This is a genomic window from Bacillus sp. J33 (genome assembly GCF_000518885.1).
Lineage (GTDB): Bacteria > Bacillota > Bacilli > Bacillales > Cytobacillaceae > Cytobacillus.
In genome coordinates this window covers 1-100653 of sequence record NZ_JAEL01000007.1, presented here as the reverse complement: position 1 = coordinate 100653, position 100653 = coordinate 1, and the positions used below count along the sequence as shown (strand labels likewise).

Genomic DNA, 100653 nt, shown 5'->3' with positions numbered 1-100653 from the left:
ATAGCACACTCGAAGATTCTCTTTTTCTCCAAGCTTTTTTACTAATTTTCTAATGGATTCCGGAGTGTTAGGAATCATTCCCCAATACCTTGGCTCATCTCGACCCTCATCTGCAATGGCAACGGCAATTTTTTCTTTTGAAACGTCTAAACCTACATATTTTATGGTATCCTTCATAATAACTAGCTCCTTCCGTAATGTAGCTCTGATTTGGTTTGCTTTTCCAGTAAACAGTGTAACCAAATTAACCTACGGTGTTACGAGTAAGGAGCTAGTTTCGTTCATGATAACTTAAAGTGAACAGGTGCGATGCTTGAATATCTGTGCAACTTGGATATTCAAGAACGATTGATCTTCCATTAAAGGGCGCTTTAATGGAGCAACGAAAAAAGCCTAATTTCTCAACTTAATGCTGAGAAATTAGGCTTTTTAATATAAAAATTTCTTTAACGTTGTAAATCCGCAAATTCCTGACTCTACTCTTGCAGAAAGTTTCTCAACAGCCTACGGTTTAATTAATCTTTATTTCTTTTTAGCTTCCATGCAATCCATACTAATGCAACCGCACTAATAAAAGTCATTAACGGCTCTATTCGATGGAAGAATAAAAGAGTTTCATGTACGATTATATTATCAAACAAAGATGTCCACCACCCTTTAAAAGTTAATAAGTGGATGTATACCAATAATTATTTGAACCGACGCGCAAATAGAGCCATTGGGTTGACGTTTCACTATCTGGACCGGTACTTACCTTAAACTTTACTCCGCCATATGCGCTATAGTCGATAGTTTCTCTACTTCTAAAAACACCTTGATCTAAAATATCAAAGTCACCATCAAACCAAAGTCTAACTCCATATACTCTTTGAAGATGATCGTAAGCACCATCGTATAAACAGAAGTCTGCACTATACTCAGCGCCGTATCTGCCCCAAACCTCTTTTTGTACATTGATTCCATTAACACATCTATAACCACTTCCCGATGACCAACTACCTCCACTTATCACACTTGCCATGGTTGAAAACTCAGGTTCTTCAGCTTTCTCTAATTCTTCAAGTTCAGTATTTGTTAAAGGGGTAAATGGATTGTTAATAACATTACCATCCTCGTCATAAAAGGTAGCATCACTAAAATCCACCTTTTCTTCAATCACTGAACCATCAGGGAAAGTAGTAATTGTAGTATATTTATCTATTTGTTTCTTTATTCCAAGGTGTCGCTTCTTCGGATTCTCTGAATCAAAAAGTTCCCCTTTTTTCCTTTTCTCAATTAATTTGTTTGCTACATCAGAATCCTTATATTTTTCTTTAATACTTTTTATCATCTCTTTTTCAGTCAATTTTACAGTTTTTACATCAGATTTAACAGTCTCGTTGGTCTCATTTTCAGCTGCAGCACTATATAACAAAAGTTTCCCAACTAAACCAGCTAATAGAAGTTTCTCAGTTATTCAAGAAAAGAGCGCTTTAATTAAACAAACAGCTAAAAGGATCTTCCAACTGAAGATCCTTTTTCATTGCCGATAAGAATAATTATGTTAACTAGATTTGTATCGAGTATTCATTAGGAATTTTGGGATCTTGTTCACCTAGAACCAGCAACTGAACGACGAAGTGCAATTTTGGTAAAAAAAGGAATTACTAATCAAAAGAACTAAAAAACTTACCTAAGTTACACTTGGCAGGTTTAAAAAGCAATGGATAGTAATAAGAATTTATACTAAGGGAGTTGATGTATTGGTTAGAAGATCTGAAGTAGAAAATTATTTTAAGGATAGAATAGGTGATGTTTTTCTGCTTTTTCAATGTGGGGTATATCATTTTCCTGGCGAAGAACTATTTCATCTTGACTTTGCTAGAAAAAATATCATTTATGAAGGTGAAAAAATTGAAGGGTGAGCTTAATAATTGTCGGCTCACCCTTTTTAAATTAATTTGCACTTTTTAAAAGTCCTAATTTAACTAGGTCCGTTCCTAATTTGTTGCTTCTGTTTGCTACTTTCCAGTTTTGTGTTTCATTGTCATTAGCTTAGACGCCGCAGTTTTCATATCTTCTGAGACATCGACTCCATCCGCTTCTACATGCCGGTAGTTGTCCATAATAAAGAGGATGCTGTATCCTGGCCCGTATCCCACCTCTAGAATAGAGTCTCTGCGCTTTATATTGAGCTTCCTAATAGTCCATTTATTAATCTTGCGGTTTTCAAAATACATAATTTTACCTGCAAGTTTCCCCAAAATTCCTTCAGGTTTTTCAAATTGTTTTGCCAAAAGTTCAAACATATTTCTCACCTCGTTGCGTAATACTTATATTTAGTCTATTTTTACTTGTTCTAAACCTCTTTCTGCTAGGTATAAGCGGATAAATATTTTTTTTGTGGAAAAGGTACTAATATGAAAAGAATTGGAGGAAGTCCGATGATTTACGGCGAGGAACAATATCGAAATGACCTAAACCGCTATATTGGCAATATAGATGAGCAGCTCCATTCACTTTCCAAAACGCTTGAGGACTTCAACTGCTGTATTTTATCCGATTTTGAAAGATTGCAAAAAATGGTGACGGAAGCCCATAACATTGCTTCAACCTATTATTTGCAGTCGTACCTATCTCCATATACGAAGGAATATTCAAACCTATCCCTGGCAGCTCAGCATCTATCGGAAAAAAAGCATGGGGGGCTTATTGTTGTCGAGAGAAGGCAGCCGCTTGATGAATATCTGCACAATGGTACGCCAATCGGGGCAAAGGTCAGCCATACCTTGCTCGAAACCATTTTTTATCCGGGAAACCCTCTTCATGATGGCGGAACCCTCGTTAAGGAAGATATGATTATTTCGGCAGGCAACATTTTGCCTCTTGCCAGGAAAACCATAGAGGGGAAAAAACTCGGGACAAGGCATAGAGCCGCATTGGGAATCACGGAGAAAACGGATGCCGTTGTCATTATTGTTTCCGAAGAAACCGGCCGAATTTCATTTGCGGTGGACGGACAGCTTTATACAGTCAGAACATGAAGAATCCCCCTGAAACTGGGGGATTTTTGCTTACTTTTTATTTACTTGTTTTCCGCTTTTCTTCTGGCTTTGAGAGCTATCATTCCCTGCCTGAAACTCGCTTCCAAGCTCGATATCATTTCTTTTGTCTTGCTTTTCAAGTTGTGTCCTCGTTTGGTTTTTATTTTGTCTGCCTTGTTTTGACATGCAAAGCCCTCCCTTTAATAGTAGTTAACAGTTTTAATATGCTCAGCCTAAACCAAATAGATGAGTGTCTTCTGTAAGAAATTTCAGGAAAGTTTTCTGACTCTTGCTGTAATTGGATTTTCTGTTTTAATTGAATTAAACTACCATTATCCGAAGGAAAGAATTATTGTCGGCTAAAGAGAGAGGTGAAAGGGATGTGCGGGCGTTTTACGCTGACTGAAGCAATTCATAAGCTGCAGATGGCATTTGAATTTACATATTCGGGCGGAGAAATTGTACCCAGGTATAATATTGCACCAAGTCAAAATATATTGACGGTTGTTGGAAATGGCAATGAACGGATGGGCAGGCAGATGAAGTGGGGGCTGGTGCCATTTTGGGCCAAGGATGTGAAGGTTGGCTATAAAATGATTAATGCACGAGCTGAAGGCATTGACTCAAAACCCAGCTTTAAAACACCCTTCAAAAGAAATAGGTGTTTAATCCTCGCTGACGGTTTTTATGAATGGAAGAAAACAGACGAAGGAAAACAGCCGTACAGATTTATTATGAAGGATGAAGAGCCATTTGCTTTTGCAGGTATTTGGGATACGTGGCTTAAAGGGAATTCTCCATTAGTAAGCTGTACAATTATTACTACTGATCCTAACAAATTAACAGAGCAAGTACACGATCGGATGCCAGTTATTTTGCAAGAAAGAGATTTTGAGGACTGGCTTAATCCCAATTTTGAAGATACAGATTTCCTGAAGTCTTTGCTCGTGCCATTCCCTGCTGGAAAAATGGATATGTATCCAGTATCAGCGAAAGTTAACTCTCCAAAAAATGAGCAGGCAGAACTGATTTCCCCTCTGAATAGCTTATAAAGAAAAAAAGGGCGCCTAATGGCGTCCTTTCTTATCCCCTGCTTACAAACATCGGAAGGTCTGTATGCCCCATTTCTCTTACATAGACAAATAAATTGCCTTTATGATGGATTTCGTGATCCATAGCAATCTGAAGAAGTTCGCTTCCGGTTAGCTCAATCCCAAATATCTGTGTCATATCAATGCTTCTATTCAATTCTTCATTTGTCAGGGAAGAAATCAAATCTATAGACTTTTCTGTATAGGCAGCAGCAGCTTCCGAGAGGTTATGAGGAAGATCATCAAACTTTTCTCCAAAAACACTTGCGTTGCCGACTTTTACTGTTTTTGTAAACATGTAAAAAGAAGTGAGCATATGTGTTACTAGCTTCCCGGCAGGCATGCTGGTTTCAGTTGGTTTGTAATCATAATTATTTTCATCAATTTTGCTGATAAGCTCATTTGTTACCTTTCGATGTGATAAAAAATAGTTTAAAAGTTTTTGAGATCTATCCATTCTTGTTCCCTCCTAAATTGTTTAATCCGTATTACAATTTCAACTTCAATTCCTTAAAATCCTACCTGTAATTTTTCTTTTTTAAAATTATCTCTGATAATTTCCGCTCCAATCAACAGGGTGCTAAAATCCAATAAGCTTTAAAACAGCCTTGAATTAAAATAATTCCACCCTTTATACGATACGATAAAAAAGATTATTTCAGTACATTAATTGGCAGGGATTCCATGAAAAAATGTGGAATAAATTAACAGGGGCAAGAATCTCTGTAATATAGACAGAGCTTCAATAAAAGGGGGGAGATTCAAGCATGGGAAGAAAGAAAAAGAAAAGCCATGTGCCATTTAGGGTTAATTTGTTATTCTTTGTGATTTTTATTTTATTTTCATTGCTTATTTTAAGGCTTGGAGTTGTTCAGATTGTTAATGGGGAGACATATAAAAACGAGGTTAATCGAACCGAAGACGTAATTGTTTCCAAGCCTGTTCCAAGAGGAAGGATGCTGGACAGAAACCATCATGTAATCGTCGATAATATTCCAAAGAGTGCGATCACGTATACCAACCGAAATGCCAAGCAGGAAGAAATTCTGGAGGTGGCTGAACGGCTGGCTGTGCTGATTGATAAAAATCCAGACAAAGTAAGGGAAAGGGATAAGAAGGATTTTTGGATCATGAAAAATCCTGAGGAGGTAAAAGAAAAAATTACTGAAAAGGAATGGGAGCTTTTTAACAATAAAAAACTTACGGATAAACAAATCTATGAGATGCAGCTTAAGAGAATTAACGAAGACGATCTTAAGCAGCTTACTGATCAGGATCTTGAAGTATTAGCAATCTATAGGGAGTTTACAAGCGGATATGCCATGACTCCGCAAATTGTAAAAAATGAAGGCGTAACTCCTGAAGAATATGCTGCTGTAAGCGAGCATCTTCAATATTTGCCGGGAGTAACTACGACAACTGATTGGGATCGTACATATGCTTTCGGGAACACACTTCAGACGGTTCTCGGAAAAGTGACAGATTCTGAAGAGGGTCTGCCGCAGGAACGATTGGATTACTTTCTTTCAAGAGATTATAGCAGAAATGAACGTGTAGGAAAAAGCTATCTTGAAATGCAATATGAAGACGTATTGCATGGCCAAAAATCCAAAGAAAGGCTGATCACCAAAAAGGGTGAAATTCTTGGAAGCGAACTGGTTTCGGAAGGGCAAAGGGGAAAAGATCTTGTTCTTACAATAGATATGGATCTCCAGCGGGTAGTCGAGAAGGTTTTGGAGGAAGAAATTTGGGCTGCCAAACGGACTCGAGGCACCTATTTAATGGATCGTGCATTTGTGGTTTTAATGGACCCCCATACAGGTGAGGTCCTGACAATGGCAGGAAAAATGATCGGTAAAGATGATAAAGGCAAAACGGTGCTCCAGGATTATGCGCTCGGCACCATCGCATCCTCTTATAATGTTGGATCATCGGTTAAGGGTGCAACAGTGCTAACAGGTTATAAAACAGGAGCCATTACGCCTGGAACCACTTTTTTGGATGCTCCCATGAAAATTGCAGGAACGCCGCAAGTGAAAAAGTCATGGTTTAACTTTCAAGCTGTTATGAACGAAACAAGGGCTTTACGAATTTCCTCCAACGTCTATATGTTCAAAACAGCTGTAGAAATTGCAGATGCAAGATACGCTTACGATCAGCCTCTCGGGTTTAAAAATCCAAGAGCATTTGAAGATATGAGAGAGTCCTTTGGCCAGTTTGGCCTTGGGGTCCGGACAGGCATCGACTTGCCCAATGAATCAATAGGCTATGAGGGACCCCAGCGCTTGCCGGGATTCCTATTAGACCTTGCAATTGGCCAGTATGATACTTATACTCCAATGCAAATGGCCCAATATATTTCAACCATTGCTAATGGTGGCTACCGAATCCAGCCGCGTCTTGTTAAAGAAATTCGTGAACCTTCCAAGCAGCAAAACGAATTAGGGCCAGTTTGGAAGGATATCCAGCCAACGGTCTTGAACACAATTGATGTAAGCGAAAGAGAACTTAACACTGTCAAAGAGGGGTTAAGACAGGTTATGCAGCACCCGGAAGGAACAGCTTATAGAAGGTTTGCTGATGCTCCTTATTCTCCTGCAGGCAAAACAGGGACAGCGGAGGCATTTTATGACGGCCCTCTTAGAAAAAAAGGTGACCCTATAATTGACGTTATGAATTTAAGCCTGGTTGCCTATGCACCGCATAATAACCCTGAAATAGCCATGTCTGTCATTGTCCCATGGGCATATCAGGGAAGAAGCGGGCATACAGCCAATTATGAAATCGGAAGAAGGGTTTTGGACACATATTTTGAATTAAAAAAGCAGCGGATGTCCGGTGAAAAACATCAGCAGTAAGCAGAAGAATCGGATCATAATGCCAAAACAGAAGAATCTTAATCCTGGAGATTTCCTGTAGTACAGAAGGGCTCCAGGGTTAGAATGAGGGAAACCATGGAGATTTATCTTAAGAATGGCTTACCCATATGAAAAGGCAAGAGACCATGGCAGGGCGCCGGTTCTTTGATAACATAGAAAACCCCTTCCTTATTGGGAAGGGGTTTTCTTGTACATTAGTTTATTTTTAATAGCTTTTAATTTTTCTTTTAGCAGAAACTGCTTTTCGTCTTTTCCAAAAATCTTCCGGTTAACAAGAAACTGAATCGTTTCTTCCAAAACTGCCAGGATGATAATAGGGATGGAGATTGCCAGAATCCAAAACCACATGCTCCTGCTCCTTTCGTCCGTCAGCATACTATACATATTTATTCAAATAGTCAAAGTAAATGAATTAATTAGTATAAAAGATCTAATAAAGTGCATATCAAATTAACTGAATATCAGCAAGGAGAATTTGCTTGATTATATCATCGCTGCATTTGTAGTAGTCATTGAACAGACGTCCAATTTCTTTAATGAATGTTAAATATTCCATTTCCTTAATCATCTATCAAGCTCCCATTCTAGTTGTTTTTTAATTTATTTAACCCATTTTGCAGGAATGTAAACAGGCTCTCCGGAAAAGATTGGCATTATAAGCAGGAGTATGAGTATATAGGGGAAGTCTAGGGAACAAAATTTAAGAAGGAGGTCGTACATGAAAACAATCAATGTCGACTTTAAAAAAAGGTATTAATCATTTTGGATAGAATTTACATATAGAAAAAAGAGTGGGGAGGGGTTATGGATGAAGCAAAAACTCCTAAGAGTTGGAACAGCCTACATACCTGTTGCAAACGTAAATGATTCTTTAAAGTGGTATACAGAAAAACTTGGAGCCATTGAGAGCTATAAAGATGAAAAGGGAAAAATGGCGATTATCAATTTAGCAAGCCAAAGCTTCTTTTTGGTTCAGTCTGCAGAAAATGAGAGCATGAATTTTATTGACTCAGACGGGAAAGAACGTTTTTCTCTTACATTTGAAGTTGATGGGCAATGTGAACTGGAACATCTCCATGAGGATCTTTCTGGCATGGGTGTAAAAGTAGGAGAGATTGAAGACCGTGGGCATCCTGGCCGTAATTTTGTTTTTTCAGACCCGGACGGCAATCTTTTTGATGTTTGGAGTGAATTAAGCCCCAGCTTTAAAAAAATATATATCGATTCCTGACGAAGAAGAAGAGTTGTTCGATCTGATCTTCTTCTTGCTTGGAAACGCGGGTCGCCTCTTCGAGCTTTTTCAAGTCTCATCTCCGAAGGGGCTTAACATCGTCTGATAGGCTGATACCATTTCTTTGGCTCCCGCTAAGTAGGACCATGTGCTAAAGACTTCGCCATAATTCATTGGTTCATCCTTTTGATCCCGCTTAAAATACCGATCACATACCTCCTAAAGAAATTTATCGTTGTGCCAGCTTCCTAAAAATGCACAGCTATAGCAAGCCATGATTGGAAAGTACCATGGGTGTCAAATCATTCAATAAGATTGAAAAGGTTAGTTTATAGGCATTTGTGGTAAATACCAATAAAAAGTGAGGAGATGAAGTCATGGAACATACAAAAAAGCCATACTATATAGATATTGAAAATGCTCAAATATATCCGGCGCCGGATGAAGCTGCTGAATGGCAGTTTAAAATTTATGCGGATGACAGAGAAATAGCCAAAATAGCTGATTACATCAGGGAAAATTATGATGCGGATATGAAAACATTTCAGCTGGCACATGTACCTTTGGTGGAAAATAAGGAAGAAACTCAAAATGATAAATATGATGCCACAATGGAAGAAATATATCGGATGATATATGATCTGGGGGATAGTGACACCCGGACTAATATTAAAGAGATGGGCATATTAAGAAGGTAATATTTTATTTTAGAAAGAATGCGGCTGTTTTGCCGCATTTTTTTCATTAAGCTGTGTTAAATTATAATGTTGATTTTGGCACCCTGTTGATTGGAGCGGAAGGCGCGAGATCCTCGGAAATGCATTTGCATTTCCTTCGTGCGGTGTTAACTCGGGGAAGCTTATTCAAAGTCCTGCGGGAGAAGCGAGTCAAAGGGAGACCCCACAGGCGCGAATGCGCCGAGGAGCGTCGGACCGCCCGCGGAAAGCGAGCGCCTGGAGCGGAAATCAACAGGCAAATTTAACAGAGCCTTTCATTAAGGGGCTTTTCAAGTATTTGAGGCGGTACAAAATACTTGAAATAGGTGTTTTAACTGCCAGGTTTGGTTACCAAAGCTGGAAACAAATTTATCAGCTAAAGAAACCGTTTTTATTAAGGAGAATCGGGATAAAACGAAAATGGGGATGATTACACCAAAAAAAGAACCATCTTTTCCATCTGAATCAGAAAAGCGGTTCCTATATTTGCATCTATATAATTTATCTTTCTTAGTCTTCGTTTTCCTTGTTTGCATATCTGTATAGGCAAACGGGCTGCGATTCAAAACAGGATTTCTTTTTCCCTCGCGGACTGCTTTATCACGCATTTTTTTTGCCGCTGATTTAGCCATACTAATATCTCCTTTTATAAAGTTTACGTATATTTTACCATATGTGAAAGTACACCTTGATGATTTAAGCTGGAGGAATCACATTTGTTACGAGCAGGACAAAGAAAACTAATCCAATTAGGAGAAAGATAGCTGAAGCCAAGACCACAAAATTCGGCCTGAAACGAAACTCCTCCCTCTCTGTTAATAACCCTGTCCGGGCGCTTAATGTACTATCAATAAACTTTGTTACCATCCCTCCGCTCCCTGAGAACCAAACTGTTAAAGCTGTAAAAGCCACTCCCGCAAAAAACATAATTTCGATAAACCGAATGGATAAAGCAGAAGATATTAAGAGCGTAACCAATGTTTCCACCAATAAAGCAACTAGAAGTAAAGTTAGATTTCTTTTCATCATTCAGCCTCCTCTCCATGATTACGGATAAGTATTATAAATGGTTTCATTTAAGGCCTTTAAAAGGGTCTTTTTTTTCATTATATTGCAACTTTTCCAACATCCTGCTCCAAAGAGAGGGGAGTCGGAGACCCCACAGTCGAAGTCGGCGAGGCCCGCATTCATCCCCGCGGGAAAGCTTGAGTGCCCGCAGTGGAAATCAACGGGCAAAATTAATAAGAAAAATCAACAATTATGAGAAAAGTTCCTTTAATAAAGATAGGGGAATTTCCCTCTCCAAATGGGGAAGTTCCCCGATATGGTAAACTTCCTCCTGCTTTTACAATAAAACTAAGGTAATTGTTTGTGAATGAGGAGGAGTTAATATGCAGGCAAAGACTGCAGTCAATCAAAAGGCAGGAAATACAATAAACAATGCGTTTGCATCCCATTTTGCCAAGTCTATGTTTTTATCTGTAACGGCACTTGCAATCTTATCTTTTATTGGAACAAGAATGTTTACACACGTGGATTTGAATCTTTATGGATATATGGCTGGAACACTCGTGTTTCTCGGAGGATTCTTCTATCGATTTATCTCCTGGGGGGAACGTCCGCCAACAAAGGTCATCCTAAAAAAAGGACTGAAGTTAATATTCAGGAAATCAACTCCAAAAACTTCAATGGAACATCTTGCTACTTACAATTTTATCTGGAATAGGGGAATTTACCGATGGATCCAGCACGTGTTAATCGGCTGGGGATGCATTCTATCCTGCTTCGTTACTTTCCCTCTCGTTTTCGGGTGGATGTACTTTACGATGGATGATAATGGCTACTACAACATCATTGCAATGGGGATGAAGGTGATGACTGTCCCTGCAGACGGCATCATCGCAAACCTGTCATATAACGCGCTGAATATAACTGCCGTAATGGTAATTGCCGGAGTTTGTATGGCGCTATACCGCCGCCTGAAAAATATGCAGGCAAAAGCGGAACAGAAATTTCTGTATGATTTCATGCCTTTATACATGCTTCTCCTAGTCAGTGTTACAGGACTGGCATTAACATTTATGAATGTATTCTTACATGGTGCGGGACAGCCTGCAATGTCCTTGATTCATCAATGGTCAGTCATTATTACACTAATTTACCTGCCATTCGGTAAACTTGCCCATATCCCATTCCGTCCAATGAGTGTTCTGGCAAGAAACTACAGAGAGCATTATGCGGAGCAAGGCATGAAGAAGTGCAAAATTTGCGGTGATCAGTTTGTTTCAGCTGAACAATCCAAAGATGTCGTCGATGTGCTTGGAGTGAACGATATCCAATTTAAGACGAAGGAAGGGCACCATCTTGCGGAAATGTGCCTTCCTTGCCGAAGAAAATACCGGATTGCTCAATTTTCCGGATTCCCTACCCATGAAGTGAAGGTCAAGGAGGCAAACCAGAATGCAAAGGGATAAGTTTTTTAAAGAAATCGAGAATTTAAACCATCCAAATGAAAAATTAATTAAAACACATTGCAGCTATTGCGGCATGCAATGCGGAATGAACTTGAGGGTTAATACACAGACAAATAAAATCATCGGGGTTGAACCTCGATATGATTGGCCTGTTACAGTCGGAAAAATGTGTCCTAAAGGCGTTACTGCCTATCAGCAGACCAACCACAAAGATCGCCTGTTAAAACCTCTGATACGTGATGATGCTTCACTGAAAGGAACGGCTAAAGGTTTCCGTGAAGCAAGCTGGGATGAGGCGTATGACCTGATTGCCAGAAAGTTTGCCGAGCTGCAAATGGAATATGGCAAAGATACTCTATCAGTATTCAGCGGTGTATCCATGACAAATGAAAAATGCTATTTAACTGGCAAATTTGCCCGTGTTGCCCTTGGAACCCGCTACATCGATTATAATGGCCGTTTTTGTATGTCGAGTGCTGCCGGCGGCTTCCTCCGTTCTTTTGGAGTGGATCGGGGTTCAACACTTCCATGGACGGATATCCATGAAACAGATTGCTTGTTTATCGCAGGAAGCAACACGGCTGAATGCCATCCAACTTCTATGTTCCGCATCTGGAACGTTCAGGAAAGAGGCGGCTATATCATCGTTGCAGATCCGCGTGAAACACCGATTGCAAGGCGAGCAGACCTTCACCTTGACCTTCAGCCGGGCACAGACCTTGCGCTGGCAAATGGAATTGTCAATCAGTTAATAGAGTTAGGATATATCGATGAAGAGTTTATAAACAAGCATACAAACGGATTTGAAGAAACAAAGGAACTCGTTAAAGAATTTACTCCTGAATACACTAGCATGCTGACTGGCGTTGCACCTGAAAAAATCGTTCGTGCTGCAGAGCTTTACGGCAAGGCGCCAAACGCAGTTGTTATGTTTGCCAGGGGAATAGAACAGCAGCACAAGGGTGTTGATAATGTATCGGGTTACACAAATATGGCACTTTTAACTGGCAAAATTGGCCGTCCGAAATCCGGAGTAGCCACTTTTACAGGGCAGGGAAATGGCCAGGGCGGAAGAGAGCATGGCCAGAAGTCAGATCTTCTGCCTGGATATCGTAAAATCACAAATCCTCAGCATGTTAAAGAAGTATGCCAGGTCTGGGGGATTACACCGGAAGAAATGCCGCAGCCAGGTGTTTCCGCATATGAAATGTTTGAGCTGATGGAAGAGAAAACAATTCGCGGATTGTATCTGCTTTGCTCAAACCCGGCAGTCTCCGCGCCAAATCAAAACTTTGTAAGAAAGGCGCTTAAGAATTTAGATTTCATGGTGTGTTCAGACTTCTACCTTTCTGAATCAGCAGAATTTGCAGATGTCATTCTTCCTGCGGTTACCTGGTCTGAAGATGAAGGAACTGTAACGAACATCGAAGGGCGCATCATAAAGATCAATAAAGCGCAGGAGCCATTAGGGGAATCGAAGCCAGACTGGCAAATTCAAGTTGAATTAGCCGAACGTCTAGGAAAAGGGAAGTATTTCTCCCACCTAAAGACAGCAAGAGATGTTGCCGAGGAATTCAGATTGGCAAGTAAGGGCGGCTATGCCGACTATTATGGAGCCACTTGGGATAAGATCGAGAAGCAGGACGGCGTTTTTTGGCCTTGTAAGGATGAAAATGACAAAGGAACGCCACACATGTTCCTTGATAAGAAATTCTATCATCCGGATGGCAAAGCTAAGATTTGCGCATTGCCATATCGTCCGCCGGCTGAAGAACCATGTGAAAAATACCCGCTCCGCTTAACTACTGGGCGTGTAGTTTACCATTATCTATCAGGCAACCAAACTAGAAGAATTCCTTTCCTGCATGACATGTGCCCTGAACCCTATGTTGAGGTACATCCTGAAACAGCAGCAAAATATAATATGGAACACGAAGAAAGAGTACGCCTGTTTACCAGAAGAGGCGAAGCGATTTATAAAGTTAAAATTACAGAAGCAATCCGAAAGGATACAGTCTTTGTTCCATACCATTTTGGTCACGAAGACTCTATCAATCTATTAACTATTGCAGCGCTTGATCCGATATCCCGGATGCCTGAATTTAAGGCATGTGCCGCACAGCTGGAAAAAGTCGACATAAAGAAGGTGCAATAAATGAAAAAGAGGCTGTACTTGGAACTTGAAAACTGTATAGGATGCCGTTCATGCCTTGCAGCATGTACGCAATGCGGTGGGCACGAGGAACGCAACCGGAACTATGTGTACGATGTAAATCCTCTCGTCAACCGGCAGACAATGCCTCTGATGTGCCTTCACTGCGAAAATCCGGCATGTGCAAGAAGCTGCCCGGCCCAGGCGATCCAAATTCATGAAACTGGGGCTGTATTATCAGCCCTTGTTGAAAAGTGCATTGGGTGTCAAAACTGTACCATTGCGTGTCCGTATGGCATACCTAAGTTTGACACTGAACAGAACTTAATGTACAAATGCGACTTATGTATTGATCGGACAAAAGATGGCATTCCGCCCATGTGTGCAAGTGTTTGTCCGTCTAATACATTGCAGTGGCTGACTGATGAGGAAATAGAAAACAAAAAGAAACAATTCAATCTTGATAATGGGAAATGGGTATCCAGCATGCCATACCTGGAAGGCGAAACAAACGTTAAAGTAAATCTGCCGGGAATCCTGCAGGGTATTACAAAGCTGTATTAGGAGGGATTGGGGATGTCAGGTAAAAATAATAAAATTCCCTTTAATGAAGATAACTACACCCATAATATTGAACGGAACAATGAAAGAAGGCTGGATAGACGGGGATTTATGAAGACGCTGGTAGGGGCTGCAGGCATATTTGCAGTTTCCTCCCTTCCATGGGGTGCGGTCGCTGCAAAAGAATTGATGGGATTGGGTGAAAAAGAATATCCGCATAAGAAAATAACAGATGTAAGCAGGCTGCCCATTGGCGAAGCTGTGGAATTCAAGTTTCCTGGCGATCATGACGATGCCATTTTAATACGATTGTCAGAAAACAAATATGTTGCCTATCAAAATGCATGTACTCATTTGCGCTGTCCGGTATTTTGGGTGAAGGAACAAGGAGAAATGGTTTGTCCCTGTCACCATGGCAAGTTTGATGTTGAAACAGGCGCACCAACTGCCGGACCGCCCAGAAGGCAGCTTCCGGAAATACAGGTAAAAGCAGAGAATGGAGTAATTTATGCAGTGAGGGTGAAACGTTATGAAGCGTAGCTATATCGGCGTCATCATATTGTCCGCTATATTAATGATGAATATAGTGTTTACCCAGTATATGGTTCACCAATATTATTATGAAAACTATGTAAATGTATTAATTTTTGGAGGCTTGAATATTGTTTTATTTCCATTAGCGGTATTCGCTTATAAAAAGACGATTAACATGAGGGCGTGATTAAAATGAACAGTGAAACTTATCTTGACTTTTGTTTTATTAGAGAAGCTTCAGGAAACTTCGCATCAGAAGTTGACCAAATGCTATCTGAATTGTTCAAAGGGATCCGCTTGAACTGGTACTTGGATGAAAAGAATGAAGACGGCATGGATATTGTTGTGGCTGAAGTAAAAGGCATGAGCAAATGGGAGTCGGAAGAGGAAACCATTGATTACATTGAAGATCACGCAGGAGATGATTTCTGGAGTTATTTGCAGGGCTACCAAATGTATGTATATCCTGCAAAGAGAGGATGCGGCAGCTGTGGAAACCATTAAGAAAGAAGATTTAAATGGCTTTGTTCTGCAAAATGTACAGGTGGCGATTCTGGATGAAGAGGGGAATGACAAGGCCCCATTTGTTCCTAAGATCATTCAAAAAACCGGCTTTTGCCCTGATGGAACGCATTTGCGGATTTATTTTGACCATATGAATTTCTTTGCGGTTCCGCTCACCTCCTCTGTGGAGGCAACAGCGAAGGAGTGGACCGCAATTGACCATTCTGCAGGTTTAAAATATGTGATAAAGAAGAGAGCGTGAGCACAATGATAAGAAAAATACAGCTTCCTTTGCAGACGTTAAACTTAATAGCAGGCTTTATGGTTTGGGTATTAATATCCTCCCTTATGCCATTTATTAAGGAAGATATTAATATTCCAGCCGACAAGCTGGCACTCGTAACGGCGGTTCCGGTTATCCTCGGATCTCTGCTCCGTATTCCGCTTGGCTACTATGCCAACCAATTCGGAGCCAGAAAAATATTTATGTTCAGTTTTATCCTGCTGTTATTTCCTGTGTACTACATTAGCATAGCTGATTCCATTTCAGATTTATTGATTGGAGGTTTATTCCTGGGGTTGGGAGGGGCCGTTTTCTCTGTTGGGGTAACATCGCTGCCAAAATATTATCCTAAGGAACGCCACGGCTTCGTAAATGGAATCTATGGTGCAGGGAACCTTGGTACAGCAGTTACCGCTTTTGCAGCACCTGTTGTGGCCACTAAATTTGGCTGGTCTGCAACAGTACAAATATACATGGTAATCCTTGCGATTTTTATTGCTGCTAACTTCTTCCTTGGTGATAAAAAAGAAACAAAAGTTAAAACACCTTTACTTGAACAAATCAAAGGTGTTTATAAAAACGAAAAACTTTGGCTGCTAAGTTTATTTTATTTTATTACATTTGGATCTTTTGTGGCTTTTACTATTTATCTGCCGAACTTCCTTGTAGCACATTTTGAACTGGATAAAGTGGATGCTGGGTTAAGAACTGCAGGATTCATTATTCTTGCAACCGCAATGAGACCAATTGGAGGCTGGCTTGCTGACCGTTTTCATTCTTTGATTTTGCTGATGTTCGTCTTTGGCATTTATACAGTTTCAGCAGTAATCCTTTCATTATCACCATCTATCACATGGTATACCTTCGGTTGCTTAAGCATAGCTTTCTCAGCGGGGATTGGGAATGGTGTCATATTTAAGCTTGTGCCAATGTACTTCCAAAAACAGGCCGGGATCGTTAATGGGATTGTTTCTGCGATGGGTGGTCTGGGCGGATTCTTCCCTCCGTTAATCCTGACGCTATTATTTAATATTACAGGCCACTATGCAATCGGCTTTATGGCATTATCTCAAGTAGCTCTTGCAAGCTTAATTCTTGTTATTTGGATGTATTTCCAAGGGAAAATGGAAATTGCCAGCCAGGTTATTGACCACACAGTTGAGGGGATTCTTGTAACAGACAGGAGCGGGAAAATTATCTCTGTCAACCCTGCTTTTACTGAAATTACTGGCTATCAGAAAGAAGAAGTACTCGGAAAAAACCCAAATATACTTAAATCTGGCAGACAATCTAAAGGTTTTTATCAGGATTTATGGAGATCAATCGAAACAAAAGGGTTTTGGCAAGGCGAAATATGGAACAGCCGCAAAGATGGAGAAGAGTACCTTCAATGGCTGACTATAAGTGCAATTAAGAACGATGCTGGGGATGTTGTTCAATATGCAGGCATGTTCAGCGATATCTCAAGCCATCGAGTTAAACAGGCGAAATAAATGAGCTAAAGAATAGCCAAAAGGAGGAGGGGTGAAATGGAAACCCAGCCAGTAAAGAATAATATTAGTTCCTATATTATCCAATCTCAGGAAGATGAGATTAAGCGTATTGCCCTGGAGCTTCACGAAGGGGTTGGGCAAACGCTTTATAGCCTATATACCGGCATGCAGTTCATTGAAGCAGCAGTCAGCCAGCAGGACATGAAAGGCTATGTAGGGGATATGGCCCAAATGCTGGAAAAAACGATACAGGAAATCAGGCTTCTGGCTGTGGAATTGCATCCCCCTGCTCTTGGAACCCTTGGTCTGCTCCCTGCTTTGAAGAGTTACTTGAAATTATATACTTCCACCTATGGAATAGTTGTTGAATTGCATAATGAGGGGAAGGAAGCGGCAATTAGCGAGAGGGAGAGCATTACATTGTTTCGTGTTTGCCAGGAAGCACTAGCGAACATTGCTAGATACGCAGATACGGTGAGTGCATGTATTACCTTGCAATGGAAACCGGAACAGCTTTCAATTAACATTAAGGATCAGGGCAAAGGTTTTGATGTAGATGCTGGCATGAAAAAATCGACAGGCCTTGCTGCTATGATTGAACGCATGTGCTTAATAAATGGAGAATGCAGGATAACCTCGAAAATGGGGGAAGGGACTTCAATAGATATTTTCCTTCCGTTATACTAAAAATAGACATAACAAGGGATTGCGCTCAGCGGATCCCTTGTTGCCTATTGAGATTATGTTTTTTTATACGAACAATGTTTAGGGGGAGCCGGCTTGATAAAAATTTTACTGTGCGATGACCATGCAGTAGTTAGAATGGGTTTGAAAATGCTTTTAAATAATCATGAGGATATGGAAGTGGTTGGTGAGGCTTCGGAAGGTAATGAGGGGATTCAGAAGTCACTTGACTTAAAGCCTGATGTGGTAGTCATGGATTTAAGCATGCCGCACGGAAAAGATGGCTTGTCTGCAACTGCGGAATTAAAAAAATTAATGCCTGATATAGCAATACTGATTTTAACCATGCATGATGATGAGGAATATCTGTTCAGAGCCATTCAGGCTGGTGCTTCAGGATGCATCTTAAAAAGCGCGCCGCATGATGAACTCTTGGCTGCAATCAGGTCTGTGGCAAGCGGAAATGCTTATTTGCACCCTTCAGCAACTAAAAGGCTGATGGAAGAATATATCGGGAGTGTTAAGCAAGGAAACACAGACACATTCAATCTTTTGTCAGACCGTGAAAAAGAGGTGCTGACATTAATAGCTAAAGGTTTTTCTAACAAGGACATTGCCGAACAGCTTGTTATTAGTGTTAAAACAGTTGAAACACACAAAGGCAATTTAATGGAAAAGCTCCAAATGAAAACCAGGCCAGAGCTTGTTGCATATGCATTAAAAAAGGGGCTGCTGGGTTATGGAATATAAGGGGTGTCAACAGGCTGGTGGCGGACAGATAGACCAAGCATGCGAAAAGGTTTTATCTGAATTGGAATGTGATTTTGCCGGTTTGGCCCTGCAGAATACTGATGGCCCTGATGTTAGGTGGCATTATGCTGCTGGCAATAGCAATGAAAAATATAAACGGATTACAGTCAGGTATGGAAAAGGCATTGCCGGGAAGGTCATTTCAACTGGAAGGCCGATGTCTGTAGAAAACTTTCCGGAGAATATATCAGGGAAAGCATTAGAATACCCCATTATGCTAGCAGAAGGCCTAAAATTTGCCTATGCTGTTCCCATCCATTTTAAGGGCATTCCTAAAGGTGTCCTTTTGGTTGGGAATCGAACGGGGCAGCCTATTATTGAAAATGACCAAAGGACTGTCCGGGAAGCCGCCAGAAGGCTCGAACAGAAGTTGAACAGCGAAAACTAATTCCAACTGGGGGAAAGAAAATGGACAGGAATAATCAAATACCTGCAAAAAGTGGGATTGCTCCTGATTCCAGTGATGCTACCATTCTTATTAATAAATTGGGAAACATCTTCTACGCGAACAAGCAGGCACATGAACAATTTGGCTATAAGGAAAATGAGCTGGAGGGGAAGAGCTTAAGGGAGCTAATGCCAGATATTACGCCGCTGGCAACAGAAGAAGGCAAAGTGGTCCATGAATATGGCCTTCATCGGAATGGAGAATTATTTTCAATTTTCTATAGTATTAACTCATTCAAGCTTTACAATGAAAGCTATTTTTTAATTGTTTTTCATTCAGTCAAGGATCGTTCCCGCCTAAAAAAGCAGCAGTCATACCCATTAAATGAAATGGTGGACCTTCAATTTGCTCTTGATGAATCAACAATAGTCGCCTTCACAGACCCAAAAGGCAAGATTAATTACGTCAACGAAAAGTTCTGTGAGGTATCAAAATATTCGGCAGAGGAGCTAATTGGAAAAGACCATCGAATTATTAACTCTGGCTATCATTCCAAAGAATTTATGGAAGATTTATGGAAAACCATCTCAAGCGGAATTGTGTGGCGTGGAGAAATTAAGAATAAAGCAAAGGATGGAACCTTTTATTGGGTTGACACAACGATTGTTCCTTTCATTGATGAGAAAGGGAAGCCCTATAAATATTTGGCTATCCGAAAAGAAATAACTGAATATAAACGGGTTGTCGAGGAACTGAAAAAATCGGTCAATGAGCTTATCGATCTTAAGTTTGCTCTTGATGCCTCCTCGATCGTCGCAATTACCGACCAAAAAGGAATTATTAAATATGTCAATAATCAGTTCTGCAAAGTCTCAAAATATTCTAGAGAGGAATTGCTTGGACAGGATCACAGAATCATAAACTCAGGTTATCATTCTAAAGAGTTTTTCAGAGACTTATGGAACACGATTTCTTCAGGGCAGGTATGGAAAGGAGAAATCAAGAACAAAGCGAAAGATGGAACGTATTATTGGGTTGATACAACGATTGTCCCTTTTCTTGATGAAAAAGGGAAGCCCTATCAGCATCTTGCCATTCGCCATGAAGTTACACAAAGAAAGAATGCGGAAGAAGAGCTGAAAAAAATGATGACACGTATTATTGATGTTCAGGAAGATGAACGGAAAAGATTATCGCGTGAGCTTCATGATGGAATAGGCCAGAATCTATACAGCCATTTGATTACAATCAACCGGCTTCAGGCAGAAATTAGCCATCCTCTCCTTGAGCAAATGCAAGATGAAGCTGCTGAAATCATTGAAGAGCTCCGTGATCTTTCATGGGAGCTGCGCCCTTCCGTTTTAGATGATTTGGGGCTGATTCCTGCAATCAGATCTTATTTGGTCCGTTTTTCAGAACATCATAATATTAATGTTCATTTTGACTGCTACCTGACCTCCCGCCTCAGCCCCAACAAAGAGATCACGGTTTACAGGATCATTCAGGAAGCGCTGACTAATGTAAGGAAATATGCTGATGCAGATGAAGCATCCGTTACGATCAGGCAAATGGATAAGGAAATTCGTGTAGTAATTGAAGATAAAGGCAAAGGGTTTAACGCTAATGAAGTCACTCGGGGTGTCGGCCTATTCAGTATGGAAGAAAGAGCAAAAGCTGCAGAGGGCACCATTAAAGTACATTCAGAAAAAAATAAGGGTACAAGAGTGGTACTGGAAATACCATTATAAAAAAAGCTGCCGCGGGTTTCGGCAGCTATTTCTTTTGTCTTAAGGAAGTAAGTTGCTCAGAAGAGGGATAACGGCCAAATGGTGTAATAGAATCCACCGAAAAGTCCTTCATAAGGGGGATGAAGGCCAAAATGGAGAAAAAGCATCACCAAAAAGTCCCTCATAAAAATTATGAGGGACATTAGAATTTAAAAGATGGATCCTAAGATAATTCCGCCAATGGCTCCAGTTACAACAACCACCCATGGCGGCAGCTTCCAATAGACGAGCATACTAAATAAAACAGCAGCAAAAGCAAAATCTGCTGGTTCCATTATGCTGCTTGTCCAGATAGGGTGATAAAAGGCAGCAATTAAGATACCAACAACAGCTGCGTTTACACCCATTAAAGCTCCTTTAATCTTAGGATTGCGGCGAAGAGTGTCCCAGAAAGGAAGTGTACCTAAAATTAAAAGAAAGGCAGGAAGGAATATGGCAGCTGTTGCAAGTAAACCGCCTTGCCATCCATTAATAACAGCTCCAATATAGGCCGCAAATGTAAATAAAGGTCCTGGCACAGCCTGTGCTGCTCCATAACCTGCCAGGAAGGCTTCTTCACTCAGCCACCCGGTTGGAACAAATTCACGCTCCAGTAATGGAAGGACCACATGGCCTCCGCCAAATACAAGCGAACCCGACCGGTAAAAGCTATCGAATAGAGCTACCCAATCGAGGGCAGTTAACTCCCTTAGGATTGGCAGCAATATTAACAGGCCAAAGAAAAGCACTAAGCATCCGATAGCAAAACCTTTTGAGATTGGAAAATGAATTTTTGCCTCATCTTTATCGGAATGTTTTTTATAAATTAGGAAACCAATAAAACCCGAAACTAGAATGATTGCTACTTGCGTAAAAGCTGATTGCCACAATAAAGCTGCGATAATAGCTAGCAGCGCGAGTGTTTTTCTCGGAAGGTCCGGTACAAGCTTTTGCGCCATTCCCAGGATGGCATGTGCAACTACGGCAACCGCGACGACTTTTAGCCCATGTATCCAGCCTGCTTCTCCTACATCTATCCCCTGAAGAAGGATTGCAAAGATAATCAATGCAATAACTGACGGCAGTGTGAATCCAAGAAAGGCCATGATGCCCCCAGCAACGCCTGCTCTCATTACTCCAATGCCAATGCCCACCTGGCTGCTTGCTGGCCCGGGCAGGAACTGGCAAAGAGCCACTAAATCAGCATAGCTTTTTTCGTCCATCCATTTTCTTCTTCGGACATACTCATCGTGAAAGTAGCCAAGATGGGCGACAGGGCCCCCGAAAGAGGTGAACCCGAGCCGTGTTGAAATGATTAGTATTTCCAGTAATGATTTAAAACTTGGATTGGTTTTTCCCATTATGCATCCCCTTTTAATCTTTTATTTCTTTGAAGAGTTCGTAAGCCTTTTTTCTGGCTTCCTCAAGGACTAAAATTCCTTTATCCGTTGCGGAATAATATTTACGGATTTTGCCATCAACATTTCTTTGTTCCTGGTGGAGCAACCCATCGGATTCCATTGAATGAAGGATTGGATACAGTGTCCCTGAACTTATGCTATAACCATGCTCCTTCAATTCTTCAAGCATCCACATTCCGAAAATGGGATGTTCTTTGGCATGATGCAGAATGTGTATTTGAATAAATCCCAGAAACAGCTTCCGCAATATTTTATCTTCCAAATAGAATCCTCCTTAAGTTGATTTCGAAATCCAATATCGGAAACCGACAATGGCATAATAACAAATTTATTAAAAGTTGAAAAGGGGAAGAATTTATTAATCCATAAAAAAGAACGCTTTATTCAAGCGTTCCATGTTAATTATTCTGCACATTTCTTAAAATTTCATAAGCCTGGTCTCCAGCCGCGGCAGCAAAGCTTTCCCATATCTGATCGCGCAATAAATCCAGTTCAATAATTTTTTTAGCTAAATCAATCGCATCTTTTGGCTCCATTTTCATCCCCCTGTTCAAAAACTATTCCTATTTTTATGTTTCTTAAAAATTACTTCAAGTTCTGTCAAAGTAAGTTTTTGCAATGCGGGCTCGGAATGCTGGTACTCACCGCCGGATTTAATCAGCAAACCAATCAGATACTGCCGTTTTTTTTCAATGGCTTTTCGCAGATATTGCATCGGGATCTCCTCTTTTCTTTATTGTTTCTGTCATTCTATAAAAAGCAAAACAGTAAGTCACTAAATATGTAAGGTTTTATGACGCAGTTTTTTAAAAATATGTTAGATTTTCTTACATTATGGATGAAAATTGCCATCAGATTAGTATAATGAAAGAAAACAGTTGAATTTGAGGTGACGTTGGTTGGAGAATGAAGCTTCTTACAAGAACAGAAAAGTCATTTCAATCGGAACAGTGAGCGAACTGACAGGGCTGAGCGAGCGCCAGATTCGGTATTATGAAGAAAGGAAATTGGTTTTCCCTGAAAGATCGGACCGCGGAAGCAGAAAATACTCTTTTTCAGATGTAGAAAGGCTTATCGATATAGCCAACAAAAGGGAAGAGGGAGTCAGAACGGAGGAAATACGGTCTGAATTAAAAAGAAAAAAGAAAAAAGATGATCAGGTGACACGCAATAAAATGATACAGGGGCAGATTAATGCACGATTTGGAATAAGAAAAAAATAAAGGTAAGGCGGCTATTCAAAAAAGAATAGTCGTTTTTTATTTAAATCGTAAAAATTTTTTCCTAAAAAGGTCTTCCTTTCGTTTATCTTTTCATTTAAGATGTTACCTTATAATAGAGGATTTCATAAAAATTGGTTCATTAAAGAAGGTGAAAGAATGGGGAAAGAGCATCCGCCAACAATAGAAGTAATTGAATTATGCTTGCTTGCGGGTAAAATTATGCTGCAGGGCGGAGCAGAAACATATCGGGTAGAGGACACGATGACGAGGATTGCAGCCTCTTTAGGGATTCCTGATTCCCACAGCTATGTGACACCGACAGGAATCATTTTTTCAACTGATGGCACTGAACCTGCAAAGCTTATCCGCATTTCAGAACGTTCAACTGATTTATATAAAGTAACTCTTGTTAACGGGATTTCGCGAAAGATCAGCAGCGGGGAGCTGGAGGGGAAAGCGGCGCTAGCCAGACTGAAAGAAATTGAAAGTGCAGACTACACTTTCCCGGTTTACCAGCAGCTCCTGGCAGCTTCTATTGCCAGCGGCTGTTTCTTAATTATGTTTTTGGGGCAGTGGATGGATTTTATACCGGCAATGATTGCTGGGGGACTAGGTTTCGCTTCATTTATATATGTCCACCGAGTGGTTCAGATTAAGTTCTTTTCCGAGTTTATTGCGTCTTTATTGATTGGGCTTTTAGCCTATTTATTTGTTGAGCTGGGAATAGGGAGTGAGCTGGATAAAATTATCATAGGCTCTGTGATGCCTCTCGTTCCTGGTCTGCTGATTACTAATGCTGTACGGGATTTAATGGCTGGCCACCTAGTTTCCGGTTTGTCGAAGGGAGCGGAAGCGTTTCTAACAGCATTTGCCATTGGAGCTGGCATTGCCCTTGTGTTTACTTTTTAAATCCTTTATTGGAGGAAAAAATGCATGTTCACTCACTTAATTACAAGTTTTATAGCATCGGCTGGGTTTGGAGTGCTCTTTAATGCTCCAAAAAAATCATTGCTGAAGTGCGGATTTGTCGGCATGGTTGGCTGGCTGGTTTATATTTGGCTGGTAAACCGCGATTACGATGCGGTCATTTCTTCCCTAATTGCAGCTTTTACAATTGCCTTAATCAGCCAGATATTTGCCAAAATCTACAAAACGCCAATCATCATTTTTAGCGTTGCAGGCATTATACCGCTTGTGCCAGGGGGACTTGCCTATGATGCAATGAGGAATTTTGTGGAAAATGACTATAATGCCGCCATTCAGCTTGCTGCAAAGGCGTTCATGATTTCGGGTGCCATTGCTGTCGGGCTTGTCATATCAGAAGTACTCAATCAATTCATCCGCAAAATTCAATTTAAATCAAAGGGAAGTTATTGATTTCTGAAAATTGGTTCCCTATAATTTATGTAGCAGATATTTCGGATTTCTAAGCAGTTTAAATATATGCTTTAATGCAAAATCGTTCCAGATGCGCAAAACACTGGTACGATTTTTAATTTAAAAGTTATTGGAATAATTTTTATTCAGCAAAGGAGAAAAGTATGATCCGGCGTTTTTTTACCTATTATAGGCCGCATAAGCGGCTATTTATTCTTGATTTCAGCTCAGCTGTAGTTGTAGCTGTTCTCGAGCTCGGTTTTCCGCTGGCGGTTCAATGGTTTATCGACAGTTTGCTTCCAAGCGGCAATTGGTCAATGATTGTCTCTGTAAGTGCTGGCCTTCTGGCCCTGTATATGACTAGTACGCTCCTGCAATTTGTCGTCAACTATTGGGGCCATAAGCTTGGGATAAATATTGAAACAGATATGCGCCAACAGCTGTTTCAGCATGTGCAGCGGCAGTCTTTCCGCTTTTTTGACAATACCAAGACTGGACATATTATGAGCAGGGTGACCAATGACCTCATGGATATTGGCGAGCTCGCCCATCATGGACCCGAGGATTTATTTATTGCTGCCATGACTTTTGTTGGAGCATTCTGGATTATGCTGACCATTAATGTAAAGCTTGCTATTGTAACCATATTCGTTCTTCCTTTCCTGGTATGGCTGATTGCCTTTTGCAATATTAAGATGAACAGGGCATGGAAACGGATGTATAGCGAAATTGCTGATGTTAACGCACAGGTGGAGGATAGTGTCTCGGGTGTGCGCGTCGTTCAGTCATTTACAAATGAAAGCTATGAGATTAAAAGATTTACCGAAAACAATGGCAAATTCCGCCTTGCTAAGCTTGCAGCTTATAAGATTATGAGCTTTAGTGCCTCCGGGATTTATATGCTTACAAGGTTAATTATGCTTATTGTTTTGGTGTACGGTTCATGGCTAAGTTTTAGCGGGCAGCTTTCATATGGGGAACTGGTGGGCTTTGTCCTATATGTGAATGTCCTATTAAAGCCTGTCGATAAAATCAGTGCGCTAATGGAACTGTATCCAAAAGGTATGGCGGGTTTCAAACGCTTTACGGAAATCATTGATACAGAGCCGGAAGTTGAGGATAGGAAGGATGCCATTGAGGTTGAGTCTTTAAGAGGGAATATCCGTTTTACTGAGGTTTCCTTTAGCTATGATGAACATAAATCGGTGCTGGATGGAATTAACCTAAGTATTAGAGCTGGCGAGACTGTTGCTTTTGTAGGGCCATCCGGTGCTGGAAAGACAACAATTTGTTCCCTGATTCCGCGTTTTTACGATGTAAACAACGGAAGAATTTCGATTGATGGCATCGACATTCGGGATATGACGAAGAAATCATTAAGATCGCAAATTGGCATTGTGCAGCAGGATGTCTTCCTGTTCACTGGCACACTGAAAGAAAATATTGCTTACGGTATGCTTGGAGCTTCAGATGAACAGATAGCGGAAGCTGCTAAAAAAGCTCACTTGGAGGATTTCATTGCCTCACTTCCGCATGGCTATGAAACACAAATTGGGGAAAGAGGCCTGAAATTGTCAGGAGGCCAAAAGCAGAGGATTGCCATTGCCAGAATGTTTCTGAAAAACCCGCCAATCCTCATACTTGATGAAGCTACATCAGCATTGGATACTGAAACCGAACACATCATTCAAACAGCACTAACAGAGCTTGCTGTAAACCGCACAACACTTGTAATCGCCCATAGGCTTGCAACCATTCGAAACGCTGACCGTGTTATCGTTGTTACTGAAAATGGCATTGCAGAAGAAGGGACACATGACGAACTGATCGAGCAGGGCGGTATTTTTGCCAGCCTTCATAACGTGCAGTTCCAAAGATAGGGTGGAATCCAGTTAGGATTCCGCTTTTTTGTTGGCTCTTTTCTCATGAATTGTTGTTTTACTTATGAGTCCCCCCGTTGAATACCGCTACAATCACTCAGGCTGATTTAATTTAATTTGCCACCCCTAAAGCAGCAAACTTTATAAAAACAGTCTTTTGCTTAAAACAAGTAAATTGTGCACTCTCCAAATGCCACTTATATGTTTTTATAATAGTGCCTTCATCTTAAACCAGGTTGGATGCCAACTAAATAAAAAATTTTCTGAATAGTCTCATAGAACTAGAATAACACCGATTTAACTGGAAGTTTTTAACTAGAACAGGACTTATGTGGTATAGACAACTATACTCTTACTCTATTAAGCTAAAAGTATGAAATGTAAACCTTTTCAAGATGCAAAGGAGGTTATTGAATGGGCAAAAGTCATATGAATAAAGGAGGCAATATGAAAAACAAATCCATTACTATTGCGCTTGCAGCTGCACTAGGCACTTCACTCTTTATTCCGGCAGTAAATCCAGTTTCTGCGCAAAACGGGGAAGGAGTTACGCCATCAATGGAAATGAAAGATAACAAGAGTGCGAAACACAAAGTTCACCCGGTATTTGCATGGGATCGGCCAGGACCAATTTCTCCAGTGCTCCATCCTGGTTCTGCAGCAGGTGCTGGGATGGTTCAGGAGCCACTTGATGAAATCGATCCAATTATAGAAGGGTTGATAGCTGATGGAGTAATGCCAGGAGCTGTAGCTTTAGTAGCAAGAAGGGGGCATATCGTAAAGCAGGACGCTTACGGGGATGCTTATCGCTATACGGATGATAAATTTACCGAAGCAGAAAACCCGATTGAAATGTCAGAAGATACAATCTTCGATCTGGCTTCAATCAGCAAAATATTTACAACTACTGCTGCAATGAAGTTGTATGATGAAGGCTATTTTGAACTTGATGACCCTGTAGCAAAATATATTCCGGAGTTTGCTGAGAATGGAAAGGAAAATGTAACGATACGTCAGCTAATGACACATACTTCAGGATTTACAGCATGGATTCCTTTGCATTCCCAGGGCAGCAGCCGTGAAGACCGTATGGAAATTGTTTTTAAATACCCACTAGCCAACAAACCAGGCGAAGTGTATACATACAGTGATTTAAACATGATTACGCTAGGTGCTGTAGTTGAACGCTTGTCAGGGAAAAGGCTTGACGTATTTGTGAAAGAGCATATTACAGAGCCGCTGGGAATGAAGGATACAATGTATAATCCGCCTGAATCTCTGAAGCACCGCATTGCAGCCACTGAGTACCAGCCTGGGATTAACCGTGGCTTGGTTTGGGGAGAGGTACATGATGAAAATGCCTGGTCACTTGATGGGGTTGCAGGCCATGCCGGTGTCTTTTCAACCGCCTCAGACCTTGCGAAATTTGCCCATATGTATGTTAATGATGGACGTTATGGCGGCCAGCAGATTCTAAAAGAGGAAACTGTAAAAATGCTTATTGAAAACCAAATTCCTCAATTTCCTGGCGATGACCACGGACTAGGCTGGGAGCTGGGCCAGGGATGGTTTATGGATGCATTATCTGAAGGAAATACCCTTGGTCATACAGGCTACACGGGAACTTCCATCGTTATTAATCGAAACAATGGCACTATCGCCATTCTCCTGACAAACCGTGTACATCCTTCAAGAAATACGGTTACAACCAACATTGCAAGAAGAGCATTTGCGAGGCAGGTAGCTGATGCGATACCTGTATCGATCCCTGGAAAACATGAGGCCTGGTTCTCTGGCTATGGAGATAAAGTGCAGCATCATTTGTCAGCGAGTGTGGATGTTGAAAAAGATGCGATCCTTACCTTCGACACATGGTACAGAACTGAAACCGCTTTTGACAAGGCCTATGTAGAATTTTCCAAGGATGGCGCTAATTGGAACCAAGCAGCCGAACCATTCACAGGCAGCAGTGTCGATTGGAAAAATGAAAAAGTTGTTATCCCTGCAGGAACAACACATATTCGATTCCGGTACCAGACTGACGGTTCCGTAAATGGCAGAGGCTGGTATGTTGATAATGTTAAATTGGAGCTATCAGACGATCAAACAATTGAACCAGAGCTCACAGGAAACGGCTGGGAAAAAAGAAATTACTAGGTTATGGTCATTTGGACACAGTAAAGCATAAGTGCATTTGGAAAATATGCAATTAGGACGGTGTAAAAAATGAAAAAAGTGCAGAAAGGAATATGTCTATCTCTTCTCGCATTAATGCTGGCAGTTTCACAGCTTTGGGTGGGAGCTCCGATGAAAAAGGCCTCTGCTGTAAGCAGTGCCAAGGACCTGATCATCCTGCAAAATGTCCCTCAAGCGACTGCTGACATTGGCAGAGGAGAAATTCAACTAAAAGCTATTCATGTTTTTGAACAAGGTTATTTCATGGGAGTCTCTTCTGGTGTGGAGTGGAAGTCTTCCAATAAAAATATAGCCACTGTTGACCAGGAAGGCAATGTTAAGTTAACGGGGCAAAACGGCAGAACTTTTATCAGTGTGACAGATGGACAGTTTAAAGACAGGATTGCTATAAATTACAAAGTAAATTCTAACGGTATTGGCAAAGGCAAGCCGGCTTCAAAAGCGGAAATCATCAAAGAGCAGGGAGATCGCTATGATCTTATTGGCCATGCAATAAACAAACTCTCAATTGAGGAAAAGGTTGGCCAAATGCTGATGCCTGATTTCCGCAATTGGAATGGCAAGAACGTAACAGAGATGCTTCCTGAGATTGAGGAGCTTGTAAAAAAGCATCATTTGGGGGGAGTAATTCTATTCCGTGAAAATGTTGTCACGACAGAGCAAACGGCAAGGTTGGTGTCTGACTACCAAGATGCTTCTGAAAAGTTCGGCCTGTTAATGACCATTGACCAGGAAGGCGGAATCGTAACACGCCTTCAATCTGGAACAGACATGCCTGGGAATATGGCTTTAGGAGCTGCCCGCTCAGAGGAAATTTCACGCAAAGTCGGCAAAGCAATTGGAGAAGAGCTGGCTTCGCTAGGAATCAATATGAACTTTGCACCAGTAATGGATGTAAACAATAATCCCGATAACCCGGTAATTGGAGTGCGCTCATTTGGAGAAGACCCTGAGCTTGTCGCCCAAATGGGTGTTGCCTATACAGAAGGACTGCAGTCGGCTGGCGTAGCCGCAACAGCCAAGCACTTTCCGGGGCATGGTGATACAGCGGTAGATTCACATCTTGGTTTGCCGGAGGTGCCTCATGAAAAAGAACGGTTAAAAGAGGTTGAATTATATCCTTTCCAAAAGGGAATGGAAGCAGGAATTGATGCTATTATGACTGCACATGTGACATTCCCTAAGATTGATAATACAAAAGCGATCTCCCAAAAAACGGGCGAGGAGATTGCGGTTCCAGCCACTCTTTCTTATAAGGTGCTAACGGAACTAATGAGAGAGGAAATGGGCTATGAAGGCGTCATTACAACGGATGCGATGAACATGAATGCCATTGCAGACCATTTTGGCCCAGTCGATGCTGCGATTCGTGCAGTAAAAGCCGGAACAGATATTGTGCTGATGCCTGTTGGACTCGAAGAGGTTGCAGGTGGTCTGTTGGAAGCTGTTGAAAGCGGTGAAATCTCAGAAGAACGCATCGATGCTTCCGTTGAAAGAATTCTAACATTGAAGCTCAAACGCGGGATTATGAAGGAAGAAACACCGCAGCCAATTGAAGAAAAAATAGCTCATGCTTTAGAAGCTGTTGGTTCTGAGGAGCATAAGCAGGTAGAAAAAGAGGCAGCGGACCGTTCCATTACGCTGGTGAAAAATGAAGAGCAGGCATTGCCTTTAAACACAGTAGGTGAAGGTGAGATTGTTGTCGTGGGAAATACGTATATATCAAGTTTGGGGGATGCAATAAGTAAGCATCACGAAAATACAGCGGTTATACAAACTGATTCCAGCTATAAATTAACCGAAGCCCAGCTTCAGCAAATCAAAGATGCTAGCGCAGTAATCGTTGGATCCTATACTTATAATGTATCCGGCCGTTTACCTGAAAGCGCTCAAATGAAAATGATTAACTCAATAATTGCAGCAACAGATAAGCCAGTTATTGGTGTAGGCATCCGTAATCCATATGATATTATGGCATATCCGGAAGTAGATGTATACATCGCACAATATGGATTCAGAATAGCAAGCTTTGAAGCAACTGCGGCTGCTATTTTCGGTGAAAATAACCCTTCCGGTAAATTGCCAGTAACGATTCCAGGGCCGCAAGACGGCATATTATATGAATTTGGACATGGATTGAGCTATTAATTTCTTATACTCCATTCTTGGGGTGCATCGTTAAAAAGAGCTCAGCGAAATTTTCCATACCAACGAAATTTCTAATATATCTATAATGAGACGTTGAATAACGGAAGGGACAGTGCTTTTCAATGCCCTGTCCGGCACTCGTTTTCAAACAGGGAGGGAAATCAAATGAAAAAATGGTTTTTGTTTTTTTTGACACTGGCTCTGGTACTCTCTTCTTTATCGGTCGTTCTTGCAGACAATGAAAATGGGAAAGCAAAAGGCAAGGAAAAAAAATTCGAACTTGGTGTTGAAGTGCTTTTAAATGAGCAAAAGCACCTGATTGAAGGAAAAAAAGTCGGACTAATTACGAATCCAACAGGAGTAGATCAGAATTTAAACAGCATTGTTGATATTTTGCACAAAGATCCTGATGTAGATTTGACTGCTTTATACGGCCCGGAGCACGGAGTACGCGGAAGCGCTCAGGCAGGGGAGTATGTTGAATACTATACGGATGAAAAAACTGGCCTCCCTGTATTCAGCTTATATGGAAAGACGAGAAAGCCCACTCCTGAAATGCTTGAAAATGTAGATGTTCTTCTATTTGATATTCAGGATGTCGGTACGCGTTTTTACACATATATTTACACAATGGCTTATGCAATGGAAGCAGCAAAAGAAAACAACATTCCTTTTATTGTTCTGGACCGCCCAAATCCTCAAGGTGGAGCAAAGGTTGAAGGGCCTGTTCTTGATATGAAGTATTCTTCATTTGTTGGAAATTATCCGATTCCGCTCCGCCATGGCATGACTGTCGGCGAATTAGCAAAGTTATTTAATGAAGAGTTCGGAATTGGGGCTGATTTGACAGTTATTGAGATGAATGGATGGAAGCGCAATATGTATTATGATAACACCAATCTTCCATTTGTTATGCCTTCTCCTAATATGCCAACTTTAGAAACTGCTTTGGTATACCCAGGCGCGGCATTAATAGAAGGAACAAATGTATCGGAAGGCCGCGGAACAACGAAGCCATTTGAGTTAATCGGTGCTCCTTTCATCAATGCTGAAGACCTGGCAGCACACTTGAACAGTCTTAATCTTCCTGGGGCAGCCTTCAGGGCAGCATCATTTACACCGACCTTTTCAAAGCATGCTGGACAGCTTTCCCATGGCATCCAAATTCATATCACCCATCGTAATGCGTTTCTGCCTGTTGAAACTGGCCTCCACATTGTAAAAGCAATTCATGATATGTATCCGGAAGACTTCCAATTCCGTGCAGAAAACAATGCAGGAATATCATTCTTTGATAACCTGATGGGCAACGGCTGGGTTCGCGAAGCGATTGAGGAAGGAAAAACGGTAGAAGAAATTACTGCCAAATGGAAGGAAGAACTTGCTCAATTCAATCAAACACGTGAAAAATACCTGCTCTACTAAACTATCAATCCGAAAAAAAGAACTTGGCGGCCATTGCCCCAAGTTCTTTTTTTCGGATTGATAGATGCTATTCGACAAATTTCGGGTGGTACCTGGTACTAAAAAGTAAAGCCTGTTCATAGTTATTATTAAATTGGGAAAGAGAGGTGTTTGGGATGTTGGGATTTTTGCAGAAGATTGGTAAGTCTTTGATGCTTCCGATTGCGATTATGCCGGCAGCTGCGCTTTTGCTGAGGCTGGGTCAGGATGACTTATTGGGGATTCCGTTTATTTCTGCAGCAGGGAACGCGGTTTTTGGCCATTTGGCCCTATTATTTGCCATTGGTATTGCTATTGGATTCTCCAAAGATGGCAGCGGAGCAGCTGCACTGGCGGGAGCCGTCGGGTATTTTGTGTTGACTGAAGGTACGGCCGCCATTAATGAAACAATTAATATGGGTGTGTTTGGGGGTATAATTTCCGGTATTATCGCAGGGCTATTATACAATAAATATCATGATATTAAGCTGCCGGATTGGCTTGGCTTTTTTGGCGGAAAACGATTTGTTCCGATTGTTACATCACTAGTTATGCTTATTATTGCTTTCTTGTTTGGATATGTCTGGCCTCCTGTACAGGAAGCAATCAACAGTGTCGGGGATTGGATTATCGGTGCCGGTGCCGCAGGTGTAGGGGTGTTCGGTTTCTTGAACCGCTTATTAATTCCAATCGGCCTTCATCATATCTTAAATACGCTTGTATGGTTTGAATTCGGTGAATTTACGAATGCAGCAGGAGATGTGATTAAAGGAGATTTATGGCGTTTCCTTGCAAAAGATCCATCTGCAGGAATATTTATGGCAGGATTCTTCCCTATCATGATGTTCGGGTTGCCGGGAGCAGCATTTGCAATGATTGCCGCCGCCAAAAAAGAGCGAAGAAAGGCAATGGCCGGAGCACTTGCTGGTCTTGCATTTACATCATTCCTGACAGGCATTACCGAGCCAATTGAATTCTCATTCATGTTCCTATCACCTGTTTTATATTTCATTCATGCGATTTTAACTGGTCTTGCAATGTCTATTGCCTATGTCCTGGATATCCGCCATGGCTTTGGATTCTCTGCAGGCGCACTCGATTATTTCCTGAATTTTGGCATTGCACAAAAGCCGGTGCTTCTGGCAGGGGTAGGCCTTATTTATGCAGCTCTATATTTTGTAATCTTCTACTTCCTGATTGTAAAATTGAATTTGAAAACCCCTGGACGTGAAGATGAGGTGGAAGGCGAGTTTGAAGAAAATTACTATGTAAAAGGCAACTACGCAGAAGCAGCAAATGGATATCTCGCTGCATTGGGCGGAAAAGAAAATCTTGTAGAGATAGACAACTGCGTGACCCGCCTGCGATTAAAAGTTAAAGATATGTCGGGGGTAGATGAAGCGCGTTTAAAACAGCTTGGCTCAAAAGGCGTTATAAAACTAAGTAAAACGGATCTGCAAGTGATCGTGGGAACGGATGTTGAATTTCTTTCCAATGAACTGAAAAAGAAATAATTGTAGTAGCTGGTTCTTTGTACAAAGGCCAGCTTTCTGCACATATTATTAAGAGATTTGATTTGAGGATATACTTCCTTGCAAAAATTATATAAAAGGTAATTCAATTTAATTAACCTCCTATAATTGTATTTTTTCTATTGAAACCTGCCCTTTTCCAAATAATGTGAGCAAATTCTATTGGACAAGCGCCTTTTTTCATTCTCTATGATACTAGTTTAAGCATGTCCAAGTTTTAAACATAACATAACTTCGTAAGGGTTCCCTTATTAATTGATTTTAAAGGGGGGATATCATTATGGTAGAACCATTAACGGTGTTAATTGTTATTTTATTAGCCGTTATCTTGCTTTTAGCAAGCATTCTAGCACCATCAGCTTCAGGCGCAATCAGAGATGCAATTTGTGAGCTTCTTGAATGCACTACTCCTGGCGCTTAGGCTTAGCAGGAAGCAATGAACAATGCTTAACAAATAGCCCTGGCTATATAGCCAGGGCTATTCCTGATGGGTAATCCTCCAATTCTATTTTCACTGGATGATTGTCCATTTCAATTATGCCGCGGAATCATAGAATAGTAATTAGAAAACTACAAAAAGGCGGGCTGAATGTGGAAGAAAATAATCAGGAACATAAAAATTCATCTGAGAATTCGAATAAGGTTAAACAGGAAAAAGCAGATGCGGCAAAAAAACTGGCAGCTAATTTACTACAGGATGAAAAAAATATCAATTTCGAATCATTATTCAAAATGGCTGATAAATTATTAAAGGATGAGTCCTTAATGGGGCTGGTTGAAGAAATCGGGAAGAAGCCAGAGGAAGCTGCACAGAAAACAGCTGAAATGGGATCGGAGAAAACTTCAGGGAATGAAGATGCAAATCTCATATCTATAAAAAAGGAGATGGAAGCATTAAAGGCTGATCTTAAAAGAACACAAAAGGAAGTTGCAGAGCTGCAGAGACAAAATGCTTCCCTTTTAGGCTTGTATCTAAAAGTAGTCAATGCTGCAAATCAAGACCTCAAAAAGGGTGTTGGGCTCTTAACAGAGTTAAGCAAGCTCTTAAAATAAGATCCCAAAGTGTTGCTTTTGCGAGTAATGCTTCTTTTTTTGTCTAAGGCTGGACCATCCCGCCATAAATCCTTAAGATTAAATTAAAATTTATTAAAAGATGGTGGCCCAAATGGAAGAAAAAGCAGCATTGCTTGCCCAGCGGCAGCTTGATGCCTATAACCGGCAGAACATTGATGAGTTTTTGGATGTATACAGCAATGAAGTTATTGTCATGAATTTTCCAGGTGACGAAGTAGTATATAAAGGCAAAGAGAAAATGAGAGAAAGATATAGCATGCTTTTTCGGGACAATCCTAACCAGCATGCCGAGCTTCTGTCCAGGATTGTGAAAGGCAACATTGTAATTGATCATGAATATGTTACTGGAAGATCGGGCGGTCAGGAAATAAAAGCAATAGCCATGTATGAAATTCAGGATAATAAAATCCAAAAGGTTTGGTTTGTAAGGTGAAATCCTGTGAATTAAAAAATTTCGTAAAGCGATAAAAAAGTATTGTACATTAGGGAAAAATCATTGATAATCTTTTAAAGATAGAGTGTAGCTCATCTATAATTTTTGCTGATGAGGGGGAGTACATTGAAAATCCGTGTTTCCGCAGTGCAGTATCATCTGCACACCATTCGTTCATTTGAAGACTTTGCAAAACAGTGCGAGCATTATATCAAAACCGCCCAGGAATTCGGATCAGAATTTGTTCTGTTTCCTGAATTCTTTACCACACAGCTTCTGTCAATTGGAAGCGAACAGGGAACAAGCTTGACGATAAATGAATTGCCGGGCTTTACTGATCAATATAGAGAACTTTTCACAAACCTTGCCAAAGAAACAAATATGCATATTATTGGAGGCACCCATGTAATAAATCGGGATGGCCGTCTATATAATGTTGCCCATTTATTTTATCCGGACGGGAGAATTGAAGAGCAGGCCAAGCTGCATATTACACCTACCGAGGTTTATGAATGGAATATGTCACCAGGTGAGGGCCTGCAGGTTTTTGATACAGCAAAAGGCAGAATTGCCATCCTGACTTGCTACGATATTGAGTTTCCCGAAATCGTCCGAATGGCTAAAGCAAAAGGAGCGGACGTTATTTTCTGTCCTTCCTGTACAGATGACCGCCATGGTTTCCACCGAGTTCGCTACACCAGCCACGCCCGTGCAATTGAAAACCAGGTATATGTTGTTGTGACAGGTACGATCGGATCGCTTCCTACTGTTGATTTTATGCGTGCAAATTTTGGCCAGGCAGCAGTTATTACGCCGAATGACGTCCCATTTCCGCCTAAAGGGATTATGGTGGAAGGTGAGCTGAATGACGACATGATCGTAACGGCTGATCTTGATTTGAGCTTATTATATGAGGTGCGTGAACGCGGCTCTGTTACCACCTGGCGTGACCGCAGAACCGATTTATACACAGACTGGGAAAAAGAGAATATTGAAGGATAAAAGAATGGCATACAAAAGCGATTTCTATGTCTTTGATGCAGAAAAGCCGGTGCCTGTTACCGTTCGAAATTATACCAAATCCGACTTTGACGAATTAATCGAAATTCAGTCAGAATGTTTTCCTCCTCCTTTTCCGTCAGAACTTTGGTGGAATAAGGAACAGCTGAAAAATCATACGGATTTATTTCCTGAAGGTGCCCTATGTATAGAAGTGGATGGGGTTTTGGCTGGATCCTTAACAGGGCTTATAGTGGAGTTTGATCCATCTCATCCCGATCATACCTGGGAAGAGATAACGGATAATGGTTATATCCGAAACCATAACCCTAATGGAAATACATTATATATTGTGGATATCAGTGTCCGTCCAAGGTACCGTAAGCTGGGACTTGGCAAATTGCTTATGCAGGCAATGTACCAGGTTGTCGTACAGCTTGGACTGGAAAGGCTGCTGGGAGGAGGCCGCATGCCTGGCTACTGTAAGGCAGCACATGAATGTTCTCCCCAGGAGTATTTGCAGAAGCTGGTCGCCGGGGAAAAGAAAGATCCTGTTATTACCTTTTTATTAAGATGTGGAAGAACGCCGCTGGGTATTGTGGAAAATTACTTAGATGATAAGGAGTCACTCAATTACGGGGTGTTAATGGAGTGGATTAATCCATTTAAGCAGTGAGCGGCTGAGGAGATTTGACAAAATGGAATATATCAGAATAACAAGAATTGACTGTCCTCATTTTGTACAGACTTTACACTAAACCGCAGGATGGTATAGAATATTTGAACGATTACCAAGCAATAGAAAAATGTTTTATTGCTTAATAATCCTAATCCCAGGCCCTTGGTTTTCAAGGGTCTTTTTTCATGTAATGTTTAGACCGCTTAAAAGAAAGGGAAAGGAAACAAAATGGCTCCACCAGAGAAAGGGAGTGATGATCCGATGGTTGTGAAAAGATTAATCAAAGCATTTATCGTAAAAAATGGGGTTACACTAGTGAAAAGGTACGTTATTCCTGCTGTTAAGAGAAAGATGAAAAGCAGAACATAAATTGTTAAGGCATCTTCCGAAATGGAAGGTGCTTTTTATATGGCTCTTTTCTAAAAGATTGTTGTTTTTAAATAGGTATTGTGAACAAAAAGTAACCGAAGTTGGTTGATTGGAACTTAAGGGAGCGAGATCCTCGAAAATGCATGCGCATTTTCTTCGTGCGGTGTGCATTCGGGGAAGCTTATTCAATATCCTGCAGGGGAGGAGCAGGACAGGTGGCTTCGGACCGAGGAAGGCTCACCGCCTGCCCCGCGGAAAGCGAGCATCCTGGAGTGGAAATCAGCCTCTCCTCACTACTTGTTAAAAGCAACAAAGTTTGCGAAAACACCCTTTTATATTTAAATTCCCCGTTGGTTTAAGGGAAAATTCGAATGCGACAAGGAGGCTGACGGACTGTCCCGGTAAAGTGTGCTTTTTGAGAAAAAAAGATATAAAGATTATTAGGTCATAAGTAGTGTAAGTTTCTCATTTTTAACATTTACTAGTTAAATAGAAAGGTTAATATTTGTCTATTTATGTAGAAAAAATAGGAAATCTAGGTGATATTAAACATTCTGAATTTTCTTTAATATTAGGACTGCGGTATTTCGGGACGCTCAGTTTTTAGCTATATCGACTACATAGGAGGTTACCGCAATCAATTAAAAGGGAGGAATACATTTGAAAAAGAAAATTTTAATTAATACTGCACTAGCAGGAGCATTGGTATTTTCAGCAGGTGGAACTTCTGTGTTTGCGCATGATGAACTGGGGGGAGGAGCTGAAAAAGGCGATAGCTTGGCTGGCGTTGAATTAGCTGTCCCATTGCTTGAAGGAAGCAAGAACACTGGAAACCTCCAAGAAGTAGCTGCTGTGCCGCTAAAAGAAATTCATGAGGGTGTGAAAAATTCTACAGGGGACGTTTATGCCCATAAAGGTTATGCCTATCTAGGCACGCATTCTGCAAATGGCGGCGGTGGCGGTGTTCGCGTATTTGACATGAAGGACCCATCCAATCCTGAAGAAGTTGCTGTATTTGCAGATATTCCAGGAACTTGGCAGGAAAAAGTGATTGTTAAAACAGTTAATACGGAAAACTTCAAGGGTGATTTGGCAGCTGTCAGCGTGCAGAAACTGGACCGTTTCAATCCAGACTCAAAAGGCGGGTTTGTTTTATATGATGTGACAAACCCGCGTGAGCCTAAAAAGCTTGGCTTCTGGGAAGATACCTCGGGTTCAAGAGGTACTCATGAGCTGTATTTAACCGTTCAGGGAAATAACGTCTATGTATTGACTGCAAACTGCTATGCTGATTACTATTCGCATGGGGAGAAAATGGATGTAACGATTGTTGATGTGTCAAAGCCTTCCAGCCCGGAAACAATCTATGAATTTAACCCTCGTGACTATATTTCCGAAGTCAATGACGAAAACTATGATGGCTATAATTGGACTGACGAAGAAGGGATAAAACGAACAGCATTTGCCCATAGCGTGAAAACAGATGGAACAGGAAAAACAGCTTTCCTATCCTACTGGGATTTAGGGACGATTATGCTTGATATTAGCGATGCCAAAAATCCGGTTTATCTTGGCAGAACAGATTTTGCCAACGATGTCCAAGGCGCAGCACATTCTATGGATTTAGCCAAGGGCGGAAATGTCCTGATTGAGACGAGGGAAGTGTTTGGCCCGGTAAAGGAAGGATTCGAATCAGCCTATGGCTATACTATGATTTATGATATTAAAGACAAATCCAATCCGAAGCTATTAAGCACATTTAGGACAGATTTTACTGAAAAGATTCCTAATGGTGCTACTGTCCACGATCCAAAGGTTCAAGGAAATACATTGTATCTATCACATTACTCAGGCGGAGTAAGGACTGTTGATATTACGGATCCATCCAATCCTGAAGAAATTGGAGTCTATATTCCTAGCAAATCTAACATTTGGGGAGTGTTTGTAGACCGAAATTATGTTTTGGCATCCGATATGGGTACAGGGCTGAAAGTTCTGCAGAAGAATGGAAGCCAGTAATGAAACTTAAAAAGGCAGGAGTCTCAAAATGGGACTCCTGTTTTTTTAATAATTTGTACTTTCTCCATTTTTATATAGCACATGTTTAAAATAAGTTATCGCTATTATACCTTGACTGCTCAATTGACTTTTTCTCCATTCTTTTAGGCCGCAATTCACTCATATTATTTTTTTGAGAATGCATATCCCTATTGGACAATATCCTTTACTAAACGTTTAACTTTTTTATACATGGGTAGTGAAAACTTATGAAAATTAATTATAGAAGGGATGTTGATTGAGTTGCCAGATCCTCTGAATATAAAAATAAATGGAGTTGAAATGAAGGCAAATCCGGATCAAACCGTACTGCAATTGTTAAATGATAGTTCGATAGAAATCCCTCAGGTATGCTACCATCCCAGTCTTGGTGCAATCGAAACATGTGATGCTTGCATTGTTTCTGTTAATGGTGAGCTGGTGCGCTCCTGTTCTGCGGAAATTAAAGAGGGGGATGTTATTGATACAGTTGACCCTGATGTAAAACAAGCACAGACGATTGCCATGGACAAAATCCTCTATAACCATGAACTGTATTGTACAGTCTGTGATTATAATAATGGGGGATGCGAAGTACATAACACCGTTAAAGCGATGAAGATCAACCATCAAAGCATCCCATTCGACCAAAAGCCTTATGAAAAGGATGACTCGCACCCGTTTTATAGGTATGATCCTGACCAGTGCATACTGTGCGGCAGATGTGTTGAAGCTTGCCAGGATGTCCAGGTCACAGAAACACTGACAATCGACTGGGAAAGGGAGCGCCCAAGAGTAATCTGGGATAATGATGTGCCGATTAATGAATCTTCTTGTGTATCCTGCGGGCATTGCTCTACTGTTTGTCCGTGCAATGCCATGATGGAAAAAGGTATGGAAGGGGAAGCAGGATTTTTAACAGGCATTGCCAAAACTACGCTCCGCCCTATGATTGAAATCACTAAAAATGTCGAAACCGGCTACGGTTCTATCCTTGCCATTTCCGATATGGAAGCAGCTATGCGCGAGGAAAAAATAAAAAAGACGAAGACTGTTTGCACATACTGTGGTGTTGGCTGCAGCTTTGATGTGTGGACAAAAGGGCGTGAAATTCTGAAGGTAGAGCCTCAGGCAGAAGCTCCTGCGAATGGAATCTCCACTTGTGTGAAGGGTAAATTCGGCTGGGATTTCGTTAATAATGAGGAACGTTTGACAAAGCCGTTAATCAGGGATGGTAATTCATTCCGGGAGGCAGAATGGGAGGAAGCCCTGGATCTGATCGCAAGGAAGTTTACTGAAATTAAACAGAACCATGGTCCAGATGCCCTTAGCTTTATTACATCTTCAAAATGTACAAATGAGGAATCCTATTTAATGCAGAAACTGGGTAGGGCAGTTATTGGGACAAACAATGTCGATAACTGTTCGAGATATTGCCAGACGCCAGCGACTGTAGGGTTATTCCGTACCGTTGGATATGGGGGTGACGCAGGTTCCATTGAAGATATTAAAAACGCTGATTTAGTGCTTATTATTGGATCGAATACTTCTGAGTCGCATCCCGTATTATCCACCAGGGTAAAGCGCTCTCAGAAGCTAAATGGCCAAAAAGTCATTGTTGCAGATTTAAGAGAGCATGAAATGGCTGAGCGTTCAGATCTATTTGTACGTCCGCGTGCAGGTACTGATATGGTATGGCTGTCGGCTGTAACAAAATATATTATTGACCGAGGTTGGGCAGACGAAAAGTTTATAAGCGAAAAAGTGAACGGGTTTGACGTATATGTCAAAAATCTTGAGAAATTTACGATGGAATATGCTGAAAAAACGACGGGCATTTCAAAGGATAACTTAGTTAAAATTGCAGAAATGATTCATGAGGCTAACTCTGTATGTGCCCTATGGGCTATGGGAGTTACCCAGCACCTTGGCGGTAGCGATACGAGTACGGCTATTTCCAATCTTCTTCTAGTAACTGGAAATTATGCCAAGCCTGGAGCAGGCGCGTATCCTTTAAGAGGCCATAACAATGTCCAAGGTGCCAGTGATTTCGGCAGCAGCCCGGATAACCTGCCCGGATATCAAAAGGTTACAAATCCTGAAGTGAGAGAGAAGTTTGAAAAAGCATGGGGAGTAAAGCTTCCGGAGAAGGTGGGAATGAATAACCACGAAATGGTGGAAGGCATCCATGAAGGCAAATTGAAAGCAATGTATCTTAAAGGTGAGGACATGGGACTAGTAGATTCCAATATCAACTATGTTCAGGCAGCTTTTGAAAAACTGGATTTCTTTGTAGTGCAGGACATTTTCCTATCCCGTACAGCCGAGTTTGCGGATGTTGTGCTGCCGGCAAGCCCAAGTCTTGAAAAAGATGGGACCTTTACAAATACGGAGAGAAGGATTCAGCGATTATACCAGGCATTTGAGCCGCTTGGCGAGTCTAAGCCAGACTGGCAGATCATATCTGAAATTGCCAACCGCCTTGGTGCTGGCTGGACATACACTCATCCAAGCGAAATTATGGCTGAGGCGGCTATGCTGATGCCAATTTACTCAGGAGTAACTTATGAGAGGCTGGAAGGCTACAAGAGCCTCCAGTGGCCAGTGGAAGAAGATGGTACAGACAGTCCTTTATTGTATACAGAAGGCTTCCCATTCCCGGATGGGAAAGCAAGGCTTTATCCTGTTGATTGGACTCCTGCACTTGAGTTCCCGGCGGAATACGATATCCATGTCAATAATGGACGTCTTCTGGAGCATTTCCATGAAGGCAACATGACTTATAAATCAAAGGGGATCAGTTCAAAAACACCTGAAGTCTTCCTGGAAGTTTCGCCAGAGCTCGCTGCTGAACGGGGCCTCAAAGATGGTACGCTTGTCCGGTTAACTTCTCCATACGGCAATGTAAAAGTTAAGTGCCATATAACAGACAGGGTTAAAGGCAAGGAAGTTTATCTTCCGATGAATGACAAAGGCGAAGCGGCCATTAACCTTCTAACCAGCAGCTATGCCGATAAGGATACAGATACACCAGCATATAAAGAAACAAAGGCAAAACTTGAAATCCTGAGGGAAGAAGGGATTAACCCACTCCCAAAAATAAATCACCGATTTGGGAATCCGCAGCCGCAAATGGGTGTTAACGTTCAGAAAAAGTGGGTACGAAAGGATTATATTTTCCCAGGCGATATGGTGAAGAAAAAGGAGTGGAAGAAGCATGGCTAAAGCGATTAATAACATTAAGCGTTTTGAATTAAGTCCGGAGGACAAACGCAAAAAGGATCTTGAGGAAGTGGAGAATGCCCTTATTGACAATAAGGAAGCCATTCTTGAACTGCTTAATGTAGTCAGCCATATGCATGATAGAGGGGTACTGTCCTTATTAAATGGTTTATTTGGCCAGGGAGACAAAGTGTTGAATGTGCTGGTAAAAGCCATAGATAAACCAGAAGCAACCAACACTATTAAAAACTTGCTTCTTATGGTTGGCACCCTCGGCACAATTAATGTACAGCAGCTGGAGCCAATGCTTCTAAAAGTAAATTCCGGTATAGCCCGAGTGGCGGAAAATAAAGAAACGGACGAAAGAACAAGCTATTTTGATTTAGTAAGGGCATTAAAAGATCCAGAAGTGAACAGAGCGGTCACATTGCTGATTACCTTTCTAAAAGGAATGGGAGAAGAAACCAGCGGAATGGAAAGGACAACACAGCTTCCTGAAGACCAGAACCTTCATAAAAAGGAACACTATGAACGTGGTGTTCCGCCTAATAAAAGAGAGTAGGATGGAACCCAGAGGTTAATCAGGCCTCTGGGTTTTTATCGTCTTTTTGATTTTTTTGATACATCAATTGGTAATATTAACATGAAAATCAAGGAACTAGTAAAATTTTTGTGGAAATATGGAAAATCATGTACTAGAATGTCAATATAGGTAAAATAATTTATCAAGCTTTAACTTCTTGCATACAAGAATTATATATTCTCAGCATCAAAGAGAAAGATTTAGAAAGAGGGTAATTTGGTGGGCATTATAAATGAAGATAGTTTCATTGAAACAGTCCACATGAAGGGATTACAAATTTCCTTAATTGCTTCCGGGGACGGAACCGAGGTAATTTATCATAAGCTGGATCCTGGAACCAGGTGGGGATTGGAGCCTTTAGAAGGTGGAGAAGCTTTAGAATATCTTCACTTGCTTTCTGGGGAATTGCTTTTAAAAGATTCTACAGGAGAGAAGATATTAAAGCCAGGGGATTCATTTCATAGATGGCCTGTTAATGAGTATCACATATTTAAATCTACTGGAACAACAGAATTTTTGTATGTAACCTCCCACCCTGTTTTTCATTATTACAGCAGAGTAACAAATGAACTTAGGGACTTAGTTGTCTCAATTGAAGAGAAAGATGGTTACACGGGTGATCATTGCAATAGGATTACTAGAATGTCCATGATTATGGGGGAAGTTCTTGGTCTAGATTCTAAGCAGATTTTGAGATTAAACCTCGCTTCGTTTCTTCATGATATAGGAAAGGTGAAGGTGCCATTAGAAATCCTGCAAAAACCTGGAAAGCTGACTATGGAAGAATGGGAGATTATGAAAAAACATGCTACTTATGGGAGAGAAATATTAGAAGAGACTGGACTCCCTAGTTTAATAGAAGCTGGGAAGGTAGTAGAGCAACATCATGAGAGATACGATGGTAAAGGATATCCAAAAGGGTTGAAAGGTGAAGATATATCGATTGAAGCTTCAATTATTACTGTAGTAGATTCTTTTGACGCAATGACTACAGATCGAATTTATCAAAAGGGAAGATCATTTGAAGAGGCTATAGAGGAATTAATTAGGTGTCGTGGTACTATGTATAACCCTTTTATTATAGATACTTTTTTAAAGATAAAAAATAAATTAATAAATATTTAAGGGGGAACATAATATGAAAAAGTTAGTCTTTATTCTATTAAGCTTTATGTTAATACTTGTATTAAATGTAAAACCAACAGAAGCTGCATATTTATCTGAATATGATAAGTATGTAGAAGTTTCTTATGAAGAAGCAAGATATATTGCAGATTTGATGGGGTTACAAAAATATGAATTAGGAGAAGAAACTGCAAAATTATCATTTGAGATGCAGGAAAACTTAATTACTAAGTTTGAAAAACTCCTTAAAACTGAAATTGACCATTATTACATTTGGCTAACACTTGATGGAAAACCTGTTCTCGGAATTGATCCTCCACATCCAATGTTCTAAATTTAAAGCAAGTTAAGGCAAAAAGCTTTAACTTGCTTTTTCATTTATTTAATTTACGAACAATTTGAATAATAGCCATGTTAATAAAAAAAGATGTTTTTGACTTAGATTATGTTCCAAGAGTAAAAACGTAAAAACCCAAAGTGCACACAAATGCACCTTGGGTATTTAATTACTAATAATAAAAAGGAAACGGTAAAATGAATGGAAATGCAAAAACAAAGAATGGGAAACGGCGTCTTCTGTATCTGCGGAATCTTCTTCTTCCATATCCACCGTATCCGCCATAAATTCTTGAATCATCTGCTTCCACTTCCTCAGGCACCATCATTGTTACGCCTTCATCATCCATATCCTCAATGATGCCTTCCACCTGAGACCCGTCTTTCATTTGAGCGATAACATGATAATTCATGTATTTTTGGCATTGACTCTTTGCATCCCTATAATCTTGCTCTTCACGGTTCCAAGGAACGGGCAAATTGCCATGTGCGTTAAAATTATACATAAGCATTCCTCCTTTGCATAATCAGGATATTCACCTATATGCAAAAAGGTGAGTTGTAGAATGAAGGTTTCATTTGAAATAAAAAAGGAATGAATCCCCAATTTAGAGATTCATTCCTTTTACCATTATTTATTTGGCTCTGAAGGATAGGAGATTTCTTCAAGAGCTTCTCCTGCATCGGATTCTGTACGATTGTGGACAGCCAGGTCACCTAAAGATACAATACCCACTAACTTTCCGTTATCAACAATAGGCAGACGGCGAATTTGAACATCGGCCATAATATCGGAAGCTTCCTCAGGGGTCATGGATACAGTTCCCCTATCCGGATCACCGGTCATTACCTGAGACACCGGGGCGTCCAAAGGCAATTTTTCAGCGAGGCCATTCAGCACCAGGTCACGATCAGTTGCCAGACCGACTAACTCTTCGTCTTGCGTGATGGGCATTACCCCGACATCCAGCTCCTTCATTTTGGCTGCTACTTCCATAAGAGTTGCGTTTGGTGAACAGCTTTCTACTTCTGTTGTCATCATTTCAGTTATTTTCATAGATCCGCCTCCTTAATCATTAAAAGTTATTTTTACATTAATGGGTTTCCCTGCAGTAGCAGGTGTAAAACATGATGTGGAAAATAACCAGTTTTTGATATTGGCTAATCATAATTTAAAATAAAAGCCTGTGTTAAAGCTGATTGTTGATTTTTAGCACCCTGTTGATTGGAGCGGAAATCAACAGGCAAGTTTAACAGAGCCAATAAAAAGGAAGAATCCAAATCGGATTCTTCCTTTATCATGCATATATACTGTTTGATTAGGAGGAAGTTAGGCTTGCTGTTCGGAGACAATTCTCTCCGGATGTGAATAAATATTGAAGCTGTTGCCGCGAATGAAACCTACTGCAGTAATATTCAAATCATCAGCTAGTTTAATTGCAAGATTGGTAGGTGCAGATTTTGATAGGATGATGCCAACTCCGATCTTAGCTGCCTTTAATAAGACCTCCGAGGAAATTCTGCCGCTAAAGGCAATGACTTTATCCCTGACTGGAATGCGGTTTTCAAGACAGTATCCGAATATTTTATCTAATGCATTGTGGCGGCCAATATCAGTCCGGCTAACAATGAATTCATCAGCTGAAAACAATGCGGCATTATGTACTCCGCCTGTTTCCTGGAAAGTTAGACTGCAATCCTGGAGCTGTTTCATAAATGATATACACTGCTTATGTGTTAAAGTTATTTTTGAAGTTGAAGTTTTAGCTGTACGGGCATCATTATGAAAATAAAATTGCCTGCTTTTTCCGCAGCATGATCCTATAAATCTTTTAGAATGGAATTCATGGCTTGCTGTAGCGGTCTTTGTGTGTAAATCAACGTATGCGAATCCTTTGCTTTCGTCTATTTGAATATTTTTAACTTCGTCTATTTTACGGATAAAACCCTCGGAAGCCAGGAAGCCAATTGTCAGCTCCTTGATATTTGCCGGGCTGCAAACCATTGTCGCGAACTCCTCACCATTCAGATGAATGGTTAATGGATGTTCTGAAACAATCACATCATGCGTTTCCTGCAAAGATCCATCGAGAAATTTAACAATTTTCCTGCTGTGGCTGATTTGGCTGTCCATAAAGCCGCCTCCTTATTTCTGATTAACTAACAAAAATATTAGCACATATTTTCACTAAGGCAAGAAATTATTATTGGCATAGTGAAAAAGGAAGAGATAGAGGTAGTTACCAATACCATTGGGCAAGCTGGCATAGATGCCTGACTCCGGCTTTTTTGTTTGACAATTATGTCGATTATTGCTTAACTTATTACAGCGAAGCTTAGATTTTATGAATATGGACAATAAATGGGTATTTGAGGTTGGATAGATGAATAAGTATGAGGCTGAGTTTAGTAATTTAGTGCGGTCTTTCAGGAAAAAGCATATGGGTAAAGGACCAAGCAAGGTTAGAACAACCTTCTGTAAAAACTGGGCTATATGTGAGATGGAAGGGAATCTTTCCCCTGTTGAAAAGTTTATAGCCAGTGCAGATGAAGGAAAGCAAATGCTCCGAGCGGCCCGAACAGAAATGGTTAAAGAAATGTATAAGAAAAATCGCCCGGCTGAAATGGAAGAATTTTTGCAGGCGAAGCTTATTGACCTGTTTGTTGACATTGATATTGAACGTGATTTTGGGATGTCAGTCTTCGTTTTTGACCAGGATATCCAAAGCAAATTTATGGGGTAGCGGAAGAAAAAGGAACAAAAGGAACTGCTGCAGTTTTTATCGGGTTTCTACTATAATAATATATTGCTCAAAATAAAAGACAGAGATCTTGATTTTCGACAAATCCAGATCTCTGTCTTTTTCATGGTGAAAAAACAGGAAAATTGTCATAAGGGGATGGCGAAAAAAGGGGTTTAATGTCATGAATGAAATAATTTTGTAACATTAATATTACAAGCTTGTCAAATTAGCGTGGTATAATTCTCCATGGAAAGACAAATTTACTATTAAAATTTTTGCAATTGCCTAAAATCTTTATACATAGTACATAAGATGCGAATTTTAAATGAAGGCTGGAATTCGGCCGATATACATATAAGAAAGCAGGGAAAAACTTTGAAAAAAAAGCTGCTCGTTTTAAATACGACTATCATCCTAGGACTTGGAAGTGCTTTTTCTATCCCAGGTGCTAACGCTGAATCTATTAATAAATTATATAATCAAAAAAGTGAAATACAGCAGCAGCGATCTGAACTGCAAGAGAGCCTTGCCAAGGCAGATCAGGAGCTTGTTAAAGTATTAAAAGAAATTGCCGAATTAAATGTTAAAATTCAAAGAGTAGAAAAAGCAATTGAAGATAATAATAAATTAATAGAAGAGACTCAAGCAAATATAGCAAGCACGCAAGCCGAAGTAGATCAATTAAAAGCGGAAATGGCTATAATTGAAGAACGTATTGAAAAAAGAAGCACAATCTTAAAGCAGCGTGCTCAGTCATTCCAGGAAAGTGGAGGAACAGTTGCATATATTGATGTCCTGCTTGGAGCATCAAGCTTCAGCGATTTTGTTGACCGTGTAGGAGCTGTTACCACATTCGTTCAGGCAGACAAACAGTTATTAGCAGAGCAAGAACAGGATAAAAAAGCCCTGGAAGATAAAAAGGCTGCAGTTGAAGCGGAGTTAGCCAAAATGACTGTCATGATGACTGAGCTAAAGGGCATGCAGGCCAATATGGAAGAGCAAAAACAGCAAAACAGCCTGCTTATTCAGCAGCTGAAAGAAAAGGAAAACACTATTGCTGAAAAGAAGGCAAAGCTTCAAAAGGAAGATATCAATTACGCGAATATGATTGCTGATATTGAACAGAGCATCGCCGCCCAAACTGTCGCTTCTACTTCGGCGTCATCATCTGGAGGGGCAGTCACAACTAATACTCAGGCAACTGCAAGCAAGGCTAAGCCAAGCAGCTCCACCAATTCTGCACCAAAACAAAGTACACCAAAACAAAGTTTAAATGGAAGCAATGCCGTTAGTATCGTTACTACTGCCGGAAATAAATATATTGGCAATTCCGTTTACGTGTTCGGCGGAGGGAGAAATGCATATGATATTGCAAATGGAAGATTTGATTGTTCTGGATTTGTGCATTGGTCATTTGCTCAAGCGGGAATTAAGGTAGGCGCGAGCACGGACTCTTTAAAATATGCGGGGCGCCAGGTTTCGGCAAGCGAAATGAAACCGGGAGACCTTGTTTTCTTTGATACATATAAAAAGGATGGCCATGTTGGCATCTATCTTGGCGGAGGTAAATTTATCGGTTCACAAAGCTCAACAGGTGTCGCGATTGCCAATATGTCAAGCGGCTATTGGAAATCCGTTTTTAGTGGCCGTGTTGTAAGAATAATAGAATAAATAATAGAAAACCTGAACATCATTTTTCGAGTGATAATCAGGTTTTTTTTGTTTTGGAAAAATATAAATGAATGTATCCGCTATAAAAAATGCAGCCAAACCATCGGCCATATGTGTAATAGTTATAATTTTAATTAAATTCTAAAAATTTGTTGATTAATGTGTTAGTCCATGCTTTAATAATAACTAACAAATAACTTATCAGATATGTGATGTCTGAAATGAAAGGAGGCAGGAATTTGGATGTAAAAAAGATTTCTAATCGAAAAATTTCAGAATTGGTTGCTGAGCAAATCGAAGAGATGATCGAAAAAGGCTCCTTTCAGCCTGGAGAAAAACTTCCATCTGTCAGAGAGTTATGTGAATTGTTCGGGGTTGGACGATCTGCCGTTAGGGATGCTCTCACATCCTTACAGGGGAAAGGAATCGTTCAAATAAAGCAAGGTGAAGGAACTTATATTTGCAGGTTTGATTCGTCGAAGCTATTTAACAGCCGCCATTTGCTGCCCGGCATCAAAGACATCGAGGAATTATTCCAGGCCAGAAAAATGGTGGAAACAGGACTTGCTGAAATGGCAGCGAGAAATCGTTCGAAAGACGATCTTGCCAAAATGAACAATTTGATTTCCGATTCCGCTATACATGGCTGGAAGGAGGATTACCAGTTTCACATGGCGATTGCCCATGCTGCAGGCAATGATATCCTCATCCAATTTGTCCAGTTTATTTCTGAAACCATGAAAAAATCCATGATAGATTTTCACCATTACCTACAGACACAGTCGGAAATGGCAAAAAAGATTGAACAGCAGCATATGGAAATCTATCTAGCTATTAAAAATCAGCAGCCAGAGCAGGCACATAAAAATATGATTAATCATTTGAAATTAGTTGAACAGCTTTTACAAATGAGTATCCTTCAGGAGCAATAAAATATTTTTTTGACATTCTGAAGAAACATCGTTTGTTATTACGAAACAAGGATGGTGTTTGTTTTGATTGCAGCAGAATCGATGAACGTACTTAAAGATTATCTGAAAGAAGAGCAAGTGTTGCCAAATGAAAAAGTGTCACACCCTTTTGGAAACTCTGGAGACGTAATCGTTTATCCGAAAACAGAAGAAGATATTACAGCTGTGCTAAATTATGCTAATACAAGCGGTTTAACTGTAAACATAATGGGTGGAGGAACAAAGCGTGGGTTTGGCGGTTTAAATGAAAGAGCAGATATTTTGCTGTCACTTGAAAAATATACAGGTATCGTGGAACATACGCCTGGTGATATGACATTAACAGTAAAAGCCGGAACTGCGTTTAAAGAACTCCAGGATTATCTTGCAAAACATAATCAGAAGGTTTCTCTGGATCCATTTTGGCCTGAAATGGCCACAATTGGCGGTGTAGTTGCTGCAAATGAAAGCGGACCCAAAAGATTGGGTTATGGATCAGCGCGTGATGCTGTTATTGGTTTAAGGACTGTTTATCCAGATGGAAAAATCATCAGATCTGGGGGCAGAGTTGTAAAAAATGTTGCTGGCTACGATATGAATAAGCTATTTATTGGATCGATGGGTACACTTGGAGCTGTTTCTGAAATCACACTAAAACTTAGGCCGCTGCCTAAATGTGAAAGTTTGGCTATTATCTCGTTTCCCCAGGGAAATCTGGAGGAAATAAGGGCATTTGCAGTGAAAGTGCTGGATTCGATGATTGAACCGGTGACTTTGGAATTATTAAATCCTAAACTATCAGATAAGCTTGGAGGCACTAGCTCCTATACGCTTGCTATCAGCTTTGAAGATGTTGAAAGCTCTGTTCGCTATCAAGAAGATTTTATAAAAAACATTCTCCCCGGAGATGCAGTCTTGAAAATAAATTCGAAGGAAGAAGCAGATTTATTCTGGTCCCGCTTTTACCATCATGCTCCTAATGGAACTGTTAAAGAATTGCCGGCGGAGACAGAAGCTTCTTTTAAAATTGGGACATTAAATCTAAATGCGCTTAATGTAATAAAAGAATTGGAACTGCTCAGAGACCTTTACAATGTTTCAATAGAATCACATGGAGGTCTTGGGCATGGATTGAGCCAGACAACGATAAGGGGGGCTGCGAGTGATGTTGCCGCTGCAGCTGCCAATGTGAGGCAGATTGCCCAAAAGTCTGGAGGTTATGCCATAGCTAAGCACCTGCCATTTGAATTGCGAAAAGAAATAAGCGTCTGGGGAGAGAAGCCAGCGTACTTCTTTCTTCTTCAAGGAATTAAAGAAAAGGTTGATCCAAATAAAACATTGAACCCAAACAGGTTTGTAGGAGGGATTTAAGTGAGTGTCCAGGAACTCGATGTAAAACAAGATCCGCCATGTACGTCAGGATTGGGCAACTATCTATGGAGCGATCCGCCGGATGAAAAGAAGTGGGCTGACTGTGTCCATTGTGGAATGTGCCTGGAGTCATGCCCGACTTATGAGCAAACAGGGCAGGAGCAGCATTCTCCGAGGGGGCGAGTCCACCTGATTAAATCAGTAGCTGAAGGCAAGCTTCAAGTGAACGAGCAATTTATGGATCCCGTATTTCAATGTTTGGATTGCCGTGCCTGTACAACTGCCTGTCCTGCTGATGTCGATGTTGGCGGTTTGATAGAAGAAGCACGTGGGCAGATTCGCCAGGCAATGCCATTGACCGGTGTCAAAGGAGCAATCAGCAAGTTTTTCCTTCATGATCTTTTTCCACATCAAAATCGCCTGAATATGCTTGGAAGCCTTCTGAGGTTCTATCAAAAAAGCGGTGTGCAAAATGCGGTTCGAAAGACGAGACTGATCAATGTTATGCCAAGGCATCTTGTAGATATGGAATCCATTATGCCGGAAGTAAAGGAGCCAGTCAAAAAGAAGTACAAAGATGTAAAGGTAATTAAAGCAAAAGGAGAAACAAAGCAGGAAGTTGCTATGCTAACGGGCTGTGTAATGGATGTCATGTTCAGTGATATTAATGAATCAACCATCAATGTACTTACCAGGAATGGAAATGATGTTGTCATCCCCCAAAATCAAACCTGCTGCGGAGCCCTTCATGTTCATGCCGGCGATCGGGAAATGGGCAGAAAATTGGCAAAGCAGAATATGGAAGCGTTTAAAGACTTTGATAAAGTAATCGTTAATGCAGCCGGGTGCGGGTGCATGATGAAGGAATATGCTGAACTATTCAGAGAAGATCCGGAAATGCATGCAAAAGCAGAGGAGTTTTCAGAAAAAGTAGAGGATATTTCAAAGTATCTCCATGATACAGGCTATGAAAAGCCAAAGGCAAAAATGAACACAAGAATAACTTATCATGATGCCTGTCATTTAGCCCATGGCCAGGGAATCCGCCAGCAGCCGCGCAACATATTATTAGATATCCCGGGAGTAGACATGGTTCATATGCCAAACTCGGACCGCTGCTGCGGAAGCGCCGGAATTTATAACATCACGAATCCAGAAATGGCTGATGCCGTCCTAGAAAGCAAAATGGAAAATGTGCCGGATGATGTAGAAATGATCTCTATGGGGAACCCGGGCTGTATGCTGCAAATGGCAATGGGGGTGCAAAAATACGGCAGAAACCAGAAAATCGTCCATACCGTCCAGCTGCTTGACTGGGCTTACCAAAAGGAAGATCGCTTAAAGGAGGGAGAAGAGTGAGGGGAAAGGATCGTATCAAATCGAAGGATAAGCACATCTTAAATTTGGCGGAAATTGTCGGAGGAGCCAGATCCATTCTTTATCTAAAAGAAGATTTGGTGGCATATGATTGTGACGGTTTTACCATTCATAAACATTTGCCTAAAGCAGTTGTTTTTCCGAAGAACACACAGGAGGTAGCACAAGTTGTCAAATACTGTTCAGATAATGAGCTACCCTTCCTTGCAAGGGGAGCCGGAACAGGGCTAAGCGGCGGGGCCATCCCTCTTAATGGCGAAATTATTATCAGCTTGGTGCGGATGAAAAAGCTGATTAGTGTTGATCTTGAAAACCGCCGCGCTGTTGTGGAGCCTGGGTTTGTTAACCTGAAACTTACAAATTCCATTTCAGATAAAGGCTATTACTATGCTCCAGACCCATCCAGCCAATACTGCTGTACAATTGGCGGAAACGTCGCAGAAAACGCAGGCGGTGCACACTGTTTGAAATATGGAGTAACCACCAACCATATTCTTGGTCTTGAAGTGGTGATGCCAAATGGCGAGATCATCGAAATCGGGAAAGATGGAATTCCGGATGCGCCTGGCTATGACTTACTGGGATTGATTACAGGCTCTGAAGGCACACTGGGCATTGTGACAAAAATAACGGTGCGCATCCTAAAAAATCCTGAAGGAAAACAGACGGTGCTCGCTTACTTTGACCATGTCGAGGATGGAAGCCAGGCAGTATCAGATATTATTTCTGCCGGCATAGTACCAGCAGCGCTTGAGATGATGGATAAGACAGCTATTGAAGGGGTAGAGGCAGCTGCTTTCCCTGTAGGACATCCAAAAGATATAGAAGCTGTCCTGCTTATAGAAGTGGATGGGATTTCAGCAGGTATTGAAGAACAAATAGATCAAATCCTTGAGGTTTGCAAAAAGCGGAATGTCCGGGAAGTCCGTGCAGCAAAGAATGAAGAGGAAAGGGCAAGATGGTGGGCAAATCGAAAAACAGGCTTTGGCGCTATGGGGGCAATCTCACCGGATTATCTGGTCCAGGATGGGGTAATCCCTCGAAGCAAGCTTCCGGAAGTACTCAGCAGGATCAACCAGATTAGTGATGAATCCGGGTTAAGGATTGCCAACATTTTTCATGCCGGTGATGGAAATCTTCATCCGCTTGTGCTGTTTGATGCAAGAATCCCGGGGGAATCGGAAAAAGCGCTTGAAGCTGGAAGCCAATGCCTAAAGGTATGTGCAGATGTAGGAGGCACGATTACTGGTGAACATGGTGTCGGTATCGAAAAGCGTGAAGAGATGCGGTTTGTTTTCACCGAAGAAGAGATTGCTGCCCAGACGGAGATCCGTGAAGTCTTTAATCCTCTTAATCTGCTCAATGCAGGGAAGCTATTCCCGTCACCGGGACGCTGTGCAGAAATAAAGAAAGAAATGAAAGCCCAGGCTATTTCTTAACTAAATAAGATGGCCGCTCTTAAGGAAAGGCTGTTTCGTAAAGTTTGTTGCTTTTTGGGCGGCTAAAAAAGTCTAACCAACTGAGTTAATTGATGAAGAGGGCAACCTGACTCCTCGAAAATTCTCCGCATTTCCTTATGACTAGGTGCAATTCAAGGATGCCTTTCCAATGACCTGCTCAAAAGAAAGGGAGTGGGAGAACCCCACAGGAGATGCCGAGGAGGCTCTCATTCCTCCCCGCGGAAAAGCTTATGTGCCTGCAGTGGAAATCAGCGGGCAGAATTTATAAGTAAAACAGCAATTTATGAGAAAAGAGCCTAAGGAAAAGGCGGCTAACTTATAAAAAGAAAAAGAATCAAAAATTGTATGAAAATTATTGAAACGATTAAGAAAACCATGCTATTATTTTTTTAAGAGTAATTAAGAAACAGTGTTTTGTAATAAGAAACACTAAAATTAACAATAACGAAAGCTAAGGAGGAAATGATTAATGGAAAACTATGTGACATCTGGAAAGCTTCAAGTAGCAAGTGAACTCTATGAATTTATCAATTCTGAGGCCCTTCCGGGAAGCGGAGTCGAACGGGAGCAATTCTGGTCAGGATTGGAAGCGCTTGTAAACGAGCTGACCCCTAAAAATAAAGAGCTGCTTGCAAAACGGGATGAAATTCAGGAGAAAATAAATAACTGGCACCGGGAACATCAAGACTTTGATTTTAATAGCTATAAATCTTTTTTGGAAGAAATCGGGTACCTTGAACCAAAGGCAGATGACTTTAAGATTACAACCGAAAACGTGGATGACGAGATAGCATTACAGGCAGGCCCTCAATTAGTTGTGCCTGTTAACAATGGAAGATATGCAATCAATGCTGCCAATGCGCGATGGGGCAGCCTATATGATGCCCTTTACGGAACTGATGCAATTGGTGAAGAGGACGGTGCACAAAGGGATGGCGGATATAACCCTATGAGGGGTGAAAGGGTAATTGGATTCGCTAGAGAATTCCTCGATTCAACAGTTCCATTAACAAACGGTTCCCATAAAGATGCTGTTCAATACAAAGTTGAAGATAGGAAGCTTGCTGTTGTCCTAAGCAACGGGGAAACTGCAGGCCTGCAGGATGAAACAAAATTTGCTGGTTATCAGGGAGACCGGGAGCAGCCATCTGCAGTCCTTTTTAAAAATAATGGCCTTCACTTTGAAATTCAGATCGACAGAAGCCATCCAATAGGAAAAACAGATGATGCTGGCGTAAAAGATGTACTTCTTGAAGCAGCTGTCACTACAATTATGGATTGTGAAGATTCAGTGGCAGCAGTTGATGCTGAGGATAAGGTAATTGTTTACCGCAATTGGCTTGGGTTAATGAAAGGAGACCTTTCTGCAACGTTTACAAAAGGCGGCAAAACAATGACGCGTACATTAAACCCTGACCGTTCGTATGTGTCTCCAAAAGGAAATGAATTCTCACTTTCTGGGCGATCGCTCATGTTCGTGCGCAACGTCGGCCACTTAATGTCTAATAATGCTATCTTAGATGGAAATGGGCAGGAGATACAGGAAGGAATCCTTGATACAGTAGTCACAAGCCTAATTGCCAAGCATACGCTGCTTGGAAATGGACCTTATCAAAATTCGTCGAAAGGCTCTATCTACATTGTTAAGCCTAAGATGCACGGTTCAAAAGAGGTTGCTTTTGCCAATGAATTATTTGACCGGACAGAAGATTTGCTTGGACTTGAGCGCCATACATTAAAAATTGGCGTCATGGATGAGGAACGCCGTACATCATTAAATCTTAAAGCTTGCATCCGTGAAGTAAAAGACCGCATTGTATTTATAAATACCGGGTTCCTGGACCGCACTGGAGATGAAATGCATACATCAATGGAAGCTGGCCCAATGATCCGCAAAAATGATATGAAATCAACTGCCTGGCTTAAAGGCTATGAAAAATCCAATGTCAATACCGGGCTTGAAACAGGCTTCCAGGGCCGTGCGCAAATTGGAAAAGGAATGTGGGCTATGCCAGATATGATGGCTGATATGCTGGAGCAAAAAATTGCCCATTTACATGCCGGGGCGAACACTGCCTGGGTACCATCACCTACAGCTGCAACACTTCATGCTTTGCATTATCACCAGGTTGATGTCTCAAAAGTTCAAAACAGGCTATTGGAGGAAATATCTGATCTTAGAGATGATATCCTTCAGATACCGGTTGCTGAAAATCCGCAATGGAGTCCAGAGGAAATCCAGGAAGAGCTTGAAAACAATGCCCAGGGAATCTTGGGGTATGTGGTCCGCTGGGTTGAACAGGGGATAGGATGTTCAAAAGTTCCGGACATAAATAATATTGGTTTAATGGAAGACCGTGCAACATTAAGGATTTCCAGCCAGCATGTTGCAAACTGGCTGCATCACGGCGTTTGTACAAAAGAACAAGTATTGGAGATTCTAAAGAAAATGGCCAAGGTGGTAGACGGGCAAAATGCTGGAGATGCAGCTTACCGTCCCATGGCTGAAGACTTTGATAGCTCAATTGCATTCCAGGCTGCATGTGATCTTGTATTTAAAGGCTATGATCAGCCAAACGGCTACACAGAGCCAATTCTTCACCGCCGCCGTTTGGAAGCTAAAGCCAAATTTGCTGTACAGCAATAATACACTCAGGAAGAACAGGGCATTGTTATGCCCTGTTTTTAAAAGAAGGCTGTGTTAAAGATTATTGTTGATTTTAGCACCCTGTTGTGGGCGGCAGGTGCTGATCCCGCGAAAATGCTGCTGAATTTTCTTGTGATGAGGTATTCATTCGAGAAAATTTATTCAATGTCCTGCGGGAAAAGCGTGTCATCGAAAGACCCCGCAGGTGCGAACCACCGAGGAGAGTCGGACCGCCCGCTGAAAGCTTGAGTGCCTCGTGCTGAAATCAACAGGCAAATTTAACAGAGCCTAAAAGAAAAGATGAAGGGAGATCGTATCTATGAAATTTACACGATTTGAAGTTAACTCTGCAGTACATACAGGTGTAATTGAAAATGAAATAGTTAAAGAGATAAAGGGTGACATATTTTCAGAATGGGAGTTTACTGGAAACTTATTCTCCAGAAGTGAAGTAAAGCTGCTTGCTCCCATTGTTCCGAACCAGATTATTGGCATTGGAGCAAACTATGTTTCAGCAAAAGAGGATCTGCCGGAAACGCTTCCTGAAATTCCTGTGTTCTTTTTTAAGCCGGTTTCTTCAGTTATTGGGCCAGACGAGAACATTATTATTCCAGAAGGCATTGAGCAGGTTAAATTTGAATCAGAATTAGCTATTGTTATAGGAAAAGAAGCAAAGAATGTATCGGAAGAGGATATTCTTGACTATGTCTTCGGCTATACAGTAGGGAATGATGTGACTGCACCACAGTTTTTCCATAGTGACGGGCATTGGACGATTGGAAAATCATTTGATACATTTACTCCGATCGGCCCTGTCATTGAAACGGACCTTGACCCTTTTAATGTTAAAGTGGAGGCGAAATTAAACGGAGAAGAAAAGCAGAACAGCAGCACAGAATTAATGATTATACCGATCCGTAAAATGATTTCCTACTTGAGTAATGTGATGACGCTCAAACCGGGGGATGTAATTCTTACAGGCAGCCCTGTCGGAGCGGAAATGGTCAGTTCCGGTGATGTGATTGAATGTGAAATAAAAGAGGTTGGAACCCTGCGCAATACATTTGCAGGTGCCCTTGAAAGCGTCAAAACCGTCTGATCACATTAACTTATATGCTATAATGTTTTACAGACAAAGGTTTTGCACCAGAGGTGAACGATTTGGAAAGAGAAAATATGGTTAAATCTGTTAGCAGGGCACTTGATATCATTACACTGGTGAGTTTGAAAAAAGGCGGCCTTGGCGTTACAGAGATAGCCAAACAAATAGACATAAATAAAAGTTCTGTATACAGAATCCTTTCTACCCTAGTGCAATATGGGTACATTGAACAAGATGGCGATACAGGCAAATATAAGCTTGGCTACAAGTTTCTTGAGATCAGCTCAAAGCTTCTGGAATCAATTGATTTAAGGGCAGAGGCAAGACCTTTTCTGCAAGAGCTTGAAAATGAGACAAACGAGGTCATTCATTTAGTTGTCTATGACCAGGGTGAGGTTGTATATATCGAAAAACTCGAGGGAAATGAAACCTTAAGAATGCACTCTAAAGTAGGGAAAAGGGCTCCGATGCATTGCACGTCTGTAGGCAAAGCAATCCTTGCACACCTTCCGTTAAATGTTGTAATGGAAATTTTAGATAGGAAGGGTATGCCGGTTCACACTGATAAAACGATAACTGACAAAGATGAATTCCTTAAAGAACTTAGCCAGGTCAGGCAAAATGGGTACGCCCTTGATCTGGAGGAAAATGAATATGGTATAACTTGTGTGGCTGCTCCCATTTTTGACCATTTAGGCAAGGTTATTGCTGCTGTCAGCATTTCAGGACCTACCATGAGAATGACAGAAGACAGGCTTAAAACACTAAAAACGATTATGATCAGGACAGGGAAAGAAATCTCAGCCCGTTTGGGGCATGTCTCCCGAATAAGTTAAATGTATTTGCCCGATATATCTTGTATTAAAGATATATCGGGCAAATTTTTTTGTATGAAGATACAAATTTTTTCGTATAAATATATAAATCAAATTTTCTAAATATTATTGAAATTACAAAAAAGGTCTGTATAATAAATGATAGTACGAGTAGTTGTTGTATAACAAAATAATTATCGTTCTATAACAATGTTTCGTATTCCGCAACAAAATGAAAATATTGTTCGCCATTACAAAACAAAAGGAGGAAAAGGGTTTTATGAGTACAGGAATGTTGTCTTTTTTATCTCTTTTGCCAATTATTGCAGTAGCAGTGTTCCTCGTGGTATTGAGATGGCCTGCCAGCAAAGCAATGCCTATTTCATACCTTGTTGCTATTGCCTTGGCACTATTTGTCTGGAAAGTTCCAGGCGCAAATGTTGCTGCCGCTTCAATAAATGGTCTGGTTGTTGCAGGAACTCTTCTTTACATTATTTTTGGTGCCATCCTGCTTCTGAATACACTTCAAGAAAGCGGCGGCATAAAAACAATCCGTCAAGGGTTTACGGATATATCCGGAGACCGCCGTATACAGGTTATCATTATAGCCTGGCTATTCGGTTCCTTTATTGAGGGATCAGCTGGTTTTGGTACGCCTGCAGCTGTCGCTGTTCCATTGCTTGTTGGGCTGGGGTTCCCTGCGATGGCAGCTGTTGTGGCAGGAATGGTTATTCAAAGTACACCAGTTTCCTTTGGCGCAGTTGGCACTCCAATGCTTGTTGGTGTTCAAACGGGTTTATCTGCCGATCCGTCCATTACAAATGACTTCCTTGCTCTAACTACATTAATTGCAGGTAAGGTGGCAATTCTCCATATGCTTGCAGGTACACTTGTTCCATTATTTGTTGTAGCACTAATGACAAGATTTTTTGGAAGGAACAAGTCATTCTCCGAAGGCATTAAAGTCTGGAAATTCGCCTTGTTTGCATCCTTCTCCATGACTATTCCATACGTAATTGTTGCAAATGTGTTAGGTCCTGAATTCCCATCCATGATAGGCGGTCTTGTCGGCCTGGCTATTGTTGTCTTTGCAGCAAAGAAAGGCTTCTTAATGCCCCCAAAAGACCAAGAGTGGGACTTTGAAGAAAAATCCAAATGGGATCCTGAATGGATTGGGTCGCTTGAAATTAAAGATATTGCTCATAAAAGCGGCAGCATGAGCATGGTTCGTGCGTGGGCACCGTATATTTTAGTTGGTTTATTTTTAGTATTGACCCGATTGAAAACGCTTCCTCTCATGGAGTGGCTTCAAGCCTGGAATGTAAAGTTTGAAAACATTTTTGAATCCGGCATAACGGCAAGTTTCCAGCCCCTTTATTTACCTGGTACAATCTTCATTGCAGTTTCACTTATTACTTATTTTATTCATGGCATGAATGCAAGCGGATACAAACGCGCCTGGTCACAATCAGCAAAAACAATGATCGCGGCATCAACAGCACTGGTTTTTACGGTTCCTATGGTTCAAGTTTTCCTGAATTCAGGCGGCGGTGCTGCCGGATACGATAAAATGCCCATAGAATTGGCAAATGGTGTAGCTGCACTAGCAGGAGAATACTGGCCATTCTTCTCCACCTTCATAGGCGGAATCGGCGCCTTTATTGCAGGAAGCAATACTGTGAGTAATATGATGTTTGCCTTATTCCAGCATGATGTGGGATCCCAAATTGGCGTTGATGCGACTTGGATCGTTGCACTTCAGGCAGTTGGCGGGGCAGCAGGGAACATGATTTGCGTCCACAATGTTGTCGCAGCATCTGCAGTTGTTGGTCTTGTTGGCAAAGAGGGGGCTGTAATCCGGAAAACGCTGTTCCCGTTTTTCTATTACGCTTTATTAACAGGTTCTGTAGGGTACTCAATTGTTTGGTACTCTCAAAAAGGCATTTTCAACCTAGGCTCATTTATTGCTGTTGGCATTGCTGTTGCTGCTGTATATATTATTGCAACAAACAACAGACGCTCCAACATGATTTTGCCTCCTCCTTCAGTCAATGCGAAGTCTGCTAAATAAGGTTTATGTCTAACTGGCTCAGCCCCTGGCTGAGCCAGTTTTTTCATGAGCCTAAAATTTATTCTAAAAAATTCCACAAATCCTATTCTCTTTTCCAATTTATTGTAATATAATCTAACTGTATGAACTGTACTATTATCCATAGTACAGTTCATACAGATGGGAGGGTTAGCATGTTTGAATTGGACGTAAGGAGCCGTAAGCCTATATACGAACAACTGGTGGAACGGCTAAAAGAGCTGATCATTACAGAAATTATTAAGTCTGATGAACAGCTGCCTTCCGTAAGAATGCTGGCCCAGCAGCTGACAATTAACCCTAATACGATACAAAAGGCTTACAGGGAGCTGGAGGCCCAAGGCTATATATATTCTATTAAGGGAAAAGGAAGCTTTGTCAGCGCTGCAACACCCAGGCAAAATAGCGAAAAAATGATAAAGGTGAAAAGCGAGCTATCCAAGCTCCTGTCTGAGGCGCTATATCTTGGTATCACAAAAGAGGAATTATATCAGATGATTAAAGAGATAGAAGCAAGCATAGGGGGAGGGATAGAAAATGATTAATATTAGTCATGTTCGGAAAACTTTTGAGGGGCTCGAAGCCGTCGAAAAGGTTAGTATTCATGTGAACAGGGGGTCCATTTATGGACTGCTTGGATCAAATGGAGCCGGAAAAACAACACTTTTGAAGATATTGGCAGGCATTTACGCCTATGATGAAGGGGAAGTAACGATTGATGGCCAGCCAGTTTTTGAAAACCCATCTATTAAGGATAAAATCTTTTTTATCCAGGATCATCCCTATTTTTTTCCGCAGTATACGGTTAAGCAAATGGCACAATTTTATAAGAGTATTTACAGCAGATGGGATGAAGGCCGGTTTGAAGAGCTTGCTGCTATTTTTGAAATAGATATACATAAAAAGATTCATAGATTCTCAAAAGGGATTCAGAGGCAAGCAGCTTTTATTCTTGCACTGTCATCAAAGCCAGAAGTTTTAATCCTGGATGAGCCAATGGATGGCCTTGATCCCGTAATGAGGAAAAAAGTCAAAAGCCTTCTTGTCGGTGAGGTTGCTGATAGAGAAATGACTATTTTAATTTCATCCCATAATTTACGCGAAGTCGAAGATTTATGTGATTATATAGGCATTATGCATAAAGGACGAGTGATTCTGGAAAAAGATCTGGATGATCTCAAGACGGATACTCATAAAATTCAGGTTGCCTTTAAAGGCCCTATACCTGCCATTTTTGATTCTATGAAAATACTTCATAAAGAAAAAAGGGGCAGCATCATAATTTGTATAGTCAAGGGAAATGCTGAAGAAATTTCAGCATATGCAGAACAATTTAAGCCAGTCATTTTCGATTTGCTTCCCCTGACTTTGGAAGAGATTTTTATTTATGAAATGGGGGATGCTGGATATGCAGTCCAAAATATCCTTGGTTAATAGGGAAATATGGAAGACAATCACCAGGAGCGTGGGCTGGGTTTCCATTGTATATTTTCTTGTCCTTTTTTTTGCGATTCCACTTGAGATTTTAATGACATCCTCAGAAGAACAGCGTAAATTTATCGATATTGATAACTTGTTTCAGTATCATTTTGAGCTTCAGATTATATTAATCATTGCCATTCCGGTCATCATGTCCGTGTTCCTATTCCGCTTCCTGCAAGTCAAGCAATATAGCGATTTAATCCATTCATTGCCGGTGAAAAGGGAAATAATTTTTCATCAATATGCAACTGCAGGACTTATACTTTTGGCTTGCCCTGTTCTCTTGATTGCCATTTTTGTACTGATTCTATATCAGCCATTCTACTTGAACGAGTTTTATGCGATTGGCGAAATATTTAAATGGCTGGGAATTACCATAATGTATAACACATTAATTTATATGGCCGGAGTATTTGTAGGGATGGTTACAGGTTTATCTGCTGCCCAGGGTGCCTTAACATATATTTTCCTTTTGCTTCCAGTCGGCCTTATCAATCTGCTGGCTTTTAATTTGCCTTTCTATTTATATGGTTATCCTAATCAATATTATCTTGCGAGCAAGTTTGAAAAGTTTTCTCCGTTAATTTCCATAACGCAAATGAATGTCCGTATCCCTTTTGCGTACGAAATCATGATTTATCTTATCTTAATCGTTTCTCTTTATTGGCTTAGCCTGCGGGTTTATAAAAAGAGAAGGATGGAGGCTGTTTCACAGGCCCTCGTTTTTCCGATTACAAAGCCTATTTTTAAATACGGAGCGACTTTTTGCACCATGCTTCTTGGGGGAACGTATTTTGGAGAGATGGGAAACGGGACGGGGTGGCTTATTGCCGGATATGCGTTTGGAGCTATGCTTGGCTTGGTGATTGCTGAAATGGTTTTGCAGAAATCATGGCGCGTGACCTTATATGTTAAGGGATTAATAAGATATGCAGCTGCTATTGGATTATTGTTTATTCTTTTCCAATTTGACTTTACCCGTTACGAAAAAAACATACCCGCTGCACATGAAATTGATCGCGTTCATATCAGTGAGAGTTATTATCTTTATAGTGACGTTGACAATGATGAGCCTCTATTTTTGTATGAATACGAAAATATTGATTTGGTCAGAAGGCTGCACAAAGAAATTGTTGAAAATAAAAATGATGATCATAGCCAGCCCAATGAAAAGGACGTTGCTTTTATCGTGTATGAGCTAAAAAATGGCGAAAAACTAGTTCGAAATTACAAAATTGATATAACAAAATATAGTCCATTTTATAAATTTATCTATGAATCTGATGAATATAAAAAGGCAACAAATGAAATTTACCAAGTTATAGCGGAGGAGACAACTAAAATTACGATTACACCTTCTGGTCCTGTTAATAAGCGGGCTACCATTACAGATCCTATTGACCTGCAAGAGGCAATTGAGATTTTGACAGAAGAAGTGGATTCAGCTTCTTTTGAAAATAGCAGAGTTCACACAGAACCTTATGCTTATATTGAAATTTTTTATAGTGACAGCAAAAAAGCATACATGCATTGGGATCCTTCCTATACAAAATTTGAAAAATGGCTCCAGGAAAAATCACTGCTTAATGCGGCAAGAATTACAGGCGATGACATTTCATACGCATTGGCAATTAAGGCAGAGGATATTGATATCAATTATGCAGGAGGTTATTCCTATGATGAGATTTTCACTAAGATGAGCGAAAACAGCTCAACTGTGAAAATAGCCGACAAGAAACAAATTGAAAGCATCATAAAAAACGCTACAGGTATTTTAAATGGAGATTATCTAATCGCCTATTATTTTGATGAACAAAGGGCTATTGATATTAAAAGCTTTACGGAAGAGAATGTCCCAAGCTTTATTAAGGATCATTTTGAATGAAGGAAAGCTTAAAGAGAGGGGGGATGAGAGTGAGTAAATGTTCTATTGATATGAGAGAAATTTGCAATCTTTACAATAAACGCCTTTATCAGATTGCCTATTGCATCACCCGTGATCACTATCTTGCTCAGGATGTAGTCCAGGAAACACTAATCAAGGCATTAAAAAAAATGGAGACCCTTGAGGATCAGGGAAAATTGGGTGCATGGCTCTCAGCTATTGCGACTAGAACGGCCATTGATTTTGTTAGAAAAGAGAGAAGGACAAAGGAAAGAATACAGGATTCTTTTGATTTTGAAAACTGTCCCGAAAGAAATAATATCGATGCCGGGAAAGAAGCAGAAATGAACTTGCTGCAGGAACAGATATATGGTTATGTTAATTCTCTATCCCCTGATCAGAAAAGGGTTTTCCTGCTGAAAATAAAGCATGGATTAAAAGAAAGAGAGATTGCAGACATCCTCCAGCTTAACCCGAATACAGTCAAAACAAAATTGTACCGGGTCAGACAGCAGCTGAAAGAATTGCTTGGAGATCGATATTCAGCCTGATCAAAAAACAGCCCCTTTTTAAGAGGCTGTTTTTGTTTTAGGCTTTGGTATATTATTTGTTTTTTGTTTTCCATTCCAGGCACTCAAGCTCCCACAGGCAGTCCGACTCTCCTCGGCTGCGTGAACAATATAGGTATTCCTTTGACAGGCTCCTTCAGCAAGACATCAAATAAACCTATTTGAATAATCATCGCACAAAAGAAATCAGCTGCTGATTCATTAGCAGCCTTTTTTGTCTTGATAGAGGAGTATCAATGAAATCAGGGAAGCTGCTGGTTAATATAGATTAGTACAGATTACACATTAAAGCCTTAAGTATAAGTAAAGAATTTAAAATGTGAATATTTTATGAACTCTTTTTTTAGAGCTAAAAGCAATCTGAATAAAAAGAAATTAGCTAGAAAAACGATAAAATTTCATCGTAATTTACAAAAAAGCCTAATATTATATATTTATATTGGTAAACAGGTCAATGATATATGTCAATATAAAATGAGACGGGTTATTACTCTTGCGAAATAACAGAATATTTCAGAAAAATATTTTTACATTTAATAGAAATTATAGGTATAATAGTCCCAAAAGATTAAAATTTGCCGTAAATTATGCTAGTCATTCTGAAAGATAAATGAAAATAATATGTTTTTCCCCGCAGCTGCTGCATCATAGAATATTTTTCCCCATAAAAATATACCTGAATATATTTATTAGTAAATGGAATTTCCAAATTTAAAAACTAAATCGCTTTCTTTAAGGAGGTGAACTTCTATTATAAGCGCTGTGTAAAAGCTCATTGTTGAATTTTTTACCCGGTTCATTGGAACGGAAATCAACAGATAAATATAACAGAGCTATTATCAAAAAGGAAGGGCTCCCTCTTGCATAGCCTGGAGGACTCACACAAGAGAGAGCAGTGAAAGGGGTATACCTTTCCATTTAAGTATACTCCTTTTTTGAAAAATGTGAAATATGTCACAAAAATTTTAAAAAGGAGAAATAAAATGGTAGGAAGCATTAAAGAAAAGTTTGTAATAACAAGAAATACAATGGCAGTCTTGCCGGAGGTTCCAACAATAGGCAACTATTCAAAAATAATAGAAGTAGGACAAAGTTTTTGTATAGAATCTTCACCTTATGATGTGTTAAATGAGAGCTTATTGCATTACTGTTCTGATTTGAAAGGATCGATACAAGGAACAAAAGCTATCCTTGGAACAGTAAGAAACCCGCCAATACGTATGAACGCAGATCCGGATATGTATTGGCTTCCGCATAAACCTCCTTATCAGCCAGACTGTGTATGGATTGCTCTTCATCATATAGAAGCCTTAAACTATTTATCTTATAGCGAAACGCGTGTAATCTTTACCAATGAACAGAGTATTGATTTGGATATTTCCTTAAGGCATCTTCAATCCATTATTGATCTGGCTGAGGTGCTTCGGTTCAAGATGGAAAAAACATTGAATAGGACAAGGAGCTTTATTCTTGATTCTGAACATGGGATCAAGCTTATTAGTGAAGAATACAACAAATATCGAAAAAAGGATTTGTAAGAGACCATTGCAACCTTTAGCAGGAAAAGCGCCCCTAAAAATGGAAATAAATTTATGAGTACATATTTATAGAGGGAGGTTCAATATGGAACTGAAGGATTGCAGGGCTATCATTACTGGAGGCGCTTCAGGGCTTGGCGAAGCGACAGCAAGGCATATAGCAGGCAAAGGGGGAAGCGTTCTGATTGCTGATTTGGCAGAAGAGCGTGCCAGAAAGCTGGCAGAGGAAATAGGGGAAAATGCTCTCTTTTTTAAAACGGATGTGACAAAGGAGGAGGACATTCAGGATGCATTGGGATATGCAGCAGATCAATTTGGTTCGATCAATACAGCAGTCAACTGTGCTGGAATCGGCATTGCTGCCAAATTGCTTGGCCGCAAGGGGGCTCATTCCCTTGATATGTTCTCAAAAGTGATATCTATTAATCTGATAGGGACCTTCAATGTAATCAGATTAGCTGCAGAACAAATGACAAAAAATGAACCAAACGAGCAAGGGGAAAGAGGGGTCATTATTAACACTGCTTCCGTTGCAGCATATGAAGGCCAAATTGGACAGGCTGCATACAGTGCTTCAAAGGGTGGTGTAGTCAGCATGACTTTACCGATTGCAAGAGAACTTGCGAGTTATGGCATTCGTGTGATGACGATTGCTCCAGGATTATTTAATACACCAATGTTTGAATCACTGCCGGAATCGGCAAGAAATTCTTTAGGGAAAATGGTTCCATTTCCATCGAGATTGGGTTATCCCGAGGAATTTGCAAAGCTTGCCGAAGGCATTTTAGAAAATCCAATGCTCAATGGAGAAACGATCCGGCTTGACGGCGGTATTCGCATGCAGCCGAAATAAATATAAAAAAAACCTAACCTTATGATGATGAAAGGTTAGGTTTTTTGAAATTTACAATTCTAAATGTTCTAAAAATAAAGATAATTATTGTACAATATATATGTAAGCCTTTGCAGAAAGATAAGACCCGCAATTTGAGCTATGGCAAGAAAATTTTACCGATTCGGAGGGGAAGGCATGGCTGCATCATACATACGGGAAGATCATGAGATTTTCAGAGAGTCCTTACGAAAGTTTTTAGAGACAGAAGCCTATCCGAATTATGGCCAATGGGAAGAGGTCAGGATTATTCCGCGAGAGTTTTGGAAAAAGATGGGCGATCAGGGCTTTTTGTGTCCGGACATTGAGGAAAAATATGGCGGAAGCAATGCAGACTGGGGATTTTCGGTTGTTATAAATGAAGAGCTGGAGCGTGTTGGTTCTGGTCTGGTAGGAATCGGACTTCACAATGATATTGTTGTCCCCTACATTACAGCCTATGGGACTGAGGAGCAGAAGCAAAAATGGCTGCCGAAGTGCGCAACAGGTGAGATCATAACCGCAATTGCCATGACGGAGCCGGGCGCAGGCTCAGATTTAGCCGGGATTAAGACGACAGCAAAACTTGAAGGGGACCATTATATTGTGAACGGGGAAAAAACCTTTATTACAAATGGAATCCATTCCGACTTAATCATTGTTGCCTGCAAAACGGATCCGAACGCTGTTCCGCGGCATAAAGGAGTAAGCCTGCTTGCAATCGAGAGGGATGCACCCGGCTTTTCAAGAGGCAGGAAGTTAAGCAAAGTCGGCCTTCACTGTCAGGACACAGCTGAACTGATTTTTGAGGATTGCAAAGTTCCAAAAGGGAATTTAATTGGCGAAGAAGGCAAAGGTTTTTTGTATTTGATGGAAAAACTGCAGCAGGAACGGCTAGTAGTGGCCATCGCCGCACAAGTGGCAGCAGAGGAAATGCTTAAATTAACAATAGATTATGTTAAGAACCGCCAGGCTTTCGGAAAGCAGATCAGCCAATTTCAAAATACCCAATTCAAAATAGCTGAGATGGCAACAGATATTGAGATGGGCAGAGTATTTCTTGACAACCTGATCGAGGAACATATAGAAGGAAAAAATGTGGTGACAAAAGTATCCATGGCAAAATGGAAGCTCACTGACAATGCGCGAAAAATCGCGGCAGAATGCATGCAGCTTCATGGCGGGTATGGCTATATGGAAGAATACGAGATTGCCAGAAGATATAGAGATATACCAGTCGCCAGCATATATGCAGGCACTAACGAAATTATGAAAACCATTATCGCTAAAAACATGGAATTATAAGGAGGTTTAATAAATGCGCGAAGCCGTTATTGTTGAGGGGATTCGAACTCCTGTAGGAAGAAAAAATGGATTATTGAAGGATATCCGGGCGGATGACCTTGCAGCAGAAGCACTTAAGGCACTTGTAGATCGTGCCGGCATAGACCCTGCCATCATAGATGATGTCATTTTGGGGTGTGTTTCCCAAATTGGCGAACAAACTGGGGATATTGCGAGGGTGGCTGGCTTGATTGCCGGTTTTCCAATTGAAGTTCCCGGAACGACCGTAGACCGCCAATGCGGCTCAAGCCAGCAGGCTGTCCATTTTGCTGCACAGTCCATTTTAGCTGGGGATATGGATGTAGTGATAGCCGGCGGAGTTGAGAGTATGTCCCGTGTACCCATCGGATCCAGCTACCAGGGTGTTGGCTTCAGTGATAAGCTGACAAGCAGACATGAAATAATCCATCAAGGCATATCGGCGGAACGTATTGCTGAAAAGTATGGGTTTACAAGAGAAGAATTGGATCAGTATTCCTATGAAAGCCACCAGAAAGCATTGAAAGCACAAGCACAAGGCCGCTTTTCCAGGGAGATTGCCCCCCTGGAAGTGATTCTGGAGAATGGACAATCGGTAACCGTCTCAGAAGATTCGGGCCCTAGAAAAGAAACGTCAGTTGAAGCGCTTGGAGGCTTAAAAACAGTTTTCAAGGAAAATGGCGTAATACATGCTGGAAACTCAAGCCAGATCAGTGATGGCGCTGCTGCGCTTTTAATCATGTCCCGAGAAAAGGCGGAGGATCTGGGCATTAAGCCGCGGTTCAAAATTCTTGCCCGTTCAGTTATAGGATCTGATCCCACTCTAATGCTGACAGGGCCAATACCAGCAACAGAAAAGGTGTTAAAGAAAGCAGGTTTATCGATTTCAGATATTGATGTTTTTGAAGTGAACGAAGCATTCGCACCTGTCCCGCTTGCCTGGCTGAAAGAAACGGGAGCCGATCCTGCAAAGCTTAATCCAAACGGCGGCGCTATTGCACTTGGCCACCCGCTCGGAGGAAGCGGTGCCCGCTTAATGGTCACCATGATGCATGAACTCGAAAGATCAGGCGGACGGTTCGGGCTGCAAACAATGTGCGAAGGCCACGGAATGGCAAATGCCACAATTATCGAACGATTAGATTGAAAAAATGGGGAGGAATGAAAATGACGACTACTATTGGGAAAATATTTGATTTGACTGCTGGCAAGTTTCCGAATAAGGAAGCTTTGTATGATGTCAGAAAAAATCTGCGCCTTACCTATAAAGAATGGGGCCTTGAAATTAATAAATTGGCAAATGCCCTTCGGCAGGCAGGTGTCAGAAAGGGTGACAGGGTTTCTACCTATTTATTCAACACCGAGGAACTTGCAACAGCTTTTTTTGCCTGTGCTAAAATCGGTGCAGTATTTAATCCGATAAACTTCAGGCTGATGTCAGAGGAGGTTGCCTATATACTTCAGGATGCAGAACCCAAAGTAGTGTTGTTTGAGCACATGCTGGAATCAGGCATTACACCCATAGCTCAGCGGTTCCCCCATACTTCTTTCTGGTACATTGATGAAAGTGTACCGGCATATGCAGCATCGTATCGTGAAAAAGTTGATTCAGCTCCCCATACAAAAATCGACACGGACATTGATGAAAATGACCTGTATGCCGTCATGTATACCAGCGGCACCACAGGAAGGCCAAAAGGCGTGGTCCATCGGCATAGAGATATGGTCGAACAAAGCCTGATTGTTATAGGTGCGACTAAGCTGGAAAGCAGCGACAATGGCCTTGTAACTGCCCCCATGTTTCATTGTGCGGAGCTTCATTGCGCCTTTTTGCCGCGTGTTCACATAGGGGCAAAAAATACGATCCTCCACCATTTTGATGCTAAGGAAGTGCTGCGTTTAATTTCCGAAGAAAAAATTACAAAGTTTTTTGCAGCTCCAACAATGTGGAATATGCTTCTACAGGAAAACTTAAGCAATTATAATCTGGCAAGCCTAAAGCTGGGGCTTTACGGTGCTGCTCCGATGGCTCCGGCACTTGTTTTTGCCTGCCGGGATAAATTGGGCATCTCCCTTGTGCAGGCATATGGAATGACAGAGATGGGCCCAGCGATTACGTTTTTATCTGAAGATGATCAAATCAGGAAAGCCGGATCTGCTGGGCAGGCCTGCCTGAACCATGAGATACGGATTGTGAGGCCAAACGAAAATGGGCCTTCTGATCCTGAAGATATTGTTCCGGCAGGAGAAACGGGAGAAATCATCGTTAAAGGTCCTTGCATGATGAGTGGTTATTTCAATCGCGAAGAAGCCACAAAAAATGCAATGTATGGAGGCTGGTATCACTCAGGGGATATTGGCTGCCTTGATGATGAAGGTTACTTGTATGTTAAAGACCGTGTCGATGACATGATTATAAGCGGGGGAGAAAATATCTATCCTCGTGAAGTGGAAGATGTTCTATATGCGCATAATGGTGTTTTGGATGTAGCGGTGATTGGACAGCCAGATGACCGCTGGGGAGAAACTGTTACAGCTTTTATTGTAAAAAAAGATCCTTTACTGACTGAAAAGGAGCTTGATGAACTATGTAAGAACAGCGTTGAGCTTGCTAATTATAAGCGTCCGAGAAAATATATTTTTTGTGATGTTCTTCCCAGAAATGCCAGCGGCAAGATCCAAAAATTTATGCTCCGGAAACAGCTGGAAGATTTGTTTGCAGACGGGAAAATATAGACAGCGGAAAGGGATTTATAAATGTTAAAAGGCGTAAGAATCATTGATTTTTCTAACTACCTTCCTGGTCCGTATGCTTCTCAAAGACTTGCGGAGCTGGGAGCAGAAGTCATTAAAGTGGAACCAGCCAATGGAGACCCTGGCAGGCATCTGGATATCAAAATTGAGGGCACTGGAGCTGTTTTTGTTGCAAACAATCGCGGCAAAAAAAGCATTACCCTAGATCTAAAAAACGAGAATGGGCGAATGGCAGCGCTAAAGCTGATCGCAGAAAGCGATGCAGTTTTAGAAAGCTTTCGTCCTGGTGTTATGAAGAAGCTGGGGCTTGATTATGATTCTGTTAAAAAGCACAAACCTGATATTGTCTATTGTTCTCTTACTGGCTACGGTGAGAATGAGGCTTATCAAAACTTGGGAAGCCACGATTTGAACTATATGGCAGTAAGCGGGGTTCTTGCCCAGTTAAAAGACCGAAGCGGCAGGCCGATTCATCCTGCAAATACGATGGCAGATTTCATGGGAGGCATGGCAGCGAGTGAAAGGATCCTGGCTGCTTTGCTTTCCTGCAAGCTTAACGGAAAAGGCGGTTATCACTGTATTTCCATTGCTGAGGTTATGGCTTCCATCATGGGGAACCATTTGCTGATTGAGAATGAGACGGGATATCCAAATGGAATATCTGTTTTAAATGGTGAAATTATCGCTTACTCCATCTATGAAACGAAGGATGGCCGTTTTGTGGCACTTGCCGCACTTGAACCAAAGTTTTGGACAAACTTCTGCAAGGCCATAGGGAGAGAGGACTGGATTAATTCTCAATTTACTAATGCCTCTGGCAGCAATCCTATTTATATGGAAGTAACAGAGTTATTTAAGAGCAAATCATTGAAAGAATGGACTGAATTTGGACAAACGGTTGATTGCTGCCTGACTCCCATATTGGAATCAGGAGAACTAAAGGACTTTCCTCTTTTTAAAAGGATTTTCGAAACCAGATTTAGCTACCCCGCAGTAAAAATGCATGGAGGAATCAAGGCAGAAATCTCACCTCCTCCTGCAAAAGGGGAACATACTGAAAAAGTCTTGATTGAAATTGCTGGTTTGCCTTCTGAGAAAATAAGGGCTATGAAAAAAGAAAGGGTATTTTAATAGGAAGAATAGATCAAACATAGGGGTGGAGCTTTTTGTATGGACGCAATGCTTTTGAAAAATGAGGGGGCATCCACGCCAGTAGCTGAAGTCACATGAGGCGGGGAGGAAACGCTGGTGGTACCCTGCTGGATGATCCCGCTGGCAATCGCGGCCGGGAATGCATTTGTTCTAAAGCCTATCTGTATACACAGAATGAGAGCTATATCAAGTGCTTTAAGGAGAAAATTTAAGCAGGAATGCTTGGTGTGAATATCGGAGACTGACCAATGGCTTGCTTCCCTTTCTCCGGCTGGAAAAATTCTTTACATGGCGACCTATGCCAATGGAATTGATGGAGTTGAATATTATAAAAGACGAAAAATGGTGACAGCCTGGTGGTAATGTCCATTATAATGAAGAGCCCTTAGTGCGGATTGGGGGCTCTTCTAATTTTAATTTATAGTGATGCTGGCAATACAAAGGGATAATCTTGCATGCTGATATAGTTGGGTGAGACAGCAAGAGACCCCCTTCTTCGATATTTATGAAAGATTCATTTTTTTGTATAGGATATAGAACAAGCGGTGAGTTTTTCCTTTTTATATTAAAGAAGAGGCATGATAGGAAGATTAAATGATATAATGAATAGGAATATCTGATAATATAACCTTTTTTCTTTATTTGGAGTGTGATGGTCACTAGTGCGTTTTATTAAAGCAATCCCAAACATCGTTACCTTGGGTAATTTATATTGCGGTTTTCTTTCGATTGGCTTTGCTGCCAATGGGCAATTCAAAAATGCAGCAATACTTATTTTAATTGGTATGATGCTTGATAGTATGGACGGAAGGCTGGCAAGAATGCTGAAGGCGGACAGTACGCTTGGAAAAGAGCTCGATTCCTTGGCTGACATTGTTACCTTCGGGGTTGCCCCTTCATTTCTTGTGTTTTATACATATTTTTATCAATTTGGAATTCTCGGATTAATCGTTTCAGGTCTTTTTCCGCTGTTCGGGGCATATCGGCTGGCAAGGTTTAATATCAGTCCTCCCAAATCCTCTTTGAACTATTTCATAGGAGTGCCGATTACAGCTGCAGGCGGAATTATGGCGATTCTAACACTGTTTGGTGACCGCATTCCCAATATCATCACCACAGTTGTTTTCACTGCACTATGCTTTCTTATGGTAAGCAGAATTCGAATCCCCAGCTTTAAGGAAGTGCCGCTTCCGAAATACGGTACAATTGTTACAATCTTCTTAGGAAGTGTATTATACGTTATTTATAAGGGATCCTATGGCCCATTCCCAAATTTAATTTATATAGCGATCCCACTTTATATCGCATATTTAGCCTATAGATTCATTAAAGGAAAAAATAAAAAAGAACTTGATTGACAGACTCTTTTCAAAAGGGTCTGTTTTTTTGGCGGAAAATAAAAAAGGCCTTATTTGGCCTTTTTATTTGTAGAAAACTTTGTCTACATTATACTTTGCACGCAATGTATTAATGATATAGGTCTCATAAATTTCACGTTCCATGCTGTCTTCCACATAGATTACGGCAATTTTGTAGACTTCATCACGGTGGTTTTTAATTGGCGATACATTGTCTTCAAAATGCTTTTTGACGCGCTGCCTTAATTTGCGGGCTTTTCCCACAAATAACAGATCCTCATTTGCATCGAAAAATAAAATAATGCCGCCTTTGTCCCTCGGGATTTTATGATAATCTGTGAACCCATAAACACTGCTGAGGTCACTTTCTCCAGCTTGTCCAGTTTGCCTGCTTCTTGCAATAACGAGATTTGGTTCAGGTATTTCAATTTTGATCAATATTATCACTTCCTATTCTGAACTAAAGAGTAACATAAACTTGCTAAGTAATCCACAATCCGGAAAAAACCCGATAATTGAAATTTATTTTGTCCAGAGTTCAGTGGGGCGATTCAGATTAATTATGCTCAGCTAATGACCATCCTTTTAGGCCTATGTTTTCCGCAATTAATTGTTTATCTTTTATAATACAAGCATTTTGGCAAGTCCGTACTGGGAAGGGGGGAGCTCCACATAAAAACAGGAAGATTCCTGTTTGTTGAACGATTTTAAATACATGGCTATGTAGCAGCTTTTAATCACCATTCATATTAAAAATCAAGCTATTTATGTTTTTGTTAGCAGAAATGTTAAAATATATCGTCAAGTATGTGAAATTATTCACAAATATATTGTTGAATAATGGTTTTTTTAAGACAATGAACACGTGGTTGATAAAACAATAATAATTCCCTGAGGTGAAGAGTATGTGTGAACATTGCAGAGATGAAAAAATGATGAAAGCAGCAGTAGTACATAAATTTAAAGAAAAACTTGAAATAGAAAACGTAGAAGTCCCATCCGTTGGAAAGAATGAGGTGTTAGTAAAAATGAAAGCATGCGGGGTATGCCATACAGATTTGCACGCAGCCCATGGAGACTGGCCGGTTAAACCAGCACTTCCTCTCATTCCAGGCCATGAAGGAGTAGGAGAAGTTGTTGAGGCGGGAGAAGATATTACTCACTTGAAAGCAGGTGACAGAGTCGGTATTCCTTGGCTATATTCTGCCTGCGGACATTGTGAATACTGCCTAACTGGCCGCGAAACACTTTGCCATAATCAGCTGAATGCCGGCTGTTCCATAAATGGCGGTTACGCAGAATATTGTCTTGCAGATGCCCGTTATGTTGTAAAAGTGCCAGATTCACTAGATTATGTTGAAGCTGCACCGATTTTTTGTGCAGGAGTGACGACATACAAAGCTCTGAAGGTTGGGGAAGCAAAACCGGGTGAATGGGTAGCTGTTTATGGAATCGGCGGGCTGGGCCACGTGGCCGTGCAATATGCAAAAGCAATGGGACTAAAGGTTGTTGCCGTAGATACCTTTGACGAAAAGCTGGACCTTGCAAAAGAATTAGGAGCAGATTTATCAATAAATCCAAAGGCGGAGGATTCTGCGAACTTTATTCAGCGTGAAATTGGAGGTGTTCAAGCATCCATATGTACAGCTGTTTCCAAGCATGCTTTCAGTGAAGCCTACAGGGCAGTAAAACGCGGTGGAAAATGTGTCGCTGTTGGTTTGCCGCCTGAAGTCATGGAAGTGCCAATTTTTGATACTGTTCTTAACGGTGTCAGCATCGTTGGGTCTATAGTGGGAACAAGGAAAGACCTCCAGGAAGCACTTCAGTTTGCAGCAGACGGTAAAGTCAAAACCATCATTGAAACTGTTTCTCTGGAAGAAATTAATAGAGTCTTTGATGATCTTGAACAAGGAATAATAAATGGACGAGTTGTTATAAAATTTGAAGATTGATAGGATATATTATTTAAGGACTGGGCACTTTTGTGTCCAGTCTCTTTTATTATACTTGCAGATTGATCGTGTCTGAAAGGGGGGAAAAGCTAACAATATAGAACATATATAAAATCCCCTGCTATTAAACTCTTCTTTATTTCTCCTGAAATCATAGTGAAAAACACATCCGCATAAGGAATTTGTCATAACAAAAATTCAACTGACATAAAAATGAGAAGTAGCTTAGGACTATAAAAAATATTTTAAATAAAAAAAGGAGAAAAGACTTATGTAAAGAATATTAAAACTATTCATAATTTTATAAAAGTTAATTTGTTTTTCGAAAAAGGGGGTTGAACGATGGGGATTTTAGAGATTAAAGATGTGACATTGCGATTTGGGGGAGTTATAGCCCTGGATCATGTCTCTTATGAAGTAAAAGAAGGAGAGATCTTTTCGCTTATTGGGCCTAATGGTGCAGGGAAGACAAGCATGCTGAATTGCATAAGCGGTCTTTACCGGCCGTCTTCAGGTTCGATCACATTCAAAGGGGAAGATATTACCCGTTTTAAGCCCCATAAAAGAGCCAGCCTCGGCATTGCCCGTGCATTCCAGAATATTGAGCTATTTCCGCATTTATCAGTATTGGACAATCTTATGCTCGGGCGGCATGTGCGGATGAAAACGGGCGTACTGTCAGGCGGGCTTTATTGGGGCAAGGCGCAAAGAGAAGAAGTCGAACATCGTTTAAAGGTTGAGCAGGTGATCGACTTTCTGGAAATTGAGCACATTCGCAATACACCGGTAGGCACACTTTCCTATGGCCTGCAAAAGCGGGTTGAAACGGGCAGGGCGCTTGCCTTGGAACCCGAAATTCTTCTTTTGGATGAACCTATGGCCGGGATGAATAGTGAGGAAAAAGAGGATATGGCCCGCTATATCATTGATATCCATGAGGAAATGAATACAACCATTATTTTAATTGAGCATGATATGGGGGTTGTCATGGATTTGTCGGACCACATAGCGGTACTGGATTTCGGCAAGCTGATCGGCTATGGAACACCAGAAGAGATACAGAATAACCCGAAAGTAATTGAAGCTTATCTTGGTGAAGAAAACGCTGTTTAAAAAACGGCTGAAAACCGATTGAAATATGGCAAGGAGGGGAGAGAAATTCTATGAGTCTGACGTTTCCGCAGCTTTTGATTGAAAGGGCTTACAATAATGGATCGCAAGTAGCATTGAGAGAAAAAGAGTTTGGAATATGGAATGAATTCACCTATGAATCCTTTTTGGATAAGGTTAAAAACTTTAGCCTTGGACTTTCTGCATTGGGGCTTGAAAGAGGAGATAAGCTCGCGATTATAGGGGATAACAGACCTGAATGGATTATCAGTGAATTGGCCGCACAAAGCCTTGGCGGCGTATCTGTTGGAATTTATCAGGAATCATTGTCTACTGAACTCAAGTTTATACTCGACAATTGTGATGCGACAATTGTGGTAGCTGAGGATCAGGAACAAGTGGATAAACTGCTGGAGATAAAGGAAACCATCCCTAAAGTAAAAACCATCATCTATTATGATCCGCGGGGAATGAGGAATTACCTGGAAGACTACTTGCTGAAATTTGAAGATGTACTGGCTCTTGGGAAGACGTTCCACTCACAGAATCCTTTATTTTTCCAGGGTGAAGTTGATAAAGGAACTGCAGATGATATAGCCATCCTTTCTTATACATCTGGAACAACAGGCAATCCGAAAGGAACGATGCTTACCTATCGAAATCTGGTAGATATGGCGAGAAATCTCTCAGTTATCGATCCGCTGACTGATAAGGATGAATATGTTTCTTTCCTGCCGCTTGCCTGGATAGGCGAACAGATGATGACAATTGCAATGGGACTGTACAATGGCATGACTATCAATTTCCCGGAGGAACCGACAACGGTTTTGGAAGATTTGCGTGAAATTGGTCCGCAAGTGATGTTTTCGCCGCCGCGAATCTACGAGGATATGGTATCCCGTTTCCAAGTTAAAATCCAGGACAGCGGATGGCTTAAAAGAATGATTTATAACTGGTGCAAGCCAATCGGCGAAAAAGTGGCTAAAGCGCATTTTGAAAATAAACCAATCAGCTCAGGAACAAAGCTTCTTTATAAAATGGCTGATTACTTGATGTTCAGTGCGATTCGTGACCATTTGGGCCTGCTGAAAATCAAGCGCGCCTATACCGGAGGGGCACCATTAGGACCCGATGTTTTTGAATTTTTCCATAGCATTGGAGTCAATGTCAAAAGCATTTACGGACAGACGGAAGTTTCCGGCATTTCTATTGTGCACAGGGATGGCGACATCAAACTTGATAGTGTTGGCATTCCAATTCCTGGGACAGAAGTGAAAATTTCTGATGAGGGAGAGATCTTAATCAAGAGTTCCAGTGTGTGCAAAGGCTATTACAAAAATGAAAAGAGCACAAAAGATACTATACAGTACGGCTGGCTTCACACAGGAGATGCCGGCAGGCTGGATGAAGAAGGGCATTTGTATGTGATTGATCGAATTAAAGATGTCATTCGCCTTGATACTGGAGAAATGTTTTCTCCGCAATTCATTGAGAACAAACTGAAATTCAGCTCTTATATTCAGGAAGCAGTCGCAATTGGGAAAGATCGGCCTTATGTCGTTGCCATGATTAATATTGATATGAAAAATGTAGGCCGCTGGGCGGAGAAAAATCAAATCAGCTATACAACATATACTGATTTATCCTCCAAGCCAGAGGTTTTGGAACTGATCGAAAAACAGGTTCAGGAAATTAACAAGTCCCTTCCTGAAAAAGCCCGTGTGAAAAAATTTGTCCTCCTTTATAAAGAACTGGATGCAGATGATGAGGAGCTGACAAGAACAAAGAAAGTCCGCAGGCAGTTTGTAGCTAAAAAGTATGAAGCGCTTATTGACGGCCTGTATACAGAGGATAAAAAGATAGAGGTCAATGGAACGATCAAATATCGTGACGGTATGGAACAAACCATCCAGACGACACTTCAAGTTATTTTTATGGATAAGGGAGAGGGGGCGGCATAATGACTTTTTTCTTGCAGATGCTCGTAACAGGAATTGTAGTAGGAAGTGTCTATGCAATGGTTGCATTGGGGTTTGTTCTTATATATAAGTCCAGCGATGCGATTAACTTTGCCCAGGGTGAGTTCCTTCTGATCGGAACGTATGTATGCTTGACGCTTATCACAGCCTATAATATACCGTTTATGGCCGCGCTGCTACTATCATTAATATTTAGTGCAGTACTTGGTTTTGTCATTGAACGAATTGTGCTGAGGCCGTTTATTGGGGAACCGGTCATATCGATGATTATGGCGACCATCGGTTTATCCAGTGTGCTTGCCGGAATCGTCCATATTACTTGGGGCCATGAAACTCGTGTATTCCCAAAAGTGTTCTCAGAGCAGCCGGTCCAATTAGGGGGAATTGTCATTGCACCAGTGTATCTCTGGTCCCTTTTAATCGTTGTGATTATGCTTGTGATCTTTACGCTCTTTTTCAAGTATTCGAAGCTTGGAATTGCAATGAGGGCCACAGCAGATGATCAGCAGGCAGCGATGTCAATGGGGATCAGCGTCAAAATGATTTTTGCTGTAGCCTGGGCCATTGCTGCGATTGTTTCAGCAGTGGGAGGAATACTCCTTGGAAATATCAATGGCGTTAACGCTTCCCTTTCAGCTATCGGATTAAAAGTGCTGCCGGTTGCCATCCTTGGCGGGCTTGACAGTATACCAGGAGCCATTATAGGAGGACTTATTATCGGGATACTTGAAAGCTTTACAGGGGGGTATCTGGATCCATTGGTTGGAGGCGGTCTGAAAGAAGTCATGCCGTTTGTCATCCTCGTATTGATCCTTATGTTCAAGCCATATGGTTTGTTCGGAAAAAAAGAAATCGAGAGGGTGTAAACGATGAGAAATCCTTTTGTAATGGATTGTGGAGAATTTCATGTGAATTATAAACAAGATTTGGCCATCTGGAAGATTTCCAGAGTAAGGATGCGCATTTTCATTCTGCTGGCTGTTTTCGCGGTATTCCCAATGCTTGCATCCGACTATATCATTGGTCTGGCAACACTTTGCGGAATCGCAGCGATTGGGGCGATTGGTTTAAACATCCTAACCGGCTTTACAGGCCAGATTTCCATTGGGGTAGGTGCTTTCCTCGGAGTAGGCGGCTATACCTCTGCCATTTTGACAGCAAAGCTTGGACTTAGTTTCTGGATCGCGATGCCGACAGCCGGTATCGTCACTGCGATTGTAGGAGGATTGTTTGGACTGCCATCACTCAGGCTGAAAGGTTTATATTTAGCAATTGCTACTTTGGCAGCTCAGGTCATCATTTTGTTTGTGATCTCTCGCTGGGATTCGCTTACTGGCGGAACTGCAGGGATGGTTTTATCCAGGCCTGAACTGGGCAGCTTCGTTTTTTACAGTGAGCGGAGCTATTATTACCTGATGTTTATTGTCCTTATTATTACTACAATCTTTACTCTGAATCTCTTCCGATCACGGGTCGGCCGGGCATTTATTGCCGTACGTGACCGTGATGTAGCGGCAGAAGTCATGGGGATTGATTTATTTAAATACAAGGTATTGGCATTTATTGTAAGTTCTTTTTTTGTAGGAATTGCTGGTGCCCTGCTGGGCCATTATACGATGGTAGTTAGCCCTGAGCTATACAGTATTACAGTATCGATTGAATATTTAGCCATCATACTGGTCGGCGGGTTGGGCAGTGTATTTGGTTCAATTTATGGTGCAGTATTTATTACATTGCTGCCTGTTGTGCTTAGATCCGGAGTGGAGATGCTAAGTGGGGTTTTTCCGGATCTTTCGGCTGTGTTAATAGGAATGAAGGAAGTAGTATTCGGCCTGGTGATTATCCTTTTCTTGATTTATGAACCACAAGGCCTGGCGAAAATTTGGAAGAATATCAAAGACTATTTTAAGCTTTGGCCGTTTTCGTATTAATTAATTCCCGGGCAATAATTTCTGAAAATTTTGAAAGTGCACTATCACAAAGAATGTATACTTTCAATTTTTAAATAAAAAAGAGGGGGAGAACAATGAGAAAGTTTTGGGCAGGTTTATTGGCAGCAGCACTAATGACTGGAATGCTGGCTGGCTGTTCCGGAGGCGGCGAGCAAGCAGCGTCTGACAAGAAAGGTACAGTTAAAGTCGGAGGTATTTTTGACCTGACAGGCGGAACAGGTGATGTAGGTACACCATATGCAGAAGGGGAGAAAGCATTTTTTGAATCTATTGCAGGTGAGGAAATCAATGACAATAAGCTGGAATTAATAGGTGATGATTATGCTTACAAAATTCCTGAAGCACAGAAGCTTTATCAAAAATTAAAATCCAAAGATAAAGTAGCGGCCATTTTGGGATGGGGTACGGGCGATACGGAAGCCCTTCGCCAGCAAGTGGCTGCTGACAAGCTTCCATTTATTTCAGCCTCTTACTCAGAGAACCTGAAAAATATTGATGAAAGCCCATATAACTTCCTGGCAGCTGCGTCTTATTCAGACCAGGCAAGATCAGTGTTAAAGTGGATAAAGGATAACCATAAGGACGGAGACCCTACTGTTGCTCTCATCTACAACGATACTGCGTTTGGAAAATCTCCAATTGAAGATGCGAAGACTTTTGCCAAGGAAAACGGCATAGAAATAGTTGATGAGCAAATTGTTGACCTCCAGACGCTTGATGCGACTTCTCAGCTTTTAAATATGGAAAAGAAGAACCCTGACTATGCGATTATTAACCAGACTTGGGGAGCAACTGCCACCATTTTGAAAGATGCCAAAAAGCTTGGTCTTGATACCCAATTTATCGGCTTAAACTGGGCAACAGGCGAAGGGTTGCTGCCAATTGCCGGCGATGCAGCTGAAGGCTTTATTGGTGTGGTAACACACGCATTCCCATACGAAGACCTTCCAGGAATGGAAGAGGTTAAGGAGTTTGTAGAGAGCAAGGGTGAAAAGCTGGAAGAAAAGAACCAGAAGTTTATTCAAGGCTGGGTATCTGCCAAGATTATGGTTGAAGGCATAAAGCTTGCTGAGGACCCGACAACAGGCGAAGGCATCCGTGCCGGACTTGAGAAAATTTCTAACCTTGACCTTGGTGGACTGGCTGCACCTGTATCGTTCTCACCTGACAACCATGCAGGTACAAACCAAATTCGCTTGGCTGAAGTAAAAAACGGCAAGTTTGAAGTGTTTACAGATTATATCGGCTACTAATTCATACTGGGGGCGAGGTTAACACCCGCCTCCTGTTAAATTTTATAAGGTTGGGGCTTGTGGTTGCAGCTTAGCGAATAAATAGGAGAATTTAGCGAACAAATTGCTGGATTTAGCGAATAAAGTATTGAAACTAGCGAACAAAGTATCAGATTCAGCGAATAAAAGTCGAAAATTGGAAAAAAACTCAGAACATTGCATTTTAAAGATAAAGCTCGCTTAAGGAAGTTAGGAGGACAAACACATGCTGACAATTAATAATGTCGAAGTGATGTACGATAAGGTCATCCTTGTATTAAAGGGGATGTCGATGGTTGTTCCCAAGGGTAAAATTGTGGCACTGCTAGGGAGTAATGGAGCTGGAAAAACAACTACGCTGAAAGCCATATCCGGATTGTTAAAAAGTGAAAACGGCGAAGTGACGGATGGATATATTGAACTGTATGGAGAGCGAATTGATGTTAGCGATGCTGAAACAATTGTCAAGAAAGGCATTTTTCAATGCATGGAAGGAAGGCGTGTTTTTAAGCACCTCTCTGTGGAAGATAACTTGATAGCTGGAGCGCATACAAGGAAGGATCGGAAAAATATTAAGAGTGATATTCAAAAGGTCTATCATTATTTTCCTAAGCTTGAAATGCTAAAACATCGCCAGGCAGGATATTTGTCAGGAGGAGAGCAGCAAATGCTAGCAATCGGGAGAGGAATCATGGCGAAGCCAAAAGTCCTTCTTCTGGATGAACCGTCACTGGGTCTAGCCCCCCTGCTTGTAAAAGAGATTTTTGGAATCATCAAAAAAATCAATGAAGAAGAGGGAACTACGATCCTGGTAGTGGAACAGAACGCAAATGTCGCATTATCGATTGCTGACTATGGCTATATCATGGAAAATGGGCGGATTGTGATGGACGGAACGGTGGATCGATTGCTTTCCAATCAGGATGTGCGTGAATTTTACCTTGGAATGGGGGATAAGGGCCGGAAAAGCTATAAAGATATTAAATCCTATAAAAGAAGAAAGAGGTGGCTGTAGTGGAAAAGCTGCAGGAAGTGATTCAGCATGCATACACGAATGCCGATGGATTCAGAAGTCAGCTTGATTCTGCCGGTATTTCCCCCAGTGAAATAATATCCATGAGGGACCTTGAAAAAATTCCGGTGCTCAAAAAAGACCGTTTGCCAGAACTTCAGTCATCCAGCCTGCCTTTCGGAGCTCTGGCAGCAATGGAGCCGAATGAAATGGCCCGAATCTTTATGTCCCCGGGACCTATCTACGATCCGCAAACGCATGATCAGGATTTTTGGCGTTTTTCCGAAGCGCTAAAAGAGGCTGGCTTTAGCAAAGGGGACATTGTCCAGAATACTTTCTCTTACCACTTGTCGCCAGCAGGCTTTATGTTTGATTCGGCTCTTCGCGAACTAGGTGCAACTGTGGTCCCTGCTGGAACAGGCAACCGGGAGCTTCAAATCCAGATTATGAAGGATGTCAAGGTAACCGGATATGTCGGCACGCCTAGTTTCTTCAATCTTTTGCTTGATGCTATTGAAGAGAAAGGGTGGAAGATTGGTAAAGAAATAGTGACGGAAAAAGTATTCTTCACAGCCGAAATGCTGACAGTGCAGATGCGGAAAAGATGCGAAGATAACGGGATTACTGTATATGAAGGATATGGTACGGCGGATTGCGGCTGTCTGGCATTTGAAGATAAGCAAGGTCCAGGGCTAAAAGTAACCGGCTCTGCTATTGTGCAAATTTGTGATCCTCATACGGGAAAGGAAGTTTCAGGCGGAGAGGGTGAGGTGGTTGTTACACTATTTGACAAAAGCTATCCCCTAATACGATTTGGCACGGGCGATCTTTCTCGCTGGGTTGAAGGCTATGAAGGCAAGCGAATAGCCGGAGTGCTTGGGCGTGTAAGCGACGGAGTGAAAGTGAAAGGGATGTTTGTCCGGGAAAAACAGTTAGCGCAGGTATTGGAGGAAGCAGGATATTCAGTTTTTCAAGCTATTGTTACAAATGAAACCGGACAGGATGAATTTAGGATTTTAGTAGAAGCTGATGGTGAAATAGAATCGGAGCTTTCAGCAAAAATTCAGGGTGTAATCAGGGTAAAGCCGATTCTGGAGAAAGCCGCAGCCGGCACTATTAAGCAAAATGATAAAAAGCTGTTGGATAAACGGATCTACGAATTAAAGAAGGTGTAATCTAAGAGGGCTGCTAGAGCCTTCTTTTTTATGGAATGGGGGTAACGACGAATAAAGGGTGTGGAAGAGGAAAATGGTAGTTAATAACGCAGTTTAACGGCGAAAAAAGGATGGGGAAAAGGAGAACGGGAGCTAATGACAAAATTAACGACGAAATTGGTATACGTTAAAGAATATGGCCGCAAAATAAATCAACGACTCACTTTATTATTCTCACTTTCCACCACTATAAATAATCCTTTGTAATGTGAGGCTACCTTTGTAACCTTCAAGCCAGATTCCTGGATGATTTTTAATGTTTCCCGGTTTAAATGGCAGCCATCGCAAATTCGTTTCCAAATCGGATTTAAGGCTTCCTGTGCAAATGCAAGTGCTGGCTGCTCCATTTTAACATGTTCAAAGAATAGTATTTTTGCTTGGGGCTTGCTCACTCTAATGATTTCCTCAAGCGCTTTTACTGGGGTGGGAATGGTACAGAATACCAATGTAGCAACAACTGTATCGAATGTGTTGTCCGGGAATTCGAGGTTTTCAGCTGATTGCTGGTGGACTCGGATTGGAACCCTGGCAGCTGTTTTTCGTGTTTGTGACTGTTCGATCATACCTTTGCTTGGTTCGATGGCATCAACATGTGCTGCGTTTTTATATATGGGAAAGTTGATGCCGGTGCCTGATCCGATCTCCAGTACACGTCCGGCAGCCTTAGACAGAACCTCTTTTCTTATTTTCTGGAAATTTCGTTTTTCCAGTGGTTTCATCGCCAGGTCATATATAGATGGAAAGAAATTTCTCAATTAGATTTCATCTCTTTTCTTGTTAGGTTTCTTTTTATTTTACTTTTATTAAAACATGAAACAAGCCGGGACTCCTATTATGAAGTGCCGGCTAAAGAGAATTACACTTTGTTGTCGAACATGTCGTTCAATTTTTCATATGTGTCAGGATATTTTGCTTCATACTGAAGGTAGGTTGGAACAGGGTAGCGGACACCGCCTTTGTGGGTTTGTTTTAACCCATCAATAAACTCATCTGCCATGGAAAAGGGAATTGTGAATGCCATTTCGTGATCATGCGTCTGTCCAAAAACCCGGTCTCCGTAACACGGCAGGATGACTTGCGGTTTTTCTGTTTTAATCGTCTTAATGACAATATCGGCACAATCAGCACGTGCAGTGAAGGTGGAAGTGATTTCTCCTCCTGTATGGTAGAGGGCGCCTGCAACCATTTTCATTACCTGTGCAGAATTCCCATAAACAGTGATCACTTCCGGCTCAAAAGCAGCCCTTCCCAATGGAGCCACTAGCACTGTCCCAGCTTCCTCTTTTGTAAACTTTGGAACAGCCGCTTCCGATAATGCACCTAGGTCGCAGGTTTTTGTGTACATGCCATCTGTCAAGCTTCCTTTTGTATAATAGTCAAGCTCCTCTTCAAAACCAAAAGCAATTTTGGCAATCGGACAGGATAAGTCCTCTCCACCCATGGCAAGGGCCCAGCCGTATCTCCTTGCCATGGTTACAGCCTGGCAGATGCTGAACGTTTTGCCAAAATCCTTGGCAGGACGCTTTACCCGTTCAGGCAGGACTTCCTCCTTTTTCATAATCCTAATAGCAAGCGGAAATGTGTCGGGACGCACGTATGTATGAATGGCAGTTTCCAGCTCAGAAAGCTTTTGTGCATGGATTGTTTGCTGCATTGTTAAACCTCCTTAAATCTACTAAATATAATATTCTGTAAATTATATGGTTTAACCTTCATGTTTAGGTGTAAAATCTATCAAACATCCGCTCTGAGATTGTAAGACCTTTTCAATGCTCTTTGCAATTTTGGCAGTAGCACTAGAGCAAAACCTGTTACTGCCAGATCAAGCGGCAAATAGGCCATCATCCAGCCCCAAGCCATACTGTAGCTGAAGCCATCCGGAGCTTCTGCCCATAATTTAAGAGAAAGGTACATCCAGTTGGTCCCTATTATATAGTTGCCAGAAATACTTAAAAATCCTGCAAATATGTATCGCATGCGTGTTGGACCGCCAGGATGAGCCAGTAATTTTCCTGTTGCGTATGCGACGAAAATAAAAGACAGAACAAAGCCAAAGGTTGGACTTAAAAGCTGGGCAGGACCACCTTTGAATTGCGCAAAAACAGGTGCGCCTATCAGGCCAACAAGCATATAAACAAGCATTGCCAATGAGCCTATTCTGCTTCCTAATATTCCGCCAGCTAGGATTGCGAAGAGCAGCTGTAAAGTAATCGGTACACTCCCTATCATTAAAAATGGTGAAAGGTTTGCTCCAATTCCCATTAGTGCCGCGAATAAGCCGCAATGTACCAAATACTGTGTCCTTAATTCCTTCATAGGAACCTCCTCTTTTTGTTAACGAAAAATATTTTTAGTTAACATTTAATTGATTAATATATTCTCATATGTTAACCTCTTTGTAAATAAAGTTTACATAAGAAAAGGAGGTATTTATATTAAAAGTCTATTTATTACCGGTACAGATACTGATGTTGGCAAGACTGCTGCTGCTACTATCATTGCGGCTTACTTAAAACAAAAAGGAGTAAGGACTGCAGCGTATAAACCTGTCCAAAGCGGTGCTGAAATAATTCAAGGAGTACCAGCAGCACCTGATGTCGAGTTATATAAGCTGGCAAACCCTGATTTAACAGAGAAAGAATCTTATACATATCTATTAAAGAAGCCATGTTCGCCTCATTTGGCGGCAAGGGAGGAAGGAATAAGCATTGATCCGCAGAAAATCATTAAACATTATGAACAGCTGTATGCTAAAAATGATTTTGTTCTGATCGAAGGGGCAGGAGGCATAATGGTCCCTTTAACCGATGAGGGCTATTGCATGCTTGATTTAATAAAAGATTTAGCTGCTCCCGCTGTTGTAGTAGCAAGGACAGGTGTTGGGACTATTAATCATACCGTTCTTACTGTTGCAAGGCTAAAACAAGAAGGCATAAAAGTTGCCGGCATCATTATGAATCAAATGCATGCTGAAGATCCGGCGGTTGAGGAGGACAATCAAAGAATGATTGAGCAATTTACAATGGTCCCTGTAATCAGCAAAATTCCTTATATGGAGAATATATCAGCAGTAATTAACAATTCGGTACTTCTGGAAGAGATCTTTTCAAAGTTTGATAATTTGGGGGAGATTAGGTTTGGTGAATAATAATACTCTTTTAGAAAGCAGCAAAAAGCATTTATGGCTTCCATTTACACAAATGACAGACTATGAACGTGATCCTTTAATTATTGAAAGCGGAGATGGCATAATTTTAAAGGATATTAATGGAAAGGAATATTTGGATGGCTACTCCTCTCTTTGGCTAAATGTGCATGGCCATCGGAAAGCGGAATTGGATGAGGCAATAAGAGAGCAGCTTCATTTAATTGCACATTCTACACTTTTAGGAGCAGCCAATGTCCCGGCAATTCAACTTGCCGAGAAACTTATTGAAATAACGCCAGAGGGGATACAGCGGGTATTCTTTTCTGATTCAGGTGCAGCATCAGTTGAAATTGCGCTTAAGATGGCCTACCAATATTGGCAAAACAAAGGGCAAGAAAAGAAAAAGAAGTTCGTAACCCTTTCCAACAATTATCATGGGGATACAATTGGGGCGATTAGTGTAGGCAGTGTGGATCTATTTCACCGCGTTTATGGGTCATTAATGTTTGAAACGATAAAAGCCCCTTTCCCGCTTCAATATCGCAGTCCATTTACCGGAGAAGCAGAAGTGAGAGACCAAGCACTCACAGAGCTGAGAGCCATATTTCAAAACCGTCATGAGGAAATTGCAGCTATTACAGTAGAACCGCTTATGCAGGGGGCTGGAGGCATGAATGTCATGCCTGATGGCTATCTCAAAGGGGTAGAGGAGCTTTGCCGGGAATTTAATATTCTGTTAATTGCAGATGAGGTCGCCACAGGCTTTGGCCGTACAGGAAAGATGTTTGCAGTCGAGCATGAAAACGTCCGGCCGGATATTATGACTGCTGCGAAAGGAATAACAGGAGGCTATCTTCCCATTGCCGCAACGCTGACAACAGAAGAAATTTATGAAGCCTTTTATGGGGAATATGAAGAAATGAAGACATTCTTCCATGGACACTCCTACACAGGCAACCAGCTTGGCTGTGCAGTTGCATTGGCAAATTTAAAGATTTTCGAAGAGGAAAAAATTGTGGAGCAAGCAGCAAAAAAAGCAGCGTTCATGAAATCTGAATTAGCAGCAATAAAGAGCTTGAAGCATGTAGGAGACATCCGGCAAGCAGGATTAATGTGCGGGATAGAACTAGTCCAAGACAAAAATACAGGAGAAGCGTTTCCTTGGAAAGACCGAATTGGCTATCTATCAACATTGGAAATGAGAAAAAGAGGTATGCTGACAAGACCGCTTGGCGATATAGTGGTCTTTATGCCTCCGCTTGCAAGTTCAGAGGAACAAATTAGGAAAATGGTGCATATTATCAGGGATTCAATAAAAGAGGTAACTGAAAAAGAAAAGGCGGCCGTTTAAGCCTGAACCATGTTCAGGCTTTCTTCATTGGTTGACATGAAACCAAATGGTTTTATATAATCAGAAGTGAAACCAAATGGTTATATTTTTGATTAAAGGAGAATGATCAATGGATACACTGCAGGATATTAAACAAACTGTAATACTTAATGCACCAATTGAAAAAGTTTGGAAGACAGTCTCTACTTCAGAGGGGATCGAGGCTTGGTTTATGCCAAATGATTTTAAGCCGGAACTGGGATATGAGTTTCATTTGCAATCCCCATTTGGACCATCTCCGTGTAAGGTAACTGAATTGGATGAGCCTAATAAGCTTTCTTTCACATGGGATACTGAGGGCTGGTTCGTATCGTTCATGTTAAAGGACATGGGCGGCAAAACAGAATTTACGCTGATCCATGGCGGATGGCAACAGCCTGATAAAGTTCTTCCGAAAGCAAACGAGGAAAGTGCGGTTATCCGTGAAAGAATGTCTCATGGATGGACTGGAATTCTCGAGAAGCTTGGCAAGGTTGTAGAAGATTAATGAGCTCATCAGCCAGGAAACATGATGTGTTTCAGGCGATTGCTGATCCAACTAGAAGAGAGGTTCTTAGACTGCTGGCTGAAAAGGAACGTCCTATTTCCGAGATAAGCGCGCATTTTCCAATGAGCCGGACAGCTATTTCCAAGCACCTTCACATCCTTGCTGAAGCCGAATTGGTAACGGGAATGAAGGTTGGGAGAGAAAAAATATATCATTTGCAGCCAGAACCGCTGACAGAACTGAAGGAATGGCTGTCGTTTTACGAGCAATTCTGGAATAATAAGCTCCTTAAGCTAAAACACATTGTTGAAGATGGCGATGATGGGCTGAAAATCGTTGAAAACGATCAAAAAAATGAATAAATTTAAGAAAAAGGGCTTTTGGGAAGGCTCTTTTTCTTGTTTTTGCGGATTATTTGTTTCCGGAAGGGGGGACTTCCTGGGATATCATCAACTTTGCAATTTTTTTCATCAACTTGCTCAATATATCAGCAACTAACCGAATATATCAGCAACAATTCCAATATATCATCAACTTTTGTTTTACTGTACAACATAAAAAAATCTATAATTTAGGTCTTTCCCCTAAAAGTTATAATATAATGGAATCTGTGTTTATCCTTACTAAGGGAGTCCTAAAGATGTATCAGACATTTACTATGCAGGAAAAGATCAAGCAAATTTCAATTATGCTGATTCCCATTTTAATAACGCAGCTTGGCATGTTTGCAATGGTCTTTTTTAATACGATCATGTCTGGAAGGTATAATGCTTCCGACCTGGCGGGGGTGGCGATTGGATCTTCAATCTGGAACCCTGTATTTACAGGCCTTAGCGGGATTTTGATGGCTGTATCCCCGATTGCTGCACAGAGGTTTGGCGAGAAAAGGAATAAAGAAGTTACCTCAATTGTAAAAAATGGAGTGTACTTAGGTTTTATTATTGCCATTATTGTCATTGTGTCTGGTTCTTTTTTGCTGAATCCTGTATTGGACAGCATGAATTTGCCAGCAGGTGTTGAAGGAACAGCCCGGAGCTATTTGGCAGGTCTTAGCTTTGGAATTATCCCATTATTCGTTTTTAATGTATTAAGGTCTTTTATATATGCACTAGGGAAGACCCGTGTTGTTATGATTATTTTATTTTGTTCCCTGCCGATTAATTTCTTTTTGAATTATGTCCTTATTTTCGGCCATTGGGGCTTTCCGGAATTGGGTGGAGCCGGCGGAGGCTATGCCACTTCGTTTACATATTGGTTCATCCTTGCAGTCACTGCCTTTATTATCAAAACGAAAGAGCCATTTTCTGTTTATCATATTTTTAGCAATATAAATGATTTTTCATGGGAGCGATGCAAGGAGATTTTAAAAATTGGCGTGCCAATGGGACTATCAATCTTTTTCGAAACAAGCATGTTTGCAGTTGTGACCATTTTAATCAGCAAGTTCAGCGTGACAACAATTGCTGCTTACCAATCGGCATTAAATATTGTTTCCTTCCTTTATATGATCCCAATTAGCATTTCGATGGCACAGACTGTTTTAGTAGGTTTTGAAGTTGGGGCAGGAAGATATAAGGATGCAAAGGCATATAGCTGGCTAGGTATCTACTTGGCTATGCTCATTGCCTTGTTTACCGGTTTGCTGGTCGTTCTCTTCCGATATGAGGTTGCTGCTCTTTACTCAAATGAGAGTGCAGTTATAGCTCTGACTGCCCATTTTCTAATTTATGCTCTATTTTTTCAGATTTCGGATGCTATTCAGGCTACGGCACAAGCAGCTTTAAGAGGGTATAAGGACGTTAATATATCATTCATCGTGACGCTTATTGCCTATTGGCTGATCTGTCTTCCGGTTGGCTATCTCCTTGCCCATTATACAAGCATGGGAGCAACAGGCTATTGGATTGGCCTGACAATCGGACTGCTGGCTGCAGGTATTTGCCTGTCGATGAGGCTGATCTACATCCAGAAGCGAAAGTATAAAGTCCAGAAAATTAAAGAAGCAGGATAAAAAATCGTCTGGCCGAGATAGGCAAGGCGTTTATAGGCTCTTTGACATCTTCCTGACATATTAGGCCGATATAGTTAAAGCAAGGTTAAGCTAGGTTTGGCCTAAAAAAATCTTGGGGGTATATGTATGAAAAAGACAGTAGCCGGTTTAGCCATTGCAGGAGCTATGCTTGCAGGAGGTTATGCAACAGCCGCATTCGCAGCAGATGGAGCAACAACGGCTGAAACAGATAAGCCGCTCAGCTGGATCTTTAATGGCAAGGAAATCGGACATCGTGGCTTTATTCCAGATTCGGAAACCATTCTGGAAAGGGCGAAAGAGTTTGGCATTGAGACAAAAGGGAAAGATGCGCAAGAATTGATAAAGGAAATACGGGCTGCAGAAACTAAAAAGGAAGCTAAGGAGTTAGGCATTAAAACAGATGGAAAAGAAACAGCTGAATTAATGGAAGAAGTTTTGCTTGCAAAAGTAAAAGAGGAAGCTGAAGCATTGGGCATCAAAACAAGCGGAAAAGATGTACAAGCTCTTCGTGAAGAAATACCCCTGACAAAACTTACAGAACAGGCGAAAGAGCTTGGAGTATCAGCTGAAGGAAAAGATGCTGAAACCCTCTTGGAGGAAATACAGGCGGCTTCTCTTAATAAACAGGCCAATGACCTTGGAATTTCAACTGAAGGCAAGGATTTGCAGACATTATCCCAGGAGATTTTTACAGCTTCAGTAAAAAAGCAGGCTGAAAAGCTTGGCATAGCCATAGAAGGAAGGGATATCCGCGAAGTCGCCAGGGAGGTTGCATCTGAAACGGTGAAGAAAGAAGCAAAAGAACTGGGAATTACGATCGACGGCAAATACCTTCAGCAAATAGCGCAGGAAGTCAAGGAGAAAAAAATAGCTAACCTTGCCAACGAGCTCGGAATTTCCACTAAAGACAAAACTGCAGCTGATTTAATCACAGAAATTGAGGATAAAGATAGTGATAAATTGCAGGATGTCCTTGAAGAAGGCAGTCAAGGAGTTGGTGTTGGCATGAAAGGAGGTCATGTCACGGGTTTTAATGGTCCGGGAAAAGGCCGTGGCGGTAAGTTCCACGAAGGCGGTATGGGACAGAAAGGATTTATGGACGGTCAAAATGAAGCAGAGCAAACTTCTGCAGGCACATTATAATAGGTTAACTGAATCCCCGTATACAAAGCCGGGGGTTTTTCTGTATAGTAAGGATATTGGAGGACAGTAATATGAAAAAGATTCTTGTTGCAGAGGATGAATTGGCAATTTCCAAGGTTTTAAGTGCCTATTTGCAGCGTGAGGGTTTTGAAGTAATTGCAGCTTATAATGGGGACGATGCGCTTGAATTATTTTTCAAAGAATCTCCTCATTTAGTGCTTTTGGATATCATGATGCCTGGCATGGATGGCTGGAGTGTGCTCGAAAAAATCCGTGAAAAAAGTGCTTGTCCGGTCATAATGCTAACGGCGCTGGGTGATATTGATTACAAGGTTAAAGGTTTAAATACTGGAGCAGATGATTATATTTCCAAGCCTTTTGCCGGTGATGAGGTAGTGGCCCGTGTGAATGCTGTTTTAAGGCGCTCTCCTAATGTTTACCAGGATGAACATATTAAACAATTTGGCAGTTTAGCCATTCATTTTGAGTCGCATACTATTTTCTTGAATGGAATAGAAGTTACAATGACGCCGCGGGACTTATCCTTGCTGTTATTTTTAGCAGAGAGGCCAAACAGAACCTTTACAAGGGAGCAGCTGATTGAGCATGTATGGGGAATGGATTATGATGGGAGCGATCGTGCAGTTGATTTGGCTATTAAAAGAATCCGTCAGGCATTATCCGGGTGGCCTGAATCTGAAGGTGAAATAAGGACGCAGAGAGGAACGGGGTACCAATTCCATGTTTATAAACAATAAAAAACAACGGACCACTCTGCTGCGCTACTGGACGACCCGTTATTTATTTACCCTTGTAGCAGGACTTATTATCTTAGCTGCAGGATCCATGTGGTGGATCAGGCAAACAACTCTTGATAACAGACTGAATCTAATGCAGTACTTAGCGGTTGAAACAGCGGATCGGGTTGTAAAGCAGGACGGCAATATCGAATTTGACCCATTTTTTAACCGGATGCTGGAAGAAAGGGCAAAATTGCTGGAATTTAAATTTGAGCCTCAGGTTTTTATCAGTGATGTAAAGGGCCAGGTTCTTTATAAAAAAACTGGCCGCATGCAGAGAAATAGCCAGGTTGGGCCCGGGCTCGGGACATTGCCGCCAGAATTGGTGAATAACGAAGAAAATGTAAAAAAACTTGAAATGCAGGATGGCCAGGCTTTATATGCTGTTAAGGCGCCAATAGCGTTCGATGAAAGCCAGGTAGGCTGGGTTGTTGTCGTACAGAACGCTGATGATTTGACGAATGTAAATCAGGAATACCGGCTGTTATTTATTATGCTTATCGGACTTGGACTGCTCGGCTGGAGCGTGATTTATTTCCTTTCCCGTAAAATCTCAAGACCAATTCAGGAAGTGGCTTTTGCAGCTTCCAAGGTCAGCGAAGGGGAATATGAAGTCGATTTAAAAGCCTCTGCCAATGAGGTGGAAATCCATGATTTAATTACATCATTTAAGGAAATGGCAGACCGGCTCAAGCATCTGGAAAAACTGCGGGCAGAATTGCTGGCAGGTGTCACGCATGATTTGAAAACACCGGTTACTTCGATAAGCGGCCTTGTCCAGGCTGTTCGGGATGATGTTGTTACAGGTTCAGAAAAGCAGGAATTCCTTGATATTACGTTGAAAGAAGTCAATCGCCTGCAGAAGATGATAGAAGATTTACTTGATTTTAACTCCCTATCAGCAGGCGCTTTTTCCATTAGGCCTGAAAACTGTGATATGAATAAGCTGGTTCAGGAAGTTGTCCGCCAATGGGCATTAACACAAAAAGGGGAATTTCAATATAGTATTAAGGTTCCTGATACTGCTATTTATCGGACAACAGATCCTTACCGTCTGCAGCAGGTGCTTATCAATTTGCTGAATAATGCTTATCAGGCTATTGATGCAGATGGAAACATTATGGTTACTTTAGATGAAAACTGCATTGAAGTGAAGGATAATGGTTCGGGAATACCTGTTGAGGAGCAGCCCTTTATTTTTGAGCGTTTTTACCGGGGGGAACAAAAGAAGCTGAAAGTCAGAGGGCTTGGCCTGGGTCTGCCGTTCAGCAAACTGCTGGCAAAAGCGCTAAATGCCAACTTAACATTAAAAGAAAGTTCAAAGAGTGGAAGTGCATTTTTAATCGTTTGGGAAGAAAAAGGATAGCTAAGGCAAGGTAACTTTGCTGAAGCTATCCTTTTTGTGCATTGGTGAATTCCGATGAAGCTCCATAGCTTTTTACAATAAAAGGTGAGTCTATGAAGGTGAAAATAGCTGGTCTGTAGTATATAGACTTTAAGGGCAACTTTAAGGTGGGATTAAATGAACGTAAAAGCAATACTGTTTGATGCATATGGGACACTATTCGACGTACACTCTGTTGTGGAGAAGTGTGAACATTTTTTTCCGGAGAGGGGAAAGAAAAAAGGGCCCTTTTCTTTCGGTTTATGCTTTTTTCAAACTTTATTAAATTTTTCCAGCCTGCATTTCTATTTTTGACTGTGAAATAATCTAGAGGGTAGAATGATAGTGTTCTTAAACAGATGACTGTATAAATAGATTCATAACACAAGGAGGACATTCGATGGATTCTAAATCTTCCATATATAAAATAGATGTCAGTGGCTCTTTATTCGATTGGAATCTGGAAGAGGGTACCTTTAATTTTGAAAATGACGAAGTAGTGCTTTTTTGGGTGAATACGGCCTTTAAAACATTACTCGATGCAATAGAGGAAATCTCTGGCGAAAAATCGGCCAAGCTGGTACTTGAGACTGCCGGCTACCGTACAGGCAATATAGTCAGCAAATTTTATATCGAATCAAATAAAGATAAAGAAACTATCCTTAACCACCTTCCTACTATTTACTTAACAGCCGGCTGGGGAAAAACAGACATTGTTTCCTTTTGCCTGGAGGAAAAGAAAGCAGTGGTGCGCGTCAAAAATGGCTGGGAATATAAAATCAATGTAGCACAACAGAAAGAGACGGAAGGAACTTTTCTTCCAGGGCATTGGGCTGGTGTATTGAGCGGCTTATTTGAAACAAATGTATGGTATAAAGTCGTGAAAAGCCAGGTCCAAGGAGATGAGTATTCAGAATACGAGTTTTTTGAATCTGAAATAACCCCTTCACTCAATGTAAATGCAATGATCCAGGAGCAGTCACAGACTGCTCAAAAGGAATTGGAACAAAAAATCTCTGATCAGACAAGAGTTTTGTCCGAAATTATTAAAGAGATTTCTTCACCGATCATACCGGTAATCGATTCTATTCTGGTCATTCCTCTGGTTGGGAAGTATGAAGAACTTCGGGCAGAGGAGCTCTTAAATAGAACACTGCTGAATTTGCCGAAATATAAGGCTGAATATTTAATCCTTGATTTAACGGCCTTAAAAGGTGTCGATCAATATACGCTCGACTTCCTGCAAAAGTTTGTTAAAGCAGCTTCACTGCTTGGCACTGATTGCATATTTGTCGGCATATCGCCAAAATTAAGTTTACAAATAATCGAAAGCGGAAATACAGAAACACAAATCCCGTGCTTTTCTATCCTTCAGCAAGGAATCTCTTATGCTTTGGACAGACTGGGGCTTGAGATTGCGAGAAAGAAATAGGACTGAAAAAACAGCATTGCAGGCCAATGCTGTTTTTTAAATGTTGAGAAATTATAAATCCAATCAAGAAGGTTCGTCACATTGTCAGACACATGGTATTTTACTTTCACTTGCTTTTTCTACGAGAAGTTTTTCGTCTGATAGAAGGCCTGTATGGTCGAATATATTCCCTGTCCTCCCATTTTATAAAATCTGTCCAATCAATCAAAGACGACATGTCGGGCAATGAATCCGGGAAATTTAAATATTTATTTCAGCTAAGACATCTTTATAGCAGGAGAAGGGACAAATATATAGAATTACATAAATTGGATTAGATAAAAGAGCTGTATTGATCAATGAAATGACGTTTACCGAATATGAAATAGGGACAGAGATTGAATGCATTGCTCTATAAAAGCCGGAGTTTATTGCAGGAAGGACTTAAATATATTTTTCAAGGACCTATATTGATTTTTTGAGAAGTGATAAAGGTAAAGCCGAGGAGAGAAGTTTTAAAAAAACACCACCCTTCTTCAATTAATGATACAGGGCATTCCTTGGTAGATCCAAAGGAACAGACAGAACGGATCTAAATGAGTAATTTGATAGTCTGGATAAAAAAGGAGTTTAAAATGAAGATTAGGAAACTGGGCAAAAAGGAGTTTTCCCCAAAAGAGCTGCTTTTATTGGCGGACCCTTCCATTGAATTAATAGAGGAATATTTAGTTAGGGGGGAAACTTATATTTGCGAGGAAGACGGCCAAATAATGGCTGTCTGTGTGCTGCTGTCCACCAGGCCGTGCACATGTGAGATTGTAAATATAGCCGTTGCTGATAGCTGCCAGGGGAGGGGGATTGGCAGGAAATTAATTGAGCATTCCATTCAAATGGCCCGCCTGCACGGTTATCGGACAATCGAAATTGGAACCGGCAATTCCAGCATTGGCCAGCTGGCACTTTACCAAAAGTGCGGATTTAGAATCACAGGAGTCGATCGCGACTATTTTGTGCGCCATTATGAAAGGGACATTTTTGAGAATGGTATCCAATGCAAAGATATGATCAGGCTCTCGATGGATTTATAGATAAAGGAGGCTTTAGTAATGCCGTCTATTACACTAGAAGATTATCAGATTAGAATTGCACGTGAAGACGAAAGTGAACAAATTATAAACATACTGAAAGAAGCAGCGCTATGGATTCAGTCACAAGGTATTGATCAGTGGCAATATCTTTTGCAAGGCGGAGATGATGAAGAGATTAAACAGGCAGTCTGCAGAGGAACAACCTATATTGTAATAAAAGGGGATAAGCCAGCAGCTACCTTTGCACTTTCTTCTGAGCAAAATGATTGGGATCGGCATATTTTTGGGAACGACGCTCAGCATGATTCGCTTTATCTGCACAGGCTGGCAGTCAAACCCGATTTTATGAAGAATGGCCTGGGCGCAGGGATTCTCAAGTGGATTGAGAATCATATAACGACGGATAAAAAATACTTAAAGCTGGATTGTGTTGGAAATAATCAAAAACTGAATGAATTTTATATAATAAACGGTTTTGAACATTTTGGGATAACAGACGGGCATAGCAAATACAGAAAGATCCTAAAAAGATAGCATTTTATAATTATCATCTTGGGATAAAACACTTTGATTTACATTATGGTAAAAATGATCCCTCCTATAAAAGGTTAATGCTCTTCATGCTAATCATCACATCTATGTGATGATTTCTAAAAAATTGGGTAAACTAAATGCTTATGACATGAATACTTACTAGCTGTGTGTTAGTTTATAGAGGAACATCTTTAAAAAGGAGTGTTGCAGTTTGCGCGATAAGGAAGCTTTAAAGGAAGAAATTATGAGTGCTTATCATTTCAGGCATGCGACAAAGGAGTTTGATCCGAATAAAAAGATTCCGGAAGAAGATTTTCGTTTTATTCTTGAAACGGGGCGTTTATCGCCGAGCTCATTTGGTTTTGAACCTTGGCGATTTGTAGTTGTCCAGAATGAAGAGCTGCGTGAGAAAATCAAGAATACAGCCTGGGGAGCATTTGGAAAACTCCCAGAGGCCAGCCATTTTGTTTTAATTCTGGCAAGGACCAAAAAAGATACCAGGTATGATTCCGAATATTTGCAGGATCATTTTAAAAATAAATTGGGTATGCCTGATGAATTTTTGGAAAAATACTTACAGCGGATTGAAGAATTCCAGAAATCTGATTTTAACCTTTTAGAGGGTGAGCGGGCGCTTTTTGATTGGGCTTGCAGGCAAAGTTACATAGCACTTGGCAATATGATGACAGCTGCAGCACAAATTGGAATAGACTCATGTCCAATTGAAGGGTTTGATATCCCGAAAATGAATCAGCTTTTGGAAAGGGAAGGTTTGCTCGAGAACGGCAGTTTTGGCTTATCTGTTATGGCTGCTTTTGGTTACCGCCTGAAAGAGCCGAGAGAAAAAACCCGCAGGCCATTTGATGATGTTGTAAAATGGATTGACTAGGAAAAGAGTTTCTGCTCTTTTCCTTTTTATTTCGCTGTTTTCGTATAGATTGTTGCTTTCTTGTCCCCCTGTTTAAGGTTGATATAATCGTGGTCTAGGAGGCGTCCGGTATGTGGTTAGATGTGTATGAAAACGTAAATGTACTTTCAAAAGAAGAACAATTAGAGCTTTTTATAGCTCTTAAAAATGACTTGTTTCCAGATTAGCCTGATAAGATTACCAAACTTCTCAAAACTATTCGTGAAACTCGTTTTAAAAGCGGCATGGCTTGTGTTCATTGTGGAAGTACATCAGTGAAACGCAACGGAAAGTACAAGACGCGTCAACGCTATCTGTGTAAAGATTGCAATAAGACCTTTAACGATATGACCAACACTCCGTTTTCAGGCTCACGCTACCCTAAAAAATGGGAAAAGTATATTGAAATGATGGGTTGAAGGCTATACTCTACCTAAAATTGCTAAACGCCTAAAAATACACATTTCAACAGCTTTCTATTGGAGACATAAAATCTTAACTGCACTTCGTTCAATAGATTTTGAACAACTACAAGGTATTGTGGAAAGTGACGAGACTTTCTTTCGTGAGTCAATGAAAGGGTGAGAAGTTACACACCGTAAAGCTAAGAAACGTGCTACAAAAGACGTGTCAAAGCTGAAGAGATTGATGCAGCGATTGGAAAGTATTCATCCAACTGCTTTACTATGCACTGATACAGCAACGAACTACAAGAAGTTTGCCAAAATTAAAGGCTTACAACACGAAACAATCAATGAACGTCAAAAGCAACGTGTGAAGAAAGGAATTTTTCATATTCAGCATGTTAATAACTTTCATAGCCGATTGAAAACGTGGATTAGACGTTTCCAAGGCGTAGCTACAAAATACCTTGATAACTAAAGATATTGGTTTAGTTGGTTAGAAATTGATAAGCATTTTGCATTTGAAAAACAAGTTGAGCAAATGCTTATTTCTGCCTGCCAAAAATCAAACCAGCAACAGTTCAGATGTTAAGAGCTGCTTGAAAACTCTTAAATAATAAATTTCTAAATTATGGTATTGTTATATTTGATAATACATATTCAGGGGGGATATAAATGATTTTTGAAATGACTACTCAGGTTAGAGTTTTCAATATTAAAGAAGGGCAAAAGTGGTATGAAAGACTGCTAAATAAGAAGCCTGATTTTACTCCACACGAGGGATTTGCAGAGTGGGAACTCATTCCTGGCTGTTGGTTGCAGGTCGCAGAAGGAACTCTTACCGAGGGTAACGGACCATTACGTTTAGGAGTTACTAATATTGAAGCTGAAAGAGACAGACTTATAGAAGAGTTAAAGATTGATAGTTTTGAAATACATTCAAGACCTGAAGTACCAGTGAAATGGGGAACTTTCGCAGACCCTTGGGGAAATCGACTTGGATTTTTTGAATACTTGGATAAGGGCGAAGAGCAAGAACGTATTAAAACTATCATTGGAACAATAGAAGTTTAAAAAAGGCTTGTAAGAAAGGGAACTCCCAGGGAAGTTCCTTTATTTTATGTGAAAAAACAACAAAGTTTACGAAAACAGCGTTTTATCTAGATTCAATTCATAAAATTTGTTGTTTTTTGAAGGCGAACCAGCTGAGTAGAATTTAACGGAGGAAAACGGCCACCTGAAAATGGTATTCGCATTTTCTTCATTCCATATGTATTCAATGATGCTTTCCGCGGATATAAATGCTAACTTAAGGATGTACAGAAATGATCGTTTAACGATGTACAGCTTTGATGAGTTAATGCATAATATTTTTGAGGTGAAAGAATATTATGCATATTCAAATCAATGTTAATACAGATATTGAAATTAAGAGTTTAGCAGACTTACCTAAATTTAAAATATTAATGGAGAGTTTAAAGATGAAAATCAATAAGAGTAAATTGGCCCGGAATATGGGTGTGGATCGGAGGACAGTTGATAAATATCTACAGGGTTATATGCCGAAGAATACAAGGAATCGGTCATCTAAAATAGATGAACACTACGAAA

At 41.0% G+C, this 100653-nt stretch carries 97 protein-coding genes and 5 pseudogenes; 83 read left to right on the top strand and 19 right to left on the bottom strand.

What is annotated here, in order from left to right:
- Positions 1 to 664: 664 nt before the first annotated feature.
- Positions 665 to 1414 (bottom strand): hypothetical protein, encoded by a 750-nt coding sequence (locus tag L634_RS0103505; protein WP_051428190.1) that lies wholly within the window; start codon positions 1412 to 1414, stop codon positions 665 to 667.
- Positions 1415 to 1742: 328 nt separating this feature from the next.
- Between L634_RS0103505 and L634_RS33245 the strand changes: the two genes are divergently transcribed.
- A complete protein-coding gene (locus L634_RS33245) occupies positions 1743 to 1904 on the top strand; it encodes a hypothetical protein (RefSeq protein WP_157452340.1) in 162 nt (53 codons plus the stop codon).
- A gap of 96 nt (positions 1905 to 2000) precedes the next feature.
- Here L634_RS33245 and L634_RS30510 read toward each other — a convergent pair whose 3' ends face one another.
- Positions 2001 to 2288, bottom strand: coding sequence for a class I SAM-dependent methyltransferase (locus L634_RS30510; RefSeq protein WP_232233693.1), 288 nt, complete (start codon positions 2286 to 2288; stop codon positions 2001 to 2003).
- A gap of 135 nt (positions 2289 to 2423) precedes the next feature.
- Here L634_RS30510 and cdaS point away from each other — a divergent pair, with 135 nt between their 5' ends.
- A complete protein-coding gene (cdaS, locus tag L634_RS0103490) occupies positions 2424 to 3023 on the top strand; it encodes a sporulation-specific diadenylate cyclase CdaS (protein ID WP_026581252.1) in 600 nt (199 codons plus the stop codon).
- 30 nt (positions 3024 to 3053) lie between these two features.
- Here cdaS and L634_RS33755 read toward each other — a convergent pair whose 3' ends face one another.
- Positions 3054 to 3209: a hypothetical protein gene (locus tag L634_RS33755; RefSeq protein WP_198029681.1), complete on the bottom strand. Its 156-nt coding sequence runs from the start codon at positions 3207 to 3209 to the stop codon at positions 3054 to 3056.
- Between the two features lie 194 nt (positions 3210 to 3403).
- On the opposite strand from L634_RS33755, the gene L634_RS0103480 reads away from it, so the two are divergent.
- Complete coding sequence (locus L634_RS0103480) at positions 3404 to 4075, top strand: SOS response-associated peptidase (RefSeq protein ID WP_026581251.1); 672 nt, start codon at positions 3404 to 3406, stop codon at positions 4073 to 4075.
- Between the two features lie 31 nt (positions 4076 to 4106).
- Here L634_RS0103480 and L634_RS0103475 read toward each other — a convergent pair whose 3' ends face one another.
- Positions 4107 to 4571, bottom strand: a complete 465-nt coding sequence (locus L634_RS0103475; RefSeq protein ID WP_026581250.1) for a DinB family protein — start codon at positions 4569 to 4571, stop codon at positions 4107 to 4109.
- Between the two features lie 310 nt (positions 4572 to 4881).
- Here L634_RS0103475 and L634_RS30505 point away from each other — a divergent pair, with 310 nt between their 5' ends.
- Complete coding sequence (locus tag L634_RS30505) at positions 4882 to 6972, top strand: peptidoglycan D,D-transpeptidase FtsI family protein (protein WP_034261865.1); 2091 nt, start codon at positions 4882 to 4884, stop codon at positions 6970 to 6972.
- 189 nt (positions 6973 to 7161) lie between these two features.
- Here the strand turns inward: L634_RS30505 and L634_RS0103465 are convergent, their stop codons facing one another.
- Both L634_RS0103465 and L634_RS34595 read right to left on the bottom strand, forming a co-directional pair.
- Positions 7162 to 7341, bottom strand: a complete 180-nt coding sequence (locus L634_RS0103465) for a hypothetical protein (protein ID WP_026581249.1) — start codon at positions 7339 to 7341, stop codon at positions 7162 to 7164.
- A gap of 97 nt (positions 7342 to 7438) precedes the next feature.
- Positions 7439 to 7561, bottom strand: a complete 123-nt coding sequence (locus tag L634_RS34595) for a hypothetical protein (protein WP_269521423.1) — start codon at positions 7559 to 7561, stop codon at positions 7439 to 7441.
- A gap of 240 nt (positions 7562 to 7801) precedes the next feature.
- On the opposite strand from L634_RS34595, the gene L634_RS0103455 reads away from it, so the two are divergent.
- Positions 7802 to 8224 carry a VOC family protein gene (locus tag L634_RS0103455; RefSeq protein ID WP_026581248.1) on the top strand — a complete coding sequence of 141 codons (423 nt, stop codon included), beginning with the start codon at positions 7802 to 7804 and terminating at the stop codon, positions 8222 to 8224.
- 377 nt (positions 8225 to 8601) lie between these two features.
- Positions 8602 to 8922: a hypothetical protein gene (locus tag L634_RS0103450; protein WP_026581247.1), complete on the top strand. Its 321-nt coding sequence runs from the start codon at positions 8602 to 8604 to the stop codon at positions 8920 to 8922.
- 455 nt (positions 8923 to 9377) lie between these two features.
- Here L634_RS0103450 and L634_RS34845 read toward each other — a convergent pair.
- Together L634_RS34845 and L634_RS0103440 are read right to left on the bottom strand one after the other, a co-directional pair.
- A pseudogene (locus L634_RS34845) lies at positions 9378 to 9572 on the bottom strand (hypothetical protein); the annotation flags it as partial.
- A 64-nt stretch (positions 9573 to 9636) separates the two neighbouring features.
- Complete coding sequence (locus L634_RS0103440; RefSeq protein WP_232233692.1) at positions 9637 to 9969, bottom strand: hypothetical protein; 333 nt, start codon at positions 9967 to 9969, stop codon at positions 9637 to 9639.
- A 362-nt stretch (positions 9970 to 10331) separates the two neighbouring features.
- On the opposite strand from L634_RS0103440, the gene L634_RS0103430 reads away from it, so the two are divergent.
- The 12 genes from L634_RS0103430 (at position 10332) to L634_RS0103375 (ending at position 20571) form a co-directional block, all read left to right on the top strand.
- Positions 10332 to 11414 (top strand): hypothetical protein, encoded by a 1083-nt coding sequence (locus L634_RS0103430; protein ID WP_026581244.1) that lies wholly within the window; start codon positions 10332 to 10334, stop codon positions 11412 to 11414.
- Positions 11401 to 13569: a molybdopterin oxidoreductase family protein gene (locus L634_RS0103425; protein ID WP_026581243.1), complete on the top strand. Its 2169-nt coding sequence runs from the start codon at positions 11401 to 11403 to the stop codon at positions 13567 to 13569. Before L634_RS0103430 ends, L634_RS0103425 begins: the two co-directional genes overlap by 14 nt.
- Positions 13570 to 14130: a 4Fe-4S dicluster domain-containing protein gene (locus tag L634_RS0103420; protein WP_026581242.1), complete on the top strand. Its 561-nt coding sequence runs from the start codon at positions 13570 to 13572 to the stop codon at positions 14128 to 14130.
- 12 nt (positions 14131 to 14142) lie between these two features.
- Complete coding sequence (locus L634_RS0103415) at positions 14143 to 14667, top strand: Rieske (2Fe-2S) protein (protein ID WP_026581241.1); 525 nt, start codon at positions 14143 to 14145, stop codon at positions 14665 to 14667.
- The gene (locus tag L634_RS0103410) at positions 14657 to 14848 is read left to right on the top strand and encodes a hypothetical protein (RefSeq protein ID WP_026581240.1); all 192 of its coding nucleotides are present in this window, start codon (positions 14657 to 14659) and stop codon (positions 14846 to 14848) included. The genes L634_RS0103415 and L634_RS0103410 overlap by 11 nt, the downstream gene beginning before the upstream one ends.
- 5 nt (positions 14849 to 14853) lie before the next feature.
- Positions 14854 to 15165 (top strand): hypothetical protein, encoded by a 312-nt coding sequence (locus L634_RS0103405; protein WP_026581239.1) that lies wholly within the window; start codon positions 14854 to 14856, stop codon positions 15163 to 15165.
- Positions 15152 to 15427 carry a hypothetical protein gene (locus tag L634_RS0103400; protein ID WP_026581238.1) on the top strand — a complete coding sequence of 92 codons (276 nt, stop codon included), beginning with the start codon at positions 15152 to 15154 and terminating at the stop codon, positions 15425 to 15427. Before L634_RS0103405 ends, L634_RS0103400 begins: the two co-directional genes overlap by 14 nt.
- 5 nt (positions 15428 to 15432) lie before the next feature.
- On the top strand, positions 15433 to 16941 hold the full coding sequence (locus L634_RS0103395) for a nitrate/nitrite transporter (protein ID WP_026581237.1): 1509 nt from the start codon (positions 15433 to 15435) through the stop codon (positions 16939 to 16941).
- Between the two features lie 36 nt (positions 16942 to 16977).
- The gene (locus tag L634_RS0103390; RefSeq protein WP_026581236.1) at positions 16978 to 17628 is read left to right on the top strand and encodes a sensor histidine kinase; all 651 of its coding nucleotides are present in this window, start codon (positions 16978 to 16980) and stop codon (positions 17626 to 17628) included.
- A gap of 93 nt (positions 17629 to 17721) precedes the next feature.
- Positions 17722 to 18375: a response regulator gene (locus L634_RS0103385; protein WP_026581235.1), complete on the top strand. Its 654-nt coding sequence runs from the start codon at positions 17722 to 17724 to the stop codon at positions 18373 to 18375.
- Complete coding sequence (locus tag L634_RS0103380) at positions 18365 to 18823, top strand: GAF domain-containing protein (protein WP_026581234.1); 459 nt, start codon at positions 18365 to 18367, stop codon at positions 18821 to 18823. Before L634_RS0103385 ends, L634_RS0103380 begins: the two co-directional genes overlap by 11 nt.
- A 20-nt stretch (positions 18824 to 18843) precedes the next feature.
- A complete protein-coding gene (locus L634_RS0103375; RefSeq protein ID WP_026581233.1) occupies positions 18844 to 20571 on the top strand; it encodes a PAS domain-containing sensor histidine kinase in 1728 nt (575 codons plus the stop codon).
- 188 nt (positions 20572 to 20759) lie between these two features.
- Here L634_RS0103375 and L634_RS0103370 read toward each other — a convergent pair whose 3' ends face one another.
- The 4 genes from L634_RS0103370 to fbpA all read right to left on the bottom strand — a co-directional run bounded on the left by L634_RS0103370 (position 20760) and on the right by fbpA (position 22725).
- Positions 20760 to 21950: a chromate transporter gene (locus L634_RS0103370; protein WP_026581232.1), complete on the bottom strand. Its 1191-nt coding sequence runs from the start codon at positions 21948 to 21950 to the stop codon at positions 20760 to 20762.
- 13 nt (positions 21951 to 21963) lie between these two features.
- Positions 21964 to 22272, bottom strand: a complete 309-nt coding sequence (locus L634_RS0103365) for a PadR family transcriptional regulator (protein ID WP_026581231.1) — start codon at positions 22270 to 22272, stop codon at positions 21964 to 21966.
- A 136-nt stretch (positions 22273 to 22408) separates the two neighbouring features.
- Positions 22409 to 22546 (bottom strand): hypothetical protein, encoded by a 138-nt coding sequence (locus L634_RS33745; protein ID WP_198029679.1) that lies wholly within the window; start codon positions 22544 to 22546, stop codon positions 22409 to 22411.
- 14 nt (positions 22547 to 22560) lie between these two features.
- Entirely contained in the window at positions 22561 to 22725 is a 165-nt protein-coding gene (fbpA, locus tag L634_RS32435) for a Fur-regulated basic protein FbpA (protein WP_084028809.1), read from the bottom strand.
- A gap of 184 nt (positions 22726 to 22909) precedes the next feature.
- Between fbpA and L634_RS0103350 the strand changes: the two genes are divergently transcribed.
- The 19 genes from L634_RS0103350 (at position 22910) to L634_RS0103260 (ending at position 44664) form a co-directional block, all read left to right on the top strand.
- On the top strand, positions 22910 to 23233 hold the full coding sequence (locus L634_RS0103350; protein ID WP_026581230.1) for a MerR family transcriptional regulator: 324 nt from the start codon (positions 22910 to 22912) through the stop codon (positions 23231 to 23233).
- 156 nt (positions 23234 to 23389) lie between these two features.
- Positions 23390 to 24142, top strand: a complete 753-nt coding sequence (locus L634_RS0103345) for a threonine/serine exporter family protein (protein WP_026581229.1) — start codon at positions 23390 to 23392, stop codon at positions 24140 to 24142.
- A 24-nt stretch (positions 24143 to 24166) separates the two neighbouring features.
- Positions 24167 to 24610: a threonine/serine exporter family protein gene (locus tag L634_RS0103340; RefSeq protein WP_026581228.1), complete on the top strand. Its 444-nt coding sequence runs from the start codon at positions 24167 to 24169 to the stop codon at positions 24608 to 24610.
- 164 nt (positions 24611 to 24774) lie between these two features.
- Positions 24775 to 26490: an ABC transporter ATP-binding protein gene (locus tag L634_RS0103335; RefSeq protein ID WP_026581227.1), complete on the top strand. Its 1716-nt coding sequence runs from the start codon at positions 24775 to 24777 to the stop codon at positions 26488 to 26490.
- A gap of 447 nt (positions 26491 to 26937) precedes the next feature.
- Positions 26938 to 28647, top strand: a complete 1710-nt coding sequence (locus tag L634_RS0103330; protein ID WP_026581226.1) for a serine hydrolase domain-containing protein — start codon at positions 26938 to 26940, stop codon at positions 28645 to 28647.
- A 69-nt stretch (positions 28648 to 28716) separates the two neighbouring features.
- Positions 28717 to 30834, top strand: a complete 2118-nt coding sequence (locus L634_RS0103325) for a glycoside hydrolase family 3 protein (protein ID WP_026581225.1) — start codon at positions 28717 to 28719, stop codon at positions 30832 to 30834.
- A 165-nt stretch (positions 30835 to 30999) separates the two neighbouring features.
- Positions 31000 to 32259, top strand: coding sequence for an exo-beta-N-acetylmuramidase NamZ family protein (locus tag L634_RS0103320; RefSeq protein WP_026581224.1), 1260 nt, complete (start codon positions 31000 to 31002; stop codon positions 32257 to 32259).
- 155 nt (positions 32260 to 32414) lie between these two features.
- Entirely contained in the window at positions 32415 to 33791 is a 1377-nt protein-coding gene (nagE, locus tag L634_RS0103315; RefSeq protein WP_026581223.1) for an N-acetylglucosamine-specific PTS transporter subunit IIBC, read from the top strand.
- Positions 33792 to 34089: 298 nt separating this feature from the next.
- Entirely contained in the window at positions 34090 to 34230 is a 141-nt protein-coding gene (locus L634_RS33240; RefSeq protein WP_157452339.1) for a hypothetical protein, read from the top strand.
- 170 nt (positions 34231 to 34400) lie between these two features.
- A complete protein-coding gene (locus tag L634_RS0103305; protein WP_026581222.1) occupies positions 34401 to 34862 on the top strand; it encodes a hypothetical protein in 462 nt (153 codons plus the stop codon).
- A 112-nt stretch (positions 34863 to 34974) separates the two neighbouring features.
- A complete protein-coding gene (locus L634_RS0103300; protein ID WP_026581221.1) occupies positions 34975 to 35316 on the top strand; it encodes a nuclear transport factor 2 family protein in 342 nt (113 codons plus the stop codon).
- Positions 35317 to 35442: 126 nt separating this feature from the next.
- A complete protein-coding gene (locus tag L634_RS0103295) occupies positions 35443 to 36318 on the top strand; it encodes a carbon-nitrogen hydrolase family protein (protein ID WP_026581220.1) in 876 nt (291 codons plus the stop codon).
- Positions 36319 to 36322: 4 nt separating this feature from the next.
- Positions 36323 to 36991, top strand: coding sequence for a GNAT family N-acetyltransferase (locus L634_RS0103290; protein ID WP_026581219.1), 669 nt, complete (start codon positions 36323 to 36325; stop codon positions 36989 to 36991).
- A 231-nt stretch (positions 36992 to 37222) separates the two neighbouring features.
- The gene (locus L634_RS33235; RefSeq protein WP_157452338.1) at positions 37223 to 37363 is read left to right on the top strand and encodes a hypothetical protein; all 141 of its coding nucleotides are present in this window, start codon (positions 37223 to 37225) and stop codon (positions 37361 to 37363) included.
- Between the two features lie 660 nt (positions 37364 to 38023).
- On the top strand, positions 38024 to 39382 hold the full coding sequence (locus L634_RS0103280; RefSeq protein ID WP_026581218.1) for an LVIVD repeat-containing protein: 1359 nt from the start codon (positions 38024 to 38026) through the stop codon (positions 39380 to 39382).
- A gap of 270 nt (positions 39383 to 39652) precedes the next feature.
- Complete coding sequence (gene fdhF / locus L634_RS0103275) at positions 39653 to 42625, top strand: formate dehydrogenase subunit alpha (RefSeq protein WP_034261860.1); 2973 nt, start codon at positions 39653 to 39655, stop codon at positions 42623 to 42625.
- Positions 42618 to 43184 carry a DUF1641 domain-containing protein gene (locus L634_RS0103270; protein WP_026581216.1) on the top strand — a complete coding sequence of 189 codons (567 nt, stop codon included), beginning with the start codon at positions 42618 to 42620 and terminating at the stop codon, positions 43182 to 43184. Before fdhF ends, L634_RS0103270 begins: the two co-directional genes overlap by 8 nt.
- Before the next feature lie 240 nt (positions 43185 to 43424).
- Entirely contained in the window at positions 43425 to 44330 is a 906-nt protein-coding gene (locus L634_RS0103265; protein WP_026581215.1) for an HD-GYP domain-containing protein, read from the top strand.
- A gap of 13 nt (positions 44331 to 44343) precedes the next feature.
- Positions 44344 to 44664, top strand: coding sequence for a hypothetical protein (locus L634_RS0103260; protein WP_026581214.1), 321 nt, complete (start codon positions 44344 to 44346; stop codon positions 44662 to 44664).
- 175 nt (positions 44665 to 44839) lie between these two features.
- Here L634_RS0103260 and L634_RS0103255 read toward each other — a convergent pair whose 3' ends face one another.
- The 3 genes from L634_RS0103255 to fdhD form a co-directional block, all read right to left on the bottom strand.
- Positions 44840 to 45172 carry a hypothetical protein gene (locus L634_RS0103255; protein WP_051428188.1) on the bottom strand — a complete coding sequence of 111 codons (333 nt, stop codon included), beginning with the start codon at positions 45170 to 45172 and terminating at the stop codon, positions 44840 to 44842.
- 125 nt (positions 45173 to 45297) lie between these two features.
- A complete protein-coding gene (locus L634_RS0103250) occupies positions 45298 to 45723 on the bottom strand; it encodes a CBS domain-containing protein (protein WP_026581212.1) in 426 nt (141 codons plus the stop codon).
- Positions 45724 to 45996: 273 nt separating this feature from the next.
- Positions 45997 to 46800 carry a formate dehydrogenase accessory sulfurtransferase FdhD gene (fdhD, locus tag L634_RS0103240; protein WP_026581211.1) on the bottom strand — a complete coding sequence of 268 codons (804 nt, stop codon included), beginning with the start codon at positions 46798 to 46800 and terminating at the stop codon, positions 45997 to 45999.
- 250 nt (positions 46801 to 47050) lie between these two features.
- Here fdhD and L634_RS0103235 point away from each other — a divergent pair, with 250 nt between their 5' ends.
- From L634_RS0103235 to pssA, 22 genes and pseudogenes are all read left to right on the top strand, one after another.
- Entirely contained in the window at positions 47051 to 47410 is a 360-nt protein-coding gene (locus L634_RS0103235; RefSeq protein WP_026581210.1) for a DUF2294 domain-containing protein, read from the top strand.
- A 375-nt stretch (positions 47411 to 47785) separates the two neighbouring features.
- A complete protein-coding gene (locus tag L634_RS0103230; RefSeq protein ID WP_026581209.1) occupies positions 47786 to 49081 on the top strand; it encodes a C40 family peptidase in 1296 nt (431 codons plus the stop codon).
- A 239-nt stretch (positions 49082 to 49320) separates the two neighbouring features.
- The gene (locus L634_RS0103225) at positions 49321 to 50013 is read left to right on the top strand and encodes a FadR/GntR family transcriptional regulator (RefSeq protein WP_034261857.1); all 693 of its coding nucleotides are present in this window, start codon (positions 49321 to 49323) and stop codon (positions 50011 to 50013) included.
- 63 nt (positions 50014 to 50076) lie between these two features.
- Positions 50077 to 51402: an FAD-binding oxidoreductase gene (locus tag L634_RS0103220; protein ID WP_026581207.1), complete on the top strand. Its 1326-nt coding sequence runs from the start codon at positions 50077 to 50079 to the stop codon at positions 51400 to 51402.
- Positions 51403 to 52761 (top strand): (Fe-S)-binding protein, encoded by a 1359-nt coding sequence (locus L634_RS0103215; protein ID WP_026581206.1) that lies wholly within the window; start codon positions 51403 to 51405, stop codon positions 52759 to 52761.
- On the top strand, positions 52758 to 54218 hold the full coding sequence (locus L634_RS0103210) for an FAD-linked oxidase C-terminal domain-containing protein (protein WP_026581205.1): 1461 nt from the start codon (positions 52758 to 52760) through the stop codon (positions 54216 to 54218). The genes L634_RS0103215 and L634_RS0103210 overlap by 4 nt, the downstream gene beginning before the upstream one ends.
- Before the next feature lie 490 nt (positions 54219 to 54708).
- Positions 54709 to 56886 carry a malate synthase G gene (locus tag L634_RS0103200; RefSeq protein WP_026581204.1) on the top strand — a complete coding sequence of 726 codons (2178 nt, stop codon included), beginning with the start codon at positions 54709 to 54711 and terminating at the stop codon, positions 56884 to 56886.
- A gap of 319 nt (positions 56887 to 57205) precedes the next feature.
- On the top strand, positions 57206 to 57985 hold the full coding sequence (locus L634_RS0103195; RefSeq protein ID WP_026581203.1) for a fumarylacetoacetate hydrolase family protein: 780 nt from the start codon (positions 57206 to 57208) through the stop codon (positions 57983 to 57985).
- Positions 57986 to 58047: 62 nt separating this feature from the next.
- Positions 58048 to 58824: an IclR family transcriptional regulator gene (locus tag L634_RS0103190; protein WP_026581202.1), complete on the top strand. Its 777-nt coding sequence runs from the start codon at positions 58048 to 58050 to the stop codon at positions 58822 to 58824.
- A gap of 259 nt (positions 58825 to 59083) precedes the next feature.
- The gene (locus tag L634_RS0103185; protein ID WP_026581201.1) at positions 59084 to 60874 is read left to right on the top strand and encodes an L-lactate permease; all 1791 of its coding nucleotides are present in this window, start codon (positions 59084 to 59086) and stop codon (positions 60872 to 60874) included.
- A gap of 173 nt (positions 60875 to 61047) precedes the next feature.
- Positions 61048 to 61437, top strand: coding sequence for a GntR family transcriptional regulator (locus L634_RS0103180; RefSeq protein WP_026581200.1), 390 nt, complete (start codon positions 61048 to 61050; stop codon positions 61435 to 61437).
- On the top strand, positions 61430 to 62326 hold the full coding sequence (locus L634_RS0103175) for an ABC transporter ATP-binding protein (RefSeq protein ID WP_026581199.1): 897 nt from the start codon (positions 61430 to 61432) through the stop codon (positions 62324 to 62326). The genes L634_RS0103180 and L634_RS0103175 overlap by 8 nt, the downstream gene beginning before the upstream one ends.
- A complete protein-coding gene (locus L634_RS0103170; RefSeq protein WP_026581198.1) occupies positions 62301 to 64259 on the top strand; it encodes a DUF6449 domain-containing protein in 1959 nt (652 codons plus the stop codon). The genes L634_RS0103175 and L634_RS0103170 overlap by 26 nt, the downstream gene beginning before the upstream one ends.
- 29 nt (positions 64260 to 64288) lie before the next feature.
- Positions 64289 to 64810, top strand: coding sequence for an RNA polymerase sigma factor (locus tag L634_RS0103165; RefSeq protein ID WP_026581197.1), 522 nt, complete (start codon positions 64289 to 64291; stop codon positions 64808 to 64810).
- Between the two features lie 1001 nt (positions 64811 to 65811).
- Positions 65812 to 66366: a competence protein ComK gene (locus L634_RS0103160; RefSeq protein WP_026581196.1), complete on the top strand. Its 555-nt coding sequence runs from the start codon at positions 65812 to 65814 to the stop codon at positions 66364 to 66366.
- Between the two features lie 85 nt (positions 66367 to 66451).
- Positions 66452 to 67219, top strand: coding sequence for a 3-hydroxyacyl-CoA dehydrogenase (locus L634_RS0103155; protein ID WP_026581195.1), 768 nt, complete (start codon positions 66452 to 66454; stop codon positions 67217 to 67219).
- A gap of 177 nt (positions 67220 to 67396) precedes the next feature.
- Positions 67397 to 68542, top strand: coding sequence for an acyl-CoA dehydrogenase family protein (locus tag L634_RS0103150; protein ID WP_026581194.1), 1146 nt, complete (start codon positions 67397 to 67399; stop codon positions 68540 to 68542).
- A gap of 13 nt (positions 68543 to 68555) precedes the next feature.
- Positions 68556 to 69707, top strand: coding sequence for a thiolase family protein (locus L634_RS0103145; RefSeq protein WP_026581193.1), 1152 nt, complete (start codon positions 68556 to 68558; stop codon positions 69705 to 69707).
- A 20-nt stretch (positions 69708 to 69727) separates the two neighbouring features.
- Positions 69728 to 71296: a fatty acid--CoA ligase gene (locus L634_RS0103140; RefSeq protein ID WP_026581192.1), complete on the top strand. Its 1569-nt coding sequence runs from the start codon at positions 69728 to 69730 to the stop codon at positions 71294 to 71296.
- A 21-nt stretch (positions 71297 to 71317) separates the two neighbouring features.
- Entirely contained in the window at positions 71318 to 72445 is a 1128-nt protein-coding gene (locus tag L634_RS0103135; RefSeq protein ID WP_026581191.1) for a CaiB/BaiF CoA transferase family protein, read from the top strand.
- A gap of 215 nt (positions 72446 to 72660) precedes the next feature.
- Positions 72661 to 72829, top strand: a pseudogene (locus L634_RS34145) (malonate-semialdehyde dehydrogenase); the annotation flags it as partial.
- A 299-nt stretch (positions 72830 to 73128) separates the two neighbouring features.
- Positions 73129 to 73824, top strand: a complete 696-nt coding sequence (pssA, locus tag L634_RS0103125) for a CDP-diacylglycerol--serine O-phosphatidyltransferase (RefSeq protein ID WP_026581190.1) — start codon at positions 73129 to 73131, stop codon at positions 73822 to 73824.
- Positions 73825 to 73887: 63 nt separating this feature from the next.
- Here the strand turns inward: pssA and L634_RS0103120 are convergent, their stop codons facing one another.
- Positions 73888 to 74226 (bottom strand): nucleotide excision repair endonuclease, encoded by a 339-nt coding sequence (locus L634_RS0103120; protein WP_442852680.1) that lies wholly within the window; start codon positions 74224 to 74226, stop codon positions 73888 to 73890.
- A gap of 533 nt (positions 74227 to 74759) precedes the next feature.
- Here L634_RS0103120 and adhP point away from each other — a divergent pair.
- The 8 genes from adhP (at position 74760) to L634_RS0103080 (ending at position 84275) form a co-directional block, all read left to right on the top strand.
- Positions 74760 to 75776: an alcohol dehydrogenase AdhP gene (gene adhP, locus L634_RS0103115; RefSeq protein WP_026581188.1), complete on the top strand. Its 1017-nt coding sequence runs from the start codon at positions 74760 to 74762 to the stop codon at positions 75774 to 75776.
- A 342-nt stretch (positions 75777 to 76118) separates the two neighbouring features.
- Positions 76119 to 76889 carry an ABC transporter ATP-binding protein gene (locus L634_RS0103110; RefSeq protein ID WP_026581187.1) on the top strand — a complete coding sequence of 257 codons (771 nt, stop codon included), beginning with the start codon at positions 76119 to 76121 and terminating at the stop codon, positions 76887 to 76889.
- 50 nt (positions 76890 to 76939) lie between these two features.
- Entirely contained in the window at positions 76940 to 78847 is a 1908-nt protein-coding gene (locus L634_RS0103105) for an AMP-binding protein (RefSeq protein WP_026581186.1), read from the top strand.
- Positions 78847 to 79731: a branched-chain amino acid ABC transporter permease gene (locus tag L634_RS0103100; RefSeq protein WP_026581185.1), complete on the top strand. Its 885-nt coding sequence runs from the start codon at positions 78847 to 78849 to the stop codon at positions 79729 to 79731. Before L634_RS0103105 ends, L634_RS0103100 begins: the two co-directional genes overlap by 1 nt.
- 3 nt (positions 79732 to 79734) lie before the next feature.
- A complete protein-coding gene (locus L634_RS0103095; protein ID WP_026581184.1) occupies positions 79735 to 80796 on the top strand; it encodes a branched-chain amino acid ABC transporter permease in 1062 nt (353 codons plus the stop codon).
- A gap of 95 nt (positions 80797 to 80891) precedes the next feature.
- Complete coding sequence (locus L634_RS0103090; RefSeq protein WP_026581183.1) at positions 80892 to 82070, top strand: ABC transporter substrate-binding protein; 1179 nt, start codon at positions 80892 to 80894, stop codon at positions 82068 to 82070.
- A 244-nt stretch (positions 82071 to 82314) separates the two neighbouring features.
- Complete coding sequence (locus L634_RS0103085) at positions 82315 to 83103, top strand: ABC transporter ATP-binding protein (RefSeq protein WP_026581182.1); 789 nt, start codon at positions 82315 to 82317, stop codon at positions 83101 to 83103.
- Positions 83103 to 84275: a phenylacetate--CoA ligase family protein gene (locus L634_RS0103080; RefSeq protein ID WP_026581181.1), complete on the top strand. Its 1173-nt coding sequence runs from the start codon at positions 83103 to 83105 to the stop codon at positions 84273 to 84275. Before L634_RS0103085 ends, L634_RS0103080 begins: the two co-directional genes overlap by 1 nt.
- A 191-nt stretch (positions 84276 to 84466) precedes the next feature.
- On the opposite strand, the gene L634_RS0103075 is transcribed toward L634_RS0103080, so the two are convergent.
- From L634_RS0103075 to L634_RS0103065, 3 genes are all read right to left on the bottom strand, one after another.
- On the bottom strand, positions 84467 to 85069 hold the full coding sequence (locus tag L634_RS0103075; RefSeq protein WP_026581180.1) for a class I SAM-dependent methyltransferase: 603 nt from the start codon (positions 85067 to 85069) through the stop codon (positions 84467 to 84469).
- Between the two features lie 101 nt (positions 85070 to 85170).
- Positions 85171 to 85968 (bottom strand): DUF169 domain-containing protein, encoded by a 798-nt coding sequence (locus L634_RS0103070; RefSeq protein WP_026581179.1) that lies wholly within the window; start codon positions 85966 to 85968, stop codon positions 85171 to 85173.
- Between the two features lie 80 nt (positions 85969 to 86048).
- Positions 86049 to 86630: a biotin transporter BioY gene (locus L634_RS0103065; protein WP_026581178.1), complete on the bottom strand. Its 582-nt coding sequence runs from the start codon at positions 86628 to 86630 to the stop codon at positions 86049 to 86051.
- 49 nt (positions 86631 to 86679) lie between these two features.
- Here L634_RS0103065 and bioD point away from each other — a divergent pair, with 49 nt between their 5' ends.
- The 16 genes and pseudogenes from bioD to L634_RS34135 form a co-directional block, all read left to right on the top strand.
- Positions 86680 to 87462 carry a dethiobiotin synthase gene (gene bioD, locus L634_RS30495; protein ID WP_232233691.1) on the top strand — a complete coding sequence of 261 codons (783 nt, stop codon included), beginning with the start codon at positions 86680 to 86682 and terminating at the stop codon, positions 87460 to 87462.
- Positions 87455 to 88813, top strand: coding sequence for an adenosylmethionine--8-amino-7-oxononanoate transaminase (gene bioA, locus L634_RS0103055; protein WP_026581177.1), 1359 nt, complete (start codon positions 87455 to 87457; stop codon positions 88811 to 88813). Before bioD ends, bioA begins: the two co-directional genes overlap by 8 nt.
- Before the next feature lie 109 nt (positions 88814 to 88922).
- Positions 88923 to 89339 carry an SRPBCC family protein gene (locus L634_RS0103050; RefSeq protein ID WP_026581176.1) on the top strand — a complete coding sequence of 139 codons (417 nt, stop codon included), beginning with the start codon at positions 88923 to 88925 and terminating at the stop codon, positions 89337 to 89339.
- Positions 89339 to 89701, top strand: coding sequence for an ArsR/SmtB family transcription factor (locus tag L634_RS0103045; RefSeq protein ID WP_026581175.1), 363 nt, complete (start codon positions 89339 to 89341; stop codon positions 89699 to 89701). Before L634_RS0103050 ends, L634_RS0103045 begins: the two co-directional genes overlap by 1 nt.
- Positions 89702 to 89979: 278 nt before the next feature.
- Complete coding sequence (locus tag L634_RS0103040) at positions 89980 to 91350, top strand: MATE family efflux transporter (protein ID WP_026581174.1); 1371 nt, start codon at positions 89980 to 89982, stop codon at positions 91348 to 91350.
- A gap of 126 nt (positions 91351 to 91476) precedes the next feature.
- Positions 91477 to 92514 carry a hypothetical protein gene (locus L634_RS0103035; RefSeq protein WP_026581173.1) on the top strand — a complete coding sequence of 346 codons (1038 nt, stop codon included), beginning with the start codon at positions 91477 to 91479 and terminating at the stop codon, positions 92512 to 92514.
- Between the two features lie 71 nt (positions 92515 to 92585).
- On the top strand, positions 92586 to 93272 hold the full coding sequence (locus tag L634_RS0103030; RefSeq protein ID WP_026581172.1) for a response regulator transcription factor: 687 nt from the start codon (positions 92586 to 92588) through the stop codon (positions 93270 to 93272).
- Entirely contained in the window at positions 93256 to 94680 is a 1425-nt protein-coding gene (locus tag L634_RS0103025; protein WP_026581171.1) for a sensor histidine kinase, read from the top strand. The genes L634_RS0103030 and L634_RS0103025 overlap by 17 nt, the downstream gene beginning before the upstream one ends.
- 156 nt (positions 94681 to 94836) lie before the next feature.
- Positions 94837 to 94935 (top strand): annotated as a pseudogene (locus L634_RS34140) (haloacid dehalogenase type II); the annotation flags it as partial.
- A gap of 163 nt (positions 94936 to 95098) precedes the next feature.
- Positions 95099 to 96130 carry an STAS domain-containing protein gene (locus L634_RS0103015; protein ID WP_026581170.1) on the top strand — a complete coding sequence of 344 codons (1032 nt, stop codon included), beginning with the start codon at positions 95099 to 95101 and terminating at the stop codon, positions 96128 to 96130.
- A gap of 614 nt (positions 96131 to 96744) precedes the next feature.
- Positions 96745 to 97197 carry a GNAT family N-acetyltransferase gene (locus L634_RS0103010; RefSeq protein ID WP_026581169.1) on the top strand — a complete coding sequence of 151 codons (453 nt, stop codon included), beginning with the start codon at positions 96745 to 96747 and terminating at the stop codon, positions 97195 to 97197.
- An 18-nt stretch (positions 97198 to 97215) separates the two neighbouring features.
- Complete coding sequence (locus L634_RS0103005) at positions 97216 to 97731, top strand: GNAT family N-acetyltransferase (protein WP_026581168.1); 516 nt, start codon at positions 97216 to 97218, stop codon at positions 97729 to 97731.
- A 244-nt stretch (positions 97732 to 97975) separates the two neighbouring features.
- On the top strand, positions 97976 to 98620 hold the full coding sequence (locus L634_RS0103000) for an NAD(P)H-dependent oxidoreductase (protein ID WP_198029683.1): 645 nt from the start codon (positions 97976 to 97978) through the stop codon (positions 98618 to 98620).
- A gap of 110 nt (positions 98621 to 98730) precedes the next feature.
- A pseudogene (locus tag L634_RS30490) lies at positions 98731 to 99645 on the top strand (IS1595 family transposase).
- A gap of 72 nt (positions 99646 to 99717) precedes the next feature.
- Positions 99718 to 100116: a VOC family protein gene (locus L634_RS0102985; RefSeq protein WP_026581166.1), complete on the top strand. Its 399-nt coding sequence runs from the start codon at positions 99718 to 99720 to the stop codon at positions 100114 to 100116.
- Between the two features lie 317 nt (positions 100117 to 100433).
- Positions 100434 to 100653 (top strand): annotated as a pseudogene (locus L634_RS34135) (IS21 family transposase); the annotation flags it as partial.

Coding starts and splice junctions, on each gene's coding strand:
- L634_RS0103425 (WP_026581243.1), top strand. CDS start 11,401: ATGCAAAGGGATAAGTTTTTTAAAGAAATCGAGAATTTAAACCATCCA.
- L634_RS0103100 (WP_026581185.1), top strand. CDS start 78,847: ATGACTTTTTTCTTGCAGATGCTCGTAACAGGAATTGTAGTAGGAAGT.
- L634_RS0103040 (WP_026581174.1), top strand. CDS start 89,980: ATGTATCAGACATTTACTATGCAGGAAAAGATCAAGCAAATTTCAATT.
- L634_RS0103025 (WP_026581171.1), top strand. CDS start 93,256: ATGTTTATAAACAATAAAAAACAACGGACCACTCTGCTGCGCTACTGG.
- L634_RS30510 (WP_232233693.1), bottom strand. CDS start 2,288: ATGTTTGAACTTTTGGCAAAACAATTTGAAAAACCTGAAGGAATTTTG.
- L634_RS0103260 (WP_026581214.1), top strand. CDS start 44,344: ATGAAAAAGTTAGTCTTTATTCTATTAAGCTTTATGTTAATACTTGTA.
- L634_RS0103000 (WP_198029683.1), top strand. CDS start 97,976: ATGAGTGCTTATCATTTCAGGCATGCGACAAAGGAGTTTGATCCGAAT.
- L634_RS0103180 (WP_026581200.1), top strand. CDS start 61,048: ATGTTTGAATTGGACGTAAGGAGCCGTAAGCCTATATACGAACAACTG.
- L634_RS0103010 (WP_026581169.1), top strand. CDS start 96,745: ATGAAGATTAGGAAACTGGGCAAAAAGGAGTTTTCCCCAAAAGAGCTG.
- L634_RS0103390 (WP_026581236.1), top strand. CDS start 16,978: ATGGAAACCCAGCCAGTAAAGAATAATATTAGTTCCTATATTATCCAA.
- L634_RS0103250 (WP_026581212.1), bottom strand. CDS start 45,723: ATGAAAATAACTGAAATGATGACAACAGAAGTAGAAAGCTGTTCACCA.
- L634_RS0103270 (WP_026581216.1), top strand. CDS start 42,618: ATGGCTAAAGCGATTAATAACATTAAGCGTTTTGAATTAAGTCCGGAG.
- L634_RS0103050 (WP_026581176.1), top strand. CDS start 88,923: ATGGATACACTGCAGGATATTAAACAAACTGTAATACTTAATGCACCA.
- L634_RS0102985 (WP_026581166.1), top strand. CDS start 99,718: ATGATTTTTGAAATGACTACTCAGGTTAGAGTTTTCAATATTAAAGAA.
- L634_RS0103045 (WP_026581175.1), top strand. CDS start 89,339: ATGAGCTCATCAGCCAGGAAACATGATGTGTTTCAGGCGATTGCTGAT.
- L634_RS0103170 (WP_026581198.1), top strand. CDS start 62,301: ATGCAGTCCAAAATATCCTTGGTTAATAGGGAAATATGGAAGACAATC.
- L634_RS0103370 (WP_026581232.1), bottom strand. CDS start 21,950: ATGGGAAAAACCAATCCAAGTTTTAAATCATTACTGGAAATACTAATC.
- L634_RS0103475 (WP_026581250.1), bottom strand. CDS start 4,571: ATGGATAGATCTCAAAAACTTTTAAACTATTTTTTATCACATCGAAAG.
- L634_RS0103455 (WP_026581248.1), top strand. CDS start 7,802: ATGAAGCAAAAACTCCTAAGAGTTGGAACAGCCTACATACCTGTTGCA.
- L634_RS0103090 (WP_026581183.1), top strand. CDS start 80,892: ATGAGAAAGTTTTGGGCAGGTTTATTGGCAGCAGCACTAATGACTGGA.
- fdhD (WP_026581211.1), bottom strand. CDS start 46,800: ATGGACAGCCAAATCAGCCACAGCAGGAAAATTGTTAAATTTCTCGAT.
- L634_RS0103065 (WP_026581178.1), bottom strand. CDS start 86,630: ATGAAGGAATTAAGGACACAGTATTTGGTACATTGCGGCTTATTCGCG.
- fdhF (WP_034261860.1), top strand. CDS start 39,653: ATGTTGATTGAGTTGCCAGATCCTCTGAATATAAAAATAAATGGAGTT.
- L634_RS0103395 (WP_026581237.1), top strand. CDS start 15,433: ATGATAAGAAAAATACAGCTTCCTTTGCAGACGTTAAACTTAATAGCA.
- L634_RS0103200 (WP_026581204.1), top strand. CDS start 54,709: ATGGAAAACTATGTGACATCTGGAAAGCTTCAAGTAGCAAGTGAACTC.
- L634_RS0103415 (WP_026581241.1), top strand. CDS start 14,143: ATGTCAGGTAAAAATAATAAAATTCCCTTTAATGAAGATAACTACACC.
- L634_RS0103335 (WP_026581227.1), top strand. CDS start 24,775: ATGATCCGGCGTTTTTTTACCTATTATAGGCCGCATAAGCGGCTATTT.
- nagE (WP_026581223.1), top strand. CDS start 32,415: ATGTTGGGATTTTTGCAGAAGATTGGTAAGTCTTTGATGCTTCCGATT.
- L634_RS0103030 (WP_026581172.1), top strand. CDS start 92,586: ATGAAAAAGATTCTTGTTGCAGAGGATGAATTGGCAATTTCCAAGGTT.
- L634_RS0103145 (WP_026581193.1), top strand. CDS start 68,556: ATGCGCGAAGCCGTTATTGTTGAGGGGATTCGAACTCCTGTAGGAAGA.
- L634_RS0103345 (WP_026581229.1), top strand. CDS start 23,390: ATGGGGAAAGAGCATCCGCCAACAATAGAAGTAATTGAATTATGCTTG.
- L634_RS0103150 (WP_026581194.1), top strand. CDS start 67,397: ATGGCTGCATCATACATACGGGAAGATCATGAGATTTTCAGAGAGTCC.
- L634_RS0103405 (WP_026581239.1), top strand. CDS start 14,854: ATGAACAGTGAAACTTATCTTGACTTTTGTTTTATTAGAGAAGCTTCA.
- L634_RS0103135 (WP_026581191.1), top strand. CDS start 71,318: ATGTTAAAAGGCGTAAGAATCATTGATTTTTCTAACTACCTTCCTGGT.
- L634_RS34595 (WP_269521423.1), bottom strand. CDS start 7,561: ATGATTAAGGAAATGGAATATTTAACATTCATTAAAGAAATTGGACGT.
- cdaS (WP_026581252.1), top strand. CDS start 2,424: ATGATTTACGGCGAGGAACAATATCGAAATGACCTAAACCGCTATATT.
- L634_RS30505 (WP_034261865.1), top strand. CDS start 4,882: ATGGGAAGAAAGAAAAAGAAAAGCCATGTGCCATTTAGGGTTAATTTG.
- L634_RS33235 (WP_157452338.1), top strand. CDS start 37,223: ATGGCTCCACCAGAGAAAGGGAGTGATGATCCGATGGTTGTGAAAAGA.
- adhP (WP_026581188.1), top strand. CDS start 74,760: ATGAAAGCAGCAGTAGTACATAAATTTAAAGAAAAACTTGAAATAGAA.
- L634_RS0103015 (WP_026581170.1), top strand. CDS start 95,099: ATGGATTCTAAATCTTCCATATATAAAATAGATGTCAGTGGCTCTTTA.
- L634_RS0103320 (WP_026581224.1), top strand. CDS start 31,000: ATGAAAAAATGGTTTTTGTTTTTTTTGACACTGGCTCTGGTACTCTCT.
- L634_RS33745 (WP_198029679.1), bottom strand. CDS start 22,546: ATGGAGCCAAAAGATGCGATTGATTTAGCTAAAAAAATTATTGAACTG.
- L634_RS0103410 (WP_026581240.1), top strand. CDS start 14,657: ATGAAGCGTAGCTATATCGGCGTCATCATATTGTCCGCTATATTAATG.
- L634_RS0103430 (WP_026581244.1), top strand. CDS start 10,332: ATGCAGGCAAAGACTGCAGTCAATCAAAAGGCAGGAAATACAATAAAC.
- L634_RS0103420 (WP_026581242.1), top strand. CDS start 13,570: ATGAAAAAGAGGCTGTACTTGGAACTTGAAAACTGTATAGGATGCCGT.
- L634_RS0103255 (WP_051428188.1), bottom strand. CDS start 45,172: ATGTATAATTTTAACGCACATGGCAATTTGCCCGTTCCTTGGAACCGT.
- L634_RS0103290 (WP_026581219.1), top strand. CDS start 36,323: ATGGCATACAAAAGCGATTTCTATGTCTTTGATGCAGAAAAGCCGGTG.
- L634_RS0103300 (WP_026581221.1), top strand. CDS start 34,975: ATGGAAGAAAAAGCAGCATTGCTTGCCCAGCGGCAGCTTGATGCCTAT.
- L634_RS0103340 (WP_026581228.1), top strand. CDS start 24,167: ATGTTCACTCACTTAATTACAAGTTTTATAGCATCGGCTGGGTTTGGA.
- L634_RS0103440 (WP_232233692.1), bottom strand. CDS start 9,969: ATGATGAAAAGAAATCTAACTTTACTTCTAGTTGCTTTATTGGTGGAA.
- L634_RS0103330 (WP_026581226.1), top strand. CDS start 26,938: ATGAAAAACAAATCCATTACTATTGCGCTTGCAGCTGCACTAGGCACT.
- L634_RS0103005 (WP_026581168.1), top strand. CDS start 97,216: ATGCCGTCTATTACACTAGAAGATTATCAGATTAGAATTGCACGTGAA.
- L634_RS0103070 (WP_026581179.1), bottom strand. CDS start 85,968: ATGCAGCAAACAATCCATGCACAAAAGCTTTCTGAGCTGGAAACTGCC.
- L634_RS0103105 (WP_026581186.1), top strand. CDS start 76,940: ATGAGTCTGACGTTTCCGCAGCTTTTGATTGAAAGGGCTTACAATAAT.
- L634_RS0103380 (WP_026581234.1), top strand. CDS start 18,365: ATGGAATATAAGGGGTGTCAACAGGCTGGTGGCGGACAGATAGACCAA.
- fbpA (WP_084028809.1), bottom strand. CDS start 22,725: ATGCAATATCTGCGAAAAGCCATTGAAAAAAAACGGCAGTATCTGATT.
- L634_RS0103465 (WP_026581249.1), bottom strand. CDS start 7,341: ATGTGGTTTTGGATTCTGGCAATCTCCATCCCTATTATCATCCTGGCA.
- L634_RS0103195 (WP_026581203.1), top strand. CDS start 57,206: ATGAAATTTACACGATTTGAAGTTAACTCTGCAGTACATACAGGTGTA.
- L634_RS0103185 (WP_026581201.1), top strand. CDS start 59,084: ATGAGTACAGGAATGTTGTCTTTTTTATCTCTTTTGCCAATTATTGCA.
- L634_RS0103175 (WP_026581199.1), top strand. CDS start 61,430: ATGATTAATATTAGTCATGTTCGGAAAACTTTTGAGGGGCTCGAAGCC.
- L634_RS0103375 (WP_026581233.1), top strand. CDS start 18,844: ATGGACAGGAATAATCAAATACCTGCAAAAAGTGGGATTGCTCCTGAT.
- L634_RS0103085 (WP_026581182.1), top strand. CDS start 82,315: ATGCTGACAATTAATAATGTCGAAGTGATGTACGATAAGGTCATCCTT.
- L634_RS0103480 (WP_026581251.1), top strand. CDS start 3,404: ATGTGCGGGCGTTTTACGCTGACTGAAGCAATTCATAAGCTGCAGATG.
- L634_RS0103095 (WP_026581184.1), top strand. CDS start 79,735: ATGAGAAATCCTTTTGTAATGGATTGTGGAGAATTTCATGTGAATTAT.
- L634_RS0103235 (WP_026581210.1), top strand. CDS start 47,051: ATGAATAAGTATGAGGCTGAGTTTAGTAATTTAGTGCGGTCTTTCAGG.
- L634_RS0103035 (WP_026581173.1), top strand. CDS start 91,477: ATGAAAAAGACAGTAGCCGGTTTAGCCATTGCAGGAGCTATGCTTGCA.
- L634_RS33240 (WP_157452339.1), top strand. CDS start 34,090: ATGGTAGAACCATTAACGGTGTTAATTGTTATTTTATTAGCCGTTATC.
- L634_RS0103155 (WP_026581195.1), top strand. CDS start 66,452: ATGGAACTGAAGGATTGCAGGGCTATCATTACTGGAGGCGCTTCAGGG.
- L634_RS0103110 (WP_026581187.1), top strand. CDS start 76,119: ATGGGGATTTTAGAGATTAAAGATGTGACATTGCGATTTGGGGGAGTT.
- L634_RS0103450 (WP_026581247.1), top strand. CDS start 8,602: ATGGAACATACAAAAAAGCCATACTATATAGATATTGAAAATGCTCAA.
- L634_RS0103140 (WP_026581192.1), top strand. CDS start 69,728: ATGACGACTACTATTGGGAAAATATTTGATTTGACTGCTGGCAAGTTT.
- L634_RS0103325 (WP_026581225.1), top strand. CDS start 28,717: ATGAAAAAAGTGCAGAAAGGAATATGTCTATCTCTTCTCGCATTAATG.
- L634_RS33755 (WP_198029681.1), bottom strand. CDS start 3,209: ATGTCAAAACAAGGCAGACAAAATAAAAACCAAACGAGGACACAACTT.
- L634_RS0103160 (WP_026581196.1), top strand. CDS start 65,812: ATGGTAGGAAGCATTAAAGAAAAGTTTGTAATAACAAGAAATACAATG.